This is a genomic window from Xanthomonas hydrangeae, assembly GCF_032697525.1.
In the GTDB taxonomy this organism is placed as follows: Bacteria; Pseudomonadota; Gammaproteobacteria; order Xanthomonadales; family Xanthomonadaceae; genus Xanthomonas; species Xanthomonas hydrangeae.
Map to the genome: position 1 here is coordinate 2,992,070 of NZ_CP103836.1, position 115,343 is coordinate 3,107,412.

87 protein-coding genes, 3 other RNA genes, 2 pseudogenes and 1 riboswitch (2 of these 93 running past the window's edge) are annotated in these 115,343 nt (G+C 65.2%); of the genes and pseudogenes, 64 read left to right on the plus strand and 28 right to left on the minus strand.

Going from position 1 to position 115,343, the window contains the following annotated elements; translation table 11 throughout:
- Positions 1-605 carry the 5' end (the start) of a phosphohexomutase domain-containing protein gene (locus tag NYR97_RS12660; RefSeq protein ID WP_255086796.1) on the minus strand. The gene continues 742 nt to the left of window position 1, outside the view, so 605 of the gene's 1,347 nt are visible here — the first part of the coding sequence; its start codon is at positions 603-605; its stop codon lies off the left edge, out of view.
- 134 nt (positions 606-739) lie between these two features.
- Between NYR97_RS12660 and NYR97_RS12665 the strand changes: the two genes are divergently transcribed.
- A complete protein-coding gene (locus tag NYR97_RS12665; protein ID WP_316693575.1) occupies positions 740-1,471 on the plus strand; it encodes a CoA transferase subunit A in 732 nt (243 codons plus the stop codon).
- The gene (locus NYR97_RS12670; RefSeq protein WP_205392488.1) at positions 1,471-2,109 is read left to right on the plus strand and encodes a CoA transferase subunit B; all 639 of its coding nucleotides are present in this window, start codon (positions 1,471-1,473) and stop codon (positions 2,107-2,109) included. Before NYR97_RS12665 ends, NYR97_RS12670 begins: the two co-directional genes overlap by 1 nt.
- Positions 2,110-2,132: 23 nt before the next feature.
- Here the strand turns inward: NYR97_RS12670 and NYR97_RS12675 are convergent, their stop codons facing one another.
- The gene (locus NYR97_RS12675) at positions 2,133-4,868 is read right to left on the minus strand and encodes a rhamnan synthesis F family protein (protein WP_316698209.1); all 2,736 of its coding nucleotides are present in this window, start codon (positions 4,866-4,868) and stop codon (positions 2,133-2,135) included.
- Between the two features lie 109 nt (positions 4,869-4,977).
- On the minus strand, positions 4,978-6,627 hold the full coding sequence (locus NYR97_RS12680; RefSeq protein ID WP_316693579.1) for an electron transfer flavoprotein-ubiquinone oxidoreductase: 1,650 nt from the start codon (positions 6,625-6,627) through the stop codon (positions 4,978-4,980).
- A 126-nt stretch (positions 6,628-6,753) separates the two neighbouring features.
- Here NYR97_RS12680 and NYR97_RS12685 point away from each other — a divergent pair, with 126 nt between their 5' ends.
- Positions 6,754-7,353 (plus strand): alpha-ketoglutarate-dependent dioxygenase AlkB family protein, encoded by a 600-nt coding sequence (locus NYR97_RS12685; protein ID WP_316693581.1) that lies wholly within the window; start codon positions 6,754-6,756, stop codon positions 7,351-7,353.
- Between the two features lie 543 nt (positions 7,354-7,896).
- Positions 7,897-7,973, plus strand: a non-coding RNA gene (locus NYR97_RS12690) — sX9 sRNA.
- A gap of 22 nt (positions 7,974-7,995) precedes the next feature.
- On the opposite strand, the gene NYR97_RS12695 is transcribed toward NYR97_RS12690, so the two are convergent.
- The 4 genes from NYR97_RS12695 to NYR97_RS12710 all read right to left on the minus strand — a co-directional run bounded on the left by NYR97_RS12695 (position 7,996) and on the right by NYR97_RS12710 (position 11,723).
- The gene (locus NYR97_RS12695; RefSeq protein WP_316693584.1) at positions 7,996-8,640 is read right to left on the minus strand and encodes an ABC-type transport auxiliary lipoprotein family protein; all 645 of its coding nucleotides are present in this window, start codon (positions 8,638-8,640) and stop codon (positions 7,996-7,998) included.
- Positions 8,637-9,563, minus strand: a complete 927-nt coding sequence (locus NYR97_RS12700; protein ID WP_016903957.1) for an MlaD family protein — start codon at positions 9,561-9,563, stop codon at positions 8,637-8,639. Before NYR97_RS12700 ends, NYR97_RS12695 begins: the two co-directional genes overlap by 4 nt.
- A 2-nt stretch (positions 9,564-9,565) precedes the next feature.
- Positions 9,566-10,408, minus strand: coding sequence for an ABC transporter ATP-binding protein (locus tag NYR97_RS12705; protein WP_316693588.1), 843 nt, complete (start codon positions 10,406-10,408; stop codon positions 9,566-9,568).
- 85 nt (positions 10,409-10,493) lie between these two features.
- Positions 10,494-11,723, minus strand: coding sequence for an MlaE family ABC transporter permease (locus tag NYR97_RS12710; protein ID WP_316698212.1), 1,230 nt, complete (start codon positions 11,721-11,723; stop codon positions 10,494-10,496).
- Positions 11,724-11,772: 49 nt separating this feature from the next.
- Here NYR97_RS12710 and NYR97_RS12715 point away from each other — a divergent pair, with 49 nt between their 5' ends.
- Positions 11,773-13,032 (plus strand): threonine/serine exporter family protein, encoded by a 1,260-nt coding sequence (locus tag NYR97_RS12715; RefSeq protein WP_316693590.1) that lies wholly within the window; start codon positions 11,773-11,775, stop codon positions 13,030-13,032.
- Positions 13,033-13,091: 59 nt separating this feature from the next.
- On the opposite strand, the gene NYR97_RS12720 is transcribed toward NYR97_RS12715, so the two are convergent.
- Positions 13,092-13,550: an H-NS histone family protein gene (locus tag NYR97_RS12720; protein WP_316693592.1), complete on the minus strand. Its 459-nt coding sequence runs from the start codon at positions 13,548-13,550 to the stop codon at positions 13,092-13,094.
- Between the two features lie 144 nt (positions 13,551-13,694).
- Positions 13,695-15,389: a proline--tRNA ligase gene (locus tag NYR97_RS12725; protein ID WP_316693594.1), complete on the minus strand. Its 1,695-nt coding sequence runs from the start codon at positions 15,387-15,389 to the stop codon at positions 13,695-13,697.
- A 312-nt stretch (positions 15,390-15,701) separates the two neighbouring features.
- Between NYR97_RS12725 and NYR97_RS12730 the strand changes: the two genes are divergently transcribed.
- Positions 15,702-15,779: non-coding RNA, sX9 sRNA (locus tag NYR97_RS12730), on the plus strand.
- A 4-nt stretch (positions 15,780-15,783) separates the two neighbouring features.
- On the opposite strand, the gene NYR97_RS12735 is transcribed toward NYR97_RS12730, so the two are convergent.
- Complete coding sequence (locus NYR97_RS12735) at positions 15,784-16,188, minus strand: DUF4124 domain-containing protein (protein WP_205392478.1); 405 nt, start codon at positions 16,186-16,188, stop codon at positions 15,784-15,786.
- Between the two features lie 133 nt (positions 16,189-16,321).
- Here NYR97_RS12735 and pssA point away from each other — a divergent pair, with 133 nt between their 5' ends.
- The 7 genes and pseudogenes from pssA to NYR97_RS12770 form a co-directional block, all read left to right on the plus strand.
- Entirely contained in the window at positions 16,322-17,095 is a 774-nt protein-coding gene (pssA, locus tag NYR97_RS12740; RefSeq protein WP_023902531.1) for a CDP-diacylglycerol--serine O-phosphatidyltransferase, read from the plus strand.
- Positions 17,096-17,134: 39 nt separating this feature from the next.
- Positions 17,135-17,611, plus strand: coding sequence for an alanine acetyltransferase (locus NYR97_RS12745; RefSeq protein ID WP_210762237.1), 477 nt, complete (start codon positions 17,135-17,137; stop codon positions 17,609-17,611).
- On the plus strand, positions 17,608-18,090 hold the full coding sequence (rimI, locus tag NYR97_RS12750; RefSeq protein WP_023902533.1) for a ribosomal protein S18-alanine N-acetyltransferase: 483 nt from the start codon (positions 17,608-17,610) through the stop codon (positions 18,088-18,090). The genes NYR97_RS12745 and rimI overlap by 4 nt, the downstream gene beginning before the upstream one ends.
- A 233-nt stretch (positions 18,091-18,323) precedes the next feature.
- Positions 18,324-18,566 carry a hypothetical protein gene (locus tag NYR97_RS12755; RefSeq protein ID WP_316693602.1) on the plus strand — a complete coding sequence of 81 codons (243 nt, stop codon included), beginning with the start codon at positions 18,324-18,326 and terminating at the stop codon, positions 18,564-18,566.
- Between the two features lie 310 nt (positions 18,567-18,876).
- Positions 18,877-20,010, plus strand: coding sequence for a pectate lyase family protein (locus NYR97_RS12760; protein ID WP_316693604.1), 1,134 nt, complete (start codon positions 18,877-18,879; stop codon positions 20,008-20,010).
- A gap of 251 nt (positions 20,011-20,261) precedes the next feature.
- Complete coding sequence (locus NYR97_RS12765) at positions 20,262-21,404, plus strand: pectate lyase family protein (RefSeq protein ID WP_316693605.1); 1,143 nt, start codon at positions 20,262-20,264, stop codon at positions 21,402-21,404.
- 170 nt (positions 21,405-21,574) lie between these two features.
- Positions 21,575-21,763: pseudogene (locus NYR97_RS12770) on the plus strand (pectate lyase family protein); the annotation flags it as partial.
- Positions 21,764-22,439: 676 nt separating this feature from the next.
- Here NYR97_RS12770 and NYR97_RS12775 read toward each other — a convergent pair.
- From NYR97_RS12775 to NYR97_RS12795, 5 genes are all read right to left on the minus strand, one after another.
- Positions 22,440-23,363 carry an IS110 family RNA-guided transposase gene (locus NYR97_RS12775; RefSeq protein ID WP_316693606.1) on the minus strand — a complete coding sequence of 308 codons (924 nt, stop codon included), beginning with the start codon at positions 23,361-23,363 and terminating at the stop codon, positions 22,440-22,442.
- Positions 23,364-23,959: 596 nt separating this feature from the next.
- Positions 23,960-26,845, minus strand: coding sequence for a valine--tRNA ligase (locus NYR97_RS12780; protein ID WP_316693607.1), 2,886 nt, complete (start codon positions 26,843-26,845; stop codon positions 23,960-23,962).
- 215 nt (positions 26,846-27,060) lie between these two features.
- Entirely contained in the window at positions 27,061-27,486 is a 426-nt protein-coding gene (locus NYR97_RS12785) for a DNA polymerase III subunit chi (protein ID WP_205392472.1), read from the minus strand.
- A gap of 7 nt (positions 27,487-27,493) precedes the next feature.
- On the minus strand, positions 27,494-27,859 hold the full coding sequence (locus tag NYR97_RS12790; protein ID WP_316693610.1) for a hypothetical protein: 366 nt from the start codon (positions 27,857-27,859) through the stop codon (positions 27,494-27,496).
- Positions 27,859-29,331, minus strand: a complete 1,473-nt coding sequence (locus NYR97_RS12795; RefSeq protein WP_316693612.1) for a leucyl aminopeptidase — start codon at positions 29,329-29,331, stop codon at positions 27,859-27,861. Before NYR97_RS12795 ends, NYR97_RS12790 begins: the two co-directional genes overlap by 1 nt.
- Positions 29,332-29,438: 107 nt before the next feature.
- Between NYR97_RS12795 and lptF the strand changes: the two genes are divergently transcribed.
- Genes lptF through NYR97_RS12810 form a run of 3 tightly spaced genes read left to right on the plus strand, consistent with a single transcriptional unit; the run spans position 29,439 to position 31,959 of the window.
- Positions 29,439-30,521, plus strand: coding sequence for an LPS export ABC transporter permease LptF (gene lptF, locus NYR97_RS12800; RefSeq protein ID WP_205392469.1), 1,083 nt, complete (start codon positions 29,439-29,441; stop codon positions 30,519-30,521).
- Entirely contained in the window at positions 30,518-31,624 is a 1,107-nt protein-coding gene (lptG, locus tag NYR97_RS12805; protein WP_168957132.1) for an LPS export ABC transporter permease LptG, read from the plus strand. Before lptF ends, lptG begins: the two co-directional genes overlap by 4 nt.
- 5 nt (positions 31,625-31,629) lie before the next feature.
- Positions 31,630-31,959 carry a hypothetical protein gene (locus tag NYR97_RS12810; protein WP_205392467.1) on the plus strand — a complete coding sequence of 110 codons (330 nt, stop codon included), beginning with the start codon at positions 31,630-31,632 and terminating at the stop codon, positions 31,957-31,959.
- 215 nt (positions 31,960-32,174) lie between these two features.
- Here NYR97_RS12810 and NYR97_RS12815 read toward each other — a convergent pair whose 3' ends face one another.
- Positions 32,175-32,642: an RDD family protein gene (locus tag NYR97_RS12815; RefSeq protein WP_205392466.1), complete on the minus strand. Its 468-nt coding sequence runs from the start codon at positions 32,640-32,642 to the stop codon at positions 32,175-32,177.
- 259 nt (positions 32,643-32,901) lie between these two features.
- On the opposite strand from NYR97_RS12815, the gene xerD reads away from it, so the two are divergent.
- The 4 genes from xerD to NYR97_RS12835 all read left to right on the plus strand — a co-directional run bounded on the left by xerD (position 32,902) and on the right by NYR97_RS12835 (position 39,560).
- Complete coding sequence (gene xerD / locus NYR97_RS12820) at positions 32,902-33,873, plus strand: site-specific tyrosine recombinase XerD (RefSeq protein WP_316693617.1); 972 nt, start codon at positions 32,902-32,904, stop codon at positions 33,871-33,873.
- Between the two features lie 214 nt (positions 33,874-34,087).
- Entirely contained in the window at positions 34,088-34,891 is an 804-nt protein-coding gene (locus tag NYR97_RS12825; RefSeq protein WP_316693619.1) for a DsbC family protein, read from the plus strand.
- 390 nt (positions 34,892-35,281) lie between these two features.
- Positions 35,282-39,328, plus strand: coding sequence for a phosphoribosylformylglycinamidine synthase (gene purL, locus NYR97_RS12830; RefSeq protein ID WP_316693621.1), 4,047 nt, complete (start codon positions 35,282-35,284; stop codon positions 39,326-39,328).
- 103 nt (positions 39,329-39,431) lie between these two features.
- Entirely contained in the window at positions 39,432-39,560 is a 129-nt protein-coding gene (locus tag NYR97_RS12835; protein ID WP_316693623.1) for a hypothetical protein, read from the plus strand.
- A gap of 505 nt (positions 39,561-40,065) precedes the next feature.
- Here the strand turns inward: NYR97_RS12835 and NYR97_RS12840 are convergent.
- Positions 40,066-40,287, minus strand: coding sequence for a hypothetical protein (locus NYR97_RS12840; RefSeq protein ID WP_316698484.1), 222 nt, complete (start codon positions 40,285-40,287; stop codon positions 40,066-40,068).
- On the opposite strand from NYR97_RS12840, the gene NYR97_RS12845 reads away from it, so the two are divergent.
- From NYR97_RS12845 to NYR97_RS12925, 17 genes are all read left to right on the plus strand, one after another.
- Positions 40,192-44,298: a YadA-like family protein gene (locus tag NYR97_RS12845; RefSeq protein ID WP_316698214.1), complete on the plus strand. Its 4,107-nt coding sequence runs from the start codon at positions 40,192-40,194 to the stop codon at positions 44,296-44,298. The genes NYR97_RS12840 and NYR97_RS12845 overlap by 96 nt on opposite strands.
- A gap of 218 nt (positions 44,299-44,516) precedes the next feature.
- Positions 44,517-46,274, plus strand: coding sequence for a S8 family peptidase (locus NYR97_RS12850; RefSeq protein WP_425613075.1), 1,758 nt, complete (start codon positions 44,517-44,519; stop codon positions 46,272-46,274).
- Positions 46,275-46,814: 540 nt separating this feature from the next.
- Complete coding sequence (locus NYR97_RS12855; protein ID WP_316693627.1) at positions 46,815-53,375, plus strand: ESPR-type extended signal peptide-containing protein; 6,561 nt, start codon at positions 46,815-46,817, stop codon at positions 53,373-53,375.
- Between the two features lie 225 nt (positions 53,376-53,600).
- Complete coding sequence (locus NYR97_RS12860) at positions 53,601-55,484, plus strand: S8 family peptidase (protein WP_316693629.1); 1,884 nt, start codon at positions 53,601-53,603, stop codon at positions 55,482-55,484.
- Between the two features lie 129 nt (positions 55,485-55,613).
- Positions 55,614-57,341 carry a type II secretion system ATPase GspE gene (gene gspE / locus NYR97_RS12865; protein ID WP_043908354.1) on the plus strand — a complete coding sequence of 576 codons (1,728 nt, stop codon included), beginning with the start codon at positions 55,614-55,616 and terminating at the stop codon, positions 57,339-57,341.
- A gap of 175 nt (positions 57,342-57,516) precedes the next feature.
- Positions 57,517-58,734 (plus strand): type II secretion system protein XpsF, encoded by a 1,218-nt coding sequence (xpsF, locus tag NYR97_RS12870; RefSeq protein WP_023902633.1) that lies wholly within the window; start codon positions 57,517-57,519, stop codon positions 58,732-58,734.
- Between the two features lie 112 nt (positions 58,735-58,846).
- The gene (gene gspG, locus NYR97_RS12875; RefSeq protein WP_205392456.1) at positions 58,847-59,278 is read left to right on the plus strand and encodes a type II secretion system major pseudopilin GspG; all 432 of its coding nucleotides are present in this window, start codon (positions 58,847-58,849) and stop codon (positions 59,276-59,278) included.
- 10 nt (positions 59,279-59,288) lie between these two features.
- On the plus strand, positions 59,289-59,798 hold the full coding sequence (xpsH, locus tag NYR97_RS12880; protein WP_205392455.1) for a type II secretion system protein XpsH: 510 nt from the start codon (positions 59,289-59,291) through the stop codon (positions 59,796-59,798).
- The gene (xpsI, locus tag NYR97_RS12885) at positions 59,795-60,211 is read left to right on the plus strand and encodes a type II secretion system protein XpsI (protein ID WP_006450111.1); all 417 of its coding nucleotides are present in this window, start codon (positions 59,795-59,797) and stop codon (positions 60,209-60,211) included. The genes xpsH and xpsI overlap by 4 nt, the downstream gene beginning before the upstream one ends.
- Complete coding sequence (locus NYR97_RS12890; RefSeq protein WP_210762225.1) at positions 60,208-60,843, plus strand: type II secretion system protein J; 636 nt, start codon at positions 60,208-60,210, stop codon at positions 60,841-60,843. Before xpsI ends, NYR97_RS12890 begins: the two co-directional genes overlap by 4 nt.
- Complete coding sequence (locus NYR97_RS12895; protein WP_316693639.1) at positions 60,840-61,691, plus strand: type II secretion system minor pseudopilin; 852 nt, start codon at positions 60,840-60,842, stop codon at positions 61,689-61,691. Before NYR97_RS12890 ends, NYR97_RS12895 begins: the two co-directional genes overlap by 4 nt.
- The gene (locus tag NYR97_RS12900) at positions 61,688-62,809 is read left to right on the plus strand and encodes a PilN domain-containing protein (RefSeq protein ID WP_316693641.1); all 1,122 of its coding nucleotides are present in this window, start codon (positions 61,688-61,690) and stop codon (positions 62,807-62,809) included. Before NYR97_RS12895 ends, NYR97_RS12900 begins: the two co-directional genes overlap by 4 nt.
- Positions 62,793-63,437 carry a type II secretion system protein GspM gene (gspM, locus tag NYR97_RS12905; RefSeq protein WP_316693642.1) on the plus strand — a complete coding sequence of 215 codons (645 nt, stop codon included), beginning with the start codon at positions 62,793-62,795 and terminating at the stop codon, positions 63,435-63,437. Before NYR97_RS12900 ends, gspM begins: the two co-directional genes overlap by 17 nt.
- A complete protein-coding gene (gene xpsN / locus NYR97_RS12910; RefSeq protein ID WP_168957120.1) occupies positions 63,427-64,209 on the plus strand; it encodes a type II secretion system protein XpsN in 783 nt (260 codons plus the stop codon). Before gspM ends, xpsN begins: the two co-directional genes overlap by 11 nt.
- A complete protein-coding gene (gene gspD / locus NYR97_RS12915) occupies positions 64,206-66,497 on the plus strand; it encodes a type II secretion system secretin GspD (protein ID WP_316693643.1) in 2,292 nt (763 codons plus the stop codon). Before xpsN ends, gspD begins: the two co-directional genes overlap by 4 nt.
- Complete coding sequence (locus tag NYR97_RS12920) at positions 66,494-67,333, plus strand: glycosyltransferase family 2 protein (protein WP_316693645.1); 840 nt, start codon at positions 66,494-66,496, stop codon at positions 67,331-67,333. The genes gspD and NYR97_RS12920 overlap by 4 nt, the downstream gene beginning before the upstream one ends.
- 59 nt (positions 67,334-67,392) lie before the next feature.
- Positions 67,393-67,484: non-coding RNA, sX9 sRNA (locus NYR97_RS12925), on the plus strand.
- Between the two features lie 53 nt (positions 67,485-67,537).
- On the opposite strand, the pseudogene NYR97_RS22460 reads toward NYR97_RS12925, so the two are convergent.
- The 5 genes and pseudogenes from NYR97_RS22460 to NYR97_RS12945 all read right to left on the minus strand — a co-directional run.
- A pseudogene (locus tag NYR97_RS22460) lies at positions 67,538-67,749 on the minus strand (hypothetical protein); the annotation flags it as partial.
- A 145-nt stretch (positions 67,750-67,894) separates the two neighbouring features.
- Positions 67,895-68,623 (minus strand): UTRA domain-containing protein, encoded by a 729-nt coding sequence (locus tag NYR97_RS12930; protein WP_316693647.1) that lies wholly within the window; start codon positions 68,621-68,623, stop codon positions 67,895-67,897.
- A gap of 105 nt (positions 68,624-68,728) precedes the next feature.
- Entirely contained in the window at positions 68,729-69,304 is a 576-nt protein-coding gene (gene pnuC, locus NYR97_RS12935) for a nicotinamide riboside transporter PnuC (protein ID WP_316693649.1), read from the minus strand.
- 203 nt (positions 69,305-69,507) lie between these two features.
- Positions 69,508-71,676, minus strand: coding sequence for a TonB-dependent receptor (locus tag NYR97_RS12940; protein ID WP_316693650.1), 2,169 nt, complete (start codon positions 71,674-71,676; stop codon positions 69,508-69,510).
- 32 nt (positions 71,677-71,708) lie between these two features.
- Positions 71,709-72,866, minus strand: coding sequence for a phosphotransferase enzyme family protein (locus tag NYR97_RS12945; RefSeq protein ID WP_316693652.1), 1,158 nt, complete (start codon positions 72,864-72,866; stop codon positions 71,709-71,711).
- 371 nt (positions 72,867-73,237) lie between these two features.
- Between NYR97_RS12945 and NYR97_RS12950 the strand changes: the two genes are divergently transcribed.
- The 6 genes from NYR97_RS12950 to pncB all read left to right on the plus strand — a co-directional run bounded on the left by NYR97_RS12950 (position 73,238) and on the right by pncB (position 80,819).
- Positions 73,238-74,077, plus strand: a complete 840-nt coding sequence (locus NYR97_RS12950; RefSeq protein ID WP_316693654.1) for a glycosyltransferase family 2 protein — start codon at positions 73,238-73,240, stop codon at positions 74,075-74,077.
- Positions 74,078-74,206: 129 nt separating this feature from the next.
- The gene (locus NYR97_RS12955) at positions 74,207-75,244 is read left to right on the plus strand and encodes a hypothetical protein (RefSeq protein WP_316693656.1); all 1,038 of its coding nucleotides are present in this window, start codon (positions 74,207-74,209) and stop codon (positions 75,242-75,244) included.
- Between the two features lie 12 nt (positions 75,245-75,256).
- Complete coding sequence (locus NYR97_RS12960; RefSeq protein WP_205392440.1) at positions 75,257-77,164, plus strand: glycosyltransferase family 2 protein; 1,908 nt, start codon at positions 75,257-75,259, stop codon at positions 77,162-77,164.
- A gap of 49 nt (positions 77,165-77,213) precedes the next feature.
- Positions 77,214-78,515 (plus strand): hypothetical protein, encoded by a 1,302-nt coding sequence (locus NYR97_RS12965; protein WP_316698216.1) that lies wholly within the window; start codon positions 77,214-77,216, stop codon positions 78,513-78,515.
- Positions 78,497-79,465, plus strand: coding sequence for a glycoside hydrolase family 113 (locus NYR97_RS12970; RefSeq protein WP_205392439.1), 969 nt, complete (start codon positions 78,497-78,499; stop codon positions 79,463-79,465). The genes NYR97_RS12965 and NYR97_RS12970 overlap by 19 nt, the downstream gene beginning before the upstream one ends.
- 172 nt (positions 79,466-79,637) lie before the next feature.
- Entirely contained in the window at positions 79,638-80,819 is a 1,182-nt protein-coding gene (pncB, locus tag NYR97_RS12975) for a nicotinate phosphoribosyltransferase (RefSeq protein ID WP_316693661.1), read from the plus strand.
- Between the two features lie 61 nt (positions 80,820-80,880).
- Here the strand turns inward: pncB and NYR97_RS12980 are convergent, their stop codons facing one another.
- Together NYR97_RS12980 and NYR97_RS12985 are read right to left on the minus strand one after the other, a co-directional pair.
- Positions 80,881-82,539: a PA domain-containing protein gene (locus NYR97_RS12980; protein WP_205392437.1), complete on the minus strand. Its 1,659-nt coding sequence runs from the start codon at positions 82,537-82,539 to the stop codon at positions 80,881-80,883.
- A complete protein-coding gene (locus NYR97_RS12985) occupies positions 82,532-82,945 on the minus strand; it encodes a post-PEP-CTERM-1 domain-containing protein (RefSeq protein ID WP_074056667.1) in 414 nt (137 codons plus the stop codon). The genes NYR97_RS12980 and NYR97_RS12985 overlap by 8 nt, the downstream gene beginning before the upstream one ends.
- A 614-nt stretch (positions 82,946-83,559) precedes the next feature.
- Between NYR97_RS12985 and def the strand changes: the two genes are divergently transcribed.
- Positions 83,560-84,075, plus strand: a complete 516-nt coding sequence (gene def, locus NYR97_RS12990) for a peptide deformylase (protein WP_006452558.1) — start codon at positions 83,560-83,562, stop codon at positions 84,073-84,075.
- Between the two features lie 173 nt (positions 84,076-84,248).
- On the opposite strand, the gene ettA is transcribed toward def, so the two are convergent.
- Positions 84,249-85,910: an energy-dependent translational throttle protein EttA gene (ettA, locus tag NYR97_RS12995; RefSeq protein WP_006452559.1), complete on the minus strand. Its 1,662-nt coding sequence runs from the start codon at positions 85,908-85,910 to the stop codon at positions 84,249-84,251.
- 224 nt (positions 85,911-86,134) lie between these two features.
- Between ettA and NYR97_RS13000 the strand changes: the two genes are divergently transcribed.
- The 5 genes from NYR97_RS13000 (at position 86,135) to ribD (ending at position 90,287) form a co-directional block, all read left to right on the plus strand.
- Positions 86,135-86,638 (plus strand): RcnB family protein, encoded by a 504-nt coding sequence (locus NYR97_RS13000; protein WP_205392436.1) that lies wholly within the window; start codon positions 86,135-86,137, stop codon positions 86,636-86,638.
- Positions 86,639-86,834: 196 nt separating this feature from the next.
- Entirely contained in the window at positions 86,835-88,088 is a 1,254-nt protein-coding gene (gene glyA, locus NYR97_RS13005) for a serine hydroxymethyltransferase (protein ID WP_316693667.1), read from the plus strand.
- Between the two features lie 101 nt (positions 88,089-88,189).
- Positions 88,190-88,714 carry a transcriptional regulator NrdR gene (gene nrdR / locus NYR97_RS13010; protein ID WP_006453216.1) on the plus strand — a complete coding sequence of 175 codons (525 nt, stop codon included), beginning with the start codon at positions 88,190-88,192 and terminating at the stop codon, positions 88,712-88,714.
- Entirely contained in the window at positions 88,711-89,196 is a 486-nt protein-coding gene (locus NYR97_RS13015; protein ID WP_205392434.1) for a GNAT family N-acetyltransferase, read from the plus strand. The genes nrdR and NYR97_RS13015 overlap by 4 nt, the downstream gene beginning before the upstream one ends.
- Positions 89,193-90,287, plus strand: a complete 1,095-nt coding sequence (ribD, locus tag NYR97_RS13020) for a bifunctional diaminohydroxyphosphoribosylaminopyrimidine deaminase/5-amino-6-(5-phosphoribosylamino)uracil reductase RibD (protein ID WP_316693670.1) — start codon at positions 89,193-89,195, stop codon at positions 90,285-90,287. The genes NYR97_RS13015 and ribD overlap by 4 nt, the downstream gene beginning before the upstream one ends.
- Positions 90,288-91,359: 1,072 nt before the next feature.
- Here ribD and NYR97_RS13025 read toward each other — a convergent pair.
- Entirely contained in the window at positions 91,360-91,983 is a 624-nt protein-coding gene (locus NYR97_RS13025; RefSeq protein ID WP_205392432.1) for an outer membrane beta-barrel protein, read from the minus strand.
- Positions 91,984-92,200: 217 nt separating this feature from the next.
- Positions 92,201-92,379, plus strand: a riboswitch (FMN riboswitch).
- A gap of 162 nt (positions 92,380-92,541) precedes the next feature.
- Between NYR97_RS13025 and NYR97_RS13030 the strand changes: the two genes are divergently transcribed.
- The 15 genes from NYR97_RS13030 to NYR97_RS13100 all read left to right on the plus strand — a co-directional run bounded on the left by NYR97_RS13030 (position 92,542) and on the right by NYR97_RS13100 (position 113,278).
- Complete coding sequence (locus tag NYR97_RS13030) at positions 92,542-93,144, plus strand: riboflavin synthase (RefSeq protein ID WP_316693672.1); 603 nt, start codon at positions 92,542-92,544, stop codon at positions 93,142-93,144.
- A complete protein-coding gene (gene ribB / locus NYR97_RS13035) occupies positions 93,141-94,280 on the plus strand; it encodes a 3,4-dihydroxy-2-butanone-4-phosphate synthase (protein WP_205392429.1) in 1,140 nt (379 codons plus the stop codon). Before NYR97_RS13030 ends, ribB begins: the two co-directional genes overlap by 4 nt.
- A gap of 259 nt (positions 94,281-94,539) precedes the next feature.
- Positions 94,540-95,004, plus strand: coding sequence for a 6,7-dimethyl-8-ribityllumazine synthase (gene ribH, locus NYR97_RS13040; RefSeq protein ID WP_205392428.1), 465 nt, complete (start codon positions 94,540-94,542; stop codon positions 95,002-95,004).
- Complete coding sequence (gene nusB, locus NYR97_RS13045) at positions 95,001-95,480, plus strand: transcription antitermination factor NusB (protein ID WP_205392427.1); 480 nt, start codon at positions 95,001-95,003, stop codon at positions 95,478-95,480. Before ribH ends, nusB begins: the two co-directional genes overlap by 4 nt.
- Positions 95,481-95,590: 110 nt before the next feature.
- On the plus strand, positions 95,591-96,565 hold the full coding sequence (thiL, locus tag NYR97_RS13050; RefSeq protein ID WP_316693677.1) for a thiamine-phosphate kinase: 975 nt from the start codon (positions 95,591-95,593) through the stop codon (positions 96,563-96,565).
- A gap of 290 nt (positions 96,566-96,855) precedes the next feature.
- Positions 96,856-98,436: a CocE/NonD family hydrolase gene (locus tag NYR97_RS13055; protein WP_316693679.1), complete on the plus strand. Its 1,581-nt coding sequence runs from the start codon at positions 96,856-96,858 to the stop codon at positions 98,434-98,436.
- A gap of 899 nt (positions 98,437-99,335) precedes the next feature.
- Positions 99,336-99,428, plus strand: a complete 93-nt coding sequence (locus NYR97_RS13060; protein ID WP_006452907.1) for a potassium-transporting ATPase subunit F — start codon at positions 99,336-99,338, stop codon at positions 99,426-99,428.
- A 15-nt stretch (positions 99,429-99,443) separates the two neighbouring features.
- Positions 99,444-101,258 (plus strand): potassium-transporting ATPase subunit KdpA, encoded by a 1,815-nt coding sequence (gene kdpA / locus NYR97_RS13065; RefSeq protein ID WP_316693681.1) that lies wholly within the window; start codon positions 99,444-99,446, stop codon positions 101,256-101,258.
- A gap of 11 nt (positions 101,259-101,269) precedes the next feature.
- Positions 101,270-103,318 carry a potassium-transporting ATPase subunit KdpB gene (gene kdpB, locus NYR97_RS13070; RefSeq protein ID WP_316693682.1) on the plus strand — a complete coding sequence of 683 codons (2,049 nt, stop codon included), beginning with the start codon at positions 101,270-101,272 and terminating at the stop codon, positions 103,316-103,318.
- Positions 103,319-103,321: 3 nt separating this feature from the next.
- Entirely contained in the window at positions 103,322-103,975 is a 654-nt protein-coding gene (gene kdpC / locus NYR97_RS13075) for a potassium-transporting ATPase subunit KdpC (protein WP_316693684.1), read from the plus strand.
- Positions 103,976-104,035: 60 nt separating this feature from the next.
- On the plus strand, positions 104,036-106,696 hold the full coding sequence (locus tag NYR97_RS13080) for a sensor histidine kinase KdpD (RefSeq protein ID WP_316693686.1): 2,661 nt from the start codon (positions 104,036-104,038) through the stop codon (positions 106,694-106,696).
- Positions 106,686-107,402 (plus strand): response regulator, encoded by a 717-nt coding sequence (locus tag NYR97_RS13085; protein ID WP_316693688.1) that lies wholly within the window; start codon positions 106,686-106,688, stop codon positions 107,400-107,402. The genes NYR97_RS13080 and NYR97_RS13085 overlap by 11 nt, the downstream gene beginning before the upstream one ends.
- A gap of 523 nt (positions 107,403-107,925) precedes the next feature.
- Positions 107,926-109,506, plus strand: a complete 1,581-nt coding sequence (locus NYR97_RS13090; protein WP_316693690.1) for a pyridoxal phosphate-dependent decarboxylase family protein — start codon at positions 107,926-107,928, stop codon at positions 109,504-109,506.
- On the plus strand, positions 109,503-110,834 hold the full coding sequence (locus NYR97_RS13095; protein WP_316693691.1) for a lysine N(6)-hydroxylase/L-ornithine N(5)-oxygenase family protein: 1,332 nt from the start codon (positions 109,503-109,505) through the stop codon (positions 110,832-110,834). Before NYR97_RS13090 ends, NYR97_RS13095 begins: the two co-directional genes overlap by 4 nt.
- The gene (locus NYR97_RS13100; protein ID WP_316693692.1) at positions 110,831-113,278 is read left to right on the plus strand and encodes a GNAT family N-acetyltransferase; all 2,448 of its coding nucleotides are present in this window, start codon (positions 110,831-110,833) and stop codon (positions 113,276-113,278) included. Before NYR97_RS13095 ends, NYR97_RS13100 begins: the two co-directional genes overlap by 4 nt.
- Before the next feature lie 213 nt (positions 113,279-113,491).
- Here NYR97_RS13100 and NYR97_RS13105 read toward each other — a convergent pair whose 3' ends face one another.
- Together NYR97_RS13105 and NYR97_RS13110 are read right to left on the minus strand one after the other, a co-directional pair.
- Positions 113,492-114,403, minus strand: coding sequence for a siderophore-interacting protein (locus tag NYR97_RS13105; protein ID WP_316693695.1), 912 nt, complete (start codon positions 114,401-114,403; stop codon positions 113,492-113,494).
- 144 nt (positions 114,404-114,547) lie between these two features.
- Positions 114,548-115,343: the 3' portion of an FAD-binding oxidoreductase gene (locus tag NYR97_RS13110; RefSeq protein WP_316693697.1), read on the minus strand. 590 nt of this gene lie beyond the right edge of the window; the window shows 796 of its 1,386 coding nt (coding positions 591-1,386); the start codon falls outside the window, past its right edge; it ends in the stop codon at positions 114,548-114,550.

Consider the following 115,343-nt stretch of genomic DNA (forward strand, 5'->3'; position numbering starts at 1 on the left):
TCGGGTTCGTGGAAGACGCGCACGAATTCGAAAGGCAGATGCGGTGCGAGCAGATCGACGATCAGACCGGCGCCACCGTTGCCGGCATTGACCACCAGCTTGAGCGGCTTGAGCGTGCTGCGGTCCACGTAGCTGAGCAAATGCTCAAGGTAAGCAGTCTTGTCGGTGCGGCTCTGCTCGCTCGCAGTGGGCTCACCCGGTGCGGCGGTATCGGCGGCGACAGTATCGCGAATCGCGAACAGGCCGGTATCTGAGCTGATCGGTCGCGCCTGCTCGCGCACCAGCTTCATGCCGTTGTAGTCCATCGGGTTATGGCTGGCAGTGACCATCACGCCGCCGGCCGCCTTCAGGTAATCGGTCTGGAAATAGACCTCTTCGGTGCCGCACAAGCCGATATCGATCACCTCGCGGCCGCTGGCGCGCAGGCCGGCCGAGAGCGCTTCCTGCAAGCCGGGGCTGGCCAGGCGCACGTCATGGCCCAGGACCACCGGCCCTTGATCCAGCTGCGCCGCCAGCGCCACGCCGATGCGGCGAGCCAAGTCCTCGTTGAGTTCATCCGGCACGCGGCCGCGAATATCGTAGGCCTTGAAGGCGGGTAGCGTCATGGGCAATTCCTGGGGTGGGGGACGTCCGAGTTTAGCGGCTGCGCCGTGTCTTGGGTGTGGCGGAATTGCGAACGGGGACAGGGAACAGTCAGCGGCTAGAATGGTCGCTTCACATCAGCGAGGCGAGGGCGGTGATGCGCAATAGTGGACGTGGTAAGGCAAGCGGCAAACGCTATGCCGATGCCAAGGCGGCGCTGGACGGGGTGCTGGCCGACGGCCAGACCCTGGCGGTGGGCGGCTTTGGCTTGTGCGGAATCCCCGAAGCGCTGATCGCGGCAGTGCGCGAAAGCGGAGTCGGCGGGCTGACCGTGATTTCCAACAACGCCGGAGTCGATGGATTTGGGCTTGGCCAATTATTGGCCACCCGGCAGATCCGCAAGATGATTTCGTCCTACGTGGGCGAGAACAAGGAATTCGAGCGGCAGTATCTGGCCGGTGAACTTGAGTTGGAGTTCAATCCGCAAGGTACGCTGGCCGAGCGCTTGCGTGCGGGCGGCGCAGGAATTCCTGCGTTTTACACCGCAACCGGCTACGGGACCATCGTCGCCGAGGGCAAGGAAACCCGCGAATTCGACGGCAAGCATTACGTGCTGGAGACCGCGCTGCAGGCCGATGTGGCCTTGGCCAAGGCATGGCGTGCGGATACGGCCGGCAACCTGGTGTTTCGCAAGACCGCGCGCAATTTCAATCCCGCCTGCGCAATGGCCGGTCGCGTCTGCATTGTCGAGGTCGAGGAGATCGTGGAGGTGGGCGCGATCGATCCGGACCAGGTGCATTTGCCCGGCATCTATGTCGACCGCCTGGTACTCAACGCCACGCCGGGAAAACGCATCGAACAGCGCACCGTGCGCGAAGGACAGCAGTGATGGCCTGGACCAGAGATCAGATGGCCGCACGCGCGGCGCGCGAATTGACCGACGGCGCCTACGTCAACCTGGGGATTGGCCTGCCGACACTGGTGGCCAATCACATTCCCGATGGCGTGGATGTGTGGCTGCAATCGGAGAACGGCCTGCTCGGCATCGGCCCGTTTCCCACCGAAGACGAAGTGGACGCAGACCTGATCAATGCAGGCAAGCAGACCGTCACTGCGCGCACCGGCGCCAGCTATTTCGGTAGCCACGACTCGTTTGCGATGATCCGCGGCGGGCACATCGATCTGGCGATTCTCGGTGCGATGCAGGTCACCGAGCGCGGCGATCTGGCCAACTGGATGGTGCCCGGCAAGATGGTCAAGGGCATGGGCGGCGCGATGGACCTGGTGGCCGGGGTCAAGCGCGTGGTGGTGCTGATGGAACATGTCGCCAAGGACGGCAGCCACAAGATCCTGCCCGAATGCGACTTGCCGTTGACCGGCGTGGGCGTGGTCGATCGCATCATCACCGACCTGGCGGTCTTCGATGTGACCGACGGCGGGCTGGTGCTGGTGGAGGCGGCGGATGGGGTGGATCTGGATGGGTTGCGCCAGAAGACCGGTGTGGCAATCCTGACGCCTCAACCGTGAGGCAAGGCCGGATGGTCGTCAGGTCATCCGGCCCGAACCGATCCGCGTCCGGTGAAGCGATCGTCCAGTTGCAGCTCTGCCAGCCACGGCGCCTGCCAGCGTCCGGAACCGACGCACTGCAGCGGGATCTGGACCGAGGCTCGATCGAAGTCCAGCAGGTAGCTTTCGTCCTGCGCAACCTGACAGACGTCTGCAATGAACGCTAACGCACCTTCATGCACCTGCGTGATCGTCGCCCATTGCTTCTCCGTTAGCTCTGGACTTGCGTAGGCCGCGGTCGGAACTTCGGTGATGTTTGTGAAGTGGGAAAACTGCGGCGAGGGAGCAGTGAGAAGTGTTTCCAGCAGCAGATCGTGGCGCAGGATCGTCGAGTGGTCCGGGCTTTCCTCGGTGCGCCCATCAAAATAGCGGGCGGCGGCCCAACTCTGCGCAGTGATTTTTGTGGCACGCGCGTTCAACGCAAAATACGCGCCACCTAATGGCTGCCCAGTCAATCTTGCGAGGTTTGCCTGGATGCTGCCGGAGTAACCTATGTCGGCCACCATGGCGGCACTGTCACCTGCGGTCGCTTTCCAGTAATGCAGATACGCCTGCCTTTCAGTTTCGGCAAGCGCTAGCAGTTCATTGATTGCCGGAGCCATCAGCTCCAGAAGTTCGGCGTGCATCTCCGGCAGGTAGACATCGCGTTGCATGGCCGGCTGGCCTAATCGGCGCTCCATAATATGTGCCGCAGCATCTCCCAGGCGGGCCTGCACCAGGTTGCCCAGCGTCCCGGTGTAGGTACTGTCCAGCAGCAATGCGAGATCGTCCGGCGCGTGTAGCGAGGGTGTTCCGGTTCCCCGCCGCGATGCGAGCAGATACTTGCCATGAAGCTGGTCAAGCGCCGGGGAAGTTTGCTTCACGAGCTGAAAGGCCTGCTCCAGCAGGTAGCCTTCCCGGCTCAAGAATAAAATCGTTTCGATGTCGGTTTGCTTCGCCATGCGGACCAGCCAAGCGAGATAATCGAAGATCAACGGGCCGATGACTACGTAGCCAAGACTTGCCGGGGAGAGTGTCGGCAACGGCATCAATGTTTCCGGCTGCCGGTCGGCAAGATCGGCGAACCGATTAGCCAGCAAGCCAAGCCATAACTGGTCCTGCCACCGCGTTGCCGCACCCAACGGTGGCCGAAGCGGACGCAATGCAGGAACCACATCCAGTAACGCAGATGGGCGAAGAACATGCACTGGAGTCAGTAATTTGTGCATCTGTGGACGCTGGATATCGCCGTGTTCGTTGTCGCCGACATGCAGCCACTGCGAGGTGTCGATTTTTTCAATGTCTGGCACCTTCTTCCAGGCACTGTCAGCATCTTTGCGCCAACCCGTCTCGCAGGAGACATACCAGGCCGCTGGCAGCGCGCTGGCCTCGGGCGGCAGGATCTGCTGCAGCAATGTGCTATCCAGATACATGTCCGACAGCGCAACCAAGCGGGTGCCGCGTTGCTGCAACTGTGTAGCTGCTGCGATCACAGCCCGACGTGGTTGTAGCAGTCTGGTTTCCAGTGCCACTTCCAATGCCTGGAGGGCGCCGATTGGAAGTCCTGCCGCATCAGGTAGGCCAGACAGCGTGTTGTAGATGCTCGATAGATCGACATCGGTGCCACGTTGATGGCGTGCCTTGGCCTCGGCAAGCTCGCGTAGTTCAAGAAAGTTCTCGACCCCGAATTTGCATGCTACCAAGTGGGCAAGATAGGCGCGAGCACCCATCGGAAACAGGAACGGTCTCACCACCAAGGTGTCGAAGATGTCCAATGACACCAGTCGAGCTTGAAGAGAGGAGAGTGTCAATCGCGTGGCGATCGGCGTTTCGAACGCAGCCTGCCAGTTGCGCCCACCTTCGGCGCTGAGCGCCAGCGTGCCGTCTTGCGGCAATATGCCGATGCGATACTGCTGATGCCGCACGATGGCGACGAACATGCGCTCCATTGCGTGGTGCAAGGTGCCATCGATCTGGCCGCGCTCTTCGGGAAAGTCCTTCAGCTCAAGGTCCAGCGCATACAACGGCCGTAGTGCATCCACTTTTGCCCAAAACATCGATCCTGCAGGAAAGTCGATGTACTCCGAGGCGCTGATATCGAATCCGAGACGTTGGGCCAGCGCGCGGCAAACCTCAAAATTACTCAGCCAGGTATGTGCCCATAGCGGCACCCGCTCGTAACTTTCGGGGTAAAGCATGCCAAGGCGCGGCTCGGCCTGAAACATTCCCAGTTGCCAGGCGATGCGCTCCGGGCTCCCCATCAGGGACGAGACCAGGTAGCGGCGCCACTGGCCTTGCTCGCTGCCGGTATACAGGGACTTTTTTGTATGCAGATGGCCGACAACATCCAATGCCAGGATCTGCTCACGGAACGTCACCACCAGTGGCGCGATATCACGGCCATGGTTGGACACGATGCGCACATCCAGTTTCTCAACATGCGATAGCTTGGAAAAGCGGGCGCGCGCGTGATCTGCGGCGGCTTCGTCCATCACAGAGACCAGCAGGTCATAGCCGACCGGCATATGCTGGAGTGACTGTGCGAATTCGTCGATCAGATCAGGATAGAAGACGTGCACCATCACGCCGACTTTTAACTGCAGCTGCGACAAGGGTACAGGCGCGACGAACGGCGCCTGGTCCGACAGGCGTGAAGCCGTTGGCTGCTTGCGTCCGGCCAATCGCACTCGCCCAAGAAATCCGCGTATTCCGAGGGCGCGGATCACTTTGAACGCCCGCATCGCAACTGCAGTTGCGCCGGAGAAACCGCCGCCATGGAGCTCTACCGAGCGACGTGCCGCAGCCACGAGTTTGGAGAGACTGCTAGTCACGCGGCCTGCCAGTCGTTGCTCACAGATTCTGGTAGTTCGGCCCGGAACCACCCTCCGGTGTGACCCAGGTGATGATCTCGTAGGGGTCCTTGATGTCGCAGGTCTTGCAGTGGACGCAGTTGGCGGCGTTGATCTGCAAGCGCTTGCCGGAGGGGCTATTGGTATCTGCGACCATTTCGTAGACGTTGGCCGGGCAGAAGCGCGTGCAGGGGTTGTCGTACTCCTGCACGCAGCGAGTAGCGCAGATGTCGGTGTCGAGCACCTTCAGATGCACGGGCTGGTCTTCGTCGTGTTCGGTGGCGGCAAAGTAGACCGCCTGCAGGCGGTCGCGCGGTGCGAGTTCGCGCGTGCCGTAGTCGCGCTTGGGTTGCTCGTACTCGCCGATCTTGTGCAATGCCGACCAGTCGGGCTTGTTCTTCAGCGTCCATGGCGAGGCACCCTTGAGCGCGGTTTCCCAGGCGGCGTTGAGCAGGCCGAACCACAGGCCCTTCTTGAAGCCGGGCTTGATGTTGCGCACCTGCTTGAGCTCGGCCATCGCATCGGAGGCGCGCAGCTTGGCGTCGAAGCCTTGCGGCGCCAGCTGCGCTTGCACCAGATGTTCGGCGGCCAGCATGCCGCTGCGGATCGCCTGATGGGTGCCCTTGATCTTGGGCACGTTGAGCAGGCCGGCGGTGTCGCCGATCAGCAAGGCACCGGGCATTTCCACTTTCGGCAGCGATTGCCAGCCGCCGGTGACGATGGCGCGCGCGCCGGCCGAGAGGATGCTGCCGCCTTCGAGCAACTGTTTGATCAGTGCGTGGTTTTTCCATTGCTGGAAGGCTTCCCACGGCTGGTATTTCGGGTCGCTGTAGTCCAGGCCGCTGACGTAGCCGAGCGCGATCTGGTTGTTGTCCAGGTGATACAGGAAGCTGCCGCCATAGGTGCGGTTGTCGGCCGGCCAGCCCAGCGTGTGCACGATCTTGCCTGGGCTGACGCGGCCTTCCGGTACCTGCCACAGCTCCTTGATGCCGATCGAATAGCCCTGCGGATCGGCGTCGGCAGTGAGGTCGAAGCGTTTGAGCAGGCGCTTGGTCAGATGCCCGCGCGCGCCTTCGGCCAGCACGGTGACCTTGGCGCGGATGTCGATACCGGCGGTGTAGCCGTGCTTGTGCGATCCATCCTTGGCCACGCCCATGTCGCCGATACGCACGCCGATGACCTGGTCGTTGGCGTCGTGCAGGGTTTCGGCGGCCGCGAAGCCCGGGTAGATTTCCACGCCCAGCGCTTCGGCCTGCGGCGCCAGCCAAGCGCACATCGCGCCCAGGCTGACGATGAAGTTGCCGTGGTTGCGCATGCCCGGCGGCACCACCGGGAACTTGCGTGCGCTGTCCTTGCCGAGAAACCAGAATTCGTCGTCGGTGGCGGCCACGCAGATCGGCGGCGGGTTGTCGCGCCAGCCGGGCAGCAGGGCATCCAGCGGACCCGGTTCGATGACCGCACCGGAGAGGATATGCGCGCCGATGGTGCTGGATTTTTCGATCACGCACACGCTGATGTTCGGATCGAGCTGCTTGAGCCGGATTGCAAATGCCAGCCCGGCCGGACCGGCGCCGACGGTGACGACGTCGTACTCCATCACGTCGCGCTCGACCGTCTCTGACGCATGTGCGCCGACTCCCGCTTCCGACATTGCTCCGCTCCCGTTGGCTCGATGGCTAACGCGCATTTTCCGGGATTCGATGTGACGGCGGCAAATCGGATCGATTCATCCGCACTGCGCGGTGCCGCTCAGCGTGTGCGTGCTAGCGTTTGCCGCATGAAGATTCGGGTTGCACTGCCGCAAGCGGAGATCGCCTGGTGTCGCGGCTGGTTACAGGCGGCGCAGGCCGATGTGCTGATGCAGGCGCTCTTGCAGGATGTGGAGTGGGAAGTGCACCGCATCCGGATGTTCGGGCGGATGGTGGATTCGCCGCGACTGAGCAGTTGGATCGGCGATGCGGAGGCGAGTTATCGCTATTCGGGCACCCGGTTTGCGCCGCAGCCGTGGCTGGAGGCGCTGCAGCCAGTGCGAACGCGCCTGCAGGATGAAACCGGGCAACCCTTCAACAGCGTGTTGGTCAACCGCTACCGTAGCGGCAACGATGCGATGGGCTGGCACAGCGACGACGAACCGGAGCTGGGCGCGCAGCCGCTGATCGCCTCAGTGAGCCTGGGCGCGACGCGGCGGTTTGCGTTCAAGCATCGCGACGATGCGGCGTTGAAGCAGACGCTGGAGCTGGGCCACGGCGATCTGCTGCTGATGGGCGGCGATACCCAGCGCCATTACAAACACGCCTTGCCGCGCACCGTAAAGCCAGTCGGCGAGCGCATCAATCTGGCCTTTCGTCAGATCGCGATGCGAGTTTCCCAGCAATGAGAGCGGCTAACAAAACGTAGCGAGCGGTCGCCTGACGGGGAGCGCATTGGTTTCGTTGGCTGCATCTTGTTGGATGCAGTCAGAAGCCAGGTCAAACGCTGGGTCGGTCGAGGGCGCGGTGCCCTCACCGCTCGCGGGACACGCCGCAAGTACGTCCATGTAGGCTCGGTGGCGGCATCCATGCCGCCACACGGTCCCGCAAGCGGCGAGGACACCGCACCAGAGAGTTTGTCGGTAGCTGGATGAAAGCCGGTCATCTCGCGACTTGCGTTGGCTTGCGGGCATAGTTCGCAGAACACGATAGCTGGCGAATTAGAGGCACGTCATGCACTGCTTGCAACCCTGCCCACCGACCATCTCGATTGGTCCTTGCCCGCCCACCGTCGCGGGACCTTACGCGGCATGGATGCCGCGTAAGAGCCTACACGGACGTACTTGCGGCGTGTCCCGCGATGGTGGGCGGGCAAGGGCCCTGCAGCCAGGCCACAGATCAACAGCTCTGCGGCAGCCACCAGGCGGGCGCGGCCGGTACCCGGAATCGGCATGTACCACTCGTACACTCCTGGTTCCTGCGCGCCGTCCGCGCCCACCTGGCGACTGCTCGCTACGTTTTTTAAGCCGCTCTAAGTCTGTCGCTTGCGCTTATAACGAACGCGGCAGGTTCTGGCTGTCATGTTGACCGGTGATCAAGGTCCAACCCACCAGCTCGGCGGTGACCTGCGTCATCGCCTGCTCGAAGGCTGCGGCGACCGTTGCGGTGTCGGTACCCGTAGAAGGACGTGCAACCAGGAAGGTACGCGAGGCCACCACGCGTTGATCGGCGGCGTGCAGCAGTTTGGCGTTGAGTTCGATGGTGGCCGAGGGCAGCGATTGGCCCGCATAGTCCGACTCGAAGCGGCGCAGGTCGATCACCAGCTTGTAGTCCGAGCGGATGCCGGTGCCGATGCGGGCGACCGCGGCGATCTTGCCGGAGTCCTCGAACGCGCGCACCACGCTGTCTTCCAGCATGTCGGTGGCCGGTTGTGCCCAACCGGCGCCGTGATAGACCTGCAACTCGCCCGGGGTGGGGCGCACGTTGATGCGCGGGCTGTCGATCACACGCGCCGCGCTGGGCTTGGCAACCGAGAGTTGCCAGCTCACCTGCGGCCAGGACGGGTTCGGCGTGATCCGCACGGTGGGTGCGTAGATCGTGGCCGGTTTCTGGTCGCCGCCGGTCAGCAGCGAGCAGCCGCCCAGCGCCAGCAACGAGACGCACAACACGGGACGCAACAGGCGCATGGCAGTCATTTCGGTTCGAACTCCTTGGGTGCGTCGCGGCCGAGCAGGTAGCGCGCAGGGTTGTTGTCCAGCTTGTCGCTGACCCGGCGCAGGTCGCGGATCAGACCGCGCAATTCGGTCAGCGTAGGCCCGAGTTGGCCGAGGCCATCGTTGGCGAAACTATTGATGGCCGCGCGGTTCTCGCCAAGGATGTTGTCGGCGTTGCCGGCGGCCGAATCCAGCTTGACCAGGGTGGCATCGAGCTTTTCCAGGATGCCCGGCAGCTGCTGCACCAGGTTCTGGTCCAGCCGCTTGATGGTGCCGTTGGTGGTGGTCAGGGTGGTATCCAGATTGCGTGCGGCATCGCGCGCGCTGACGATCAGCGCCTGCATGCCTTCGTCGCGGTCGGCGATGCCGCCGCTGATCTTTTCCAGGTTCTGCAAGGTGGCGGTGATGCTGGCCACGTTCTTGTCCGAGAGCATCTGGTCCATGCGCTCGACGATGCGGTTGGCGGTGTCGGTGATGTTCTGCAGCGCCGAGGGCGTGGTCTGGATGATCGGCGCGTCGCTCTTGTCGATGGTGGTCAGCGACGGTGCTTCGGGCGTGCCGCCGGAGAGCTGGATGATCGACGGGCCGGTCAGGCTGGTGATGGCCAGCTTGGCGCGCGTATCGCTCTTGATCGGGGTGGTGGAGTTGACCCGCACGTGCGCCACGACCTGGCGCGGGTCGTTCGGCGCCAGCGTCAGCTCGGTGATCGAGCCGACCGCGATGCCGTTGTATTGCACCGGGCTGCCGACCGTCAGGCCGGTCACTGCCTCGCGAAACACCACGCGATATTGCTGCCAGGTGCGGTCGGAGGAATACTTTGCGGCCCATAGCCCGAACAGCAGCAAGGCCAGGCCTGCCACGATGGTGAAGGCGCCGATCAGGACGTAATTGGCTTTGGTTTCCATGCTCAGGCGGTCTCGGTGGAGTCGGTCTTGGCCGCGCGCGCGGCGCGGGCGCGCGGACCGTGGAAGTATTCCTGGATCCAGGGGTGGTCGAGCTGTTCGACTTCGGCCAGCGGCGCGTTGGCGATCACCTTGCGATCGGCCAGCACCGCGATGCGGTCGCAGATGGCGTACAGCGTATCCAGGTCGTGGGTGATCAGGAACACGGTCAGGCCCAGCGCCTGCTGCAAGGTCCGGATCAAACGGTCGAAGGCGGCCGCGCCGATCGGGTCCAGGCCAGCGGTGGGCTCGTCCAGAAACAGCAGCGGCGGATCCAGCGCCAACGCGCGCGCCAGGCCGGCGCGCTTGCGCATGCCGCCGGACAGCTGCGAGGGCAGCTTGTCCAGCGCATCGGCAGGCAAACCGGCCAGTTTGATCTTCAGCAGCGCCAGCTCGAAATACCAGCGCTCGGGAAACTCGCCGTGATGCTCCTTCAGCGGCACCTGCACGTTTTCGCCCACGGTCATCGACGAGAACAGCGCGCCGTCCTGGAACAGCACGCCGGTGTTGCGGGTGATGTGCTGGCGGTCGGCGAAGCGGCCCGAGCGCGCATCCGCGCCCAGCACCTGGATGCTGCCGGCGTCCGGCTCGCGCAGGCCCAGGATGCTACGCATCAGCACCGATTTGCCGGTGCCCGAGCCGCCGACCACGCCCAGGATCTCGCCGCGGCGCACGTCCAGATCCAGCTCCTCGTGCACGACCTGGCTGCCGAAACGGTTGGTCAGCCCGCGCACCGAGATCGCCAACTGGTCGTCGTCGGCGTCGGTCTCTGTGCCGGGATTGGGGATTGGGGATTGGGGATTGGTCACAGCACAGCCCTCCCAGATGTCAGGGCGCTAGCTGCGCTTGTGCCTCGCACGAATCCCCAATCCCGAATGTCGAATCCCAGCCTCATCACCACCCCATCTTCATGAACCACAGCGCGGCAATCGCGTCGAGGATGATGACCAAGGAAATCGTCTGCACCACCGAGGAGGTGGTGCGCTCGCCAACCGACTGCGCGGTGCCGCTGACCTTCAAGCCTTCCAGGCAGCCGATCAGGCCGATCACCAGCGCAAACAGCGGCGCCTTGGACAGGCCGACCAGGAAATGCCGCAGCTGAATGGTGTCGTGCATCCGTGCCAGATACATCTGCGGCGGGATATCCAGATCGAACGCGCCCACCGTCACACCACCGGCCAGGCCGGCGATCATCGCAATAAAGGTCAGCAAGGGCAGGGTGAAGATCAAGGCCAGCAGGCGCGGAATCACCAGCAGGTCGATCGGGTCCAGGCCCAGGGTGCGGATGGCATCCACTTCCTCGCGCGATTTCATTGCTCCGATCTGCGCAGTGAAGGCGCTGGCGGTGCGGCCGGCCAGCACGATGGCGGTGAGCAGTACCGCGAATTCGCGCAGGAAGGCGATCGAGACCAGCTCAACGACATAAATTTCTGCGCCGAAGTCGCGCAGGATGGTCGAGCCCAGGAACGCGATCACCGCGCCCACCAGATACGACAGCAGCACCACCAGCGGCACCGCGTCCAGGCCGACCTGCTCCATGTGGTGCACGGTGGAGGTCAGGCGGAAGCGGCGCGGCTCGTGGATCAGCCGCGCGATCTTGACCAGGTTCTCGCCCAGAAAGCTGTTCAGCTCCAGGATGCCCTGGCCGACCCCGTGGGTGGTGCGGCCCAGACGGTCCAGCGCGGCGACAAAACCGTAATCGCGTTTGGGTTTGGGGCGCTCGTCGTTGAGTTCTTCGATGGTGCACACCAGGGCCTGGTGCTCATCGCGGAAATCGATCGCGTCTTCCTTCAGGCCCATGCGGCTGGCGAAGCGCAGCAACTGCAGCACGCCGGCCGAATCCAGTTGCGCGATGCTGCGCGCGTCGATGCGACGAATGCCATCGGGCACGGCCTGCAGCAGTTCTGCCTGCGGCAATGCGGTCGCCAGGACCCAACTGCCGGCAAGGCGGACCTGTGCGTGATCCTGCGAGTCTTGTTCGATGCGTGGAGGTTGCGGTTTGATCATGGGTGGCCTGTCCGTAGCGCCAGCATACCGCGCCCGGCGTGAGCGAATGTTGGGGACGCTTCGCACCTGCGGCTCCGGCATGGGCGATCGGGGCGCCGGCCACGCGCACTGCGGCATACACTGGCGGCCTCGCCAGACGGCGTTTCTCCGATCCGACCCGCTACGCATGTCCGCCGCCACCCTCGTCCAACCGTCCGCCAGCGCCACCTACGCGCAGCGCGTCGCCTTCGTTTCGGAAATCGCCGGACGCCTGCATACCTACGGCACCACCGCGCAGCGGCTGGAGGCCGCAGTGGTCGGGCTGTCGCAGAAGCTGGGGCTGGACTGCGAGCCCTGGTCCAATCCCACCGGGATTATCTTGAGCTTCAGTGACCCGACCAAGTCGATCGGCTCCAGCGACATCACGCGGGTGATCCGGCTGGCCCCGGGCGAGAACGATCTGTACAAACTCGGCGTGGCCGATTACATCGCCGACAGCGTGGCCAATGGACGCATGAGCATCGCGCAGGGGCACACGGCGCTGCGCCGGCTGGACCGCGAGGTCGACCGGCGTGGCAAGACCATGCAGGTGCTGGCCTTCGGGCTGGCTGCAGCCGGCGTTGCCGGGCTGTGGAAATTGCCCTGGCTGGATATCGCCACCGCCGGTGCGATCGGCATGTCGATCGGGCTGCTGACCCAATACACCGATAAACGCCCGGCCACAAAGGAGGCCGGCGAAGCATTGGCCGGCTTGTTGGCCGGCGTGGTGGCGACGGTGGTCGGCTCGCTGCTCGGCCCGTTGAATCTCAATACGGTGATCATCGCCTCGCTGGTGGTGCTGCTGCCAGGCATGTCGCTGACCAATGCCTTCAACGAGCTGGCCAGCCAGCACTGGGTCTCAGGAACCGCGCGCCTGGCCGGTGCGGTGACCACGGTGCTCAAGCTCACCGTCGGTGCGGTGATTGCCGTGACGCTGACGCAGCTGGTCGGCTTGCAGCCACAGCTCGCCGCGGTGCGTCCGCAGGCCAGTTGGGTGGAATGGGCTTCGCTGCTGGTGGCCGCTTATGCGTTTGCAGTGTTGTTCAAAGCCAGTCGACGCGATTATCCATGGATCATGGCTGCAGCCATGTCCGGTTATGTCATTGCGCGTTATGCGGGGCATGCCTGGGGCGGCCCGGCCGGCGTATTCGCCTCGGCCATGGCATTGACTGCCGCCGGTAATCTATTCGGGCGGGTGGTGCAAAGACCCGGTGCATTGATCCGTTTGCCGGGCATCATCATGCTGGTTCCAGGTAGTACCAGCCTGCGCGGATTTCTCACCCTGGTGCAGCAACAGGATGTCAGTGTCGGGCAAGCGGCACTATTGGCAGTGACCAATATCGTGATGGCCTTGATGGCCGGATTGCTGTTCGGCAATCTGTTGATTCCGGCCCGCAAGAATTTATGAGGCGCAGGAAACGCGTGCAATAAAAACGCCGGCAATGCCGGCGTTTTTATTGGTTTGAATCAAGCGGCCTTGGACTTCTTGGTGGCGCGCTTGGTGACAACTTTACGTGCCGAGGTCTTCTTGGCCGGGGTCTTCTTGCTGCCGACCTTGCTGATCAGAAAGTCTTCGACTTTCTTGCCGGCGGCGGTCAATTCGGCCAGCCAGCGCGGTTGCTTGCCACGGCCGGTCCAGGCTTCCTGGGGATTGGCCGGGTTGCGATACTTCGGCGGCACCTTGCCCAGCTTGCGGCCGGCGCGCGGGCCCGGCTTGGCAGCGGCAGCCGGACGACCCGGACCAGCGCTGGCAGAAGCGCCAAACAATTCTTCAATGGAATAACCATGCGCTTTTGCGGCGCGGGTCAGCTGGGTGCGGACCTTTGCGATCGGGGTGCGCTTGGCAACCACCGTCTGCTGCTTCTTCGCATTCTTGATCAGTGCACCCAACTGCTTGGCCGACAGGCCGCTAAGATCGATCGACATCACTACTCCGGAAAATGAGAGAGAAAAGAATGCCGGTCCGTGGCAGCGCTGGCCATCATAATGTCAGAAAACCCGCGTGACAAATGCGCCGAAATAATTCGGCGCCTTGTGTTCATCTGTTTGAAGCGGGTTCTGGGTGTTTGATCAACGTTCCAGGCGGGAGAATAACCCGGACTTATCCAGGTTTTCCGCTGCCTCGGCGGTGCGCGCGCGATATTCAAATGTGCCGGCCGCCAATCCGCGTTCTGAGACCACCACCCGATGCGGAATGCCCAATAGTTCCATATCGGCAAACATGGCGCCCGGACGCAAACCACGGTCGTCCAGCGCGGCTTCGATCCCTGCGGCAGTCAATTCGTCCAACAGCGCGCCGGCTGCGGCAATCACCTGCGGGTCCTGTTTCGGGTTGATCACGCACACCACCACCTGCCAGGGCGCCATCGGTGCGGGCCAGATGATGCCGGCGTCGTCGTGGTTCTGTTCGATCGCCGCAGCCACGATGCGCGAAATACCGATGCCGTAGCAGCCCATCTTCATCACCGCGACCTTGCCGTTCTCGTCGATCACGGTAGCCTGCAATGCCTGCGCGTACTGGCTGCCAAGCTGGAACACATGACCCACTTCGATGCCACGGGCCAGCCGCAGCTCGCCGCCATCGGCCGCACGTTCGCCTTCGATGACGTTGCGCACATCGGCCACGGTGTCCGGCTCGGGCAGGTCGCGGCCCCAGTTGACGCCAACCAGATGCGTGCCGGGCACATTGGCGCCGACCACGAAATCGGCCAGTGCCGCGACATCGCGGTCGGCCACCACGCGCACCGGGCGCGCGGTGTTCACCGGGCCCAGGAAGCCGGGCTCGCAGCCGAGGTGGTCGCGGATTTCGGCCTCATTGGCCATCCGGTAACCGGCCAGCCCGGCGACCTTGCCCAGCTTGATCTCGTTGACCGCGTGGTCGCCACGCACCAGTACCAGCACAAAGCCGGCCTCGGTCATCACCGCCACCGACTTGACTGTGCGCTGCAGCGCGATGCCCAGCAACTGGGCGACGTCTTCGCAGGTCTTCTGGGTGGGCGTTTCGACCTGGCGCATCGCCTCGCCAACCTCGGCGCGCGGGGCGGACAGGGCGGCGCTGGCAGTTTCCACGTTTGCGGCGTAATCGGAAGCCGTGGAGAACGCCAGCGAGTCTTCGCCGGAGGCGGCAATGACGTGGAATTCCTGCGAGGCATCGCCGCCGATGGCGCCGGAATCGGCCTGCACGGCGCGGAATTCCAGCCCCAGGCGGGTGAAGATTCGGGTGTAGGCCGCGCGCATGTTGTCGTACTCGCGCGCCATGTCCTCGTCGGTGAGATGGAACGAGTAAGCGTCCTTCATCAGGAATTCGCGCGCACGCATCACCCCGAAGCGCGGGCGGATTTCATCGCGGAACTTGGTCTGGATCTGATAGAAATTCAGCGGCAGCTGCTTGTAGCTGTTGATCTCCTGGCGCGCGAACTCGGCCGCGGCTTCCTCGGCGGTGGGGCTGTAGCAGAACTCCTGTTCCTTGCGGTCCTTGATCTTGAGCAACTGCCCGCCGAACTTTTCCCAACGCCCGGTGGCGTCCCACAACTCGCGCGGCTGGATGGTGGGGAACAGCACTTCCACCGCCCCGGCGCGGTTCATCTCTTCGCGCACGATGGCCTCGACCTTGCGCAGCACGCGCAGGCCCAGCGGCGACCAGGTGTACAGCCCGGAGGCCAGTTTGCGGATCATGCCCGCGCGCAGCATCAGACGGTGGCTGACCAGCTCGGCGTCGGCCGGGGTTTCCTTGGTGGTGTGCAGGTGGAACTGGGAAAGACGCATCGGGCTTCGCTTGGGCGGAAAGCCCATAGTTTGCCAGTGTCGCGCCCTGGCGGTCATCGGCGAGGGCGCTGCGCCGTCTCGGCAGGGCGGGAAAGACCGGTGCGTAACTGGTCTGGCCAAGCGCCATTCACCCAAACACGTGTGGCCGGCGTTCTGGCGCGGCCGGTGCTGAAATCGGCATGTGCCACGCATCGGCGGCGGTCGGTCCGCAGGGTCCACCCAGCAGAGCGCCGCCACGTATTTTGGACTTGGAGCAGCTAACAAGACTGCTGCGCGGCCGCCAGGCGGGCGTGGCCGGTGCTCGGAATCGGCATGTACCGCTTCGTACACTCCGGTTCTGAGCGCGCGCCCGCACCCACCTGACGACCGCTCGCTACTGTTGTGTTGGCCGCTCTTAGGTGGCCGGGCCGCTGCTGGTTGGTGCCGGCCTGCAGTAGGCCTTGGCTGCCGCTTCGGCAAGGTTGCGCTGCGCGGTGCGGGCGTCCGGGTCCAGCGGGGTGCCGGGCTTGCCGTCGGCGCCAGCGCCCATGGTCACCTCGCCCTTGCCACTGAGCAGCTCCAGGTTGCGACGTGCGGTGAGGCAATCGGCCGATTCGGGTGCAGCGGTTTCTGGCGCCGCGATGGCGGCAGTGCCGCTGCGGGCGTCGATCCGGCGCGATTCGTAGCGCTGGCCGGACGGCGGCGGGGTTTCGGTGTAGTGGGTCACGCCCTTGGCGTCCTTCCACTTATAGAGATCGGTCGCGCCGGCGCCGGCGCTGACCAGCATCAACAGGGCGCAAAGCCCGGACGACAGCTGCATGTGGCTTCCCCTGGATGATTCCCGCGGCGATTGCAGCATCCGCGGCCTGCGCTGGCAAGTCATGCCGCCCGGCGTACGCGTCAGGGGCAGGGCGCGCTACCGCCGGATGGACCTCAGGCCCTACACTTGCCGGATGGATGAAATGAGACCGCCCCCTCGCTCGCGCACGATTTACCTGCTGCCGAACCTGTTCACCACCGCCGGGCTGTTTTCCGGTTTTTACGCCATCATCGCCGCCGCCAATGGGCAATTCGTCCAGGCGGCCATGGCGGTGTTCGTGGCGGCGGTGATGGATGGGCTGGACGGCCGGGTCGCGCGCCTGACCAATACCAGCAGCGAATTCGGCGTGCAGTATGACTCGCTGGCCGATCTGGTCAGCTTCGGCATGGCCCCGGCATTGGTGATGTACCACTGGTCGCTGTCGGCGCTGAAGTACGACAGCAACGTGATGGGCCGGGTCGGCTGGTCGGCTGCCTTTCTATATGCGGCCTGCGCGGCATTGCGGCTGGCTCGCTTCAACACGCAAGTAGGCGTGGTCGACAAACGCTGGTTCATCGGCCTGGCCAGTCCGGCGGCGGCCGGCTTGATGATGGCGTTCGTGTGGGCGTTTGCCGACGACAGCCTGGGCTTCGATGGCGAGCAGCTGCGCTATCTGGCATTGGCGATCACGGTGGTCTCTGCCTTGTTGATGGTCAGCCGGATCCGCTTCTGGAGCTTCAAGGGCGGTGCGCGTGGGCCGCGTGCCGACCGCGTGCCGTTCCTGGCGCTGGCGATCGCCACGGTGGTGATCGCGCTGCTGGTGATCGACCTGGCCCGTTCGCTGCTGGTGATCGGTGTGCTGTATGCGCTGTCCGGTCCGGTGATGTGGCTGTGGCGGCGCTGGCGGCGCGTCCCCGAGCTGCCATGAGCCCGGCTGTGATGAGCAACCTGTCATGAGCGTGCTGTCATGAGTGAGATGGCGTCCGAGCCGATGTGGTCCGATCTGCAGATCTCGTATCTGCAGGCGTTGGGGCACACCGTGTATCTGGACCGTGACATGGCGGATGCGCTGCCTGCGCCCGCCGATGTGGTCGAAAGTGCACCGGCGACTGCGCCGATGCGCGTTGAGCGTGCGGTGCAGGCGCCAGCGGTGGCGCACTCCGCGGCGCCTGTCGCACGTCGCACCGCACCGGCTGCACCCGCCGAGGCCCCGCGTGCGCCCAACACCGCGCCGTCGGCCGCGCCGCCGCGGCGTAGTCGTGTCGGCCTGCCGGATCGTTTGCAGATCGCGTTGCTGCGCGCGTCCGGCTGCAACCCCGGCGACCCGAATACCCAGGCCTTGATGGCCACCTGGCCGCTGGCCGAGTTGCGTGGCAACCCGGCAGCCAAGCGCGCGCTGTGGCCGCAGTTGCGTGCGCTGCGGCGGCGTCAGGACCCGGCGTGAGCGCATTGAACGCACCCCTGCCCACAGCGCTGCGCGCGATGCGCGAGAGCGATCTGGACGTGGTGATGGAGATCGAGCATCGCGCCTATCCGTTTCCGTGGACGCGCAACATCTTTCGCGACTGCCTGCAGGCCGGCTACCCCGGCTGGGTGATGGAGCAGGGTGGCCAGGTCATCGGCTACGGCGTGATCAGCATTGCCGCCGACGAGGCGCACGTGCTCAACGTCTGCATCGCACCAGAAGCCCAATCGCAAGGCCATGGCCGCGTGTTGCTGCGCGCACTGATCAAGGGTGCCTGCGATCGCGGCGCGCGGCGTGCGTTTCTGGAAGTACGCCCGTCCAATCCCTCGGCGATCGCGCTGTATCACTCCGAAGGCTTCAACGAAATCGGACGGCGCCCACGCTACTACCCCTCCAACACCGGGCGCGAGGATGCGTTGGTGATGGCGATCGAGTTGTTCTTCGAAGGGTTCTCCTGAGCGCCATTTTTAGTTGCTGACCGCATTCGTCGATGGACTGCGTTGGTGACAGTTGATGTGATGCGTGCTGATGCCTGCGGGCATCCATTGCTGTTGCGCTGCAGCTCGCGTGCGCAGTGTCCATCGCAGCAACAGGCCGCGCCTGCGATCGGATGCCGTTAACCGCATGCCGCCACCGACGATGTCGCCGTCCGTAATCAATCGCTCGCCGTCGCTTTGACTCAGGCTGTCGCGTGGTTGCAATCGATGGCATTGCGATGTGCGCAATTGTTGCACTTGATCGATTGCCGGTCGTGCGCATCGTCCACTATGCAGCGTGGCGCGCCGCGCTGATCGATGGCGATATTTTCGCCATATTCCACTTTCTTTTTTTTGGTTGCGCTGATCGCATAAGCCTGATCGCAGTGCACGCGTTGCGTTGTCGATACGTTGCATCGCAACACGCATGGACGTCGAAGAAAACACGCAGCACGTGATCGCAGCGGCACACCGTACTGAACCTGCGTCCATCTGCATTGCGACTCGAATCATGCTGCGCTGCAGTGTCCTTGTCGCTGTCTCTGCGTGTCTTGAGTGCAGCGTTTTGTCTTCTCTTGGGTGTCTCGCAACCGTTTGCGTGACTGCGCATCCACATCGATACATCGGCTAGATACAAGCGATTGCGATGCTCCTAGTATCGGTTTCGCGGAACTGAAAAGTACATAGATGAAAAGTATGTTCCGCGCCTGTTAGACGAGGGGTGTGCCGCCGCGCGGCGCATCGAACCTATCCGAGGGAGACATCAAGATGAAGCCGAAATTTTCAACGGCGGCCGCCGCGTCGCTGTTTGTCGGGTCGTTGCTGGTCGTTGGCGTTGTCTGCGCCGATCCTGCACTGGAAGTTGCAACCACTGGTTGGGCAACACAGAACGGTGGGACCAAAGGCGGCTCCAAAGCGGCCGCTGCCAACATCTACACGGTCAAGAATGCCGCCGAGCTGAAGAACGCGCTGAAGGCCAGCGTGGGCAGCAACGGACGCATCATCAAGATCAGCGGCATCATCGATGTCAGTGAAGGCAAGCCCTACACCAAGACCTCGGATATGAAGGCGCGCGCGCGTCTGGACGTGCCGACCAAGACCACGCTGATCGGCATCACCAGCAACGCGGAAATTCGCGAAGGCTATTTCTACGTCAAGGCCAACGACGTCATCATCCGCAATCTCACCATCGAAAATCCGTGGGATCCGGAACCGGTCTGGGATCCGGACGATGGCAGCGCCGGCAACTGGAATGCCGAGTACGACGGCCTGACGGTGGAAGGCGCCACCAACGTGTGGGTGGATCATGTCACCTTCACCGACGGTCGCCGCACCGACGATCAGAACGGCACCGCCAATGGCCGCCCCAAGCAGCATCACGATGGCGCGATGGACGTCAAGAAAGGCGCCAACTTCGTGACGATTTCCTACTCGGCGTTCAAGTCGCACGAGAAGAATGATCTGATCGGTTCCAGTGACAGCGCCTCCAGCACCGACAGCGGCAAGCTCAAGGTGACCATCCACAACACCTTGTTCGAGAACATCTCCGCACGCGCGCCGCGGGTGCGCTTCGGCCAGGTGCATCTGTACAACAACTACCACGTTGGCAGCACCACCCATCCGGTCTACAAGTTCTCGCACGCGCATGGTGTGGGCAAGGAATCGAAGATCTTCTCCGAGCGTAATGCCTTCGACATCAGCGGTGTGAGCGGTTGCGACAAGATCGCGGCCGATTACGGCGGCAGCGTGTATCGCGATCAGGGCTCGCTGCTCAACGGCAAGGCGCTGACCTGCACGTGGAATACCAACATCGGTTGGACCCCGCCATACACCTACAGCCTGCTGTCGGCCGACAAGGTCGCTGCAGACGTCAAGGCAAAGGCCGGCGCCGGAAAGCTGTAGGCGTTCTCAACGCGACACCCCATGCAGTGCCCGCAAAACGGGTGCTGCATTTGCGTGTGTGCGATGTATGCGAAGCACGCGTGCGCAGAAAAAGAATTTTCAAAAATAGACTATTCATTAGTTTTCATAAGCATTAGGATCGAGTCGCGTTCGCTAGGGGACTGGCCTTGATGGCCTGGGCGATCGCGTCGGGGAGCGCGTCGTCTCATGCGGCGCGCCATTGCGTCACTCATTCAAGAGAATTCATCACCATGTCGAAAGCATCGACAGTCGTTGGTCGTACCGTTGTGGGCGTCGTTCTGGGCGCTGCGTTGTTGTCCCCCGCAGCGCACGCTGCGGATCCCTCCTTGGAAGTTGCCACCACCGGCTGGGCGACCCAGAACGGCGGCACCAAAGGCGGCTCCAAGGCTGCAGCTGCAGACATCTACACCGTCAGCACGGCAGCGCAGTTGAAGGCCGCGTTGAAGGCCAAGGCCGGCAGCAACGGCCGCATCATCAAGGTCAAGGGTGTCATCGACATCAGCGAAGGCAAGGCCTACACCAAGACTGCGGACATGAAGACGCGTGCGCGCCTGGACATCCCGACCAAGACCACGTTGATCGGCGTTGGCACCAATGCGGAAATCCGCGAGGGCTATTTCTACATCAAGGCCAACGACGTCATCGTGCGCAATCTCACCATCGAAAATCCGTGGGATCCGGAGCCGAAGTGGGATGCCGACGACGGCGACAACGGCAACTGGAATTCCGAGTACGACGGCTTGACCGTGGAAGCGGCCACCAACGTGTGGGTGGACCATGTCACCTTCACCGATGGTCGCCGCACCGACGATCAGAACGGCACCGCCAACGGTCGCCCCAAGCAGCATCACGATGGTGCGATGGACGTCAAGAAGGGTGCCAACTTCGTCACCATCTCGTACTTGGCGTTCAAGTCGCATGAGAAGAACAGCCTGATCGGCTCCAGCGACAGCGCCTCCGGCACCGACAGCGGCAAGCTCAAGGTGACCATCCACAACACCTTGTTCGAGAACATTTCCGCACGCGCACCGCGGGTGCGTTTCGGCCAGGTGCATCTGTACAACAACTACCACGTCGGCAGCACCGGCAATAAGGTGTACCCGTTCTCGCACGCGCACGGCGTGGGCAAGGAATGGAAGATCTTCTCGGAGAACAATGCGTTCGACATCAGCGGCGTGAGCAGCTGCGACAAGATCGCCGGCGATTACAAGGGCAGCGTGTATCGCGACCAGGGGTCGCTGATCAATGGCAAGGCACTGACCTGCTCCTGGAACAGCAAAATCGGCTGGAAGCCGCCGTACACCTATAACCTGCTGGCTGCCAACAAGGTGGCTGCAGACGTGAAGGCAAAGGCTGGTGCAGGCAAGCTGTAAGGCGTCTGCGCTAGGCACTGCTGCGATGACTGCAGTAGTGTATGAGCTCCCACAACGCCCGCAGCGAGCGGGCGTTGTGCGTTTGCGCGATGTCCTCATTGATGTCTCGATGTTCCGCGACATCGGCTGTGTCTGCAACGCAATGAGTGTGCGGGATATTGCCTAGCTACATCGGTGTGGGCGCGGACGCCTGCATCATCGAAGGTTATCTGCTGTTGAAGGGCAACGATGTCATCATCCGCAACCTCGATATCGAAAATCCCTGGGATCCGGAACTGTTGTGGGATCCGGCCGGTGGCAAGCTGGGTAACTGGAATTCGGAGTTCGATGGCCTGACTGTCGACGGTGCGATGTGGGTGCGTCGCTTGCAGAGCGACAAGGCTGTGACTTCGTAGCTGGGTCCTTGCCCGCCCACCATCGCAGGACACGCCGCAAGTACGTCCGTGTAGGCTCTTCTGCGGCATCCATGCCGCATAAGGTCCCGCGCCGGTGGGCGAGCAAGGACCAGTCGAGATGGTCGGTGTGCATGGTGCAAGCAATGCACGATGCATGTTGTTCGATCACCGTGGTTTCGGTTTGCTTTTCAACGCAAGCGGAGCAACCAACAAGCTTTTAAGAAAGCAACCGACTAACTCTCTGGTGCGGTGCCCTCGCCGGTTGCGGGACCGTGTGGCGGCATGGATGCCGCCACCGAGCCTCCACGGATGGATTCACGGCGTGTCCCGCGAGCGATGAGGTCACCGTACCCTCGACTAACCAAGCTTTCGACCTGAGCTCCAACTGCATTTATAACGCCGTCACGACCGGAATCCCGGTTGTATTGGACTGATTGAGCAGTGTGGATAGATCACTTGTAAAGCGGCTGATCTGCGGCTTGGCTGCAGGGCCCTTGCCCGCCCACCATCGCGGGACACGCCGCAAGTACGTCCGTGTAGCAACTGTGTTGTTGGAGGGGGTTCTGACCGTTGTGGAAGCCTGGCACGGGAACGCCGGCCGCTGGTCAGCAGCCGGCGGATCCATCGAGAGCATGGTCACTCAGGTCGGGACGGTTTGGACGTCTGCGGCGTGAGCGTCTCGTGCTCGCGCGTTGAGGATGACGAGCATCTTGCGCATCGCCGCCACGATGGCGACCTTGCCGGGCTTTCCGCGTGCCCGCAGCGATCGATAAAACTCCCGGATCCGCGGCTCGTGCTGGATCGCAGACAGGCACGCCATGTACAGCACGTTGCGCACCTCGATCCGCCCGCCGCGGATCCGGCGCAGGCCGCGCATCTGTCCGCTGTCATGGGCGATGGGAGCCACGCCGACCAGCTTGGCAATTGTCTTCCCATCGAGGGTGCCCAGCTCCGGCAGGTAGCTGGCGATCACCGCTTGCAGGGTCGCCCCGACGCCCTTGAACGAGCGCATTGCTTCCAACTGCGGTTGCTGGCCGACCTGCTCGGCAATCTGCTGTTCCAATCGCACACAGGTCTTTTTCATCTGCGCGATATTGGCATGCAGCACGCGGTGCAAGCGCGTGTCCGTTACCTGCTCCAACTGGTTGTGCGCGCTTGTTGTCAGCTCCACGAGTTGCTGTCGCGCACGCACAAACTCGCGCAGCCGTCGACGCCAAGGCTCCATCGGTTGATAGGGACGTAGCTCCAGCGTGTGGGCCATGCAAGCCAGATTGATCGCGTCTAGACGATCTGTCTTTGCCGGCAGGCCGACGGCGGCGGCGAACGCATGGCAGCGGTGCGCATTGGCCCGCACGATCCGGTGGCCGGCGTCGAACAAAGCATCCAGTACCCGCTGTTCATAGCCGCCAGAGGCCTCCAGGACAATCTGGCCAACCTCGCGCTGTGCCAGCCAGGACACTAGCTTGAGATGGCCTGCGGGGGTGTTGTGAAACTGCGCGCACGGGCCGCGGTAGACGGCCACATCCAACCGGGCCTTGCACACATCAATCCCGATGCCATTCATGGGCAAACTCCGTTAGGCTTGAAGGGTCGAGAGCTCCCCTGCCTGCCCAGCCTTACGTCTACGAGTGGCCACTCTGGCAACCGTTCGGGCGATACAGGGGAGAAACCGGCGTGGGCACCCAGCTACACGACGATCGGTAACGATCCAGGCTCTCACGGTGGCCCACGCCGGCTCTCGACGCCCAAACTGCCAGAATCCGAACAGATAAGGCTCTTACGCGGCATCCATGCCGCGTAAGGTCCCGCGATGGTGGGCGGGAAAGGACCAATCGAGATGGTCGGTGTGCACGGTTGCAAGCAGTGCATGACGTGCCTCTAATTCGCCAGCTATCGTGTTCTGCGAACCATGCCCGCAAGCCAACGCAAGTCGCGAGATGACCGGCTTTCATCCAGCTACCGACAAACTCTCTGGTGCGGTGTCCTCGCCGATTGCGGACCGTGTGGCGGCATGGATGCCGCCACCGAGCCTACATGGACGTGCTTGCGGCGTGTCCTGCGAGCGGCGAGGGCACCGCACGCTCGACCATCCGATCGGTCGCCTTCTTCGAATACCGACTGCGGTCGCCTGGTGGCGATGCAGTCGGCTGAGCGACTTCGCTAGATCTTGGCGCGTTGCTCGCGCAGACCGGTCAACTGCGTGGTCCAGTCGTTCAAGCGCGCGCGTTCCTGTTCGACCACCACGGCCGGTGCGTTTTCCACGAACGTGGCGTTGCCGAGCTTGCCGTTGCACTTGCCGATTTCGCCTTCCACGCGCTTGATTTCCTTGTCCAGACGCGTGCGTTCGGCATCCATGTCGACCAGGCCTTCCAGCGGCACCAGCAGCGTGAGCTCTCCGACGATGGCAGCCGCCGATGGCGGTGCCTCCTGACCGGCGTCCAGCCAGCCGATCGTTTCCAGCTTGAGCAGGAACGACAGCTGCGAGGCAAAGCGGGCAACGCGGGTACGATCGTCCTGCGTGCCTGCCTGCAACAGCAGGCGTACCTGCTTGGAGGGCGGCACGTTCAACTCGCTGCGCACGCGGCGCAGCGCCGACACCATCGACTTCAGCCATTCGACATCGGCCTCTGCGCTGGCATAGCCGTGGGTGTCGATATCGCCGGCCTGCGGGAACGCCTGCAACGAGATCGTCGCGGCGGTGATGCCCAGGCGCGGTGCGACTTGCTGCCACAGTTCTTCGGTGACGAACGGTGTGAGCGGGTGCAACAGACGCAGCAAGGCTTCGAGTACATAGAGCAGGGTGTGACGCGTGCTGGCGGCATCTTCTGCGTGCTCAATCGCTTCCGGCGTGCTGCCTGCAGCGGCCAGCGTGCTGTCCTGCACAGCGCCGTTGAGTGCGGGCTTGGCCAGTTCCACGAACCAGTCGCAGAACGCATTCCAGGCGAATTCGTACAGCGATTGCGTGAGCAGATCGAAACGGTAGTTGGCGTAGTGCGCGTGGGTTTCTGCGGTGACCTTGTCCAGACGCGCAAGGATCCACTGCTCCGCTTCGGTGCGCGGCTGCGGCACGCCGTTGAAGCGCGCGCCCTCGGTGTTCATCAGCACGAAGCGCGTGGCATTCCACAGCTTGTTGCAGAAGTTCTTGTAGCCTTCGGCGCGGCCCAGGTCGAACTTGATATCGCGGCCATGCGTGGCGAGTGCGGCGATGGTGAAGCGCAGCGCGTCGGCGCCATGGGCGATGATGCCGTCCGGGAATTCCTTGCGCGTGGCCTTTTCGATCTTGGGCGCATCCTTGGGCTTCATCAGGCCGGTGGTGCGCTTGGCGACCAGCGCCTCGATGCTGATGCCGTCGATGATGTCCAGCGGATCGAGGACGTTGCCCTTGGATTTGGACATCTTCTGGCCTTGCGCATCGCGAATCAGGCCGGTGATATAGACATCGCGGAATGGCACCTGGCCGGTGAAGCTGTCGGTGGCCATGATCATGCGCGCCACCCAGAAGAAGATGATGTCGAAACCGGTGACCAGCACCGACGACGGCAGATAGCGCTCGAAACCGCGCTCGGCCATCGCGTTCGCATCCGGCCAGCCCAGCGTGGAGAACGGCCACAGTTGCGAGGAGAACCAGGTCTCCAGCACGTCGCTGTCCTGATGCAGCGCGACGTCGGCACCCAGGCCGTGTTTCGCGCGCACCTCGGCTTCGTCATGGCCGACATAGCACTTGCCTGCCTCGTCGAACCACGCCGGGATGCGATGCCCCCACCACAGCTGACGGCTGATGCACCAATCCTGGATATTCTCCATCCAGTGGCGATAGGTGTTGATCCAGTTCGGCGGCACGAACTTGATCTGGCCGCTTTCGACCAGCTCCAGCCCGCGCTTGGCCAGTGCGTCCATCTTCACGAACCACTGGTCGGTGAGATAGGGCTCGATCACCTGGCCGGTACGGTCGCCGCGCGGCACCTGCAGTTTGTGCGGTTTGGTTTCGACCAATACGCCCAGGTCTTCCAGTTCGGACAGCACCAGCTTGCGTGCGTCGTAGCGATCCAGGCCGCGGTAACGCTCCGGCGCGTTGTCGTTGATCGTTGCAGTGACGGTGAACAGATTGATCAACGGCAAGTCATGCCGCACGCCCACCGCGTAATCGTTGAAATCATGCGCAGGCGTGACCTTGACCACGCCGGTGCCGAAGGCGCGGTCGACGTAATCGTCGGTGATCACAGGCACTTGCCGGCCGGTCAGCGGCAGCACGATGCGGGTGTTGTGCAGCGTGGCGTAGCGCGCATCGTCCGGGTGCACCATCACTGCGGTATCGCCCAGCATGGTTTCCGGACGCGTGGTGGCCACCACCAGATAATCGCGGGTTTCGCGCAGCGTCTCGTTGCCGTCGGCATCGTGCTCGACGTGCTCGTAGGTCACGCCATCGGCCAGCGGATAGCGGATCGACCACAGGAAGCCGTCTTCCTCGACGTTTTCCACTTCCAGATCGGAGATGGCGGTCTTCAGCACCGGGTCCCAGTTGACCAGGCGCTGGCCGAGATAGATCAGGCCCTGCTCGTACCAGCGCACGAACGCCTCATTGACCGCTGCCGAGGGTTGCGGGTCCATCGTGAAGGTGCTACGCGACCAGTCGCTGGAAGTGCCCAGGCGGCGCATCTGGCGCTCGATGGTGTCGCCGGATTCGGCCTTCCATTCCCACACCTTGGCGATGAAGCCCTCGCGCCCGAGCGAGTCGCGCGTTTCGCCGTTACCTTCCAGCGCCAGATTGCGCGACACCACCATCTCGGTGGCGATGCCGGCGTGGTCGGTGCCCACCTGCCACAACGTATCGAAGCCGCGCATGCGGTGATAGCGCACCAGCGCATCCATCAGCGTCTGCTGAAACGCATGGCCCATGTGCAGCGTGCCGGTCACGTTCGGCGGCGGCAGCAACACCGTATACGGCTCCCCCTTGCCGGACGGCACGAAATAACCGGCGGCCTCCCACTGTGCGTACAGGCGCGATTCGAAGGAAGAGGGGTCGTAGCTGGAGGCTAGGGTGGTCATAGAGGGGCTGGGATTCGTTGATTCGGGATTCGGGATTCGGGATTTGTTGAGTCATGGGGCCGGCAGAGATCGCTGGCAAGCCATTGCATCAACCTCAGCGGTGGCGCTGTGGAACGGAGATTGGCTGTTGGGATTCGTCGTTGGAAAGGACTTGTGGATGCGCGCAAAACCGCTCCTGCGAATCCCCAATCCCAACTCCCCAATCCCCGTCCCTCTCACATGTCGTACTTGGTCAGTTCCAGGCCCAGGGCCTTGTACTGCTTCCAGCGTTCGCGCAGCGGTTCGCGGGCGGCGGGGTCGGCGGGGACCACTTCCAGTACGCGGTCGCAGGCGCCCAGATAGGGATCGTCGCGCAGGTTGATCACCAGCGGGCGCGAGGGCGCGGCAAACTCCGGGGCGGCGATCAGCACCGGGGTGAGTTCGTCTTCCTCATCGGTGCCGGCGATCTGATGCGGGATATAGGCTTCGTCGTCGAACGCCCATAGCAGATCGTCCAGCGCTTCGGCCTGTTCGGCATCGCGCGCCAGGATCAGCGTGGAAAGGTTGGCGTCGTAGGCCTTGCGCGCCAGCTCGCAGACCAGCCGCAGCGGTTCGTTGAGGAAGCGCGGTTTGGCGATCAGATAAAAGTCGGCACGGGGCATGGTCAGATCACGAAACGGAAGGGAAAACAGATTCGGCAACGACGCTGCCGAGCGTGAACAGCAGGCCGGACGCCAGTACCGCCAGCAGAAACCCGCCTGTGGCGCGCAGGCGTCGGCCGGCAGGCCGCGAGCGATACAGATAGATGGGGATGAACACCAGCCAGGCCAGCACCATGCCGATGTTGAGCCACATCGGGCGGCGATAGCCGTGCTGGCGGCTGTCGGCCGCCAGCCAGACGAAGATCAGCACCAGCAACAGCGCAAATCGCACCAAGTCGGCGGCATCGCCGTTCCACCAGCCGGGTAACGCGCTGGCGGCCCCGTCCACCAGCACGAAACCAGCGATCAGGGCCAGTGCAGCGCGTGGCGACATCAGGCTGCGCGGTCGAGCAACCACTGCGTCAGCAGCCCGACCGGGCGACCGGTGGCCATGCCGCGCTTGCCTTCGTCGCTGGCCACGCCGGCGATATCCAGATGCGCCCAGCGCTGATTTTCGGTGAAACGCGACAGGAAGCAGCCGGCAGTGATCGCGCCACCCCAGCGGCCGCCGATGTTGTAGACGTCGGCGAAGGTGGAATCCAGCAGGCCCTGGTACTCATCCCAGAGCGGCAGGCGCCAGGCGCGGTCGAACACGTGCTCGCCGGCGGCCAGCAGTTCGTTGGCCAGGTCGTCGTGCTTGCTCATCAGGCCGGCGGTCTGGTGGCCGAGCGCCACCATGCAGGCGCCGGTCAGCGTAGCCACGTCCACCAGTGCTTCAGGGTTGAAGCGCTCGGCGTAGGTCAGCGCATCGCACAGGATCAGGCGGCCTTCGGCGTCGGTATTGCCGACCTCGATGGTCTTGCCGGACATGCTGGTGATCACATCGGAGGGGCGATACGCATTGCCGTCGATGGCGTTTTCCACCGCCGGCACCACCACCACCAGGTTGATCGGCAGCTCGGCCTTGACCGTGGCGACGAAGGTGCCGATGACGTTGGCGCCGCCGCACATGTCGTACTTCATTTCCTCGATGCCGCCCTGCGTCTTGAGGTTGACGCCGCCGGTGTCGAAGGTGATGCCCTTGCCGACCAGCACATAGGGACGCGCGTCGCCGCCGCCGTTCCACTTCAGCACGATCAGGTGCGGGCGGTTGGCCGAGCCGCGCGCCACCGACAGCAGCGAGCCCATGCCGAGCGACTCCATCTGCGTTTCGTCCAGAATCTCGGCTTCGGCGCCGGGAAACTTGCCGGCGAACGCGGCGGCGGTCTCGGCCAGGTAGGCCGGGGTGCAGTAGTTCGGCGGCAGGTTGCCCAGCTCGCGGGCGAACTCCACGCCCTCGGCGGTGGCCACGCCAACCGCCAGTGCGCGGGCGTCGTCGCCGGCGATCGCCAGGGTGGTCAGGCCGGTCTCGTCGACCTTCTTCTTGCCCAGCGTGGCGGTGTAGCGGTAAGCAGCGTGGTCGCTGACGACGATCGCCTGGCGAATGTTCCACGCGGTATCGCGCGCCTTGATCGGCAATTCGGTCAGGGTGAGCAGGGCGGTGCCGACCGGGCCGGTCTTCAGCGCGCGGGTCGCATCGCCGATCGCCTTGAGGTAGGGCGCCACGCCGAACTTGCCGGCATCGCCCAGCCCGACCACCAGCACGCGCGGGGCGGCCACGCCGGGCAGATCGTGCAGCAGGCTGGTGCTGCCGGTCTTGGAGGCCACATCGCCGCGTGCGACCAGTGCCGTCAAACGGCCCTGGCTGGCGCTGTCCAGCGCCTGGGCGGCGGGCGAAAGGGTCTTGTCGGCGAACACGCCAACCACGATGCAGTCGACGTGGGCGCTTGCCGGCGCGTCTTGGTTCAGGGTGAATTGCAGGGCCATTGATCAGATTCCGTAGGCAAATCCGTACAATCGCGGACTGTTTACGCCAACCTCACTAGGCTGGCGACGCCGCGAACGAATCCGAGAGTTTAAAACAAGCCCACCCCATGCCGAAGCTCGATCGATACCTGCTTAGCGATTTCACCCAGAGCTTCCTGGCCACCTTGATCGTGCTGCTGGTCGTCAGCGTGGGCGGTGTGCTGGTGGATATCCTCGGCAATATCGCCGATGGCCGCATCCCCGCTCGCTTGTTGCTGTCTCAGGTGGGCCTGCAATTTGTGGCCTACCTGCCGATCATCCTGCCGTTGGCGCTCATGCTCGGCCTGCTGCTGGCACTGGCGAGGCTGTACCGCGATTCAGAAATGGCCGTGATCACCGCCATTGGCGTCGGCCCGCGGCGCATGTTGCGCCCGATCCTGATGCTGGTGGTGCCGGTGGTGGTGCTGATCGGGCTGTGCTCGCTGTGGCTGGGCCCGTGGGCGAGCCGTACCGCCGAGACCATGCTGGAAGACGCCAACCGCAGCGTGCTGATGGCCGGCCTGGAGTCGGGCAAGTTCACCCCGCTGTCCGGCGGTGGGGTGGTCTATCTCACCACGATCTCGGCCGACGGCAAGGGCCTGGGCAAGGTATTCGTGCAGCGCCAGAAGGACGACCGCATCGATGTGGTCACCGCCGAGCGTGGCGCGATGTTCTTCGAAGGCAAGGCCAACCGCTACCTGCGCCTGGAGGACGGTTACCGCATCGAAGGCCCGGCCGCCGGCAACACCCTGGACTACCGCTTGATGAAGTTCGCCAGCAACGACGTGGCCCTGCCCGACCGCAGCCAGGTGCACGACGCCAACGATCCGGAAGTGATGTGGACCACGCAGCTGCTGTCGGACGAACGCCCGGCCGCGCGCGCGCAGCTGCATGAGCGTCTGGCGCCGCCGCTGCTGGCGCTTGCGTTCGCGCTGCTGACCCTGCCGCTGTCGCGCAGTGCGCCGCGGCAGCAGCGCTACGGCCGGATCATGCTGGCCTTCCTGGCGTACATGGTGGGTACCAACCTGATGATCGTCGGCACCCAGTGGATCGCCAACGGCAAGACGCCGGCCGCGCTCGGTCTGTGGTGGCTGACGCTGCCACTGCTGGCAGTGGCGATCTGGGCGTATGCACGCGATGGCCGCGTGCGTCGGCCGAGGGTGCGCGCATGAGGCTGATGCCACGGGTCCACGATTGGTACGTCGGGCGCGCGGTGTTGTTCACCGTGCTGCTGACCTGGGCCGTGCTGCTGGGGCTGGATCTGGTCAACGCGTTTGCCAGCGAGGCCAAGAATATTGGCCAGGGGAGCTATACCTTTGGTCATGCGTTCGCTTATGTGGCGTACACGGTGCCGCGGCGGGCCTACACCTTGTTCCCCACTGCGGCGGTGATCGGTGCGTTGATGGGTCTGGGCCAGTTGGCGGCCACCTCCGAGCTGACCGCCTTGCGTGCGCTCGGCGTGTCGCGCAAGCGGATGTCGGCCTCGGTGGTCGCGGCGATGGCGTTGCTGACCGCCGGCATGGTGATCAGCGGCGAGACCGTGGGGCCGTGGGCACAGAACCAGGCCGATACGCTCAAGACCAGCGCCCGCTACAACAGCGATATGGCAATGGCGCGCTATTCGGGCCTGTGGGCGCGCGAAGGCGACACCTTCCTCAATGCGCTGAGCGGCGAAGAGAAGTTGCTCGACGGTGGCGGTACCGCGCTGGATCTGCACGATGTGCGGCTGTACCACCTCGATGCCGGCGGCCGCCTGCAGCAGCTGACCTATGCGGCGTTGGCAGAAAATCGCAATGGCGCCTGGACGCTGCGCCAGGTGCGCCGCGATACCTTCCAGGAGCGCTCGGTGCAGCGCGAAACCTTCCCCGAGCTGCCGTGGCAATCGCAGCTCAGCCCGGCGGCGCTGGCGGCCGGGCTGGCCAAGCCGCGCAATCTGTCCGCGCGCGATCTGGAACAGAGCATCGAGTACCGCCGCCGCAATGGCCTGGACGCGCGCGACTACGAAGATCAGTACTGGAGCCGCTGGTTCTATCCGCTCAACGTATTGGCGCTGTGCCTGGCGGCGATTCCGTTCTCGTTCGGTTCGCTGCGTAGCGGCGGTCTGGGCAAGCGGCTGTTCCTGGGCATCCTGTTCGCGCTGGGCTTCTGGCTACTGCAGCTGTTCTTCGGCCGCATGGCCGGTGCGCTCAAGCTGGATTACCGCATCGCCTATGCACTGCCGCCGATGGTGATGCTGGGGGTGTCGGCATGGTTGTTCCGGCGGCGCAGTAGCTGAGTGACATGCGGCGGCTAAGCCTGACCGGCGTGGCGATGTGTGTGCCGTATGCGGCACTGATCGTGTTCTGTCTGCGCTTTGCCTACGATCCGCAGGTCAACGACAAGAGCCGGTTGGTGTGGAAGCAATTGCCGGTGCTGTTGCAGATGATGATCGCCGACGGTCTGGGTCTGACGCTGCTGCTGGATTGGCTACCCTGGGCGACGTCTTATGTGCTGATGGCGGCGCCCATGTTCTTGGCGCTGTATCTGCTGGGTAGCGTGCTGGAAAACACGTTCAGGGCGCATGGCCCGGCATGGAAAGACGCATCCAGCACGCATGAGAACGAAAAGTGAGGTGCGCACTCTTCCGCTGTCGCTGCAGCGAGCCGGGCTGAAAGCAGCGGCGCCCCTTGCAGGGTCTGGCTCTTGGTCTGCTGTTGCACATTGAATGGTCAGGGCGTTGGCTTAGAGGTTCGTTGTCGCCTGGGCCGGCTGCGCGGCCGCGCTGTCATCGCCGATGATACTTGCGACATGATGTAATGCCTGCCTGCCGCTGCCACCGCAGGCACTCAGCCCTGTGGTCTGGCGATCCGCTGCAGCCTGGTCCGGCTTGCCCGGTCGTGCCAGGTCAGCCGATCACGATCCACCCAGGCCCACCAGAATCCTGCGCCGCCCAGCGCCAGCGAGAGCGTGCCGACGGCATAGCGGATCCACAGCGCGCGCCAGGAAGCTTGCGGGCCGATCAGCGACAACCGCCATGGGCGCATGCCCAGGGTCTGGCCGCCGCGCCGCCAGCTCACCGTGGCGTAGATGCCGGCGGCGATCCAGCAGCACAACCACAACAGCCATTGCCAGCCGCTGAAAGGGGCGATGTTTTCGCGTGCGGGATGCCCGGCAAGCGTGAAGCCCAGGGTGAAAGCGGCGGAAATCAGCATCCATAGCGCCAGCACCGGCCAGGCGTCGTAACACATGGCCAGCAGCCGCCAGCCGACCAAGGCAGGGGCGCGTGCAGCGCGAGGCGAAGGAATCGAGGTCATGCCGCGAGCATAGCCGGCACGGGCGATCTAGCAACGCCGCGTTGCGGCAGCGCCGCGCTGAAGAATACGAGCGACCAAGTGGCTGGTGAACTTCATCAAGCGGTCGTCCGAAGGTGTTGCCGGCGGCCGGCAAAGCGACTGCGCAAGGTGCGTGCGTGCGGCAACGGCGGCTCGTTGCGCCAAGGAGCGCGCTGCCAACACTTCAATCATCGCCAACGCATCGCATCGGATCCTGTGCGACAGGCTCTATGCTGTTGCGATGTCTGCCAGCAGTCCTGCCGAACGTCGCCAACTCGCCCAACAGCTGCCGCCCCTGCAGGCAGCCGATGCTGCCGCCATCGAGCGCTTCCTGGATCGTTTCTGGGCCGAGAACGGGGTGGCGCGGCAGACCCTGGACAGCTATCGGCGCGATCTGGAAGGGCTGGCGCGTTGGCGCGACGGGGCTGGCGGCGGGCTGCTGGGCGTCGATCGGGCTGCGGTGTTCGACTATCTACGCTGGCGCTCCGAGGCGCGCTATTCGCCACGCAGCACGGCGCGGCTGTTGTCGACGCTGCGGGCGTTCTATGGCCTGAGTCTGCGCGAAGGGCTGCGCAGCGACGACCCGACCGCGCTGATCGACCCACCCCATCTGCCGCGCAGCTTGCCCAAGGCGTTGACCGAAAGCCAGATCGAGGCGCTGCTGGCCGCCCCCGACATCGACACCCCGCTGGGCCTGCGCGATCGCGCCATGCTGGAGCTGATGTACGCCGCCGGCCTGCGCGTCAGCGAGCTGGTCAACCTGCCGGCGGTGGGGGTCAATCTGCGGCAGGGCGTGCTGCGGGTGACCGGCAAGGGCAGCAAGGATCGGCTGGTGCCGCTGGGCGAGGAATCCCAGCATTGGCTGGAGCGTTATCTGAACCAAGCCCGCCCGCTGCTGGCCAGCCACAAGCCGGTGGCGCCGGTGGATGGGCAGGTGCCGCTGTTTATCGACGCCGCGCGTCAGCCGCCCAGCCGCCAGCAGTTCTGGGCGCTGGTCAAACGTTATGCGGCGTTGGCCGGGATCGACCCGGCCACGGTCAGCCCGCATGGGCTGCGCCACAGTTTCGCCACCCATCTGCTCAATCACGGCGCCGATCTGCGTGCGCTGCAGATGCTGCTTGGCCACAGTTCGCTGTCGACCACCCAGATCTATACGCTGGTGGCACGCCAGCATCTGCAGAAGCTGCACGCCAAGCATCATCCGCGCGGATAGCGCCGGCCGTCAGGTGGGTATCGGCGCGGGCTCGTCGGGGGCATCGCGCCGGGGCAGGGACTGCCGGCCAGCCGGACAAGTGGCAATCATCCCAAAGGCCGCGCCCATCCCCACAACGAACCACCCTGCAGATCACGAACAAACTGAGCCGGCAGTTGCCTTGCTTCATCTGCGCTGTGCGAGAATCCGGGCACCAATTGCACTGGATGCGTGAATGTATCGTCTTGCTATCGCCGCGCTGCTGGGCGCGATCAGTCTTACCGCCTGCGCACAATCGTCGCAGCCTGCGGCAAGCAATGCCGGCGCCAAGCCAGTCGCCGCACCTGCCACTGCCGCCGCCGGTAGTGTGGATCAGCGCGTCAGCACGGCGCTCAAGGCGCTGGACCCGGACTTCAAGCCCGACTACATCGGCGCTGCGCCGTTCCCCGGTTTCCGCGAAGTGGTGGTGGGCGGACAGGTGCTGTACGTCAGCGACGACGGCCGCTACCTGATCCAGGCGCAGCCGTTCGACATCCAGAACAAGCAGTTCGCTGCCAGCCCGGGCCTGCTGGCCTATCGCCGCAAGCAGTTGGAGACCGTGCCCAAGGCCGACCGCATCGTGTTCGCGCCGGCAAACCCCAAGTACACCGTAACGGTGTTCACCGACGTGGAATGCGGCTACTGCCGCAAGCTGCATAGCGAGATCGGCGAACTCAACAAGCAAGGGATCGCGGTGGAATATCTGGCGTTTCCGCGCATGGGCCTGGGCAGCCAGGACCATAAGGAGATGATTGCGGTGTGGTGTGCCGCCGACCGCAAGCAGGCACTGACGGCGGCCAAATCCGGGCAGCCGGTGACTGCGAAGGACTGCAAGAACCCGGTGTCGATGGAGTACACGCTGGGCCAGCGCCTGGGCGTCAACGGCACCCCGGCGATCTTCGCGCCGGACGGCACCCAGCTGGGTGGCTATTTGCCGCCGGCACAGCTGCGTGAGGCGTTGGAAAAGCGCGCCGTCACCACGGCGGGCGGGAGCCGCTGATTCAGCTGTAAGCGGCGTAGTGCTGCCGCGTCGGCGCTGGTCGCTTCGACCGCTGGCGTGATCGTTCCTAAGGCCGGGATGCAGGTGCATTCCGGCCTTATGCGTTTCAGGTCGGGCGGCCGGCTTGGAGGATCAAGCGGCGGTCTCGGCTGGCGATCGCCTTGTCTGCTTGCGCCTCGACGGCGCTGGACTGGTCTCGAGTGGGGCGCAGGTTTCAGGTGACCTGCGGCCAGGGCGTGTCGCCGCCGTTGCCGCGGCAGATTGCGTCCAGGCAGCGCTTGTGCCGGCGATCGGTCGGCCGATCGCCGGCCGACACGCGCTTGGCCGGGCGCTGAGCCCCTCAACCTCCGTTACAATCTGCAGCCCCGTTTCTGACACGGTTCCCCGGACATGATGGTCCTCGAGGGCGCTTCCGCCCTTTCGCCGTTCCGCCGCGCTCGGCTCGAAACCCGCCTGCAAACCCTCGTCCCCGCGCTGCGCATCACTGGCGCCTGGCATGTGTACTTCATCCGCGTCGAGGCCGGGCAAGCGCCCGATCAGGCCACCTTGCAGCGGATTCTGCAGGCCGACGCGGCGCCCGCGCCGCGCGCCGAAGACGCCTCCTCGCGCTATGTGGTGCCGCGTCTGGGCACGCTGTCGCCGTGGTCGAGCAAGGCCACCGAACTGGTGCGCGGGGCCGGGCAGCCGATCCAGCGCGTGGAGCGCGGTACCCGCATCGATCTGGCCGGCTGGCCGGACGCCGACGCCGACCAGGCCGCCGTGGCCAGGCTGCTGCACGACCCGATGACACAGTCGCTGCTTGGCTCGTCCGCCGCTGCCGAGGCGCTGTTCAACGAGCCGGATCGTGGCCAGTTGCAGCACGTGCCGCTGGAGGCGCTCGAACAGGCCAACCGCACGCTGGGCCTGGCCCTGGCGCAGGACGAGATCGACTACCTGCGCGAACGCTTCGCTGCCCTCGGCCGCGACCCGACCGACGTCGAGCTGATGATGTTCGCCCAGGCCAACTCCGAGCATTGCCGGCACAAGATCTTCAACGCCAGCTGGAGCATCGACGGCAAGCCGCAGGAACGCTCGCTGTTCCGCATGATCAAGCACACCCACCAGCAGACCCCGCAGCACACCTTGTCGGCCTACAGCGACAACGCCGCGGTGGTGGAAGGCGTGCCGGCCGCGCGTTATCGCCCGGATCCGGCCAGCGGCGAGTACCGCAGCGAAGCGGTGTTGCCGTCGGCGTTTGCGATCAAGGTGGAAACGCATAACCACCCGACCGCGATCGCGCCATTCCCCGGCGCCGCCACCGGTGCGGGCGGTGAGATCCGCGACGAGGGCGCCACCGGCCGCGGCGGCAAGCCCAAGGCCGGCCTGACCGGGTTCACGGTCTCGCACCTGCGCATCCCGACCCTGCCGCAGCCGTGGGAGGCGCCGCGCGCGCTGAACCCGCGCATGGCCCCGGCGCTGGACATCATGCTCGAGGGCCCGCTCGGCGGCGCCGCGTTCAACAACGAATTCGGTCGTCCGAACCTGCTCGGCTATTTCCGCAGTTTCGAGCTGGCCGAAGGTGAGGGTCTGACCCGTGCCTACGACAAGCCGATCATGCTGGCCGGCGGCCTGGGCGCGATCGATCGCACTCAGGTCGAGAAGCTGCGCCTGCAGCCGGGCGATGCGGTGATCGTGCTCGGTGGGCCAGCGATGCTGATCGGCCTGGGTGGCGGCGCCGCCAGTTCGGTGGCGGCCGGCGACAGCGCCGAGGCGCTGGATTTCGCCAGCGTGCAGCGCGAAAACCCGGAGATGGAGCGCCGCTGCCAGGAGGTCATCGACCGCTGCGTGGCGCTGGGCACGGACAACCCGATCCGCTGGTTCCACGACGTGGGCGCGGGCGGCCTGTCCAACGCCATCCCCGAGTTGCTGCACGACTCCGGCGTGGGCGGCGTCATCGACCTGGGCCGCGTGCTCACAGACGACCCCTCGTTGTCGCCGCTGGAACTGTGGTGCAACGAATCGCAGGAACGCTATGTACTGGGTGTGCCGCAGGCGCGCCTGGACGAATTTGCCGCGATCTGCGCGCGCGAGCGCTGCCCATTTGCCGCCGTCGGCGTGGCGACGGCCGAGGAGCGGCTGGTGGTGGGCTATGGCGTCTTCGACGCCGGGAATGGGGAATCGGGAATCGGTAATGGTAACGGCGCACTGCCGGTTGCCGATGCCGCTTCTCACCATTCCCCATTCCCCACTCCCGATTCCCCGCTGCCGATCGACCTGTCGATGGATGTCCTGTTCGGCAAGGCGCCGAAGATGCATCGCGATGCGGTGCATCCGCCAGCGCCGCAGTGGCCGGTGCTGCAAACCGGCACGCTGGATCTGCAGCAGGCCGGTCTGCGCGTCTTGGCGCATCCCACGGTGGCGTCCAAGAGCTTTCTGGTCACCATCGGCGATCGCAGCGTGGGCGGCTTGACCGCGCGCGAGCAGATGATCGGGCCGTGGCAGCTGCCGCTGGCCGATTGCGCAATCACCCTGGCCGGCTTCGAGACGTTTGCTGGCGAAGCGATGTCGATCGGCGAGCGCACCCCGCTGGCGTTGTTGAACGCTGCGGCGTCGGCACGCATGGCGGTGGGCGAGGCGATCACCAACCTGTGTGCCGCCCCGGTACAGACGCTGGACAGCATCAAGCTGTCGGCCAACTGGATGGCCGCCGCCGGTCACGCCGGCGAAGACGCCTTGCTGTACGACGCGGTGCGCGCGATCGGCATGGAGCTGTGCCCTGCACTCGAATTGAGCGTGCCGGTGGGCAAGGACTCGCTGTCGATGCAGGCGCAGTGGCCTGCCGGGAATCGGGAATCGGGAATCGGGAATGGTGAAACGCCACAGCCCTCCGCTCTTGCCATTCCCGATTCCCGACTCCCCATTCCCGGTGAAACGCTGAAAAGCGTTTCACCTGTCTCGCTGATCATCAGTGCGTTCGCACCGGTGGGCGATGTGCGCACGCAACTGACGCCGTTGTTGCGCAGCGACGAAGAGAGCGAGCTGTGGTTGATCGGGTTGGGTGGCGGCAAGCAGCGCCTGGGCGGGTCGGTGGTGGCGCAGGTATATGCCGATGATACGGCGCTGCCGGCATTCGGCGGCGAGGTGCCGGATCTGGACGATGCGCAGCGCCTGCGTAGTTTCTTTGAACTGATCCGCGCCGCGCGCGAGAGCGGCTTGTTGCTGGCGTATCACGACCGCAGCGATGGTGGTGCGTTTGCGGCGCTGTGCGAAATGGCGTTTGCCTCGCGCCAGGGCCTGGATATCACGCTCGATGCCTGGGGCGACGATGCGTTCCGCAGCCTGTTCAATGAAGAACTGGGCGCGGTGGTGCAGATCGCCAGCGAGGATCGCGCCGCGTTCGCCGATCTGGTCGAGCGGCATGCCTTGACCGAATGCGCGCAGCGCATTGCACGCCCCACCGGTGCGCCGCGTATCCGCGTGAGCGGGCAGGGCCGGGTGCTGGCCGAGTGGCGTTGGGAAGAATTGTTCGATGCCTGGTGGTCGGTGACGCACGCCATGCAGAAACTGCGCGACAACCCGGACAGTGCCGATGAAGAGCGCGCGCTGGCACGCGACTTCAAGGCGCCGGGATTGCGCCCCAAGCTGGTGTTCGATCCGTCCGAAGACGTGGCCGCGCCGTTCGTGGCGACCGGTGCGCGGCCCAAGGTCGCAATCTTGCGCGAGCAGGGCGTCAACGGGCAGATCGAGATGGCCTACAACTTCGAGCGCGCCGGTTTTCGTGCGTTCGACGTGCATATGAGCGACCTGATCGAAGGCCGCGTGGATCTGGCGCAGTTCTCCGGTTTTGCGGCCTGCGGCGGTTTCAGCTACGGCGACGTGCTGGGTGCCGGCCGCGGCTGGGCCACCTCGATCCTGGAGCGTTCGGCCTTGCGCGATGCGTTTGCCGAATTCTTCGCGCGCAGCGATACCTTCGCGCTGGGCGTGTGCAACGGCTGCCAGATGCTCAGCCAGCTCAAAGACATCATTCCCGGTGCCGAGCATTGGCCGCGCTTTTTGCGCAATCGCAGCGAGCAGTTCGAAGCGCGCACCGCGTTGCTGGAAGTGGTGGAGTCGCCGTCGCTGTTCCTGCGCGGCATGGCCGGCTCGCGGATTCCGGTGGCAGTGGCGCATGGCGAAGGCCGCGCCGAGTTCGACACCGTGGTGGATCAGGCGGCCGTACGTGTGGCCCTGCGTTTCATCGATGGCGATGGCGCGGTGGCATCGCAGTACCCGCTCAATCCGAACGGTTCGCCGGACGGCATCACCGGCCTGACCAGCACCGACGGCCGTGCCACCATCCTGATGCCGCACCCCGAGCGCACCCCGCGCACGGCAAACCTGAGCTGGCACCCGGCCGACTGGGGCGAGGACTCGCCGTGGCTGCGGATGTTCCGCAATGCGCGCGTGTGGTGTGGGTGATGACACCGAGCCGTGCGGCCTGACTTAAAGCGCCGCACCATTCGTTTCATTCGACGGCCGTGTGCAGCACTGCACACGGCCGTTGTCGTTTCCGGTACTGCGTGTGGAGCTGCGCGCGGTGTTCGGTTGCTCGATCCTGCCCGTGCTGCGCGATGCACAAAACGCGTGGCGTAAGGCCGTGCATCTGGTGCCAATGGACGCGCGCGGCATTTACCGCGCTGACAAGCGGTAAATGCCGACGTGTCTGCGATGCGGGCAAGAAAGGTGCTGCGTGATTCCACCAAGCGCAGGTGCATGTCCAACGTAACGGTGGTCGCGGCATGACGTTCTTGATGGATGCAAGTTCATTTCGCATATGCAAGCGCGGCGGCGCCAGATGGCATTGGAGTCCAATGCGCTGCAATTACAGTTATCGAATATCGAAACATGGTTTACTTTTAGTAACTATAAGAATTGATAGGTATTTAGTCGTTTCACACGTAAACACCGCTTGTGTGACGTCAATCTAATTCGAAATTTTAGTTTTTCAATAAATTCAGACGACGTTGCAAATCTCCGATTTGCAGCGCTTTCTGCGACACCTTTATGCATTGATCGTCGGTTCTTTTGCGCGGGATTTCCCGGTGCAGAAGGAGTGCGGGTGCGTTTTCGATAAACCTCAGGGGGACCGTGCGACGCAGTCGTGCGGTGGTCGGTTTCTACATACCAGACCAATGGGGAGTAAGGCGTTAATGAAGTCAATTCAATTGAATGCCGGCGATGAGCAATGTGCTCATCGCCGAACGGCGCAACGTGTCTGTGATGTGAGAAATCCATCGCTCGACCAATCCTATCCACAAGCGCGCAATGGGCTGGCGGCGGCGATGCTGCTGGTGCTTGCCGGCATGGCCGGCGTTGCCCAGGCGGCCCTCCCACAAACAGAGACGTCCGCGCACTGTGTCGTAGTCGATGGCCGGCAACGGTGCGATACCGGCGAGGCGACGGGGGCCGCTATTGCCGTGCCTGCGGCTGCCACCGCGCCAACCTCGCAGACACCGACTGCCGACGCAGATGTGCCGGCGTTTGCAGACGGTCAGGACGCCCTGGCGCTGGGCAATGCGAGTAATGCGTTGGGCGATGGTACAAGCGCATTCGGCGGCGGAAGCCTGGCACTGGGGCGCGATGCCACGGCGCTCGGGCGCAACGCATCGGCTGCAGGAGAATCGGCAATCGCCGTTGGCGGCGTTGCAACGGTCTACGACTACGACGCCGCCGGTTTTGTCATCGGGCAACGCGAACAAGCCGCCCAGGCATCCGGGGTGGGCGCTACCGCCATCGGCGGTGGCGCGGTGGCCAGCGATCCGTTTTCCAGTGCGTTGGGCAGTGGCGCCGGTGCGACCGGTGTGCAAAGCACCGCACTGGGGTATCGCGCACAAACGTTCAACGATGGAGCTACCGCGATCGGCGGTTTGTCCACCGCCAGTGGATTTCTATCCAGCGCAGGCGGGTATTTGTCGCGTGCCAGCGGAGATGCGTCCACCGCTTTCGGTTATAGAGCGCGCAGCGAAGGCAGCAGCAGTATCGCAGTCGGCGACACCGCATTGGCCAGTGGTGTGCAGAGCGTGGTGGTCGGTGGCATCAGTAACTTCGGTTCGATCACCGCCGCAACCGGAACGGGCGGCATCGCGCTCGGTGCAGGGGCGCAGAGCCAGTCCGATTATGCAATCGCCATTGGCTATGATTCCAACATCTTTCCCAATCAGCCCGGCAACACCGATTCGGTGGCCATCGGCCATAGCGCCGGCTCGTTTGCGCCGGGTACGGTGTCATTGGGTGGGTTTTCCCTGGCGAGCGGCGATGGTTCGGTCGCGGTCGGGCACGATAGCGTGGCCTATGCCGAGAACAGCGTGGCGTTGGGCGCGCGTGCCAGCACCTCGTGGTTCAACGGCAACAACACCGCGATCGGTGCAGACGCGCAGACCAATGGCACCGATGCGGTGGCGATCGGGTATGGCGCACGCGTGGGCGACTGGGTCGACGATGCATGGAACCGTTCGGCCGCCAGCGCGGTGGCGTTGGGCGCGCACTCTTATGCGTCCCGCAGCAACACGGTGTCGGTCGGCGATGTGCAGGCGGGGCTGACGCGCCAGATCACCAGCGTGGCGGCTGGCACCGAGGCCAACGATGCGGTCAATGTCGCCCAGCTCGACAGTGTGCGTGCCGTGGCCGACCGTCTCGACAGCACGCTGGCGGTGGGCAAGACCGATGGGGATGAAACCGCTGCCTATGTCGATGGATTGAATGCGATCGCGTTGGGGAGCGCGAGCAACGCGATCGGCGATGGCGCCAATGCATTGGGATCGGGCAGCCTGGCACTGGGCCGCGATACGCTGGCGATCGGGCGCAATGCCAGCGCCAGCGACCAATCCGCAGTGGCGATCGGTGGCGTCGGCACGGTGTTCGACTACGACGACTTCGGCAACCTCGTCGGGCAGCGTGAGCAGGCCACCTCCGCGCAGGGACAAGGGGCCACTGCCATCGGCGGCGGTGCGCTCGCCTCTGCACCGCTGACCACCGCGCTTGGCAGCGGCGCCAGTGCGTCGGGTATCCAGAGCAGTGCGCTGGGCTTTCAGGCACGCGCGTTCGACGACGGCGCTACCGCAGTGGGTGGGCTGTCGACGGCACGCGGTTTCCTGTCGACGGCGGCCGGCTACAACGCGTGTTCCAATGGCGATACGTCGGCAGCGTTTGGCACGGGGGCGCGCAGCGATGGCGAGAACAGCGTGGCGATCGGCAACAGCGCATTGTCCAGCGGCGCGCAGAGTGTGGTGCTGGGTGGCATGAACATCACCGAAAGCAGCACCTCGATCACGGCGGCGACCGGGGTGGGCGGCATCGCGATCGGTAATGGCGCGCAAAGCCAGGCCGATTACGCGATTGCGCTGGGCTACAACGCCAATGTGTTTCCCAGCCAGGGCGACAACGTTGATGCGATCGCCATTGGGCACAGTGCCGCGTCGTTTGCGCCGCGCACCGTATCGTTGGGTGCGTTTGCGCTTGCCTCCGAACAGGAAGGCGTGGCGATCGGCTATCAGGCGCAATCGTGGATGCCGCAAAGCATCGCGCTGGGCAGTGGCGCGACCACCTCCATCCTCTATGGCAACGCCACCGCGGTCGGTGCAGGTGCGGCGGCAGATGCGGCCGATTCCACCGCGTTGGGGGCAGGTGCGCGCGTTGGCGTCTTCGCCGGCTCGGTGGGTGCCGGCTCGGTGGCGTTGGGGGCCAATGCCTATGCGGTACGCAACAACACGGTGTCGGTCGGTAACGTCGGCGCCGGGTTGACGCGACAGATCACCAGCGTGGCGGCGGGTAGCGAGTCGACCGATGCGGTGAACAAGGGGCAGCTGGATGCAGTGGCGGCCGGCGGTGCGGGATTCCGCAGCGAAGGCGTTGCCACGGCCAGTGGCGAGGCCTCGGTTGCTGCAGGCGGTGGCGCCTCGGCAACTGCACGGCGCGGTTCGGCGTTCGGCAGCGATGCGCAGGCCAGTGGCGTCGGTGCCAGTGCCTTGGGGACACAGAGCACGGCTGCGGGCAGCAATAGCACGGCGGTGGGGCGCAGTACGTCGAGCCAGGCAGTCGATGCCGTGGCGGTGGGTTACGACGCCAGCGTGCGCGATGGCGCGCGTGGTGGGCTTGCATTGGGCAGCAAGACCATCGCGGCAGCGGAAGGGTCGGTGGCCTTGGGCGCTGGCGCACGCAGTGACGAGGTCAACGTGGTGTCGGTCGGCAACGGCAATGGTCGCGGTGGTCCGGCCACGCGTCGTATCGTCAACGTGGGCAGCGGCGCGATTGCCAATGCCAGCACCGATGCGATCAATGGCGGTCAGTTGTTTCAGTCGCTCAGCAATGCGGCCAGTTTCCTTGGCGGTGGCGCGGCGATCGGTGCGCAAGGCGTGTTCGTCGCGCCGACCTATGTGATCCAGGGAAGCAGCTACAACAACGTCGGTGCCGCATTGACCGCGTTGGATAGCAAGGTCACCGATCTCGATGCCGCGGTGGGTGGCAGTGGTACGGCCTTGCGCAGCAGCGCTGCAAGGACGATGTCGCTTGCCGGCACCAATGCGATCACTGCCGATGCGGTTGCAAGCACTGCGGTGGTCGACAGTGGCGATGTCGGCACTGTCACCGACAGCGTCGTTGCTGGGCAGGGTGCTGCGACTGCCGCTGCCACCAGCATCACGCCAGCGGCAACCTCGACGGCAGTCGGTACGGCGGCACAAGCCAACCACATCACCGGCACCGCGATCGGCGGCAGCGCGTATGCGCATGGCCCCAACGACACCGCGATCGGCAGCAATGCGCGCGTCAATGCCGATGGCAGCACCGCGGTCGGCGCCAACACGCAGATTGCCGCGGTGGCGACCAATGCGGTGGCGATGGGCGAGGGCGCGCAGGTCAGTGCGGTCTCCGGCACGGCGATAGGTCAGGGTGCACGTGCGAGCGCACAAGGTGCGGTTGCGCTGGGCCAGGGCTCGGTCGCCGACCGTGCCGACACGGTGTCGGTGGGCAGCGTCGGCGGCGAACGGCAGGTGGCCAATCTGGCGGCCGGCACGCGTGCCACCGATGCGGTGAACAAGGGCCAGCTGGACAGCGGCGTTGCCGCGGCCAACAGCTACACCGACAGCCGCTACAGCGCGATGGCCGACAGCTTCGAAAGCTATCAGGGCGATATCGAGGACCGTCTGCGTCGGCAGAACCGTCGCCTGGATCGTCAGGGCGCGATGAGCTCGGCGATGTTGAACATGTCCGCCAGCGTGGCCGGTATCGCCTCGCAGAACCGCGTCGGTGCCGGCGTCGGTTTCCAGAACGGCGAATCGGCGTTGTCGGTGGGGTATCAGCGCGCGATCAGCCCGCGCGCCACGTTGACCGTGGGCGGCGCACTCAGTGGCGATGACCGTTCGATCGGCCTAGGTGCCGGCTTCGGTTGGTAAGGCAGGTCTTGCAATCGCAGCTGCTGCGCATGCAGCAGCTGCGTGCTCACTCATGCGGTTTTGCATTTCATCTTCGAGAGGACTTTATCGTGATTCAGAACCAGCTTTCCCGAACCCTCGCCCTTGCCTGCAGCGCGGTCCTACTGTCGCTTGGGAGTGGTGTCGTCAGCGCGGCCAACTTCGATTCCGGCGTGACCGCCGCGCAGCGGCAACAGGCCATGCGCGATGCACCGGTCGACGGCATCATCGTCAAATACCGCAGCGGCAAAGTGACTGCGCGCAGCGTTGGCAGTGCATCGGCGGCCACGATCACGGCTGCGGCCGCGCGCGCATCGGTGCACTGGGCACCGGCGGCACGCAGTGGCAAGGCGGCCGCGCCAACCCATGTGCGCACATTGGCGGTGGGCGGTGAGCTGATCAAGCTGCCTGCGCAACTCAGCCGTAGCGACGCCGACCGCCTGGTGCGCGAACTGCAAGCCGATCCTGCAGTGGAATATGCGCAGATCGATGTGCGCGCGTATCCGTTGCAGAGCAGCGGTGGCAGCTTGCCCAACGATCCGTTGCTGGCGACCAACCAATGGCATCTCACCGATCCGGTCGGCGGCATCGATGCGCCGGCGGCCTGGGCCACCGCACAAGGCGAGGGTGTGGTGGTGGCGGTGATCGACACCGGTATCCTGCCGGCGCATCCGGATCTGGCCGGCAATCTGCTGCAGGGCTACGACTTCATCACCAATGCCGGCCGGTCGCGACGCCCCACCGATGCGCGCGTGCCCGGTGCACTGGATCGCGGCGATTGGGAGGCCGAAGATGGCGAGTGCGGCATTTTTTCAGGCGCTCACGACAGTTCCTGGCATGGCACGCACGTGGCCGGCACGATTGCCGAAGCCACCGGCAACGCCATTGGCGGTGCCGGTGTGGCCTACAAGGCCAAGGTGCTGCCGGTGCGCGTTCTCGGCCATTGCGGCGGTTCGTTTTCGGACATCACCGATGCCATCGTGTGGGCCTCCGGCGGACATGTGGAGGGCGTGCCGGACAATCGCGACCCGGCCGAAATCATCAACATGAGCCTGGGTGGTTTCGGGCCTTGCGATTCGACTACGCAGGCAGCGATCAATGCTGCGGTGGCGCGAGGCACCACCGTGGTGGTGGCGGCCGGCAACGATGGCTCCGACGTCTCCAGCGCAGTACCGGCCAACTGCGCCAACGTGGTGTCGGTGGCGGCCACCCGTCTGACCGGTGGGTTGGCGTACTACAGCAATTTCGGCAGCTTGATCGATCTGGCCGCACCCGGCGGCGGCGCGCGCGATCTGGAAACCGACACCTTGTACGACGGCCCGATCGGCAGCTGGATCTGGCAGACCGGGTACACCGGGAAAACCACACCCAGCTCCGGTCAGTTCACCTACATCGGCCCCGGATTTGCCGGAACCTCGATGGCATCGCCGCACGTGGCGGGCACTGCCGCACTGGTGCAAAGCGCATTGATCGCCGATGGCAAAGCGCCGTTAACACCGGCGGCACTCGAACGCCTGCTCAAGCGCAGTGCGCGGGCGTTTCCGGTGCAGTTGCCGCTCGCCACGCCGGCCGGGAGCGGCATCGTGGATGCGGGCGCTGCCATCGAGCGTGCGTTGCGCCGCTGCGACAGTGGCGATGTCGGCTGCCAGCTGGATGCGCAGGCGCTGCGTAACAGCGTGCCCGAGCGCGGCCTGTCCAACGTGGCCGGCGATGCCGGACTATTCACCTTCGAAGCGCGCGCAGGGGCGGTGCTGAGTTTCATCAGCTTTGGCGGCAGCGGGCAGGCGTCGCTGTATGTCGCACTGGGACGCGTGCCGACCGCGACCGACCACGACGGCGTATCGGTACGCAGCGGCACCAGCCAGACGGTGCGTTTCACCGCACCGCGTGCCGGCACCTACATCGTGCGGATGGATGGAGCCAGCTTCGATGGCGTGAGCCTGTTGGCGCGTCAGTGAACCGGCGCGTGAGGGCGCAGCGGCTGCACTGTCGTCATTTCCTTGGCGCACAGCCTGCGCAAACCGGTCGAAGAAACCTCGATCTCGCTGCGATCTGCCAGTGTGGGGAGCGCTGGTCTGATCCCTGACGCATTTCGCGTCTGATTTTGCGCAACCAAGCCTGCTGGCGTCCCGCCAGCGGGCTTTTTTGTCTGTTTGAGACACCCGTATTCAGCTTGAAAATGTCTCGTGAGACATGGTCTAGGTCACTGTTTTCCAAAGAATTATCAAAAAAATAATAAATGCAAGCAGAAGTGTGATGAAAAGCACGCTCAGCTTCGCTTTCTGTCAAAAACTTGACGCCCGATTTGAGCGCTGTTAACACTTCGCTCAGTTCTATGGTTGGGTAGCGTTCACTTTTTGACTATCCAGGGTGCCGGCGCGAGCCCGCCGCTATCAGGCCCATAGCGCCAATAACCACGGGGATTGCACGGCCAGAAGGCCTCGCGATGGTGGGTATTCGCCAACAAACCAGTCCAAAACTTCAGGAGTCGTGCGTCGATGAATCGGATTTATCGCAAGGTCTGGAACAAAGCGTTAGGCGTGTGGGCGGTGGCATCGGAATTGGCCAGCGGTGACAGCCCGGGTGCAGTGACCACGGCCGCATTCATCGACCGCCGCCAGAGCCATTGCCTGGTTGCCGCGATCGCCCTGGTGCTGGGTAGCGCCGGGCTCGCACTTCCCCTTTCGGCGATGGCGCAGTCGGTCGAGGTCGGCCGCGGTGCAGCGGCATCGGCCGGCAAGACCACCGCCATCGGTGGCAACAGCCACGCCAGCGCGACCGGCGCAGTGGCCGCCGGCGCCGATAGCAGCGCCAGCGGTGTGAACAGCAGCGCGATCGGGCGCCAGACCAATGCCATCGGCGAGAACGCGGTGGCCATCGGCTACAACAGTTTCGTGCGCCAGAGCGGCGAAAACGGCGTGGCGCTCGGCGCCAATGCCGGCGTGACCGGTGCCAACTCGGTGGCGCTGGGCGCAGGCTCGCGTACCCACGAAGACGACGTGGTGTCAGTGGGCAGCGGCAATGGCCGCGGCGGCCCGGCCACGCGCAGCATCACCAACGTCACTGCCGGCGTTAACACCACCGACGCGGTCAACGTGGCGCAATTGCGCGACGTGGCCGATGTGGCCGAAGACACCGCCACGTTCTTCAAGGCAACCCCGGGCGAAGACAGCGTCGGCGCCTATGTCGAAGGCGATAGCGCGCTGGCTGCCGGCGATGCCGCCAACGCGGTGGGCACGGCGACTACTGCGCTGGGAACCGGTGCCAATGCGGTGGCCGACAATGCCACGGCGGTCGGCGCCAATGCGCTCGCCTCCGGGCAGAACAGCGCGGCATTCGGCCACAACGCACAGGCCAATGGCCCGGGCAGCGTGGCCGTTGGCGGCGCTGCGGTGGACGAAGATGGCCAGCCCTTGATCACCAACGGTGGCGTGCCGGTGGAGACCGGCGCCACCAGTGCCGGCGTCGGCGGAACCGCGGTCGGCGCCAGCGCCAATGCCGATGGATTTGCTGCATCGTCGTTCGGCGTCGGTGCGTATGCCGCCGGTGCGCAATCCTCCGCATTCGGTGCGGTTGCCAATGCGGCCGGCGATTACGCCACCGCGGTGGGCACGCAGACCAGCGCCAGCGGTACCAGCAGCACTGCGGTCGGTGGCCCGGTCGATCTGATTCCGGGCCTGGGTTTCTTCGTACAGACCCAGGCCAGTGGCGAAGCATCCAGCGCGCTCGGCGCCGGTGCGATCGCGTCGGGTACCTACACCACGGCGGTGGGCACGCTCAGCGAAGCCTCCGGCACCGAAGCCACGGCGGTGGGTTACTTCGCCTACGCACCTGGCGAAGGCGCCACTGCGGTCGGCCCGGAATCCTGGGCCAGCGGTGAATTGAGCACGGCGCTGGGCTATTACAGCACCGCACGCGGCGCAAATTCGGTCGCCTTGGGTGCCAACTCGGTGGCCACGCGCGCTAATACCGTGTCGGTCGGCGCGGCCGGCGATGAGCGTCAGATCACCAGCGTCGCCGCCGGCACCGAAGGCACCGATGCGGTGAATCTCGATCAGCTCACTGCCGTGTCCGAGGTTGCCGATACCACTGCGCGCACGTTTGTCGCCACGGGTGACGGCACCGCGATTGCCGAAGGCATCGACAGCGTTGCGGCCGGTTCCAATGCATCGGCAACCGGCGACTACAGCGCTGCATTCGGTTCGACCAGCTCCGCAACGGCACAGGGCACCACTGCGATCGGTAGCGGCGCGATCGCTGCTGTCGACAATGCAACTGCGCTCGGTTTCAACAGCACTGCAGTGGCCGATTACGCCACTGCGCTCGGCGCTGACAGCAGTGCATCGGGCGAGTTCGGCACGGCAATTGGCGGCGCAAGTCTGGCAACCGGCAGCGGCGCCACCGCGCTCGGTTACGAGAGCATCGCCAACGGTGTCGACTCCACCGCACTGGGTGCGGGGAGCGTGGCGTTTGGCGACACCAGCACCGCGGTCGGCGGAGCAAGCGTGGCGTTCGGTGAGGACAGCGCTGCGTTCGGTTCCAATGCCGCTGCCGGCGGTACCGCATCCACCGCCATCGGTGCTGGCAGCAGTGCCTTCGGTGAGCGTACTGTTGCGCTGGGCGGATCCAGCAATGCGTCGGGCGATGACAGCGTTGCGCTTGGTTCTAGCAGTCAGGCGTCTGCGCTGGGCACCACTGCGATCGGCAACAACGCCAACGCCAGCATCGCCAATGCCACCGCAGTCGGTTTCAACAGCAGCGCCGGCGACGATTACGCCACCGCGCTTGGCGCCGACAGCAATGCCTCGGGTTACTTCGGTACTGCTGTCGGCGGTACCAGCATCGCCAATGGGCGTGGCGCGACCGCGATCGGTTACGAAAGCATCGGCAACGGCACTGCATCGACCGCGCTGGGCTTTGCCAGTGTGGCGTGGGGGAATGGCGCAACGGCAATCGGTACCGAAAGTCTGGCCTACGGGGACGACAGCACTGCCTTGGGCCCGAATGCATTTGCAGCCGATACTGGATCGCTCGCAGCCGGTACCTATGCCAACGCCTACGGCCGCCATGCGATCTCCATTGGCGGTGAATCCGACGCCTTTGCCGATAACAGCATCGCATTGGGGTGGGAAGCCATCGCTGAGGGCGCGCAGAGCGTGAGCATCGGCAACGGCGCCTTCGCATCTGCCGACAACAGTGTGGCGCTGGGTGCAGGTGCGGTCGCCGATCGCGCCAACACGGTGTCGGTGGGCAACGCCGGTGGCGAACGTCAGATCACCAATGTCGCCGCCGGTACCGAGGGCACCGATGCGGTGAACCTGGACCAGCTCAACGCGGTCGGTGAGACCGCAGAAACTACCGCGCGTCTGTACACCGGCACCGGCGCCGGCACGGCCGATGCGCAGGGTGAAGACGCCACTGCTGCCGGTTCCAACGCCACTGCCGAGGGCGATTACAGCAGCGCATTCGGTTCCAGCAGCCAGGCGATCGGTACCGGTGCATTGGCAGTGGGCAGCGGCGCCAGCGCCACTGCGCAGTTCGCCAGTGCATCGGGCTACAACGCCGCGGCCAGCGGGTTTGGCAGCGTGTCCAACGGTGCCTACAGCCAGGCCAGCGGCGACTATGCGGTGGCGGTGGGCGGCGAGAGTGCGGCAGCAGGTGCACAGAGCACCGCGTTGGGTGCAGCGGCAGATGCGTCTGGCGATGGATCGCTGGCGGCCGGTGCGTTGAGCGTGGCCGCTGGCAGTGAAACCACGGCGCTGGGTTATTTCGCCAGCGCCAGTGGCGACTCGGCCACGGCAGTCGGCGCGGAAAGCATTGCCGATGGCACCAGCGCGGCCGCCTTCGGCTTCGGCGCCGAGGCCAGCGCCAATTACTCCACCGCACTGGGCGGCTATTCCAGCGCGACCGGTTTCAACAGCACCGCGCTGGGTAATTTCAGCACCGCCAGCGGCTCCAGCAGCGTGGCGGTGGGTGGCGATGCAACCGCATCGGGCACCTACAGTCTGGCGGCCGGCCAGGGCAGTGTGGCCAGCGGCTACAACAGCGTGTCGGTCGGTGGCGCATTGCTCGGCCTGTTGCCGACCGAGGCATCCGGCGACTTCTCCACCGCACTCGGCGGCGCCGCATGGGCACCGGGCCTCAACAGCACCGCGCTGGGCAATTTTGCCGAATCCACCGGCGAAAGCAGCGTGGCACTGGGCGCCGATTCGGTGGCCGATCGCGATTTCGCAGTGTCGGTGGGCAGCACCGGCAACGAGCGTCAGATCACCAATGTGGCGGCCGGTACGCAAGGCACCGATGCGGTGAATCTGGACCAGCTCACTGCAGTGGCCGAAACCGCTGAATCCACCAGCAAGTACTTCAAGGCCAGCGGCAGCGATGACAGCGATGCCGGTGCCTACGTGGAAGGCGACAATGCATTGGCTGCAGGCGAGGGCGCCAATGCCACCGGTACCGGCACCACCGCATTGGGTGCAGGCGCGCAAGCGGTTGCCGACAACGCAACGGCGCTCGGGGTGAGCGCCTTGGCCAGCGGAATCGGCGCAGCGGCGCTGGGCAACAATGCCCAGGCGACCGGCGAAAACAGCAGCGCCATCGGCAGCAATGCCTTGGCCAGTGACATTGGCGCCACCGCAAACGGTGCCGGCGCGCAGGCGATTTCGACCTACACCACCGCGCTCGGCAGCGAAGCGGTGGCCTCCGACAACCAGGCGACCGCGGTCGGTTTCCGCAGTGCTTCTTCCAACGTCGGCAGCACTGCGTTGGGCGGGTACAGCGAGTCCAGCGGCAGGCTGTCGTCGGCACTGGGTTATGGCGCGGTTGCGTCCAGCGACTACAGCACGGCAGTGGGTGCGGCAGCGCTGGCTTCTGGTGCCAGCGCAGTGGCGGTGGGTGAATTCAGCGAAGCCACCGGCGAAGAAAGCGTGGCCGTCGGTGGCAGCACGTTCTTCGGATTCATCCCGGCGCGTGCTTCCGGCACAGGCGCTGCTGCATTCGGTGCGGGTGCGTGGGCCACGGCCGACTACACCACCGCCATCGGCTGGAATTCGTATGCCGATGGCGTCAACGCCACCGCATTGGGTCAAAGCGCCGCAGCACTGGCCGACAACACGCTGGCATTGGGTGGCGGCAGCCGTGCCGATGCGGTCGGTGCCAGCGTCATCGGTGTGGACGCCTCGGCCACCGGCATCAACAGCACCGGTGTCGGTCGTCAGGTCAATGTCATCGGCGAAAACGCGGTGGCAGTGGGCTACAACGCGTTCGTGCGCCAAAGCGCGGTCAACGGTGTGGCGCTCGGTGCCAATGCCGGCGCGACCGGTGCCGATTCGGTGGCATTGGGCTCGGGCTCGCGCACGTATGAGGCCGACACGGTGTCGATCGGCAGCGGCAATGGCCGCGGCGGTCCGGCCACGCGCCGCATCGTCAATGTCAGCGACGGCCAGGCCGCCACCGATGCGGTCAACAAGGGCCAGCTGGATTCCCTGGCCGCCGATGTGCAGACCACCAACGGCATGGTGCAAACCACCGGCCAAGGCGTGGCCTCGGCAACCGGCGATCGCAGCAGTGCGGTCGGTGCAGGCGCCAGCGCCAGCGGCGCGCGCAGCGTTGCCATCGCCTCCGGAAGCCGGGCGTCGGCGACCGGTGCCAGTGCGCTGGGTGTGGACAGCAGCGCCAGCGGCGTCAACAGCACCGCAATGGGCCGTCAGACCAATTCCATCGGCGAAAACGGCGTGGCGCTGGGCTACAACTCCTTCGTGCGCCAGAGCGGCAGCAATGCGGTCGCACTCGGTGCCAACGCCGGTGCTAGCGGCGCTGATTCGGTGGCCTTGGGCTCCGGTTCGCGTACCTATGACGCCAATGTGGTGTCGGTCGGCAGCGGCGATGGCCGCGGTGGTCCGGCCACGCGTCGCATCGTCAATGTGGGCAGCGGCGCGATTGCCACTGCCAGCACCGATGCGATCAACGGCGGGCAGTTGTTCCAGTCGCTCAGCAATGCGGCCAGCTTCCTCGGTGGTGGCGCGGCGATCGGCGCGCAAGGCGTGTTCGTTGCGCCGACCTATGTGATTCAAGGTGCCAGCTACAACAACGTCGGTGCTGCACTGACCGCGTTGGACAGCAAGGTCAACGAGCTCGATGCACGTGGTGGCACCGCAACGGCCAGCACGGCCGCACGCACGGCGTCGCTGCGCACTGCATCGGTGCCTGCGGTTGCGGCGGCTGCGCAGATCGACGCGGCCACTGATGTCGCAGCTGCAAGCGCAAGCGTGCAGGGCACGCCGACCGCAGCAGTGGTCGGCAGCATCACGCCGGCCGCCACGTCCACCGCCGTCGGCACGGCGGCAGTGGCCAACCACGTGACCGGTACTGCGATCGGCGGCAGCGCGTATGCGCATGGCCCCAACGACACTGCCATCGGTAGCAATGCACGCGTCAATGCCGATGGCAGCACGGCGGTGGGCGCCAACACGCAGATTGCGGCGGTAGCGACCAATGCGGTGGCGATGGGCGAGGGCGCGCAGGTCAGTGCGGCGTCGGGCACGGCGATCGGCCAGGGCGCACGTGCCAGTGCGCAGGGTGCGGTCGCACTCGGCCAGGGCTCGGTCGCCGATCGTGCCAACACGGTGTCGGTGGGCAGCGTCGGCGGTGAGCGCCAGGTGGCCAATGTGGCCGCCGGTACGCGTGCCACCGATGCGGTCAACAAGGGCCAGTTGGACAACGGCGTTGCCGCGGCCAACAGCTATACCGACAGCCGCTACAGCGCGATGGCCGACAGCTTCGAAAGCTACCAGGGCGATATCGAAGATCGCCTGCGTCGGCAGAACCGTCGCCTGGATCGTCAGGGCGCGATGAGCTCGGCGATGTTGAACATGTCTGCCAGCGTGGCCGGCATCGCCTCGCAGAACCGCGTCGGTGCCGGCGTCGGTTTCCAGAACGGCGAATCGGCGTTGTCGGTGGGCTATCAGCGTGCGATCAGCCCGCGCGCCACGGTGACGGTGGGCGGTGCGCTCAGCGGCGACGACAGCTCGATCGGCGTGGGTGCCGGTTTCGGCTGGTAACGCGCGCTGCTGCATGAAACGCGGCGGCGCCGAAGTGCGCTGCCGCGGTAGAGCAAGGCCTGAGGGGGCGGGTAAGGACCGTGGCTGGGCCGGCCAACGGATTCGCATGGAGTGATGGCCGTACCAGGAGTGGCTGACGAAACGCAGCGAGCCGTCCGCGGTTGCGCAGCAGTTTCGAGGGCCGTTCCAAGCCTGACTGACGAAACACACGAAGAGGATTTCACCGTGATCGACAAGAATTTCCGTTTCAACCCGCTTGCTGGCGCCATCCTGATGATGGCCCTTGGTGCGTCGGGCACCCTCGCTGCCGCCCCGCAGCTGCTGGTCAAGGAACCGACCCAGGCAGCATCGGCTGGCGACGCATTCAGTAGCCGCCTGATCGTGCGCTACAAGGACAACACCGCCGCTGCGACCGATCGCGCCAGCAAGCTCGGCGCCGTGCAGGCTGCGGTCGGCCGCGTCGGTGCAAGCAGCGGCGCACGCGTCAGCGCAGCCGCCGCCAAGGCGACGTATGTGCGCAAGCTCGGCATCGGTTCGGACCTGATCAAGCTCTCCAGCACGCTGACCGCCGCACAGGTGGACAAGGTGGTGGTCGAGCTCAAGAGCGATCCGTCGGTGGCCGACGTGCAGATCGATCGCATGCTGCGCCCGGTCGAGATCAAGAAGACCCTCGCAGCGACCGATGTGACCCCGCAGCTGGTTCCCAACGACCCGCTGTATGCGCAGTACCAGTGGCATCTGAGCCACCCCAACGGCGGCATCAACGCGCCGGCGGCGTGGGATCTGTCGCAGGGTGCAGGCGTGGTGGTGGCGGTGCTGGACACCGGCATCCTGCCGGGCCATCCGGATTTTGCCGGTAACCTGCTGCAGGGCTACGACTTCATCACCGATGCCGAAGTCTCGCGTCGCCCGACCGATGCCCGCGTGCCCGGCGCGCTGGATTACGGCGATTGGGAAGAGGCCGACAACGTCTGCTACGACGGCTCGGTGGCACAGGAAAGCTCCTGGCACGGCACCCATGTCTCGGGCACCGTGGCCGAGGCGACCAATAACGGTGTAGGCATGGCGGGCGTGGCGCCGAAGGCGACCATCCTGCCGGTGCGGGTGCTCGGCCGTTGCGGCGGCTACACCTCCGACATCGCCGATGCCATCGTGTGGGCCTCCGGTGGTGCGGTGGATGGCGTGCCGGCCAACACCAACCCCGCCGAAGTCATCAACATGAGCCTGGGTGGCGGCGAACCCTGCGATCCGGCCACCCAGGTGGCGATCAACGGCGCGGTGTCGCGCGGCACCACCGTGGTGGTGGCGGCCGGCAACAGCGGCGAAGATGCGGCCAACCATTCGCCGGCCAGCTGCAACAACACCATCACCGTGGGCGCCACGCGCATCACCGGCGGCATCACCTACTACTCCAACTACGGCAGCAAGGTCGACCTGTCGGGTCCGGGCGGCGGCGGTAGCGTGGACGGCAATCCGGGCGGCTACATCTGGCAGGCCGGCTATACCGGTGCGACCACGCCGACCTCGGGAACCTATACCTATATGGGCCTAGGTGGCACCTCGATGGCGTCCCCGCACGTGGCCGGCGTCGTGGCGCTGGTGCAGAGCGCGTCGATCGCTCTGGGCGATGGCCCGCTGACCCCGGCTGCGGTGGAAACCCTGCTCAAGCAGACCAGCCGTCGCTTCCCGGTGACCCCGCCGGCCAGCACCCCGATCGGCAGCGGCATCGTCGATGCCAAGGCCGCGCTGGAAGCGGTGCTGGTGGAACCCTGCGACCCGGCCACCGAGAGCTGCGCACCGACCGCCATCGCGCTGACCAACAAGGCGCCGTCGGCTGGGCTGAGCGGCGCTGCCGGCAGCTCCACGCTGTACAGCTTCGACGCCAAGGCCGGCGCGGTGCTCAGCTTCATGACCTACGGCGGCACCGGCGATGTGTCGGTGTATGTCAGCTTCGAAGCCGAGCCCACCGCTACCTCCTACGATGCCAAGTCGACCCGCCCGGGCAACAGCGAAACCGTGCGTTTCACTGCACCCAAGGCAGGCACCTACTACATCAAGCTGGTCGGTGCGAAGGACTACGCGAAGCTGACGCTCGTTGCACGACAGTAAGCGTTGAAATAGTGTGACCGATGCCCCCGGCCAATCACCGGGGGCATCGTTTTTCAGGGCGATTCAGATGGGTGCGGTTGATCGTCGCGGCAAACTGCTACAGTCGGCGCCGAACCAGTGGAGACGAGTGTGAACGCGGTTGCCGTCGATCCAATTGAGCATCGAAGTGCGGAAACGCGCATCGTCGAAGCATTGCTTGAACGCCGTCGTCTGAAGGACACCGATCTGCTGCGCGCGCGCCAGTTGCAGACCGAATCCGGCATGGGCCTGCTGGCCTTGCTGGGCCGTCTGGGCCTGGTGTCCGAACGCGATCATGCAGAGACCTGCGCCGACGTGCTCGGCCTGCCGCTGGTGGACGCACGCCAACTCGGCGATACACCTCCGGAAATGCTGCCCGAAGTGCAGGGCCTGTCGCTGCGTTTTCTCAAACAATTTCATCTGTGCCCGGTCGGCGAACGCGATGGCCGGCTGGATCTGTGGATCGCCGATCCGTACGACGATTACGCGATCGATGCGGTGCGTCTTGCGACCGGATTCCCGCTGTTTCTGCAGGTCGGTCTGCGCTCGGAGATCGACGATCTGATCGAGCGCTGGTATGGCCAGGGCCGCAGCGCGATGGGCACCATCGTGGAAACCGCCGATGGCGATGCCAACAGCAGCGACGACATCGAAGCATTGCGCGATCTGGCCTCCGAAGCGCCGGTGATCCGGCTGGTGAATCTGGTGATCCAGCACGCGGTGGAACTGCGCGCCTCGGACATCCATATCGAACCGTTCGAAAGCCGGCTCAAGGTGCGTTATCGCGTGGACGGCGTGCTGGTGGAAGGCGAAAGCCCGCCGGCCAAACTCACCGCCGCGGTGATCAGCCGCGTCAAGATCATGGCCAAGCTCAACATCGCCGAACGCCGGCTGCCGCAGGACGGCCGCATCATGCTGCGCGTGCAGGGCAAGGAGCTGGATCTGCGCGTCAGTACCGTGCCTACCGCGCATGGCGAGAGCGTGGTGATGCGTCTGCTCGACCGCGAAACGGTGGTGTTCGACTTCTACAAGCTGGGCTTTACCGAAGATTTTCTGCCGCAGTTCCGCAAGGTGCTCGAGCAACCGCACGGCATCATGCTGGTGACCGGCCCGACCGGCTCGGGCAAGACCACCACGCTGTACACCGCGTTGAGCCAGCTCAACACCTCGGACGTGAAGATCATCACCGTCGAAGACCCGGTGGAGTATCAGATCGAAGGCATCAACCAGATCCAGGCCAAGCCGCAGATCGGGCTGGATTTCGCCAATGCGCTGCGCAGCATCGTGCGTCAGGATCCGGACATCATCATGATCGGCGAAATGCGCGATCTGGAAACCGCACGCATCGCGATCCAGTCCGCGCTCACCGGCCATCTGGTGTTGTCTACGCTGCACACCAATAACGCGGCCGGCGGCATCACCCGCCTGCTCGACATGGGCGTGGAAGACTATCTGCTCACCTCCACCATCAACGGTATTCTGGCGCAGCGCCTGGTGCGCAAACTCGACCTGCCCAACGCCGAGCGCTACCTGGCATCGCCGGAGGAGATTGAGCGCTTCAACCTGCGCCGCCTGCAGCCGGAGGGCGAGATCTACCTGTATCGCCCACGCGCGTCGGCAGCGGCGCCGACCGGCTATCTTGGCCGCACCACCATCGTCGAATTTCTGGTGATGAACGACGAGTTGCGGCGCGCGGTGATGCGCCGTGCCGGCATGGGCGAGATCGAGCAACTGGCCCGCAAGGCCGGCATGCGCACCATGTACGAAGACGGCCTGTCCAAGGCCTTGCGCGGCGAAACCACCATCGAAGAAGTGCTGCGCGTGACGGAGGATGCGTGAGAGTGAATGGAGCAGCGGTGAGCATGGGATGCTCGGGATCGGAAGATAACCAGCGCAACGTCCCGGCAACGCGTCGCGCACGCGTACAGGTGCGCCTACTCCCGCCAACACGACGCAGCGCCACGCTCCTGGCCAATCCCCAATCCCGACTCCCCAATCCCGGCCTTCCAGCCTGATGCCCCTGTACCGCTACAAGGCGCTCGATGCGCACGGCGAAATGCTCGATGGCCAGATGGAGGCGGCCAGCGATGCAGAGGTGGTGCTGCGTCTGCAGGAGCAAGGCCATCTGCCGGTGGAAACGCGCCTGGCCACCGGCGAAAGCGACTCGCCGTCGCTGCGCATGCTGTTGCGCAAGAAGCCGTTCGACAACGCCGCGCTGGTGCAGTTCACCCAGCAGCTGTCCACGCTGATCGGTGCCGGCCAGCCGCTGGATCGCGCGCTGTCGATCCTGATGGATCTGCCCGAAGACGAAAAAAGCCGCCGCGTGATCGGCGATGTGCGCGACACCGTGCGTGGCGGCGCGCCGCTGTCTTCGGCACTGGAGCGCCAGCACGGGCTGTTTTCCAAGCTCTACATCAACATGGTGCGCGCCGGCGAAGCCGGCGGCAGCATGCAGGACACCCTGCAACGCCTGGCCGATTATCTGGAGCGCAGCCGCGCACTCCGGGGCAAGGTGATCAATGCGCTGATCTATCCGGCGATTCTGCTGGCGGTGGTCGGCTGTGCGTTGCTGTTCCTGCTCGGTTATGTGGTGCCGCAGTTCGCGCAGATGTACGAAAGCCTGGATGTCGCCTTGCCGTGGTTCACGCAAGCCGTTTTGAGCGTGGGCCTGCTGGTGCGCGACTGGTGGGTGGTGTTGATCGTGGTGCCGGGCGTGCTCGGGCTGTGGCTGGATCGCAAGCGGCGCAATGCGGCGTTTCGTGCCGCGCTGGACGAATGGCTGCTGCGGCAGAAAGTCGTCGGCAGCCTGATCGCACGCCTGGAAACCGCGCGGCTGACGCGCACGCTGGGCACCTTGTTGCGCAATGGCGTGCCGCTGTTGGCCGCGATCGGCATCGCGCGCAATGTGATGTCGAATCTGGCGCTGGTCGAAGATGTCGACGCCGCTGCCGACGACGTCAAGAACGGCCACGGCCTGGCGATGTCGCTGGCTCGCGGCAAGCGCTTCCCGCGGCTGGCCCTGCAGATGATTCAGGTGGGCGAAGAGTCCGGCGCGCTGGACACGATGCTGCTCAAGACCGCCGACACCTTCGAGCTGGAAACCGCGCAGGCCATCGACCGCGCGCTGGCCGCCCTGGTGCCGCTGATCACGCTGGTGTTGGCCTCGGTGGTGGGGCTTGTCATCATCTCGGTGCTGGTACCGCTGTATGACCTCACTAACGCAATTGGATAGATTCACAACAACTTTCAGGTGACCGCACGACACCCATGCGGGAACCATTGCAATGCCCGCCGTGTCATCTTCTGGCGGCAGCATCTTTCATCGACGTGCAAGGAAATCGTTCATGATCAAGCGCTCCATTACCCGTAGTCCATCGCGTGCAGCCCAGGCCGGCATGAGCTTGCTGGAAATCATCATCGTCATCGTGCTGATCGGTGCGGTGCTCACCCTGGTCGGTAGCCGTGTGCTCGGTGGTGCCGATCGCGGCAAGGCCAATCTGGCCAAGTCGCAGATCCAGACCCTGGCCGGCAAGATCGAGAATTTCCAGCTCGACACCGGCAAGTTGCCGGGCAAGCTCGATGACCTGGTCACCCAGCCGGGCGGCAGCAGCGGCTGGCTCGGTCCGTATGCCAAGCCGGTCGAACTCAACGACCCATGGGGCCACACCATCGAATACCGCGTGCCCGGCGATGGCCAGCCGTTCGATCTGATCAGCCTGGGCAAGGACGGCCGCCCCGGCGGCAGCAGTTACGATTCGGACATCAAGTACCAATAAGCCGTTCGCCATGCGCGTTGCGTGTCAGCCGTTGCGTCATCCGCATGGAGTGGTCGGTCCTGGTGGCAGACGCACGCGTGGCAGTTCGTTGCTGGAAATGCTGCTGGTCATCGCCTTGATCGCGATGGCCGGCGTACTGGCCGCCGCAGCACTCAACGGCGGGATCGACGGCATGCGCCTGCGCACCGCCGGCAAGGCGATCGCCTCGCAGCTGCGCTACACGCGCACCCAGGCGATCGCCACCGGCACCCCGCAGCGCTTTCTGATCGACCCGCAGCAGCGCCGTTGGGAAGCACCCGGCGGCCATCACGGCGATCTGCCGTCGTCGCTGGAGGTGCGTTTTACCGGTGCGCGGCAGGTGCAGTCGCGGCAGGATCAGGGCGCCATCCAGTTCTTCCCCGATGGCGCCTCCACCGGCGGGCGTATCGATCTACGCGTCAAGGACGCCACCTGGCGTGTGGACGTGGGCTGGATCACCGGCGAAGTACGCTCCGGGCAATTGCGGACGCCGGCGCCATGAAGCGCCAGCGCGGTTACACGTTGATCGAGGTGATCGTCGCCTTTGCGCTGCTGGCATTGGCGTTGAGCCTGTTGCTGGGATCGCTGTCCGGTGCTGCGCGTCAGGTACGCGCGGCCGACGACAGCACGCGCGCCACGCTGCATGCGCAATCGTTGCTGGCCGCCCAGGGCATGGACAAACCGTTGGTGCCCGAGCAGCAACAAGGCAGCTTCGAGGACGGGCATTTTCGCTGGTCGATGGATGTGCGCCCGTACGACGAACCGCGGCGCAATCCGCAGGCGCCGGTTTCACCGGGCGCCCATACGTTGCTGCAGCTGACCCTGGTAGTGCGTTGGGGCGAGCAGCCCAATCAAGTGCTGCAATGGCGCACCTTGCGGCTGGTCGCTGCGGCGCAGCCGGGCAGCGCGCCATGAGTCGTTCGCGCAGCGCGGGTTTTACGCTGATCGAAGTGTTGCTGGCCACGATGTTGCTGGTGGGTGGGCTGGCATTGGCGTTCGCCACCTTGCGCTCGGCCAGCGCGGTGAGTCAGCGCGGCGAAGCGATCGCCCAGCGTAGCGAGCGCGTGCGCGCGGTGGAAGAATTCCTGCGTCGCCGGTTGGCGGCCGCGTTGCCGATCGCGATGGGCATCGACCCGCAAAGCCAGCAACCGATGTTGTTCATCGGCGAGCCGCAGCGCATGCGTTTTGCCGCCGACGTACCGGATTATCTGGGCCGTGGCGGGCCGTATCTGCATGACCTGTCGGTGGCCGGCGATGGCGAGCAGCGCAATCTGTTGATCGCATTGACCATGCTGCAATCAGGCAAGTCGATCGAAGAGGGCACCGCGCTGCCGCCGGAAACACTCGCCGAAGGCGTGCAGCAGGTGCGCTTTCGTTATCGCGGAATGGATCCCCAGAGCGGCCGTTTGAGCGCGTGGTTGCCGCAATGGGAATGGCACGACCGGCTGCCGCTGCTGGTGCGCATCGAGATCCGTAGCGGCAATGCTGCGTGGCCGCCGTTGGTGGTGGCCTTGCCGCAATCCAGCAACCCGGGAGCGGGGCAATGAGCCGCATGCGCGGCGCCGCGCTGGTGCTGGTGTTGTGGTTGATTGCCTTGCTCACCGCGATGATCGGCGCATTCGCGTTGACCGCGCGGGTGGAAGCGCTGCAGGGCAGCATGCTGCGCAACGGCGCGCAGACGCAGGAATACGCGCGCTCCGGCCTGGAATACGCATTGTTTCGCTTGCAAAGTACCGATACGCAGGCACGCTGGCGCGCAGACGGCCGGCGCTATCGTTGGCAGATGGACGATGCCACGGTGGAGATTCGTATCACCGACGAAAGCGGCAAGGTGGATTTGAATATGGCCGAGCCTGCATTGCTGGCGGGATTGGTGCGCGCAGTCGGTGGCGAGCAGGGCCACGATGCGCGCATTGCCGCCGCCATCGTCGATTGGCGCGATGGCGACTCGCTGAGCCAGCCGGGCGGCGGTGCAGAAGATCGCGATTACGCCGATGCCGGGTTGCCGTACGGCGCAAAAGATGGCCCGTTCGAAACGCTGGGCGAGTTGCGCCTGGTGCTGGGCATGGATGGCGAGCTGTATCGCAAGCTGTTGCCCAACCTCACGCTGTACAGCGGCCGCTCGCGGCCTGAAGCGCGTTTTGCGCCCGGCCCGGTGTTGACCGCGATGGGCCTGGATGCGCGGCAAGTGCTGGCCCAGCGTGATGCGCCGCCGGGTTTGCCGGGCAGCGAGGCGACGCTCGGTGGCTCGGACACTTATAGTATTGAGAGCCGGGCGCGACTGAGTCAGGGACGCGAGGCCGTGTTGCGGGCGGTCGTGTCCATCAGTGCGTCCGCATTACCTGGGTCGGCCTATACCGTGTTGCGTTGGGAAGAGGGAGCAGCAGTGCAATGACCGCATGGCGGGATACCTTGGGTCGTATCGGCGTACGCGCCATGCCGGGAGCCGGAGGCTTCTGGCGTTGGTGGCAGCAATCGTTGCTGGCCTGGTTGCCGCAGCGCTGGCAATGGCAGTTGGGTCTGTCGCAGTCACGCCTGTTGTTGCAGCCCGACGGCGATGCGCTGCAACTGCTGCGCCAGCGCGACCACAGCAGCGAGACCATCGCCAGCCTGCCGTGGCCAGTGCAGCCGCAGGAAGTCAATGCCTTGCTGCCCATCGCACTGGAGGGCCTGCCGCGGCACTGGCTGTTGCCTGCCGCGCATGCCTTGCGTCGTCCGTTGCGCCTGCCTGCGGCGGCAGCCGCGCGTTTGCAGGACGTGGCGCGCTTCGAGATCGATCGGCAAACCCCGTTCACCGCCGACCAGGTGTATTTCGATGCGCGCGTGCTCGATGTGCGCGAAGACGGCCAGCTCGATGTCGAACTGGTGGTGGTGCCGCGCCGCATGATCGATGGCCCGGACGGTGTGCCCGACGCATGGAGCAGCGCGTTGTCGGGCATCGATGTGACCGATGCGCATGGCCTGCCGCTGGGCGTGAACCTGCTGCCGCCGGCGCGTCGCCTGCGCCGCAGCGACCCGATGCAGCGCTGGAACCTGTTGCTCACTGCCGCCGCATTGGTGCTGCTGGCAGTGGCCGGTTGGCTGCTGCTGGACAACCGCCGCCAGGCCGCCGACGACTTGCGTGCCAAGGTGCAGGCCAACGCCGCACGTGCGCGCCAGGTCGCTGCCGAACGCCAGCAATTGCTGGATCTGGTCGAAGGTGCCACCTTCTTCCAGCAGCAACGCGCCACGCGCCCCACCTCGGTGGAAATCTGGGACGAGCTGAGCCGGCGTCTTCCCGGCGGCACCTATCTGGAAAAATTCTCGGTCGAAGGCGGGCAATTGCAGTTGATCGGATTGAGCAACGAAGCGTCCTCGCTGGTGCGTCGTCTGGAAGGCTCGCCGCTGTGGCGCACGCCCTCGCTGACCGGCGTACTGCAGAGCGATGCCGGTCGTAATGTGGACCGCTTCACCATCACCGCCGAGCTGGCCGGTCCCGATGCCAAGGAGGCGGCCGATGCCACGCAGCGTTAAGCGCGATCGCTGGATCGCTTTGGGCCTGCTGGTGCTGGTGATCGGCGTGGCCTATCTGGTGCTGGTGCACCCCTGGTTCACCCAACCGATGATCGCGGTGCAGGACGACCTGCAGGCGCTGCGCGAACGCGAGCTGCGCGTGCGCGTGCAATTGCAGCAGGCACCGGAAGTCAGCAAGCGCCTGCGCCAGGCGCGCCAGACCCTGGAAAGCCGCCCCGGCTTCTTGCCTGAAACGTCTGCCGAACTGGCCTCCGCCGGCCTGGTGCAGCGGCTGGAACGCGCGGTGGTGGAAGCCAGCCCCGGCAACCGCAGCTGCGCGATCAGCAACCGCTCGCCGCTGCAGCCGGAAAGCAAGGACCGCTTCACCCGCGTCGCGGTGCAGGTGCGCCTGCGCTGCGGCACCCCGGAGCTGGCCTCGGTGTTGTACAGCCTGGAAAACGGCACCCCGCGCCTGTTCGTGGACAATCTCAACGTGATGGCGCAGCGCTATCAACTCTCGCCCAACGAAAGCGGCAACGGCCTGGATATCGCCTTCGAACTGGCCGGCTATCTGCGCCCGGGCGCCAGCGCCGCACCGTTGAATACCGATGCCGCCCCCGACGCCGCGGAGGCCAGCAATGCGCCTTGACCTGATCGGCCTGCGCACTTGGCTGCTGGCCACCGTGGTCGGCTGGGCACTGCTGGTCTGCGTGCTGGCGGTCGCCGGCCTGGGCAAGCGGGTGGAACTGCTGCCCGACGACCCGGCGCTGGTGCAGCGCCTGCCCACCCTGCCGGCACCGGCGCCGGAGCGGCTGGGTGCGTTCGAGAAATATTCGGAAATCGCCGCGCACCCGGCCTTCGCCGAAGATCGCCTGCCGCATCCGTTCTTCCTGTCCGGCAACGACGGCAGCGGCGCCGCATCGACGGTGCGGCTGACCGGCGTGCTGCTGACGGACAACTTTAAGATGGCCACGCTGACCCTGGACCCGCACGATTCGGTGCGGGTCAAACTCGGCGGCGATGCGGTCAAGGGCTGGCGCCTGCTCGCGCTGCAGCCGCGCAGCGCAACCATCGAAGGCCCGGGCGGCACCCAGACCCTGGAACTGCAGGTGTTCAACGGCCAGGGCGGGCAGCCGCCCACCGCCAATGCCGGCGCGCCGGCCGCCCCCGGCGCCACGCCACCGTTACCATCGCCCGACGCCGCCGCGGTGCAGCCGCCGCAACCCCAGCCCGCCACGCCTGCCCAGCAGCCCGGCGGGCAGGCACCGCCGACAGTGCCGCCGCAACGCAGCGACGGCGCCCAGGAAGCCCCACGCCCCTCCGACGATCAGATGCGTGCCATCCGCGAACGCATCGAAGCCCGACGCCGCCAGCTGCAACAGCAGCGCCAGAGCGGCTCAACCCCCGGTCAGACCCAATGAGTGAACGCATGACGCCGCGCCTGTTCCCCGTGTCCCTGCTGATTGGCCTATTGGCCGGTTGCGCCACCACTCCGCCGCCGGACGTACGCCGCGACGCGCGCCTGGATCCGCAAGTCGGCGCAGCCGGCGCCACCCAGACCAGCGCCGAGCAAGCTGCCGACGGCAACACCAGCGCCAAGCCGGTGCCGGTGATCCGTCGCGGCAGCGGCAGCATGATCAACCAGAGCGCAGCCGCCGCGCCGTCGCCCACGCTGGGCATGGCCAGCAGCGGCAGCGCCACCTTCAATTTCGAAGGCGAATCGGTGCAGGCGGTAGTCAAGGCGATCCTGGGCGACATGCTCGGCCAGAACTACGTCATCGCGCCGGGCGTGCAAGGCACCGTGACCCTGGCCACGCCCAATCCGGTCTCGCCGGCGCAAGCCTTGAACCTGCTGGAAATGGTGCTGGGCTGGAACAACGCGCGCATGGTGTTCAACGGTGGCCGCTACAACATCGTGCCGGCCGACCAGGCGCTGGCCGGCACCGTCGCACCCAGCACCGCATCGCCGTCGTCCGCGCGCGGTTTCGAGGTGCGCGTGGTGCCGTTGAAGTTCATCTCCGCCAGCGAAATGAAGAAGGTGCTCGAGCCCTACGCACGGCCCAACGCCATCGTCGGCACCGACAACTCGCGCAATGTGATCACCCTGGGCGGTACCCGCGCCGAGCTGGAAAACTACCTGCGCACCGTGCAGATCTTCGACGTGGATTGGCTGTCGGGCATGTCGGTGGGCGTGTTCCCGATCCAGTCCGGCAAGGCCGAAAAAGTCTCCGCCGATCTGGAAAAAGTCTTCGGCGAACAGAGCAAGACGCCCAGCGCCGGCATGTTCCGTTTCATGCCGCTGGAAAACGCCAACGCAGTGCTGGTGATCACCCCGCAGCCGCGCTATCTGGACCAGATCCAGCAGTGGCTGGACCGCATCGACAGCGCCGGTGGCGGCGTGCGGTTGTTCTCGTATGAGTTGAAATACATCAAGGCCAAGGACCTGGCCGATCGGTTGTCGGAAGTGTTCGGCGGCCGTGGCAATGGCGGTGACTCCAATGCCTCGCTGGCGCCCGGCTCGGAAACCAGCGTGCTTGGCGGCGTAGCCGGCAATCGCGACAGCAGTATGGGCGGCAGCTCCGGCACCACTGGCGGCAGCATCGGCGAAAGCAACGATGCCAGCTCGTCCGGCAGCAGCTTCGGCGGCAATAGCGGCAGTGGCAGCAGCAGTGGTGGCTTGGGCAACGGCAGCCTGCAGTTGTCGCCGCGCAGCAACGGCAATGGCGCGGTGACGCTGGAAGTGGCAGGCGACAAGGTCGGCGTGTCGGCGGTGGCCGAAACCAATACCTTGCTGGTGCGCTCCACACCGCAGGCATGGACCTCGATCCGCGACGTCATCGAGAAGCTCGACGTGATGCCGATGCAGGTACATATCGAAGCGCAGGTGGCTGAGGTGAATTTGACTGGTGCGCTGAGCTATGGCGTGAACTGGTATTTTGAGAATTCAGTCAATGCAGCGACAACTGCCGGCGGTGCTGGTTTGCCATCTGCCGCTGGCCGCAATATTTGGGGTGACATCGCCGGCAGTGTTACCGGCACTGCAGGTCTCGGTTGGACGTTTCTGGGTAAGAACGCAGCTGCGGTCATCAATGCGCTTGATCAGGTGACCAATGTGCGTCTGCTGCAAACACCTTCCGTCTTCGTGCGTAATAACGCAGAAGCCACATTGAATGTTGGCTCACGCATTGCGATCAATTCCACCTCGATTAATACCGGTCTTGGAAGCGATAGCAGCTTCTCTTCAGTTCAGTACATCGATACCGGCGTGATATTGAAGGTGCGCCCGCGCGTGACCAAAGATGGCATGGTGTTTTTGGATATTGTCCAGGAAGTCAGTAGCCCAGGTGATCGGCCCGCGGCTTGTCTTTCGGCCACTGCAACTGTCAATGCTGCTGCTTGTAACGTCGATATCAATACGCGTCGCGTAAAGACAGAAGCAGCAGTGCAGAGCGGTGACACAATCATGCTGGCCGGCCTGATCGACGACACCACTACCGATACCAGCGACGGCGTGCCATTTCTGAGTAAATTGCCGGTGGTCGGCGCCTTGTTCGGTTCAAAGGGCAAGAGCAGCAACCGCCGCGAAGTCATCGTACTGATCACCCCGTCGATCGTGCGCAACCCGCAGGAAGCGCGCGATCTCACCGATGAGTACGGCGAGAAGTTCCGCGCCATGGATCCGCTTGATGCAGGCAAGAAACTAAGGTGAGTGCAGCGCTGCCCGTCGTGCTGGTGCCGGTCGGCACCGACGACGAGGCCCTGGATGCCTGCCTGGGCGCACTGGATGCGGCCACACCCGCCGGCACGCGGGTGTGGTTGGCCGACGATGCGCAGGCCGGCCCGCGCGGCCGTGCCGTCATCGAACACTGGCTGGCGCGCACGCAGCTGCAGGCGCATCACACCCGTCGCCAGCGCATGCTCGGCGAGGTGGCGCATCTGGACGAAATGCTCAGCGGCTGCGGCGATGCCGATGTGGTGGTGCTGGGTGTGGATGCCTGCCCGCTGCCGGGATGGCTGAATCAGCTCAACGCCTGCTTTGCGCGCGATGCGGCGATTGCCACCGCCACGCCCTGGAGCAATGTGGGCGAAGCCTGCGGCTGGCCGCGACTGGGCGAACTCAACCCCATGCCCGTCGCGCCGGGCCGACTTGCCGCCGCCTGCGCCGCAATGCCACCGCTGCACCCGGAACTGCCCTCGGCCACTGGCCACGCAGTGCTGTTGCGCGGCAGTGCGCGGCGCAAGGCCGGCGGCCTAGATGCCAGCAGTTACGGCTCGTGGTACGCCGCACTGGTGGATCTGAGCCTGCGCATGGGCGGGCTGGGATGGCGCAATGTCCTGTGCGAAACCGCCTTCGTCGCCTCGCCGCACGAAGGCCGCCCGGCCGATGGCGACATGGATGCACTGGCCACCCGCTGGCCGGCCTGGCACGCACGCCTGGCCAACTTCCTGATGCACGATCCGCTGCGTGCGCAGCGCGATCAACTCGCACAATTGCTGGCCGACTTGCCGCCGCCGGATCCACAACGCAGGCTATTTGACGCGTAGATCAGCTGCCAAAGCGGCATGCTCACCGCTATGCGGGTGCAGTCGGTATTCGGTACGGCGTGTACCACGCGTACAGTGCGGTTCCTTGAGCGCTGTCCCCTGCAAGCTGACGATTGCTCGCCGTGCGGTGAGTGCAGTGGTGTTGTCGGCCGCATCCTGGGGGATGCCGTCGGAAGTTCACGTCAAACGCGTCGGAAGTCCAGATCAAACGCTGAGTGGGTCGAGTGCGCGGTGCCCTCGCCGCTCGCGGGGACACGCCGCAAGTACGTCCGTGTAGGCTCGGTGGCGGCATCCATGCCGCCATACGGTCCCGCAAGCGGCGAGGACACCGCACCAGAAAGTTAGTCGGCTGCTTTGTTGAAAACATGCACACCGACCATCTCCACTGGTCCTTGCCCGCCCACCGTCGCGGGACCTTACGCGGCATGGATGCCGCGTAAGAGCCTACATGGACGTACTTGCGGCGTGTCCCGCGAGGGTGGGTGGGCAAGGACCCTGCAGCCAAGCCGCAGATCAGCCGCTCTGCAGTAGACTGGCATGACGTAGTTTTGTTAGTCGCCCTCAAGAAGCCGGCCGCGTCGGCGCCTCGGTGCGCACCACCACGTCCAGTGCATCGTGACGCCAGGATTCGATATCGAGTTCCACCGCGCGGCCGTCTTCGGCAAAGCTGACCCGCTGCAGCCGGAAGCACGGTGTGCCGGTGGTGGATTGCAGCAACATGGCTTGCGTGGCATCCAGCCCGGCCGGGTGCATCGAGACGTGCGCGCGGCTCAGAAACAACCCCAGTTTCTGGTTGAACACGCTGGACAGCGAACCGGCCAGATCGTGTTCGAGCAGGCCCGGTGCCCAGGCGGCCAGCACCACGTTGGTTTCCAGCAATACCGCGCGGCGGTCGATCCAGCGCCGGCGTTGCAGCACGAAGACCTCTTCGTACGCTGTTTCCAACCGCAATGCCGCAGCGAACGCGGCACCGGCTGCCTGCCGGGTGGCACTCAGCAGTTCGGTGCGCGGCTTGCGCCCTTGCGCGGCCACGTACTGCATGAAGCCGGCGATGCTGGTGGGGTCGTAGCGCACGCGCGGTGCGCTGACAAACCAGCCGCGTCGGTTTTCGCGGTAAATGCGGCCTTCGGCTTCCAGCTGCTGCAAGGCCTCGCGCAAGGTGATGCGGGTGCAGGCGAAGCGCTCTGCAAGCTCGCGCTCCACCGGCAGGCGCTGGTCCGGGCCCCATTCGCCGTCCGCGATCTGCGCGGAAATGACTTCGGTGATGGCGTGTTGGCGCGACACGCTCATGCGGCGATCCGCCGATGACGGAGGCAGCGCATGTGCAAGGCAGTGTGATGAAAGAGATGCATGTTGCGATGGTAAAGAAGAACGCGCCCACAAACCGCACATGGCTCAGTCGATGCCTGCCGGGTTCTGCTTCTGTTGGGTGTTCCAGCTACGCCATCCATACATCGCCAGCAGCACGAAACCGGCGTAGAGCAGGGCAGTGGGGTATAGCGCTTTGCTGAGGAACACGCCCACGTAAATACAATCGAGCACGATCCACAGCACCCAGTTGGCGATGCGTTTGCGCGCGGCCCACACGCTGGCGACCAGGCTGAAGCTGGCCAGCGCCGCATCCAGCCACGGCAGCACAGCATCGGTGCGGTGATGCATGTAGGCGCCGAGCGCGGCGGCAAACAGTGCGCCGATGCCTAGCGACACCAACAGCTCCGCGTGCGGCATCGGCAATGGACGAATTCGCATGTCTGCGGCGGTTCCGCGTTGCCAGTGCCACCAGCCGTACAGCTGGGTCAGCACGTAGACGCCTTGCAGCAGCATGTCCGAGTATAGCTTCCACTGATAGAACAGCCAGGCGTACAGCGCCACCGCCACGATGCCGACCGGCCAGCACCAGCGAATACGCCGCGCGGTCAGCCAGACGCCGAGCAGGTTGATAACGACGGCGATGGATTCGAGCGATGACATGGATTGTCTGAAGGGAACGCCTAAAGGGAACGAGGGATGGAGGATGGATCGCGATGCAGGGCTGCAGAACGGTTCAAGGCGACCGTGCAAGCAGGTGGACGCCGTTCACCGTTTGCAGCCACACGTGCAGCGCAGTCGGCCCGCGCAGCACTACCGTGGCGTGCCGCACGCGTCAGCTGATCGAATGGCCGCATGGGCTGTTTTTAGAAGTCCACCTGCACCGTCAGACGCGCCGTACGCGGCGCGCCCGGGAACAGATACGCATCGCCCTGGTATTCGCCGGAATCGCGCCAGTAGCGTTTGTCGAACACGTTGTCCACGTTCAAGCGCCAGGTCGTTGCCAAGCCGCCCAGTGCAGTGGCGTAGCGTGCGCCCAGATTGGCCACGGTATAGGCCGGCACGCTGGCATTGCCGAGGCGATCGGCGAACTTGCGCCCGCTGTATTGCACGCCTGCCAGCAGCGCCAGGCCATCGATGCCGGGCACGCTGTAGTCGGCCTGCACGCTGGCGCGCAGCTTGGGCACGTTGATCGCCTGATGGCCTTCGTACTCGGCAATGTCGGTGTCTTCTGCACGCGAGCGGATCGCCGCAACGCTGGCGAAGATGCGGAGTTGTTCGGTGGCCGCGCCGTCGGCCGATAACTCTAGACCGCGATTGTGCAAGCGGCCTTGTTGCACGTAGAGCAGGCCGCCGTCGGCCTGCGGTTGGGTGAACTGGTAGGCCTGGCGGATGTCGAACAGTGCTGCGCCAAGACGCAGGCCATCGAGCTCGATCTTCGCGCCGGTTTCCAGCTGATACGCGTTGGTGGGCGGCAGGATTTCATCGGCGTTGTCGGCAAACCACGGTGCGGTGCCGCCGGCTGCCAGGCTTTTGGCGTAGCTGGCATACAACGCCACCTGCTGCTGCGGCTTGAACAGCAGCGCCGCCTGCGGCAGCACTGCGTCCTTGCGCGTGCGTCGTTCCAGCAGCCCGTCGCGATCGAACGCGCGCTCGTCCAGCCGCACATAACGCGCGCCCAGCGACAACTCCCATTGCGAACCCAGACCAATGCGGTCAGCCAATACCAACGCGCGTTGACGGCTATCCAGGCGGCGTTGCTTCGGGTCCAGTGCCACGTCGGTTTGTGTAAACACCTCCGGGTCGCGCTCGATGCTGCCGCTGCCGACGAACTCGTTGACCGAGCCGAAACGGTCGATGGTGCGGCGAAGCCAATCGCCACCGATGCTCAGACGGTGATCCAGCATGCCGGTGACCACATGGCCTTCCAGCGTGGCGCGCACCTGATCGTGCACGCGGGTGTCGTCGGGACTGCGGTAGTCGTAAACGTCGTACTCGCCCTGCGCGCTGAAAAAGTTGGGCGTGACGATATCGGCGCAGCTGGCCGCGCCATAACAACCCCAGGCAAACGCGGAAAAGTCGTTGATCACCGAACGGCTGCGCGAGGCTTCTGCGGTGGCACGCCAGTTGTCGTTGAATTGATACGCGTAACGCAGCTGCGCATTGAGCGAATCCATCTCCACCGGCCGCGACCACGGTTGGTAGCCAAGCAAACGACGTACATCGATAGCGCGCGGCACCTGGGTGCCACCGAGTAGCTGATAGCCGGGCACCGAGCGCTGTTGCCGATGCTGGTATTCCACATCCAGTTGCAGCAGCGATTGCGGGCTGATCTTCCAGTCGCCGGCCAGCGAGAGGAAATTGCGATAGCCATCGGCATGGTCGACATAGCTGTTGATGTCTTCGCGTGCGGCATTGACGCGCAGGCCCAGGCTGCGCTCGGCGCCAAACCAGTCGCCCAGGTCGGCGGCGACATAGCGTGAGCCTTGTTCGTCGGTACCCAGGGTCACGCTGCGTACGTGCTCTGGCCGCTTGGTGCGGTAGTCGATCAGCCCGGCCGGTTCGTTGACACCCGATTGCAGCCCGGCCAGACCTTTGAGCAGTTGCACCTGCTGCTTGTTCTCCAGCGCGATGGACTGCTCGCCCACCGCGCTCAGGCCGTTGATGCGGTAACTGTTGGCAGCGTTGAGCGAATAGCCACGCACCACAAAATTTTCGTAGTAGCCGATCGGCGCATACGCATCGCCAGCGGAAGCATCGGCGCGCAAGACCTCGCTGAGCACGCGTGCCTGACGATCGAGCAATTGCTGGCGATCGAACACTGCGATCGAGGCCGGTGCATCCAGCAGGCGCGTGGCACCGAATCCGGTCAATGCAGTGTTTGCATCGGCACGTTCGCCACGTACGTTGACTGCATCCAGTTCGACCGCTGCGTCGTCGGGTTGTTGTTGCGCCAACGCCGGCGTGGCGATGCACAGCGCCAGTGCAAGCGCGAGCGGGCAGCGAGAGAGCAGGGTGGTGGGGGACACAGGCATGGGCAAGACTCGAAAAGAAGGAAGAAAAACGCTCATGGCAGACGGCGCGCACGCGCGCGCAGGTGTTCGATCAGACGCTGGCCATCGGCACTGGCAAACCAGTCCGCGTGGCCAAGCAGATAACGGTGATAGGCGATGTCGGCGTTGCCGGCCGAGCGGGTGATGCCGGCGAAGTACTCGATCTCGCTCAAGGCGAAATCGGCATGCACGATCGGCAGCAAGGCGGCGAGCAGGCGCAGTTGCGCAGCCCCCAGCGGGCAGTGCTGTGCGTACCCGTCCAGCAGTGCGTCGAGTTGGTCCAGCTGCGGTTGCGCGCGTTGCCCGTTGTCCAGATTCAGCCACGGAATCAGATTGCGTTCGATCGCGGTGGCCAGATCGAATAACGCAAAACTGCGATCGCACAGGCCAAAGTCGAACACCGCGCCGACCTCGGTGTCCCCGTCCTGCGTGCGCCACAACAGGTTTGAGGCATGCCAGTCGCCATGCGTCCACAGCGGCGGCATCGCCCCCGGTGCGGACAACAACGGCCATGCCTGTGCGTGCCAGGGCAGCAGATGTGCGGCCAGATCGCTGCGCCACGGCCGCTGTTCAAGATCGGCGGCCAGGCCAGGGCGCGACAACAGTGCCTGTTCCAATGCCTGGATCGGGTCTGCCTGCGCAAACACGCTGAAGTTGGCGACCAGTACGCTGGTGTCGCGCGGCGGCGCGTCGAATCCCTGGGCTGCCAGATGCAGGCGTGCCAAGGCAGCACCGGCTGCGAACGCATGCTGGTCGCTATGGAACGCGGTCCACGACAACGCATCGCGGTACAGATCGTTCCCGGCGCCGACGCGTTGCACTTCGTAGACCCAATCGCCTTGCGTCAATGCGGTGCGGCCCTGGGCATCGTGCAGCACCTCGACCACCGGCGCGCCGGCCCAGCGCAGATGCGCCATGAAGACGTGTTCCTCGCGCAGCGCAGCGACCGTGCGTACGCGGCAGTGGTGACGCTTGACGATCAGCGGGCCGGTTGCGGTGTCCACGCATGCAGCGGCGGAAAAGGGGCGCGCGCTATGCCAGCGGATCACCTCGCCACCGGCATGGCCGGACAAGCGCTGCAACACGCGATGGATCTCGTCGGCGTTCAGCATCGGCCAGTCCGGCAGCGCCAATTCCAGGCTCATGCCATGCACCTGATGCTCGGTGCTCATGGGCACACGCTCGGCAAGAGAGCGCTGACAGGGAGTGTCAGTGGTATAGACCAAAAGGACGGAGCCGATGCATCAGACCCGGCGCGCACGCCAGCAACGACACAGACGGCGCTGCCAGGCCGTCGTTGCATCGCGCGCGCCATCAGGCGGTCGCGACGCATGGAGTGATAAGGCAGCGCAACACCGAAAGGTCGCTGGCCGTCATCTCATGGATCAGGTGTAGTGGGTGCGCCGCAGGCGGCGCTGCCGAAAACCGCATGGCGGCCTTCGGGCGCGCAGTATGCCTGCTCAAGCAGGCCGCCGTCATGCCGGCCTTGTAGGAGCGACGACGGCGATGGCGCTGCGCGGGCTTGGCACGGGATAATTGCCGGATGACGCCTGTCCAGATCGCCGCCGTTGTCGTTACCTATCAGAGCAGCAGCACGATCGATGCCTGCCTGTCGCGGTTGCGCGCGGCCGAGGGCATCAGCGAAATCCGGGTGGTCGACAACGCGTCCAGCGACGACACCCTGGAGGTCGTGCAGCGGCATGCGCTGGCCGATGCGCGGGTGCATTTCATCGCCAATCCCGACAACCCCGGCTTTGCGACCGCCTGCAATCAAGGCGCCCGCGACTCGCAGGCGCCCTGGCTGGTCTTCATCAATCCGGACCTGATGGTCGAACGCGACACCCTGGTGCAGCTGCGCGCGCGCGCGGCCGGGCACGCGGCGGTGCTGTTGGGCGTGGAGCAGGTGGACGAACAGGGGCGGCCGGATGCCGCAGTGCGCCGCCGCGATCCGGACTTTGCCGCGATGCTGCGCGCGCCGCGTGCCGCCGCCCAGTTGGCGGTGCCAGCCAACCCGGCGGTGGCGCTGCAGCCGGTGGACGCCATCTCCGGGGCCTTGATGCTGATGCAACGCAGCCTGTTCGACCGACTCGACGGCTGGGATGGCGATTACCGCCTGCACGCCGAAGATCTGGACCTGTGCCGGCGCGCGCGCCAGGCCGGTGCGCTGGTCGCGGTGGCCAACGATCTGCAGGTGGTGCACGTGCGCGGCGTCTCCAGCCGGGCGCGGCCGTTCTTCGTCGAATGGCATAAGCACCGCGGGTTGTGGCGCTATTTCCGCAAGTTCGAGGCCGGTCAACGCGGGTTTGCGACCCGGCTCGGCGTCTGGCTTGCCATCTGGACCCATGCCGCCGCGCAGGTACCGCGTTTGTTGCAAAAGAGATGAGTTCGCTAGTGTTAAATTTGTGATAAATCAGTGATGGCGGCAGGCCGAAACTGTGATACGTTTCGCCTAGAAGTGTGATCAATCCCTAGCTTCCTGTCCCTTCCGGGTCCCCCATCAGGAATCGTACAAATGTCTTTACAGAACGACCCGCGCTTGCGGGTACGTCAGTCGTGCCTCGCCTCGCCGCACTCCGGCTCGGCTGCTTCACCGCCGCACCTCACCCGCAACCTCCGCCGTTTGCCGCTGGCATCTGCCTCGGCGCTTGCGCTGGGCTGTGCGCTGGCCGCGTCGCCAGGCACGGCGTTGGCCGGTGCCTGGACCCAACCGCAGGGCGACACGCTGGTGATCGTCAAGGCGCTGCATAGCGATGGCCGTGGCTGGTTCGACGATAGCCATCACCGCACCACGTTCGGTGACGGCCAACAATTCGATGGAAACGGGCGTAGCCGCCAGGACCAGCTGAATGTCTACGTCGAGCATGGTCTGACCGACAAGCTCAGTTTTATCGGCAATTTCTATTTCACCGACGTCGGTTTCAGCAACTACGGCGGAGATGGCCGTACGCGCACCAGCACCACCGGTCTTGCCGATCAGGAAATCGGCCTGCGCTACGCGCTGCCGAGCGCGCAGGACGATGTCTGGCGCAGTTCGGTGCAGGCGTTGGTCAGCATCCCGGCGTATGGCCGCAGCAAGACCTACCATCCCACTCCGGTTCCCGGCGCAAACTCCGATCCTGCGCTCGGCCTTGGTGACTATGGCCTGGAACTGCGTTACAGCCGCGGGCGTGGTTACACGCTGGGCGGGCGCAACGGTTATGTCGATCTGGGTGGTGCGGTGCGCTTGCGCGGTAGCGCCGCCTCCGACGAAGTGCGGGTGGATGCGTCCACCGGTCTGAGCCTGACCCCGAGCTGGTTGTTGCTCGGCGAAGTCAACGTGATTCAGGGCCTGGGCAACGGGCGTAACAACGCCAATGTTGTTACCGATCTGGCCACGGGTAATGGCTACGTCGCCACTGGCACCAACTACGACCTCACCAAGCTGCAGCTGTCCACGCTATACACCGCGCCCGGCGGTAGCCAGTGGCAGGTGGGGTACCAGCAGCCGGTGATGGGCCGCAACACCGCTGCTGCAGGCGGGCCATTCGTGGCCGCCTGGTGGCGGTTCTAAGGACACATGACAATGACGGTCACCTGCGAAATGGAAGCGCTGGGACGGGCACCGGACATCGGCCGCGAACGCGGTCTGTTGGGTCGCGCGCTGGTCACGGCAGGCGTCATCACCGACGAACAGCTGCGCTCGGCGCTGGCCTTGCAGCAACGCTGGAACTCGCGTCTGGGCGATGTGATCCTGGCCCAGCGCGGCGTGCCGGCGCAGCGGTTCTACGCCATCGTCGCCGCGCACTTCGGTCTTGAGTTCATCGACCTGGTGCAGCAGCCGCCGGATCCGGAACTGCTCACCCCCGGCGATCTGGAAAGCTACGCGCAGCGTCTGCTGTTGCCGTGGCGGCGCGAAGACGGCGTGCTGGTGCTGGCGGTGGCCGATCCCGACCCGGCGTTGTTTGCCTGGGCGCGCGCCCACTACGGCGAAGAGGTGCGGTTTGTCGGTACAGCCAAGTTCGACATCATCTGGAGCCTGCAGCGCTACGCCGACGAGCAGCTCACCGACAACGCACTGAACCTGCTCGCCGCGCATGCGCCGACCTATTCGGCACGCCAGGTGGTGACGCGCGGACAGAAGTTCACGCTATGGGCGATCGCTGCGGTGCTGGTGACGGCGCTGGTGCTGTTCCCGGTGCCGGCGTTGATCACGGTCAACGTGCTGGTGGCGCTCGGGTTCCTTGCGACTTTCGGACTGAAGCTGCTGCTGGTGTGGTTCGGCTCGCGCCATCGCATCGACATCAAGGTCACCGAGGACGAAGTGGCCGCGCTGCGCGACGACGACCTGCCGGTCTATACCGTGCTGGTGCCGATGTACAAGGAGCCGGAAGTCCTGCCGATTCTGGCCAACGCGCTGCGCAAGCTGGATTATCCGATCAGCAAGCTCGACGTGAAGCTGGTGCTGGAAGCGGACGACTTCGACACCATCGATGCGGCCAAGAAACTCGGGCTGGAAGCGTTCTTCGAAATCATCCGGGTGCCGCCGTCGCAGCCCAAGACCAAACCCAAGGCCTGCAACTACGCGCTGCATTTTGCGCGTGGCGAGCTGCTCACCATCTACGACGCCGAAGACAAGCCCGAGCCGGATCAGCTCAAGCGTGTGGTGGCCGCATTCCGCAAGGCCGAAAAAGATGTGGTGTGCATCCAGGCGCGCCTGAACTACTACAACGCCGACGAGAACTGGCTGACGCGGATGTTCACGCTGGAGTACACGCTCTGGTTCGACTTCTACCTGCCGGCGCTGGAATATCTGCGCATCCCGATTCCGCTGGGCGGCACCTCCAATCACTTCCGTCTGGATGTGTTGCGCCAGGTGCGTGCGTGGGATCCGTACAACGTCACCGAAGACGCCGACCTGGGCGTGCGGCTGATCCAGAACGGGTATCGCGTCAACGTGGTCAACTCCACCACGTTCGAAGAAGCCAACGTCAGCATTCCCAACTGGATCCGGCAGCGTTCGCGCTGGCTCAAGGGGTATATGCAGACCTGGCTGGTGCACATGCGCGACCCGGTGCATCTGTATCGCAGCACCGGTTTCAAGGGCTTCTGGGGATTTCAGTTCTTCATCGGCGGCGGCTTCTTTACCGCGCTGGGCGTGCCGGTGTTGTGGGCCTTGTATGTGGTCTGGGCGGTCACCGGAACAAACGCGTTCGAGCGCTTCTTCCCGCCGTGGCTGGCCACCATCTCGCTGGTCAATCTGTTATTGGCCAACGCGTTTTTCATCTACATCACGCTGGTGGCTGCGTTCAAGCGCGACTACTTCAAGCTGGCGCCTTACGCGCTGACGGTGCCGTTCTATTGGGCGTTGCAGTCGATCGCCGCTTACAAGGGTCTCTGGCAGCTGATCCACAATCCGTTCTATTGGGAGAAGACCACTCATGGCCTCAGCAAGCATTCGGAAAACGAGCGTCGCGCCGCACTCGACGAGTGAATCGGTCACACCGCGTCGCGACAGCGGGCTACCAGCGTTTCTGGTCGCCGTGGTGGCGTTGTCGCTGCTGAGCCAGCCGTTGTTGGTGCAGTCGGTGGGTACGGCCGCACCGGCGATGGCGCCGGGTGCAGGCTTGCCGGCGACAGGGCTATTGTCGTGGGCGATCGATCTTGGGCTGCACAGCTGGAATCTGCCGTTCCAGGTGTGGCCGTTCGTGGCGGTGGCTGCCAATGCGCTGTTCCTGTCGCTGCTATGGCGCGATCTGGCCGGCGTGTTCGGACGCGGCTGGGCCAGCGGGCTGACGCTGCTGGTGGGTTGCAACCCGCTATTTCTGCTGCCGATCGCCGCAGGCGGTAGCCAGGCGGTGGGTCTGCTCGCGTTCTATGGCTTGTGCCGCACCCTGCGGCGCTTGCAGACGCCGGTAGAGGCCTTCACTTACCTGCGTATCGCCGGTTGGTTGTGCATCCTGCTGTGCCTGGATCTGCAGACCCTGGCGTTGTCGACGATGGTGGCGCCGTGGCTGCTGCTGGTGATGCCACCGCAGATGCTGCGCAAGGCGCCGGGTTCGTTCTACCTGGTGTGCTACCTGCCGTTCGCGTTTCTGGTCGGCATGTGGTCCTACGTCAATCTGACCGTGTTCAACGCACCATGGCCGACGCTGTCCAGCATCGCGCAGGGTGCGCATCCACTGCCGTTGCCCTTGGCGGAGCATGCAGAAGGCTGGTTGCCGGCCGTGCGTTGGGGCGTGGCGGCGGCGGTGTGCTTCCCGATCCTGGCGTTGCTGGCACGCAGCCGTAGTGGCGCGCTCACGCGCGGCGTGGTGGCCAGTGCCGGCACGGTGGTCTGTGCGGCGGCGTTGTCGTTCGCCTTCGGCTGGGCCGGCTTCGATGCCTTGTTGCTGCTGTGGGTGCCGGCGGCCTTGTTGTTGCGCGCGCTGCGTGCCGATCAGCGTAGCCAGGCGGCCGGCTTGTTGTTGCTCGGCCTGGTCGGTGCGGCGTGGGTGCAGCCGCAGGGCTGGGGTAGCTGGCTGCGTGCAGCGCCTGCCGATGCGCAGTCGCTGTTGCAGGGCGAGGCGCTGGTGATGGCCGCGCCGGTGTCGCTACCGGCGAGTCGCACAGTGGCGCCTGCAGCAGCGAATGCCGCTGTGGTGCAGCCGGCAGATGCCGCCATGGCTAGGGTTGATGCCACTGCGGCAACGCGTGTTGCTGCCGATGGCGCCTCGTCCGGCGCTGCGCCGGACACGGTCGTGCATCCCGGCAAGCGCACGGCAACTCTGGGTGCAACGGAGTGCGCGCATCCTACGACACCGTTGACCAGCGAGGCCTCTGCCGCATGTTCAAACGCGTTCTAAGCAGCGTGTTGTTGGCCGGCGTGTGCATGCTGGCAACCGGATGCAACGCGGACGCATCGACGTGGATGGGCGCAAACGTCAAGGTGTCGGCCAATGCGCCGTGGGAGAGCGCGTCTGCGGCGCAGTCGCTGGACGCGCTGGCCAAGACCGGTGCCAGCAAGGCGCTGCTGGTGGCGTTTGTGTGGCAGGCCAATCCGCAGTCCGACGACCCGGTACTCGGCAGCGACAGCAGTGTGGAAGCCATGCGCGCCGCATTGCGCCAAAGCCACCGCGCCGGGTTGCAAACCACGCTCAAGGTGCATGTGTGGATTCCGGGCCATTGGGCGGGCGATACCGAGCCTACCGATCAGGCGGCCTGGTTTTCCGCGTATCAGAACGCGCTGTTGCCGCTGGCCAGACTGGCCGAAGACGAACACGCCGAAGCGCTGGTGATCGGCACCGAATTGCGCAAGCTGCAGGACGCGCCGCAATGGCCCGGCCTGGTAGCAGAAGTCCGCAAGGTCTATCGCGGCAAAGTGTTGTACGTGGCCGACGGCATGGAGCATGCCGAGAGCTTCCGCTACTGGGCGTTGTTCGATGCGGTGGGCACCAGCCTGTATCCGCGTCTGTCCGAAGCGGCCGCCACGCGCACGGCAGAGATGAACGCCGCTGCGCAGCGCCTGCAGCAGTTGGGACAACGCGTGGGCAAACCGGTGTGGGTGGCCGAGCTGGGCCTGCGCTCTGCACGCGGTAGCCTGGCCGCACCCTGGGAAAGCCCCGAACAACGCGCCGCCGCGGTCGATACGCGGTTGCAGCTGCAGGTGTTGCAGCAGTGGCGCAAGGTGCTGCAGGCGCATGGCGTGGAAGGCATCGCGCTGTGGTGCTGGTACACCGACCCCAAGGCCGGCGGGCCGGGCGATAGCGACTTCACCGTGCAGGGCAAGCCGGCGCAGCAGGTGCTGGCGCGCTGAGCGATTGCGCTTGGCATCGTCCAGGGACAGTGGCGAGCGCCATTGCCTAGGTATCGCCGAAGTAGATCGCCCGGCGCACTGCCGCTGCGCTGCCCTTGCAGCGTGGCGGCGCCCAGGGCATCGGATTGGCTTGCACGCAGCGCGATCGCCGCTACGGGCATAATCCGGCGGCATGATCATCCACTCGCTGCTCGACACCGACCTGTATAAATTCACCATGATGCAGGCGGTGCTGCATCAACACCCGGCCGCGCAGGTCGACTATCGCTTCAAGTGCCGCACGCCCGGTGTGGATCTGGCGCGGTTCATCGAGGAGATCTCGCGCGAGATCGATGCGTTGTGCCGGTTGCGGCTACGCGAGGATGAAGTGGCCTACCTGCGCAGCCTGCGCTTCATCAAGCCGGATTTTGCCGACTTCCTGGCGCTGTTTCATCTGGATCGCAAGTATCTGCAGCTGTCGGCCTCGACTACCCATCCGGGCGAGATCGAGCTGACCATCCGTGGCCCGTGGTTGCACACCATCCTGTTCGAAGTGCCATTGCTGGCGATCATCAACGAGGTGTGGTTCCGCAACACCTCCGAGCCGGATTTCGAGCAAGGCCGCAGCCGCCTGCGCGAGAAGGTGAGCAGCCTGCGCAGCATGCCGGCCGGCTGCAAGATCGCCGACTACGGTACCCGTCGGCGCTATTCGCAGCAGTGGCATGGCGAGTTGCTGCCGTTGCTGCGCGACGGCCTGGGCGAACAGTTCGTCGGCACCAGCAACGTCTATTTCGCCAAGCATTACGGCCTGACCCCGCTGGGCACGATGGCGCACGAGTATCTGCAGGCCTTCCAGGCGCTGGGGCCGCGGCTGCGCGATTCGCAGGTGGCGGCGCTGGAATCGTGGGCGCGCGAGTACCGCGGCGATCTGGGTATCGCGCTGTCCGACGTGGTCGGGCTGGATGCGTTTCTGCGCGATTTCGACCTGTATTTCTGCAAGTTGTTCGACGGCATGCGCCATGATTCGGGCGATCCGTTCGACTGGGGCGAGCGGGTCATCGCGCACTTCCGGGCGCACCGCATCGACCCCGCGACCAAAGTGCTGGTGTTCAGCGATGGCCTCAACATCGACAAGGTGATGCGGCTGTACGCGCATTTCCATACCCGCTGCCGGCTGGCGTTCGGCGTGGGCACCAGCCTCACCAACGACCTGGGGCCGACGCCGCTGCAGATCGTGATCAAGATGGTCCGCTGCAATGGCCAGCCGGTGGCAAAGCTCAGCGATTCGCCCGGCAAGAGCATGTGCGACGATCCCGGCTACCTGCGCTATCTGCGCGATGTGTTCGGGCTGCCGCCGCTACCGGAATCAGCGTGATGCAGATAAACGAACGGCGCCTTTCGGCGCCGCTCGCATCACATGCAGTGAATCTTGCTGTTTACGGACGCACCTTGGTGGCGCAGACGAACACCGACGCCTGTTGCACGCGGCTGATGGCGCCCTGGTTCTGCAATTCGCGCGCGTGCTCGTCCATGCAGGTCAGGTAACCGAGACGGTTGCCGGCGTTCTGGGTCTTGCACAGGCTGCTTTCGGCCGAGATGTTCGCGCCGGGAATCAACCCGCCGGTCTCCAGCGTCGGTACCAGCGTGTTGCAGCTACCGAGCTTGGCCAGCCCGCGGTTCAAGGTCCACCCGATATCGGCAAACATCGCCGGGGTCAGGTCGATATTGAGCTGCGCCTGCACTTCCGGCGTGTCGAACGGTTCCATCAACGCGTTCGGCTGCAGATCGGTATCGAAGTGCGAGAACGTCGAACCGCCGGCCACCACGCTGGGCGCGTACAAGCGTGTACGGCCTTCGCTGTCGGTGCCCTGCAACAGCTCGGGATCTTCGTACAACGCCGCGACCACTGCGGTGCTGCTCTTCAGACGCGCACCATCGGCCTGCGACACCATGATCGCCGGGATGGTGATGTCGGTGATCGGCGGCGCGGCATTGCCCATCGTCTGCACGCCCGCCGCGTTGTTGGCGACGATCACGCCCACCGCGCCGTTGAGCTGGGCATTTTTCACCTTGATCGCGAACGCGCAGGTGCCACGGTCGATCAGCGCCACCTTGCCGGCCACAGCAGCCGCATTGGCGAACGGCGTCTCGCAGCCATCGCCGGCCGACGGTGCCGCCACGCCATCGTTGACCGTCACCACCGACTTGGCCGGGAAATTGGCCGCACTGGCCAGCGGCCCGAAGCTGGCAAAGCCCACCTCGTACTTGCCGGCTGCGCTGGCCGGTGCGGTCACCCGCAGCAAGGTGCGCGGATCCAGGATCAACGCCGCCTCGCGGTTGACGCGCGTGCCCGCCCACACCGTACGACCCGGTGTGCGCATCGCTTCTGCACGCAGCGCGTTGGTCATGGTCGGGTCGTCGAAACGCTTGTTCTGCACATTGTCGAAGGCCTGCGCGGTGTAGACGTCGGTCAGGCCGGTGCCCGAGCCGAGCACACCGGTGGTCTTGTTGAGGAAGCCCGCTGCGCCCAGGCCGTGGCCGATCTCATGCATCACCACGTTGAGGAAGTTGATCTGGCCTTCTGGCGTCTTGCCGTCCAGACCCAGGTACCAGCCCGATCCGGCCAGGCAATCTTCCTTGCCCAGGTCGCCGTTGAATTGCGAAAAAACATCGGCCGGATCGTTCGGATCGGGCACCAGATCCTGCCCGGCGATCGCATCGCCCAACGCGGACGGATACAGCGTATTGGGCTTGGAACCGGGGAAATCGTTGACGATCCAGTTCGGGCCGGCCTGACCCAGCGTGCCGCCGGTGGCGGTACAGGTCAGCCGCGCGAACGAGGCATACACCTTGATCTCGACGTTGCTCTGCAGCACCGCACCCCACAGGTCCATGGCGTACTGGTAGGCGATGCGGCGCTGTTCGCCCACCGAGCGCCCGGGATTGCCGCCTAATGGCGCTGCGGTGGTGGGATCGTTCAAGCCAACGCTGGTGCCGGCATCGCCATTGATCAGCGTGACGTTGGCGGCGCTGGCGTGCAGCGGCGCGATGGCGGCGGCCACGGCCAGAGACAACAGCAACAGGGGCTTATTCATGCGGCAGCGCTCCGTGCTCGGCGTGGGCGGGTTGGGTGTCGGCATCGTCGCTGTGTTCGATGACGATGCGGCCATCGGCCTGACGGGTCGCGGCCAGCGAACTCATCTGCGTGGCCGGCAGTTTGCGCGCCACGGTGCCGTTGGGCAGGCGTCGCTCGGTCGCGCGTGCGGCGGCTTCGGTCTGCGGAACCGTGGTGCGTGCAGCACTGCTGCGGGCCGACGACGCAGCCTGCTGATCCAGCGCCGCGCTCTCGGCGTCGGTCAGCGGGCGCAGCTTGCCGGTGGCGGGGTCGATGCCGACCTTGGAACTGCTGGTTGCGGCCTCTTGCGCGACGGCCAGGGCCGGCAGGCAGACGACGCACAGCACACCGGACAGCATCCATCCGGGCTTACGAAAGCTCATCATCGTTGGGGTTTCCTTGAGTCCAACAGGGGGAAAAGGGATGCCGTGCAGACACCGGCATTCGGGAGATCCTTCCGTTTCAGTCTGTTCATGACTGAATCATGAATCCGTGACTTGTGTCAATCTTTTGACATGCAAGCCCCCTTAATGCGAAGCGGTGACCTGAAACAGTCAGTCAGTTGCTTGCCATGGGATATTTTCCGGAGTTCCCAACACCAGTTGGGCCCGAATTGGTCGAATTTTTGACGCGAGCCGCGTGCTGGGCGGCTGGTGTGCGGCTGATGGACAGCAAGCCGGCTTTGGTCCGTGCAACGCTTCGCATCGACGACGCTGTCTCCTTCACTCCGGCCAGCAGGCCAAGGCTGCGACAGCAGATTCCTTCTCCTATCGAGAGAAGGTGCCCCGCAGGCGCGGATGCGGGTACGAGCGAAGCCCGTCTCCGCCGGTAGAAGGAAACCGAGCCGGGCAGCCAACTGAGATCAGAACGTGAAGTGCCAACGCAGCGGGATCCGATGTCCCAGTTGCGAATCCGCCAATCCCCAATCCCAGATCCCGAACCTCACCTACGCCTACCGAACAGGTTCTAAAATCCCGTCACGTTTCCCGGGAGCAGCTAGATGATTCGCGAGATTATCCGCATGGGCGACAAACGCCTGCTGCGTGTGGCGCCACCGGTCACCAACCTGGGTAGCGCCGAGCTGCGCACCTTGGTGGCCGATATGTTCGAGACCATGGACGATGCACGTGGCGTGGGTCTGGCCGCACCGCAGATCGCGGTGGATCTGCAATTGATGGTGTTCGGGTTCGAGGCCAGCGAGCGTTACCCCGAAGCGCCGGCGGTGCCGCGCACCGCATTGGCCAATGCACAGATCGAACCGCTGTCGGAGGAGATGGAAAACGGGTGGGAAGGCTGCCTGTCCATTCCCGGATTACGCGCGGTGATCCCACGCTATCGCTTCATCCGTTATCGTGGCTTCGCACCCGATGGCAGTCCGATCGAGCGCGAGGCCGAAGGCTTCCACGCGCGCGTGGTGCAGCACGAATACGATCACCTGGTCGGCCGCCTGTATCCCTCGCGCATCGAAAACTTCGACACCTTCGGCTTCGAAGACGTGCTGTCTTACGAGCTGTAACGCAGCGGCCAACGGTGCGCTCCATCCTCGACGGCGCGGTTTGTCGACGCAACGCCACTGAACTCCGCACGTAAAAAGGGCGCCTTTCGGCGCCCTTGTCTTACGAGTGGCTGACAAACCGTAGCGAGCAGTCGCCTGGCGGCGAGCGCAGCCGTTTTGTAGGCCGCTCTTGCTTACTTGAGCGCCTTGAAGCGCAGACGCTTGGGACCGGCGTCGTCGCCCATGCGGCGCTTCTTGTCTTCTTCGTACTCGCGGTAGTTGCCCTGGAAGAACTCCACGTGCGAGTCGCCTTCGAAGGCGATAATGTGCGTGGCGATGCGATCCAGGAACCAGCGATCATGCGAAATCACGAAGGTGTTGCCGGGGAATTCCAGCAACGCATCTTCCAGCGCACGCAGGGTTTCGATGTCCAGGTCGTTGGATGGTTCGTCGAGCAGCAATACGTTGCCGCCTTGCAACAGCGTCTTGGCCATGTGCAGACGACCGCGCTCACCGCCGGAGAGCGAGCCGACCATCTTCTGCTGGTCCTGGCCCTTGAAGTTGAAGCGGCCGATGTAGGCGCGCGACTGGATCTCCACGCCGTTGATGTTGAGGATGTCCAGACCGCCGGCGATTTCCTGGAACACGTTGTGGTTGCCTTCCAGCTTGTCGCGGCTCTGGTCCACGTAGGCCAGCTTCACGGTCGGCCCGAGCACGATCTCGCCCGAATCCGGGGTCTCCATGCCGGTGATCATCTTGAACAGGGTCGACTTACCGGCACCGTTGGGGCCGATGATGCCGACGATCGCGCCACCGGGCACCAGGAAGCTCAGATTGTCGATCAGCAGGCGGTCGCCGAACTTCTTGGTGACGTTCTTGAACTCGAGCACGGCATTGCCCAGGCGCTCGCCCGGCGGAATGAAGATCTCGTTGGTCTCGTTGCGGCGCTGGTAGTCCACTGACTGCAGTTCTTCCAGGCGGGCCAGACGCGCCTTGCCCTTGGTGCGGCCGCCCTTGGCGTTCTGGCGCGACCATTCCAGTTCCTTCTGGATCGCCTTCTGGCGTGACTTTTCCTGATTGTCTTCCTGCTTGAGGCGTTCGTCCTTCTGGGTCAGCCAGTCGGTGTAGTTGCCCTTCCACGGAATGCCGCGGCCGCGGTCCAGTTCCAGGATCCACTCGGCTGCGTTGTCCAGGAAGTAGCGATCATGCGTCACCGCCACCACGGTGCCGGTGTAGCGCGCCAGGAACTGTTCCAGCCATTCGACCGATTCGGCGTCCAGATGGTTGGTCGGTTCGTCGAGCAGCAGCATGTCCGGCTTCTGCAGCAGCAGGCGGCACAGCGCCACGCGGCGCTTTTCGCCACCGGATAGCGGGCCGATCAGCGCTTCCCACGGCGGCAGACGCAGCGCGTCGGCGGCCACTTCCAGCTGCTGTTCGACCATATGCGCATCGCCGGCGGCCAGGATGGCTTCCAGGCGCTGCTGCTCGGCGGCCAGCTTGTCGAAGTCGGCGCCTTCCTCGGCGTAGGCTTCGTAGATCTTGTCCAGCGCGGCCTGGGCCTGCAGCACTTCGCCGACGCCTTCCTCCACCGCCTGACGCACGGTGTGCTCGGGGTTGAGTTCGGGTTCCTGCGCCAGATAGCCGACCTTGATGCCGGCCTGCGGGCGCGCTTCGCCGCTGAAATCGGTGTCCACGCCGGCCATGATCTTCAGCACGGTCGACTTGCCCGAGCCGTTCAGGCCGAGCAGGCCGATCTTGGCGCCCGGGAAGAACGACAGCGAGATGTCCTTGATGATCTGGCGCTTCGGCGGCACCGTCTTGCTGACGCCGTTCATGGTGTAAATGTATTGCGACATGGGGGCTCCGTGGACGCAGGCAGCCCGCCGGCCGAGGCCGGAGGCAGCGGAAAAGGGATTGCGCCGATTATACGGGCAAGTGCCAGGGCACGCGGGAGCAGGGTTGCAGCTAAACGGCAGCTTACTTCTCACCTGAATGGGCGTTTTCGTAACCGATTCCAGCAAGAATGCGTTAAGGCGCCGGGCGCATTAATGCAGTTGCGACATCGCAAACAGGAGCTGTCATGAACCGCAAACGCATCGTTACCGTTGTGCTTTCCTCCATCCTGGCGCTTGGCTCCGTGGTACCGGCCGCATTCGCCGGAGACTGGGACCGCGACCACGATCGCCGCGGCCATGGCCGCGACTGGCGTAATGATCGTCGCGACGACCATCGCAACGACCGTCGTGAGTGGCGGGACGACCGCCAGGCCGACCGCCGCGACTGGCGCCAGGACCGCCGTTACTATGGCAATGGCTACCGTGAGGGCTATCGCGACGCGCGCTACCGTGATCGCCACTACGACCGTGGCGGGTATGCCTACGTACCGGCGCCGGTCTACTACGGCCGTCCAGCCTATGTGCGTGGTCACCGCTATCAGGGTCCGATTTACGTGGTCAACGATTACGACCGCTACAACCTGCGCTACCCGCCGCGCGGCTATCGCTGGCAGCGCGACAACACCGGCAACTTCCTGCTGGTGGCCATCGCAACCGGTGTGATCGCCGATCTGGTGCTCAACAACTAAGCGTTGGCGATCGACTTGGTCCGGCCCGGCAAGCGGGCAGGCCATCACCCAAAGGCGCACTCCGGTGCGCCTTTGTCTTTTGAAGGCGCGGGCGCCATGGTGCGCGTGGGGCGTGCCAGCATCGCAATTGGTCACCTGTCCATGCGGGGGCTTACAATCTGCGCCCCTACTGGCAACAGCTGCCCCGGAGCTCTGCATGTTCTCGCGCGACGTCCGACTGGAAACCTACGACCCCGAACTGGCCAAGGCCATCGCCGACGAAGCCGGCCGCCAGGAGGATCACGTCGAGCTGATCGCCAGCGAAAACTATTGCAGCCCGCTGGTGATGGAAGCCCAGGGCAGCCAGCTGACCAACAAATACGCCGAAGGCTATCCGGGCAAGCGCTATTACGGTGGCTGCGAGTTCGTCGACATCGCCGAGCAGCTGGCGATCGAGCGCATCAAGCAGGTGTTTGGTGCCGACTACGCCAACGTGCAGCCGCACAGCGGCTCGCAGGCCAACCAGGCGGTGTATCTGGCGCTGCTGCAGCCCGGCGACACCATCCTGGGCATGAGCCTGGCCCATGGCGGTCACCTGACCCATGGCGCCAAGGTCAATGTCTCCGGCAAGCTGTTCAACGCCGTGCAGTACGGCGTCAACGAGCAGGGCCTGATCGACTATGACGAGGTCCAGCGCCTGGCCACCGAGCACAAGCCGAAGATGGTCGTGGCCGGCTTTTCGGCCTATTCGCAGAAGATCGATTGGGCTCGCTTCCGCGCCATCGCCGACAGTGTCGGTGCGTACCTGTTCGTGGACATGGCGCACGTGGCCGGCCTGGTCGCTGCCGGCGTGTATCCCAGCCCGATGGAGCATGCGCACGTGGTCACCTCGACCACCCACAAGACCCTGCGCGGCCCGCGCGGCGGCATCATCGTGGCCAAGGGCGCCAGCGAAGAACTGCAGAAGAAGCTGCAGTCGATCGTGTTCCCGGGCATCCAGGGCGGCCCGCTGATGCACGTCATCGCGGCCAAGGCGGTGGCGTTCAAGGAAGCGCTGGAACCTGCGTTCAAGACCTACCAGCAGCAGGTGGTGAAGAACGCCCAGGCCATGGCCACTACGCTGATCGCGCGCGGCTACAAGATCGTCTCCGGCGGCACCGAAAATCATCTGATGCTGGTGGACATGATCGGCCGCGACGTCTCCGGCAAGGACGCAGAAGCCGCGCTCGGCAAGGCCCACATCACCGTCAACAAGAACGCAGTGCCCAACGACCCGCGTTCGCCGTTCGTCACCTCCGGCCTGCGCCTGGGCACCCCGGCGATCACCACCCGCGGCTATCTGGAGCAGGACAGCATCGACCTGGCCAACTGGATCGCCGACGTGCTCGACGCTCCCACCGACGAAGCGGTGCTGGCGAAGGTACGCGACGCGGTGACTGCGCAGTGCAAGAAGTATCCGGTGTATGGCTGAGACGGGAATGGGGAATAGGGAGACGAGAATGGTAAAAGCAACGCTGCGATAGCTCTGCTGTTCCGATTCCCTATTCCCCTCTCCCTATTCCCGGACTTCCGATGCACTGCCCCTTTTGCCAGCACAACGACACCCGCGTGATCGATTCGCGCGTGTCCGAAGACGGTACGACGATTCGTCGCCGCCGCGAGTGCGAGGCGTGCGGCGAGCGTTTCAGTACGCTGGAAACGATCGAACTCAAGCTGCCCACCGTGGTCAAGAGCGACGGTGGGCGCGAGGCGTTCGATGCGCGCAAGTTGCGCACCAGTTTCGACCGCGCATTGCAGAAGCGTCCGGTGTCCGAAGAACAGATCGAGGCGGCCGTGCGTGCGGTGGTGCATCAGCTGCGCATGTCCGGCGAGCGCGAAGTGGGCTCGCTGCGAGTGGGCGAATACGTGATGGTCGAGCTGCGCAAGCTCGATCACGTGGGCTACGTGCGCTTCGCTTCGGTATACCGTAGCTTTCAGGACGTGGCCGATTTCCGCGAGGAAATCGAAAAGCTCGAACGCGAACTTCCGGTCGGCATCGAGCAGTTGCCGCTGCTGGAAGCGGCGTTGGAGCGCGCCGGCAAGCCCGGCAAGCGGTGAACGCGTTACGCATCGCCTGTGTGGCCGACACGCCGGAGCATCTGCCGGCCATCGCGCAGGCGCATCTGCAGGCCTTCGGCAGTCTGTTGCCGGATTGGGATTTCGATGAGGCACTGCGCGAGTTGCGCAGCCACACCCGCGATGGCGTGATCCCGACGACGTGGGTGGCACTCGATCAGGCGCAGTGGCTTGGCTCGGTGAGCCTGCTGGAGAACGACGACGCGCGTATTCGGCAATGGTCGCCGTGGCTGGCATCGCTGTACGTGCAGCCACAGGCGCGCGGGCAGGGCATCGGCGAAGCGCTGGTTGCGCATTGCGTGCAAGCCGCCGCGCGATTGGGCGTGAGTGCGTTGTACCTGTATTGCCAACCGGTGCTGGTGCCGTTTTATCAGCGGTTGGGCTGGCAGACGCATGCGGAATTACTGCTGGGGCCGATGCAGATCGTGGTGATGTCTATCGAACCGCAAACGGCACTGCAATGAGCGCAACGGCCGACGACCACTGCTGGATGGCGCAGGCACTGCGTTTGGCCGAGCGTGGTGCGTACACCACGCGCCCCAACCCGATGGTGGGCTGTGTGATCGTGCGCGATGGCGTGTGCGTGGGCGAAGGCTTCCATCAACGTGCCGGTGGCGCGCACGCGGAAGTGTTCGCGTTGCGCGCAGCCGGGGCGCTGGCGCGCGGCGCCACCGCCTATGTGACCTTGGAGCCGTGCGCGCATTACGGGCGCACGCCGCCGTGTGCATTGGCCTTGATCGCCGCAGGGGTGACGCGTGTGGTCGCGGCGATGGCCGACCCGTTTCCGCAGGTCAACGGCGGCGGTTTCGCGTTGCTGCGCGAGGCCGGGATCGAGGTGCTTAGCGGTGTCATGCAAGCACAGGCGCGCGTGCTCAATCAGGGGTTTTTGTCGCGGGTGGAACGTGGCCGGCCGTGGCTGCGGATCAAACTCGGCGCGAGTCTGGATGGTCGCACTGCGCTGGCCAGCGGCGAGTCCAAATGGATCACCGGCGCGGATGCGCGTGCCGATGTGCAGCGCTGGCGTGCACGTGCCGGCGCGATTCTCACTGGCGCAGGCACGGTGCTGGCGGACGATCCATCCATGACCGTGCGGCTGGGCGACGACACGCCTTTCGTGCCGCCGCTACGCGTGGTGCTCGATGCCGGTTTGGGCACGTTGGCGTGCGAGAACATTCGTCAGGGCAATGCGCCGACGCTCTATGTGCATGGCGATGATGTGCTGCCGCCGTCGCTCGACGATGCACAGTTCGTTGCGATGCCGCTGCATGCCGGCCGCTTCGATCTGTCTGCCGTTTTGGCGTCGCTCGCCGAACGCGGGATCAACGAGGTGCATGTGGAAGCCGGCGCGACGCTGAGCGGTGCATTGCTGCACGCCGGCCTGGTCGACGAACTGCTGGTTTACATGGCGCCGGTTTTACTAGGCGATACCGCCAGACCGCTGTTCGCCGGACTCGGCATCGAAACGATGGCGCAGCGTCATTCCTTGCAACTACTCGACGTGCGCCAGCTCGGTCAGGATTTACGATTGCGTTACGTGCCACTTACCGGCGAGTGAGTGCTGCATAGCGCGCTCGATGTTTCGGGGCGGATCACCTTGCACGTGTCGCTTGATATGGTTTTGGCTTGCGGGTGCAAGGCGTCTTGCAGGAGGTAGAAGCTCCGGGTTGCCGCAATGACTTCGGTTTGCCAGCGCGAAGTTTCTCGTTTCGTAAGAACGTTGCGCGGATCAGTTGGAGAGCGTTGATCTGCTACCTCGCTGCAGGGCCCTTGCCCGCCCACCCTCGCGGGACACGCCGCAAGTACGTCCGTGTAGGCTCTTACGCGGCATCCATGCCGCGTAAGGTCCCGCGACGGTGGGCGGGCAAGGACCAGTGGAGAGGGTCGGTGCGCATGGCTTTCAACAAAGCAACCAGCAGACTTTCTGGTGCGGTGTCCTCGCCGATTGCGGGACCGTGTGCCGGCATGGATGCCGCCACCGAGCCCCAGTGACGGGTTCACGGCATATCCCGCGAGCGGCGAGGGCACCGCGCGCTCGATTAGCGAAGCTTTTGGCCTCATCAAATGATTCCATGACTCAAGAGTTTAGTTGTCTCGAAGTGATTAGACGTTGCGGATAGATCAGTTGCAGAGCGCATGATCTGTGGGTTTGCTGCAGGGCCCTTGCCCGCCCACCATCGCGGGACACGCCGCAAGTACGTCCATGTAGGCTCTTACGCGGCATCCATGCCGCGTAAGGTCCCGCGACAGTGGGCGGGCAAGGACCAGTCGAGGTGGTCGGTGTGCATGGTTTTCAATAAAAACAGCCGGCAAACTCTCTGGTGCGGTGTTCTCGCCGCTTGCGGGACCGTGTGGCGGCATGGATGCCGCCACCGAGCCTCCAGGGGACGGATTCACGGCGTGTCCCGCGAGCGGCGAGGGCGCCGCGCCCTCGACCGACCAGACGTTGATCTGCTACTTTACCGCCATCGATATAGCATTCAAAAAGCATTGTGAGCCGCTCTACAGCATCAACGCCGCTGCTGCTCTCATACGTCTGACGATAGATTTCCGTACCCGTAATGCGCTCAATCGCATGCATAAAAAAGGCCCCGCATGCGGGGCCTCCTTGTGCATCTGCGACGCGCCGTTCAGAAGCTTGCGCGCACGCCGACCCGGTACTGGTTGGCGTCGTCGATGAACTGCGCTTCGGCAACCAGGCCCCAGGTCGGGGTGAAGTTGACCTGGCCACCCAGGGTGCCGACGAATTCGCCTTCGTCCACGTCGCTGCCGTCGATGTAGCCGGCCTTGATCCAAGCTTCGGTACGCGGCGAGGGCTTGCCACGCAGGCCCAGGTTGGCAAAGCCCAGGGTGGTTGAATCCGATGCGTTACCCAGTCTGCGGCCGTTGACGCGCGATTCAACTTCGCCTTTGTTGCGCAGGGCGGCGACGTCGGCGGTGAAATCCACGCGCTCGGTCATTTCCTGGCGGTAACCGATACCAATGTGGGCCTGCTGCACAGTGATGTCTGCAGTGATACCAGGAAACGGGCTGTAATTCTCGGTAGCGCGCTGGTAGCCAGCAAAGACGTACACCGGCTCGGCAATCTGCCAAGAGCCTCGGAGGTAGCCGCCGTCGAGATCGTCGGCATCGCCGTCTACACCGATCTCGGTACGGTTCCAGCCGCCTTCGACGTAGCTGTAGCTCAGGCCTTCAGCAGACGCGGCAAACGGTGCGGCGGCCAGCAGGGCAGCCAGAATCAGGGTGTTACGCATTGGGTGTTCTCTCCGAATTGATGTCCGTGTCTCCGCCCCGTTGCGGGGTGGAAAGAGCGACGTCTCCCGTCGCGGGGCGCAATTTAACAGATCCTTCACAATCCTGGCTATGGGTGATTCCCTGACATGACGCAGTGTCCTGCCGGCCTTAGCCAACGCTCAGCCATCGCGCCAAGGTGCCCTGTTAGACTGCGCTGGCCGGTTCGCCGGTACTCACGAACGTCTTCAGGGCGGGGTGCGATTCCCCACCGGCGGTAGGCATGCGCAAGCGTGCGAGCCCGCGAGCGCTTGCGCAGCGGAGTTACGCGAATCCACGCGAAACTCTTGAAGCGCAAGGTCAGCAGATCCGGTGCGATGCCGGGGCCGACGGTATAGTCCGGATGAAAGAAGACGGCCAACGCGCAGCGTTGCGGCTGCGCGCGCGCCTGTTTGCCTTGTGGCGTTTTTCGCTCAACTTTTGCGAGAAACGACTATGTCCATGCGTTACCTGTCGCGCTGCGTCGCGACTTTCCACCGCACTGCGTTAGCTCCGTTGTCACTGCAAACGGAGGCGCGCTGATGTTTACCGGAATCATCGAAGGCGTCGGCCATCTGGCTGCGCGTCAGCCGCAAGGCGGCGATGTGCGTTTCACCTTCGCCACCGGCAGTTTGCCGTTCGAAGCGGTGCAATTGGGCGAGAGCATCGCGGTCAACGGCGTGTGCCTGACCGTGACTGCGTTCGATGCCGGCAGCTTCCAGGCCGATGCCTCCACCGAAACTCTGTCGCTGACCACGCTGGGCGCGTTGCCGGAAGGCGCGCTGCTCAATCTGGAACGCGCGATGCGTCCAACTGATCGTCTCGGCGGGCATCTGGTCAGCGGGCATGTCGATGGTCTGGGCAAGGTGCAATCGGTGCATGGCGATGCGCGTGCGCAGCGCTGGCGGTTTGCCGCGCCGGCAGCCGTGTTGCGCTATGTCGCCAAGAAGGGCTCGATCTGCGTCGATGGCGTCAGCCTCACCGTCAACGAAGTGGACGAAGATGGCTTTGAAGTCGCGTTGATTCCGCATACGGTGGCCAATACCGCATTTGCGCAGACGGCGGTCGGTGCGGCGGTGAATCTGGAAATCGATCTGGTGGCGCGCTATGTCGAACGCCTGCTCGGCACGCGGGGTGCGGCATGAACTTCGCGCCCGTTCCGGAACTGATCGAAGAACTGCGCGCCGGACGCATGGTGGTGATCGTCGATGACGAGGACCGCGAGAACGAAGGCGATCTGATCATGGCTGCCGAGCTGGTCAAGCCCTCGGACATCAATTTCATGGTGACCCACGCGCGCGGGCTGGTGTGTCTGTCGCTGACCCGCGAGCGTTGCGCGCAGCTTGGCCTGGCGCCGATGGTGCGCAACAACACCGCGCAATTCCAGACCAACTTCACCGTCAGCATCGAGGCTGCCGAGGGCGTGACCACCGGCATCTCCGCCTACGACCGTGCACACACGGTGCGCACCGCGGTGCGTCCGGATGCCAAGCCGCAGGATCTGAGCCAGCCGGGGCATATCTTCCCGTTGATCTCGCAGCCCGGCGGCGTGCTGACCCGCGCCGGCCACACCGAAGCGGCCAGCGATCTGCCGATGCTGGCCGGGCTGGAACCGGCCGGTGTGCTGGTGGAAGTGCTCAACCCGGACGGCAGCATGGCGCGCCGCCCGCAGCTGGAAGTGTTCGCGCGCGAGCACGGGCTGAAGATGGGTTCGATCGCCGATCTGATCGCCTACCGGCTGGCCAACGAGCACACCGTCGAGCGCGTGGACGAACGCGAGATCACCACCGAGTTCGGGCCGTTCAAGCTGGTGACTTACCGCGACCGCATCGCGCACGACCTGCACTTTGCGCTGGTGCGCGGCAACGCCGATCCGCACACCCCGACCTTGGTGCGCGTGCAGGTGGAAAACCCGCTGGCCGATCTGCTGCACTGGCAGCGCGATGACTTCGGCGTGGCGGCCACCGATGCGCTGCGTGCGATCGCCGCCGAAGGGCAGGGCGTGATGGTGGTGCTGTCGGCGCCGCGCGACAGCGAATCGTTGTTGGCGCGGCTGCGTCAGCAACCGGAAGCGGCCACAAACGCCAAGGACGTCAGCCAGTGGCGGCGCAACGGGGCCGGCGCGCAGATCCTGGCCGAACTGGGTCTGGGCAAACTGCGCGTGCTGGGCACGCCGCGGCGTCAGGTGGGCCTGGCCGGGTTCGGGCTGGAGGTGGTGGAGTTTCTGGAATGCCACCCGGGCGAAGGCATGCGTTCGGTGCCGGCGGCCGCGCTGCCCTGAGATTGGCTGACGGCAGGCAGTGAGCTGCCGTCAGGTGGATGCGCACATTACGCAGAAACCGGGTTGTTCGAGCGATTCCTGCTGTTTTCGAGCATCGACCGCGCCATCTGCCGGCTACGCCAGCCTTTGCTGCCGGCTTCCCAGATTGGATCCGAGGCACATGGCCGGGTCTGCTTCGGCGGATCTGGCCTGCACGCGTCGGCCGGGGCCAGGTCCCGGCAGCTGTTAAACTTCCCACCCCCTTGAGTTGCCGACCCGCATGACCCACTACGAAGGCGATCTCCGCCCCACCACCGCGCGCTTTGCGATCATCGCCAGCCGCTGGAATGCCCGCATCACCGACGCGCTGGTCACCGGTGCGCGCCAGAGCCTGGCCGGCAACGGCATCGGCGAAGACGCCATCGACGTGGTCCGCGTGCCGGGCGCCTGGGAAATTCCGATCGCTGCCAATCGTCTGGCGCAATCCGGCCAGCACGCGGCGATCATCGCGCTGGGCTGCGTGATCCGCGGCGACACCCGCCACTACGAACACGTTGCCGACCTGTGCGCCGAAGGCCTGATGAGCGTGCAGCTGCAGACCGGCGTGCCGGTCCTCAACGGCGTGCTGGCGGTCGAGCGCGTGGAGGATGCCGAGGCGCGTGCCGGCGGCAGCCATGGCAACAAGGGCGAGGAATGCGCGCTTGCGGCATTGGAACTGGTCAATTTGATGGAGTTGTTGCCATGAGCAAGTCCGGTGGACATGCCCGCCACGTCCGTCGCGATGGCATCGACCCGGTGCTGCGTTCGCGCGCACGCCGGCGTGCCTTGCAGGCGGTGTATGCGTGGCAGATTTCCGGCGGGTTCGCCAAGCAGGTGATCTCCCAGTTCGCGCATGAGCAGGCGCACGAAGTGGCCGATCTGGCGTATTTCGAGAGCCTGGTCGAAGGCGTGCTGACCAACCGTGCCGAGCTGGACACCGCGCTGACCCCGTATCTGGATCGCGGCGTGGAAGAGGTCGACGCGATCGAGCGCGCGGTGCTGCGCCTGGCCGCCTACGAATTGCTGTATCGGCAGGACGTGCCGTACCGCGTGGTGATCAACGAAGCGATCGAAACCGCCAAGCGCTTTGGCTCCGAGCACGGCCACACTTACGTCAACGGCGTGCTGGATCGCGCGTCGGTGGAGTGGCGCAAGGTGGAGTCGGGCGCGAGCGGCGCCTGAGGCGCCGCGGGAATGGGGAGTCGGGAATGGGCAATCGTAAGAGCAACGTTTCCGACATCTCCTGACGCGCCTTTGCGATTCCCGATTCCCTTCTCCCGATTCCCGTCCCCATGCCTGAATTCGATCTGATTGCGCGCTTGCGCGCGCGCATTGCCGCGCGTGCCGATGTGCCGTTGGGCATCGGCGACGATGCGGCGTTGCTGCAGCCGCCGCCGGGCGAGCAGCTGGCGATCACCGCCGATACGCTCAATGCGGGCGTGCATTTTCCGCACGAGACGCGCGCCGAGGATCTGGGCTGGAAGACGCTGGCGGTCAATCTGTCCGATCTTGCCGCGATGGGCGCGCAGCCGCGCTGGTGCACCTTGTCGCTGTCGTTGCCGCACGACGATGCCGACTGGGTCGACGCGTTCGCCGATGGATTCTTTGCACTGGCCGATGCGCATGCCATTGCACTGGTCGGCGGCGATACCACGCGCGGGCCGTTGTCGTGTGCGGTCACTGCGATCGGCAGCCTGCCGCCGGGTGCGGCGTTGCGTCGCGATGGCGCGCGCGTGGGCGACGATGTGTGGGTGACTGGTGCGCCGGGCGAGGCCGCCGCCGCGTTGTCGCTGTGGCAAGCCGGGGAATTGGATGTGACCGCCGTCGCCACCGATCCCTTGCATGAGCGGTGGCGCAGCCGCCTGTTGCGCCCGCAGCCGCGCGTGCAGGCCGGGCTGCGCTTGCGTGGGCTTGCGCATGCCTGTGTGGATATCTCCGACGGCTTGTTGGCCGATCTGGGGCATCTGTGCGAACGCAGCGGCGTGGGCGCGCAGCTGGCGCTGACTGCGTTGCCGGCGATGCCGCGCAGCGCCGGGATCAGCGTGCTGCACTGCATCGGCTGGCAACTCGGCGGCGGCGACGACTACGAGCTGTGCTTCACCGCCGCCGTGCAACACCGCGAGGCGGTGGTGCAGGCGATGGACTTCGCCGCAGTCGCGGTGACACGTATCGGCCAGATCGTCGCCACGCCGGGCGTGGTGGTCCACGACGCCGACGGCAAGCCGTGGCAGCCGCCGCAGCGCGGATATCAGCACTTCGTGGGCTGAGCGGTTCGCGCAGGAGGCGTTGTGCAGGCGTGCTGCATCGCAGCCAAAGTCTACGGGTCGGGATCGGCCATACGATGGCGCCCGCCGGCTTGCACTTCAGCACGTGTCCGCGATTGCGGCGCCTGCGCTCCCGAATCCCGAATCCCGAATCCCGGCTCCCGGCTCCCGGCTCCCGGCTCTTGAGCCATACCGTACCGTCTGGTACGTTCGCGACGTTCTCCCCCGAACCACGGATGCATGGCAGTTGCCGCTGGGCCATTCCGGCCTGGCCTTGCGTGGGAGAGAGCAGCATGAACAAGCCTTGGATCGGGAGCATTGCCGCACTGGCGTTGCTGGTGGCATCGGCGTCGGCAGTGGCGGGCGCTTTCAGCAAGACCTACGAACGCATCCCCGGCTGGGATGGCGCCCCGATGGGCGCGCTGGTGCTGGTCCCGCAAGGGCAGGGTAGCGGGCCGTTTCCGCTGGTCGTGATGCCGGCCAGCTGGTCGTTGCCCAATCTGGAATACCTTGGCCGCGCGACCCAACTGGCCAGCGATGGCTACGTCGTCGTCAGCTACACCTCGCGCGGGTTCTGGGATTCGGCCGGGCAGATCGACATCGCCGGCGCAGACACGGTGGAAGACGTCAGTGCGGTGATCGACTGGGCGTTGGCGCATACGCCGGCTAGCCCGAACGCGATCGGTGCGTCGGGCATCTCGTACGGGGCGGGCATCAGTCTGTTGGCGGCCGAGCGCGACCCGCGTATCAAGGCGGTGGCTGCACTCAGTGGTTGGGCCGATCTGGAAGCCTCGCTGTATTCCAACCGCACTGTCAGCCAGCAAGGGGTGGGGCTGTTGGTCGGTGCCGGCGCGTTGACCGGACGACCCGGGCCGGATCTGGCGCAGATCGGCGCACGGGTTACGGTGGGCGATTACGACGGCGCGGTGCAAGGCTTCCTGCCGCAGGCGGCCTCGCGTAGCCCGGCAAGCGATGTGGCCGCACTTAACGCGCGTGGCACGGCGGTGTTGCTGGGCAATGCTTTCAACGACGGCTTGTTTCCGCCCAACCAGACCATCGCGTTCTTCAACCAGCTGCGCGGGCCCAAGCAGTTGCTGCTCAGCCAGGGCGATCACGCCACGGCAGAACTGCCGGGCGCGTTGGGGCTGCCCAACGAGGTGTATACGGCGACCACGCGTTGGTTCGATCGTCATCTCAAGCAAGTGCGTAACGGGGTGGATGCCGAGGCGCCGGTGCGGTTGTCGCCGCGTGCTGGGCAATGGTTGGAGTACACAGACTGGGCGTCGGTGCAGCAGGGAAGCACACGCTTGGGGCTATCCGCACCGGCAGGACTGCTTAGCCCCACCGGCGGTTTGATCGGCGGCACTGCCAGCGGTTGGCAGTCGCGCATCGCCACCGATGTGCCGACATTGGCCGATTCGGGCGTGGTGCTGGTCAGTGGTCTGTTGCAAGGCATCGGCGTGCCGGTGACTACTTCGATTCCGTTAGTGAATCGTGCTGGCGCTGCAGTGTGGGTTGGCGCGCCATCAAGCGGTGTGCGGCGGTTGGCGGGTAGCCCGTCGTTACGGGTGACCGTGGTGCCCAGTCAGTCGAAGGTGAGTTTGTTCGCGTATCTGTATCGCATGGATGCGCTGGGCGTGGCGCAATTGATCACACACGCGCCGTACTCGTTGCGCGGAGTCACACCTGGTCGTGCGGTAACGCTGGATTGGTCGTTACAGGCGGCCGCGGCGGAGATTCCGGCCGGGCAGCGGTTGGTGCTGGTCATCGACACGCGCGACGTGCGCTATACCGATGCCAGCGATGGCGGCGGCACAGTGACATTTACTTCGCCGGTGGCAACTCCATCGGTGTTGAACGTGCCGCTGCGGTAAGGCTGCCGTCGGCCAGTAACGCGGTAAGTCTTTGCCGTTTTGGATCTGATTGGGTGATTGCGTTGAGTAGTTTTCATCCCACCCTCTCGCACCTGCGTTTTTATCCGCTTGCAGAGCGGAGAGCGGGTGATCTGTTGCTTGGCTGCGGGGCCCTTGCCCGCCCACCATCGCGGGACACGCCGCAAGTACGTCCATGTAGGCTCTTACGCGGCATCCATGCCGCGTAAGGTCCCGCGACGGTGGGCGGGCAAGGACCAGTCGAGAGGGTCGGTGTGCACGGTCAAAAGCAGTGCGTGACGTGCATCTTGGATAATGGTGTACCAACCCAATGTCGATGCACCCCGCACGAAAGCGGTTTTTCACCTGGCTACCGACCAACTTTCTGGTGCGGTGTCCTCGCCGATTGCGGGACCGTGTGGCGGCATGGATGCCGCCACCGAGCCTACATGGATGTACTTGCGGCGTGTCCCGCGAGCGGCGAGGGCACCGCGCCCTCGACCAACAAGGCTTTGCTACAACGTCATAACGCCATCATTCGAAAGCTGGTCATCCTGAGCTGAGCTCGGAAAGTGTGGATAAGGCAGTGGCCGTAGCTGCCTTGAAAAAATTGAAGAGTGTGGAGGCGTCGTTACGACCATCGCCACGCAGCATTTATGCGGAATTTACGCCGCCGCCATGACTAGTCCATAGCGACTTTACGCAGGCCGGGAAGACACTGCGCAGGTTGGCGGAGCGGTTCCGCCCTGGACGATCCCGATGCATCCCTTGACCTGTCTGCTCCATCGGCGCTGCGCGCACGGTGCGGCAGCGTTTTGCCTTGTTGGCATGCACACGCTGCATGCGCTGTCGCACATCGCATCCATCGCGCCGCGTTGCGCGCGTCTCGGAGAGTAGCCGACATGCCTGCCTGGTTGTCCCTGTTGTGCGGCGTGGCCGTGCTCGTTGCCGCCGCGTACCTGTTGTACGTGGTGCTGCGGCCCGAAGACTTCTGATGCGAGTGCGCTCCGATGATTGAAACCTTCCTTGTCTATGCGCTGGCCATCGTGCTGGCGTGGCCCCTGGGTCGCTATCTGGCGGCGGTGATGCGTGGTGCCCCGATGCGTGGCGATGCGCTGTTCGGCTGGATCGAACGGCCGTTGTATGCGTTGCTCGGTACCCGTCCGCAGCAGGGCATGTCGTGGCGCGGCTATGCCGTGGCGTTCTTGCTCAGCAACCTGGTTGTCGGTCTGCTGACCTGGGCGGTGTTCATGACCCAGGCGTGGCTGCCGTTCAACCCCGACGCTATCCCCAACATGCGCTGGGATACCGCGCTGCACACCATGGTGTCGTTCGTCACCAACACCAATCAGCAGCACTACTCGGGCCAGGCGCAGCTGTCGTATCTGGCGCAGATGACCGGCATCGTCGGCCTGCAGGTGGTGACGCCGATGATGGGCCTGGCGTTGGCAGTGGCGACCTTGCGTGCCTTGTTCGGCGGGCGAGCTGTCGCAAGCGTGTCCAATGCCTCGCTGGCATCGAACGCGCCGGCGAGTACTTCGCCACGGATGGCCGGGCCGGACGATCCGGAGACCGTCATGTCGCGCCAGGGGCGGCAGCAGTCGAGTTCTGGATTGGAAGCCCTGCCCGAAGCAGACGTTGGCAACTACTGGGCCGATGTGATCCGCGCCAGCGTGCGCGTCTTGTTGCCGCTGTGCCTGCTGTGGAGCGTACTGCTCGGCTGGCAAGGTGTGCCGTCCACGCTGCAGGGCGCGGCGACTGCGACACCGTTGGATAGCAGTGCGAGCATGCCCAAGCAGACCATTCCGGTGGGCCCGGTTGCCGCGATGGTCGCGGTCAAGCAGCTCGGCACCAACGGCGGTGGCTGGTACGGCCCCAACAGTTCGGTGGCGCTGGAAAACCCTACGCCGTTGAGCAATTTTCTGGAAACGTTGGCGATCGTGTTGTTGCCGATGAGCGTGGTGTTCATGGTCGGCTATCTGACTGGGCGCAAACGTCTCACCGCCTTGGTGTTCGGCACCATGTTGACGATGTCGGCCGCATTCACCGCGCTGTTGCTGTGGTCCGAAGCGCATTCGCCCAGCACGAGCTCGCCTGCCTTGATGGAAGGTAAAGAGGTGCGCATCGGCGCGGATGCCTCGGCGTTGTGGGCGGCGTTGACCACACAGACCTCCAACGGCTCGGTCAATGCGATGCACGACTCGCTGGCGCCATTGAGTGGCCTGGTCACGCTGGTGAACATGCTGATCAATGCGATCTGGGGCGGTATCGGCTGTGGTTTGCAGCAGTTCGTGGTGTATCTGCTGTTGAGCGTATTTCTGGCCGGGTTGATGACCGGACGCACGCCGGAGTTGTTCGGCCGCAAGATCGAATCGCGCGAAGTGCAATTGCTTGCGCTCTTGATTCTGTTACAGCCGCTGGTGGTGTTGGGCTTCACCGCAGTGGCGCTGGCAGTGCCGTCTTTCACCGCAAATTCCAATTCCGGTTTCCATGGCATCAGCCAGGTGTTCTACGAGTACACCTCGGCCTTCGCCAACAACGGGTCGGGTTTCGAGGGCCTGGGCGATGCGACGTATTGGTGGAACCTGAGCTGCTCGGTGGTGCTGGTCCTGGGCCGGTATCCGGCGTTGATCCTGCCGTTGATGGTGGCCGCACGCATGGCGGTGAAGCGGCGTGCGCCGGAGTCGGCCGGCAGCCTGCAGGTCGAAACCCCCACCTTTGCGCTGACCCTGATGGCGATCGTGCTGGTGCTCACCGTGCTGCAGTTCATGCCGGCGCTGGTGCTGGGTCCTATCGCTGAACACCTCGCCCTGGCGGCGTCCTGAGAGTTTGAGCAATGTCTACGATCGATACGACTGAAAAACGCGAGCGCGGCGACGCAGCGTTGTTCGATGCTGCCGTGCTGATGGCGGCGATGCGTGCCGCCTTCCTCAAATTGGCGCCGCGGCATCTGCTGCGCAGCCCGGTGATGGCGGTGGTGATGGGCGGCACGGTGCTGGCGGCGGTGATCACCGCCAGCGGGCATGGCAATGCCGGTTTCGGCTGGGCGGTGACGGCGATCCTGTTCGTGACCGTGCTGTTCGGCAACTTCGCCGAGGCCATCGCCGAAGCGCGCGGGCGTGGGCAGGCCGCATCGCTGCGGCGGGCGCGCAAGGATCTGGTCGCGCGTCGCGTGGAAACCGCGCTCGGTGGCCGCGAGACGCGTGTGCCGGCGGCAGAGCTGCGCCCGGGCGACTACGTGATGGTGTCCGAGGGCGAATTCGTCCCGGCCGATGGCGAAATCGTGCGCGGCGTTGCAACGATCAACGAAGCGGCGGTGACCGGCGAATCGGCACCGGTGCTGCGCGAGGCCGGCACCGATCGCAGTGGCGTGATCGGCGGTACGCGGGTGCTTTCCGACGAGATCGTGTTCAAGGTCACCGCCGAACCGGGGCAGAGTTTTCTTGATCGCATGATCGCCCTGGTGGAAGGTGCCAACCGGCAGAAGACGCCGAACGAAATCGCGCTCACCTTGCTGCTGGCGGCGATGACGCTGACCTTCCTGATCGTGGTGGCGTCCTTACCGGCGATTGCCGGGTTCGTCGGCGTCACGCTGGATCCGCTGCTGCTGATCGCGCTGCTGGTGTGCCTGATTCCAACCACCATCGGCGGCCTGTTGCCGGCGATCGGCATCGCCGGCATGAACCGCGCGCTGTCGGCCAATGTGCTGGCCAAATCCGGCAAGGCCGTGGAGGTGGCCGGCGACGTGGACGTGTTGCTGCTCGACAAGACCGGCACCATCACCTACGGCGATCGTCAGGCCACCGCGTTTCATCCGTTGGCCGGCATCGATCGTGCGCAACTGCGCGATGCGGCGATGCTGGCCTCGCTGGCCGACCCAACGCCGGAAGGCAAGTCCATCGTCAAGCTGGCACGCCAGCAGGGTGCGGTGGCAGTGGAGCCGGATGGTGCGCACTTCATCGCCTTCACTGCGCAAACGCGCATGTCCGGCGTCGATATCGCTGGGCGCAGCATCCGCAAGGGCGCTGGCGATTCGATCGTGGCCTATGTGCAGGCAATGGGCGTCACGGTGTCGCCGGAATTGAACGGGCGCATCGAGGAAGTGGCACGCGGCGGTGCCACGCCGCTGGTGGTGGCCGAAGGCCGGCATGTGTTGGGTGTGGTCGAGCTGAGCGACGTGGTCAAGCAAGGCATCAAGGAAAAGTTTGCGCAGCTGCGTGCGATGGGCATCAAGACGGTGATGATCACCGGCGATAACCCGCTTACTGCCGCTGCGATTGCCGCCGAGGCCGGCGTGGACGATTACATCGCCCAGGCGCGCCCGGAAGACAAGCTGGCGCGCATCCGGGCCGAACAAGCTGGCGGACGGCTGGTGGCAATGGTCGGCGACGGCACCAACGATGCACCAGCGCTTGCCCAGGCCGATGTGGGCCTGGCGATGAACTCGGGCACGCAGGCGGCCAAGGAGGCCGGCAACATGGTCGATCTGGATTCGGATCCGGCCAAATTGCTGGCGGTGGTCGAAGTGGGCAAGCAGCAGTTGATCACGCGCGGTGCGCTGACCACCTTCTCGTTGGCCAATGACGTGTCCAAGTATTTCGCGATCCTGCCGGCCCTGTTTGCTGCGGCGATTCCCTCGATGGCGGCGCTCAACGTGATGCAGTTGTCCAGCCCGCGGCATGCGGTGCTGGCGGCCTTGATCTTCAATGCGCTGATCATTCCGGCGTTGATTCCGCTGGCCTTGCGCGGCGTGCGCTTTCGTCCATCCAGCGCCACGGCCTTGTTGCGCCGGAACATGCTGATCTACGGCGTGGGCGGCGTGTTGCTGCCGTTTGCCGCCATCAAGTTGATCGACCTGGCGCTTGTCGCCGCTGTAGGAAACTGAGTCATGACGATTTCTTCAAACACCAACCTATCCACGTCACTGCCGTTGCGCGACGACGGCGTCTTGCGCGGCTCGGTGATGCTCGCGTTGTTCATCCTGCTCGGTCTGGGCTTGAGCTATTCGCTGATCGCCACCGGCATCACTGGCGCATTGTTTCCTGTGCAGGCGCACGGCTCGTTGCTGCGTGTGGACGCGCGCGTCGTCGGCTCGGCGCTGGTCGCCCAGCCGTTCGCCGATGCGCGTTATTTCCAGCCACGTCCTTCGGCTGCCAAGTACGACCCGACTGCGGTGGCCGGCAGCAACCAGGCGCGTTCCAATCCCGACCTGCAGGTGCGCATCGCGGCAACGCGTGCAGAAGTTGCTGCACGCGACGGCATCGCAGCAGCGGCTGTGCCGAGCGAGTTGCTCACCCAATCCGGCAGCGGCCTGGACCCGCACCTGAGCCCTGCCGCCGTGCAGGTGCAACTGCGCCGCGTTGCCAACGCACGCGGCTGGCCGGAACAGCGCGTCGCCGCCCTGGTGCAGGCCGCCACCGAACACCCGCAGTTCGGTCTGCTTGGGCAGTCGCGAGTGAATGTTCTGGCGCTGAATCTGGCGCTTGATCACGCCGGGAATGGGGAGACGGGAAGCGCGAATGGGGTGAAGCAAAACCGCTAGACCCGCAGGTCACTGTAGGCTCCACAAATCCCCAATCCCGACTCTCCAATCCCGGCCCCGATGCCCGACGCCCGTACCCAACAAGCCGACGCACTGATCGGCGAACTGCAGCGCGAACATGGTGGGCGCCTGACGGTGTTTCTGGGCGCGGCGCCCGGCGTGGGCAAGACCTACGCCATGTTGTCGCGCGCACGCGAGCGCTTGCGGCAGGGCATGGACGTGGTGGCAGGCGTGATCGAAACCCACGGTCGCAGCGAAACTGCTGCGCTGCTGGAGGGCCTGCCGCTGCTACCGCGCGCTCGCGTGAGTTACCAGGGCCGCGTGCTGGAGGAATTCGATCTGGACGCGCTGCTGGCGCGCAAGCCAAAGCTTGCCCTGATCGACGAACTGGCCCATCGCAATGTGCCAGGCAGCCGGCATGAGCGGCGCTGGCAGGACATCGTCGAGCTGCTCGATGCCGGCATCGATGTCTACACCACGGTCAACATCCAGCACCTGGAAAGTCTCAACGACATCGTGCTGCGCATCACCGGCGTGCGCGTGTCCGAGACCGTGCCCGATGCGGTGTTCGACCGCCTGCGCGACATCGTGCTGGTGGATCTGCCGCCGCGCGAACTGATCGAGCGCCTGCAGCAGGGCAAGGTATATCTGCCCGAGCAGGCGACGCAGGCCTTGCAGGCGTTCTTCTCGCCCTCCAACCTCACCGCGCTGCGCGAGCTGGCGATGCAGACCGCGGCCGACCGCGTCGACAGCGATCTGCGCGACACCCAGGCCGCACGCGGCCTGCCGGGCACTGCCGCCTTGCGTCGCCGCGTGGTGGTGGCCATCGATGGGCGTGGCAGCTCGGATTATCTGGTGCGGGTGGCGCGGCGGCTCTCCGAGCGGCGCGATGCGCCATGGACGGTGGTCACCGTGCAGACACGCACCGTGGCCGATGCCGCCTGGCAGCTGGAGATCGACCGGGCGTTCGCACTGACACGCCGGTTGGGTGGCGATACCGCGCTGCTGCATGGCGCCAACGTCGCCGAGGCATTGCTGGATTTCGCTGTGCAAAACGGCGTATCCACGCTGGTGCTCGGGCGCACGCGCGAACGCCCGCTGGCGCGTATGTTCAACCGCACGCTGACCCAGCAATTGCTGCAGCGGGGCGCGCATTACGAACTGGTCATCGTCAGCTCAGCCGATGCGCGTGCACGCGCGCGCCAGCGCTGGCGCAATCCGCGCCAGTGGCTGCAGCGTTACGACCTGGCGTTCGCGGCGATCGCCGCCGCTGCAGCGGTCGCGGTGGCGTGGGTGATCCAGCGCTGGACCGATATCGACGATCTGTCGATGGTGTTCATCGTCGCGGTGGTGCTGGTGGCCTCGCGCACGCGCATGGCCGCCGCGGTGATCGCCGCGCTGCTGAGTTTTGTCGCCTACAACTTCTTCTTCATCGAACCGCGCTTCACCCTGCACATCAGCGCGCGCCAGGGCGTGGTGACGGTGTGTCTGTTCCTGATCGCCGCCCTGGTCGCCGGGCGCCTGGCCTCGCGGCTGCGTAGCCAGGTGCTGGCGCTGCGCGCCGCCAATACGCATGCCAATGCACTGCAGACGCTGGCCCGCGAACTCAGCACCGCCGCCGATCTGGGCCAGGTGCTGGAAGCCGGCCGTCGCGCGCTGGCCACCGCACTGGATGCCGAGGCCTGGTTGCGTCTGGAGCAGCGCGAAAGCGATGCACCGGCCAGCTTCGGCGCACTCGATCGCAGCGCGGCGGACTGGACCCAGCGCCACGGGCAGCCGGCCGGCCGTTTCACCGATACGCTGGCCGGCGCGCAGTGGTGGTGCCTGCCGGTGCGGCATGAACGCGGCAACCTGGGTGTGGCCGCGCTGCGCTTCCGCCAGAGCGTGCAGCGGCCCGGCCTGGAACAACGCCGGTTGGCCGAGGCGATGGTGGAAGACATCGGCCAGGCAGCGTTGCGCACGCGCCTGGTCGCCGATCTGGAAGGCGCGCGCGTCAGTGGCGAAACCGAACGCCTGCGCTCGGCATTGCTGTCGTCCGTTTCGCATGACCTGCGCTCGCCGCTGGCCTCGATGATCGGCTCGGCCAGCAGCCTGGCCAGCTACGGCGATGCGATGGACGCGCAGGACCGCCACAGCCTGCTCGACACCATCCAGCTCGAAGGCGAGCGGCTGGACCGCTACATCCAGAACCTGCTCGACATGACCCGGCTCGGCCACACCGGGCTGACCTTGAATCGCGACTGGATCGGCGTGGACGAGTTGATCGGCTCGGCCACGCGGCGGCTGCAGCGCTACCAGCCGGCGGTGCGCCTGCAACTGGATCTGGCCGCCGACCTGCCGGCGATCTGGGTGCACCCGGCACTGGTGGAGCAGGCCATCTTCAACGTGCTGGAGAATGCCGCGAAATTTTCGCCAGCGGGCGTGGCGGTGACCGTGCAGGCGCGGCTGCAGGCCGGCGCCCTGCAGATCGATATCGGCGACCAGGGCCCGGGCATTCCCGAAGACGAGCGCGCGCGCATTTTCGACATGTTCTACAGCGTCGAGCGTGGCGACTGCGGTCGCAATGGCACCGGGCTGGGCCTTGCCATTTGCCAGGGCATGATCGGCGCGCATGGCGGCAGCGTGGAGGCGCTGGCCGGCGCAGATGGTCACGGCACCACGATCCGCATTACGCTGCCGTTGCTCGTTCCTGCCGCGCCACCTCGCCCCGATGCCGACTGACCCCACTGCCATCCCGCCCGCTCGCGTGCTGATCGTCGACGACGAGCCGCAGATCCGCCGCTTTCTCGACATCAGCCTGCGCGCACAGGGGTATCGCGTGCTGCAGGCCGGCACCGCCGAAGAAGGCCTTGCCCTGCTGGCCGGGCAGGGCGCCGAACTGGTGGTGCTGGACATCGGCCTGCCCGACCGCGACGGCCACGAAGTGCTGCGCGAGATTCGCCAGTGGTCCAACGTGCCGGTGATCATGCTCACCGTGCGCGCCGGCGAAACCGAAAAGGTCGCCGCACTCGATGCCGGCGCCAACGACTACGTCACCAAACCGTTCGGCGTGCAGGAACTGATGGCGCGCATCCGCGCGCTGCTGCGCCAGGCCGGCGCCGGCAGCACGGTGGAAGAGAGCGTGTTCGACGACGGCCGCCTGCATATCCATCTGGGCCTGCGCGAGGTCACGCTGGCCGGCGAAGCAGTTCCGCTGAGTCGCAAGGAATACGCCTTGTTCGCGCTGCTGCTCAAGCATGCCGGCCGCGTGGTCACCCAGCCGCAACTGCTACGCGAAGTGTGGGGCCCCACCCACGAAGAAGACACCCATTACCTGCGCATCCTGGTCGGCAAGCTGCGCCAGAAACTGCATGACGATGCCGCTGCGCCACGCTATATCGCCACCGAACCAGGCGTGGGGCTGCGCTTCATCGGCGTGCAGCGCTAGCCGGCAGAGCGCGGTCATCGTCCCGATCGACCTGCGGACGCAATGCAGGCGTTCATCACGCGTTCCGGAACGGTTGCGTCCGCTATCGCGCAGTGCGTGCGTGCGCGGCCACCGCGCCGTAAGCCCAAACCGTGCGTGGCCGCGGAAAAGCACCCGAAAACGCGATCACTCGCGACTGCAGCCCGGGCCGTGACAGGTACCGAAATGTGCATGAATCACGTTGAAAATGAGCAGTGGGTAAGGTTGACGCGCCAGTTGCCGACTCGCTAGCTTTGCACCCACGGGCTGGACGCCCACAGCAACGCTCGCCACGGTTGGCGACGATGCGACGGTAGCGAGGCATTGTGCCCGTGCCCGCCTCGAACGCGTAGCCATGCCAGCACAGTCGCGCCGATCGCCGATGCGCAGCATCCGCTGCCGCATCGCACGCGACCTTCTGCCCGCACCCGACCCCCTCTTCCGTCGCCACCGCGACGTCCAACTGCTGGACGCCGTTTGGCCCCGATTCGGATCCGTGCCTGACATGAACATGTCTTCTTCGTTCGCCCCGGTCACTGCGCTGCCACACGCACGCCTGTTTGCCCATCCCACCACCGACGCGCTGTTCGATCAGCGTAGCCTGCATGTCTACGAAGACCAGTTGCGTCAGGGTCTGGACGTGGTGCGGCAGGCGATCGCCACGGCCGATCGTCCCTTCAGCGGCATCGCGCCGGACGAACTGCGCGCGCGGTTCGCCGGTCTGGATCTCGAACGGCCGCTGCCCGCGCTGTCGCAGGCGCTGGCCGAACTCGACACGCTATACCTGCGCGACGCGGTGTACTTCCACCATCCGCGCTACGCCGCACATCTCAACTGCCCGGTGCTCAACGTCGCGTTGCTGGCCGAGCTGGTGCTGTCGGCGCTCAACACCTCGATGGATACCTGGGACCAGAGTGCCGGCGCTACCTTGATCGAGCAGCAACTGATCGCCTGGACGGCTGCGCGCATCGGTCTGGGCGCGCAGGCCGATGGGGTGTTCACCAGCGGTGGCACGCAATCCAACCTGATGGCGTTGCTGCTGGCACGCGACAGCCGCTGCGCGCGTGCCGGACACACTGTCAAGCAGCATGGTCTGGCCGCCGACGCCACGCGCTTGCGCGTGTTCGTCTCGCAGGTAGGCCACTTCAGCGTGCGCAAGGCCTGCGCCGTGCTCGGACTCGGCTACGACGCGGTCGTGCCGGTGCCGTGCGATGCGCGCCAGCGCATGGACACCGATGCGCTGGCGCGCGCGATCGCCAGCGAGCAGGCGCAGGGACAGCAGCCGTTCGCGGTGGTCGCCACCGCCGGCACCACCGATTTTGGCAGCATCGACCCGTTGCCGCAGATCGCCGCGTTGTGCCGGCAGCACGGGTTGTGGATGCACGTGGATGCGGCCTATGGCTGCGGCCTGCTGGTGTCGCCGCGGCATCGTGGGCGATTGAGCGGCATCGAGCATGCCGATTCGGTGACGGTCGACTATCACAAGTCGTTCTTCCAGCCGGTCAGCTGCGGCGCGTTCCTGGTGCGCGACCGTGCCCAGCTGGCGCACCTGACCTATCACGCCGATTATCTCAACCCCGCCACGCATGCGGCCGAAGGCATCCCCGACCTGGTCGACAAAAGCCTGCAGACCACGCGCAGGTTCGATGCGCTGAAACTGTGGCTCAGCTTGCGCGTGGTCGGGGCCGAGGGGATCGGTCGGCTGTTCGATCGGGTGCTCGATCTGGCCCAGCAAGGCCACGCCCTGTTGCTGGCGCATCCATGCTTCGAACTGGCGCATGCGCCGGAACTGAGCACATTGGTGTTCCGCTACCGGCCGGCGGGATGGAGCGCATCGGCCGCGCTGGACGGGTTGAACCTGGACATCCGACAACGCCTGTCGCGCAGTGGCGAAGCGATGATCGCCGCGACCCGCGTGGATGGCCAGCAATACCTCAAGTTCACCCTGCTCAACCCGCAGTTGCAGCACGCCGACCTGGAGGCGCTGGTGACGCTGGTGCGGCAGCAGGGTGAGCAGCTGACCGAAGAGGCCGGCAAGGCGCAGGCGACGCACAGGCCTGTCGCCTGCGCAGGCACGCGCGCATGAGCCACATCCACGACTTCGTCGGGATCGGACTGGGGCCGTTCAATCTGGGCCTGGCTTGCCTGGCCGCGCCGATCGCCGAGCTCGATGGCATCTTCCTGGACCAGCAGGACGGTTTCGATTGGCATCCCGGCATGCTGCTCGAGGATGCGACCCTGCAGACGCCGTTCCTGGCCGATCTGGTGACGCTGGCCGATCCCACCAGCCGCTACAGCTTCCTCAACTATCTCAAGACCCAGGGGCGGCTCTACGCGTTCTACATCCGCGAGGATTTCTTCCTGCTGCGGCGCGAGTACAACCAGTACTGCCAGTGGGCCGCCGCGCAGCTGCCCAGCCTGCGCTTCGGTCATGCGGTGCAGGCGGTGGAGTACGACGCGCAGCGGCAGTGCTACCAGGTACAGGGGCAGCATGCGCACAGCGACCGAGTCTTCCGCCACGCGGCCAGGCGGCTGGTGCTGGGAACCGGCACCACCCCATCGGTGCCGGCCTGCTGCGGTGGATTGCGTGCGCCGGTCAGCCATTCCTCCAGCTATCTGCAGGACAAGCCGCGGCTGCAGCGCGCACGCAGCATCACCGTGCTGGGCAGCGGGCAGAGCGCGGCGGAGGTCTACCGCGACCTGCTGCAGGACATCGACGTGCATGGCTACGCGCTGCAATGGATCACCCGCTCGCCGCGGTTCTATCCGCTGGAGTACACCAAGCTCACCCTGGAGATGACCTCGCCGGAGTACATCGACTACTTCCATGCACTGCCGGAGGACACCCGTGCCGGCCTGCTCGCGCAGCAGTCGGGCTTGTACAAGGGCATCAACAGCAGCCTGATCAACGAGATATTCGACCTGCTCTACCGCAAGCGGCTGGCCGGGCCGGTGGACACCGCGCTGACCACCAACACCGAGTTGCGTGGTTGCCACCGGCAGGCCGACGGGCGCCTGCTGCTGGAGCTCCATCAGCACGAGCAGCAGCAGGCCTACAGCATGCAGACCGATGCGTTGGTGCTGGCCACCGGGTATGCGGCGCAGGTGCCGGCGTTCCTGCAGCCGATCGCCGAGCGATTGCGACGCGATGCACGCGGCCGGCTGTTGGCCGACCGCAACTACTGCGTCGATCGCGAGAGCGAAAGCGTGTTCGTGCAGAACGCCGAGTTGCATACCCACGGCCTGGCCTCTCCGGATCTGGGCATGGGCTGCTATCGCAATGCCTGCATCCTGCGGCGCATGCTCGGCCGCGAGGTGTATCCGGTGGAGCGGCGCATCGCCTTCCAGCGTTTCGGCGCGCCGGCAGACGGTCGCCCACAGCCCGCCCGGCAGCCGTTGGCGGTGGTGTCATGAGCCTGCATGCGCCGCTTGCCGCGACGGTCGGCGGTATTGCCTTCGCGCCGTTGCGGCCTGCCGAAGAGGGCGCCCTGCTGCACGACTGGTTGCAGCGCGACTATGCGCGCTTCTGGGGGATGCAGCAGGCCACGCGCGCGCAGATCGAGGCGTTCTATCGCACGCTGCAGGCCTCCGGCACTGCGCAGGCCCTGCTTGGCAGGCAGGACGGCCAGCCGGTGGTGCTGGTGGAAAGTTACGACCCGGCGCACGACGAGATCGGTGCGTATTATCCGGTCCAGCCCGGCGACCGCGGCATGCATCTGCTGCTGGCGCCGTGCGAGCGTGCGCTGTCCGGTTTCAGTCTGCGGGTGATGCAGGCGGTGCTCGGTCTGCTGTTCCGCGATCCGCGGGTGCAGCGGGTGGTGGTCGAGCCGGACCTGCGCAACGCCAAGATCCACCGGCTCAATGCGCGTGCCGGTTTCCGTACTGCCGGTGTGGTCGCGCTGCGCCAAAAACAGGCACAGCTTGCGTTCTGCACGCGTGCCGATCATCTCGCTTCGCTCGGAGGTCGCATGTCCATCTCAGCCGATTCCATTACCGATTCCATTGCCGTTTGTGCCGACGATGTCGCCCACCTGCAGGCGCGGCACTGGGACGCCGCCAACCGTCACCTGCTGTGCAAGGCGATCGCCGAGTTCGCGCACGAACGATTGCTTGAGCCCCAAGCCCTGGGCCGCGATGGCGTCTGGCAACGTTATCGCCTGCAGGCGGGCGCGCAGACGGCGTACCAGTTCCGCGCAAGACGCCTGCAGCTGGATCACTGGCTGCTGGATCCGGCCTCGTTGAGCTGCAGCCGTGCCGGTGTACCGGCAGCGCTGGATGCCGCCGCGTTCATCGTCGAGTGCGCGCCGCAGCTGGGAATCGGTGCGCAGATCCTGCCGGTGTATCTGGAGGAGATCGCCAGCACCCTGTACAGCGCGGCCTACAAATACCATCGCGATACGCCCGCTGCCGCGCAGTTGGCGGCGGCCGGATTCCAGCAGATCGAGGCCGGCATGAGCGAAGGCCATCCGGTGTTCGTGGCCAACAACGGACGGATCGGCTTCGGCAGCGACGACTATCGTGCCTACGCGCCGGAAACCGGTGCGCCGCTGCGGCTGGTGTGGCTGGCGGTGCACCGGCAATGCGCGCAGTTCTCCAGCATCGACGGCGAGGACCAGCGCGCGCTGTTGCAGGCCGAGCTGGGCGCGCAGCTGCAGGTGTTCGAGCAACAACTGCGCGCGGCGGGGCTTGCGGTCGCCGATTACCTGATGATGCCGGTGCATCCCTGGCAATGGCGCAACAAGCTCGGTCACGTGTTCGCCGGCGAGCTGGCGGCGCAGCGCATCGTGTTGCTGGGCGAAGGCCATGACCGCTACCAGGCGCAGCAGTCGATCCGCACCTTCTTCAACTGCGATCGTCCACACGCGCACTACGTCAAGACCGCGCTGTCGGTACTCAACATGGGCTTCATGCGCGGCCTGTCGCCGGCCTACATGGCGCATACGCCGGCGATCAACCAGTGGCTCAAGACGCTGGTGCAGTCCGATCCGTTGCTGCGCGCGTGCGGCTTCGACATCCTGCGCGAGCTGGCGGCGATCGGCTACCGGCACCCGCTGCTGGAGCAGGCGCTGCCCACGGCAAGCGGCTATCGCAAGATGCTGTCGGCGTTGTGGCGCGAGAGCGCGGCGGCACAGTTGCAGCCGGGCCAGCGGCTGATGACGATGGCCGCGCTGCTGCATCGCGACGCCGACGGTGCCGCGCTTGCGCCGGCCTTGATCGCCGCATCGGGCGTAGGTTGCGAACGTTGGGTCCGCGCCTACCTGCGCGCCTACTTCACGCCGCTGCTGCACTGCTTCTACGCCTACGACCTGGTGTTCATGCCGCATGGCGAGAACCTGATCCTGGTGCTGCAGGACGATCTGCCGGTGCGGGTCTGGATGAAGGACATCGCCGAGGAGATCGCGGTGATGGATCCGGATGCGGTCTTGCCGGAGCAGGTGCGGCGGATTGCGGTGCAGGTGCCGGATGCGCTGAAGCCGCTATCGGTGTTCACCGATGTGTTCGACTGCTTCTTCCGCTTCCTGGCAGCGATCTTGGTCGAGCACGACTGCTGCAACGAGCAGGCCTTCTGGAGCTGGGTCGCCGACAGCGTGCACGCCTATCAACAGGCGCATCCGCAGTATGCGGACCGGTTCGCCCGCCACGACCTGTTCGTCGCGCAGTTCCAGCGTTCCTGTCTCAATCGCCTCCAGTTGCGCAACAACCAGCAGATGGTCGACCTGGCCGACCCGGCCGGTAGCCTGTGCTTTGCCGGCGTGCTGGACAATCCGCTGGCAGCGTTCGCGCAGCTGCAGCAGGCGCAACCCTTACGCTCGCAGGCAAGTGCGTGCGGGACCGTGGATGTTGCGCACGCCGGTTGAGGTCTCTGCCAGATTCCAACCGCAGACTACTGGCATGGCAGGTCCGTTGCCAGCGTGCGTGGTGCAGATCGGGTGCCGATCGTCACCCTGCGCCGATGGCGCAGGGACTGCGCACAGTGCATCGGCAGTCGTGCTGTCTGCCGATGCACTGTCCGGCCAAGCCGGTATTGCCCGCTGCCGACCCGGCCGGCGCAGTCGCTGGCGAGGTTGCGCTCAGTCCAGCGCGCGACCCTGGCGCCAGTAGCCCATGAAGGTCAACGCGCGCTTGTCCAGGCCGCGTTCGCTCAGCAGATACCGCCGGATCTTCAGCACCGCAGCAGCTTCGCCCGCGATCCAGGCGTAGCTGCCGGCGTCGGCGTCGCTGGCCTGCTCCCACAGTATTTCGCGGTCGACGTCCACCGGGGCCTGTGCCTGCCGCGCAGAGGCCTGCGCAAGGCCTGCGCCGAAGGCGGTGGCGTGCACCGCGCGCAACAGCTGTTCGCCGTGGCCGCACTGCGCCGCGCGGTCGCGCGGCAGCCACTGCACCTGCCGGAAGGCGCCGCTGCGCAACGCCGGATACCCGGCGTCGGATGCGTGCGGCAGCTCGATCAATGCATCCACCCGCGCCGGATGCGCTTGCGCATCCAACTGTTCCAGGATACATGCGGCAGCCGGCAACGCGGTCTCGTCGGCCACGATCAACAGATGCCGTGCCCGCGCTGGTGGGCGCCATTCGAATCCGGCACTGTCTGCGTCGCAGCCCTCGCACGGCCCCCACAGCTGCAATGCATCGCCCACGCAGGCGCGGCTGGCCCACTGCGATGCCGGACCGGTATCGCCATGCAACACGAAATCCACGTCGACCTCGGCCTGTTCCGTACGCAACGCGCGAATCGTGTAGGTGCGCATCGGCGGTCGCAGCGGCACCGGTATGGCGCGGTAGTGCGCATACCAATCCGGCCCGTCGCGCAATGCCGGCGTCTGCCCGTCGGCGGCGGGGAAGAACAGTTTGATGCGTTGGTCCGGCCCGAAACTGCGCAACTGCGACAGTGCCGGACCGCAGAACACGATCCGCAGCAGCGATGGCGTCAGCGCGATCCGCGCACGCACCTGGACAGCGAACAGACGATGGGACAGCGTGGACATCCGGCCTCCTGGAGAGCTGGCAGCGTGTGGCGCTGCGGGGGAGGCTGGCAAGCTCGCTGGCGACTGCCGTATGGTAGCCCGGTGCGGCGTGGTTAGGCGCGGCATCGGTCGCACTCCCTGCGCTGCGGTGTGCGGTGGCGCGGCTCAGACCGGCGGCAACACTTTGCCTGGATTGAGGATCCCATCCGGATCCAGCACAGCCTTGATCGCGCGCATCGCTGCCAGCGTCGGTGCGCTGAAGGCCTGGGCCATGAAGTCGCGCTTGGCCACGCCGATGCCGTGCTCGCCGGAGAGCGTGCCCTCCAGCGACAGCACCAGCGCGAACAGGCGCGGGAGTGCCGCATGCGCGCGCGCGTCTTCGTCGGCATCGGCCGGGTCGTACATGATGTTGACGTGCAGGTTGCCGTTGCCCGCATGGCCGAAGGCGACGATGGGCAATGCGAATTCGGCGGCAAGCGCTTCCACACCGGCCACCAGTTCGGGGATGCGCGAGACCGGTACCACCACGTCCTCGTTGATCTTGCCCGGCTTGATCGTGCGCAAGGCCGGCGATAGCGCGCGCCGTGCCGCCCACAGCTTGTCGCGCGCGCTGCCATCGGCGGCCACGTCCAGGCTCAACACGCCCTCGCCATCGGCGGCAGCGTGCAAGGCCTGCAATGCGTAGGGCAAGGTGTCGTGGTCGCCATCGGCTTCGATCAGCAGCATCGCGCCGGCCTCGGGCACGTCGCTGCCGTTGCGTCGCAATAATGCAATCGCACTGGCATCCATGAATTCCAGCATCGTCGGCGTGGTCGGTTGCGCCATGATGCGCGACACCGCCGCCGCCGCGCTGGCCGCGTCGCGATACAGCGCGCGCAAACCGGCTTGTGCGATCGCGCGCGGCGTCAACTTCAAGGTCGCTTCGACGATGATCGCCAGGGTGCCCTCGCTGCCGACCAGC

Excerpts from the sequence above, each read along its gene's own strand:
- NYR97_RS12665 (WP_316693575.1), top strand. The coding sequence starts at position 740 with ATGCGCAATAGTGGACGTGGTAAGGCAAGCGGCAAACGCTATGCCGAT.
- NYR97_RS12670 (WP_205392488.1), top strand. The coding sequence starts at position 1,471 with ATGGCCTGGACCAGAGATCAGATGGCCGCACGCGCGGCGCGCGAATTG.
- NYR97_RS12675 (WP_316698209.1), bottom strand. The coding sequence starts at position 4,868 with ATGCGGGCGTTCAAAGTGATCCGCGCCCTCGGAATACGCGGATTTCTT.
- NYR97_RS12680 (WP_316693579.1), bottom strand. The coding sequence starts at position 6,627 with ATGTCGGAAGCGGGAGTCGGCGCACATGCGTCAGAGACGGTCGAGCGC.
- NYR97_RS12685 (WP_316693581.1), top strand. The coding sequence starts at position 6,754 with ATGAAGATTCGGGTTGCACTGCCGCAAGCGGAGATCGCCTGGTGTCGC.
- NYR97_RS12695 (WP_316693584.1), bottom strand. The coding sequence starts at position 8,640 with ATGACTGCCATGCGCCTGTTGCGTCCCGTGTTGTGCGTCTCGTTGCTG.
- NYR97_RS12700 (WP_016903957.1), bottom strand. The coding sequence starts at position 9,563 with ATGGAAACCAAAGCCAATTACGTCCTGATCGGCGCCTTCACCATCGTG.
- NYR97_RS12710 (WP_316698212.1), bottom strand. The coding sequence starts at position 11,723 with ATGCCGCAGTGCGCGTGGCCGGCGCCCCGATCGCCCATGCCGGAGCCG.
- NYR97_RS12715 (WP_316693590.1), top strand. The coding sequence starts at position 11,773 with ATGTCCGCCGCCACCCTCGTCCAACCGTCCGCCAGCGCCACCTACGCG.
- NYR97_RS12720 (WP_316693592.1), bottom strand. The coding sequence starts at position 13,550 with ATGTCGATCGATCTTAGCGGCCTGTCGGCCAAGCAGTTGGGTGCACTG.
- NYR97_RS12725 (WP_316693594.1), bottom strand. The coding sequence starts at position 15,389 with ATGCGTCTTTCCCAGTTCCACCTGCACACCACCAAGGAAACCCCGGCC.
- NYR97_RS12735 (WP_205392478.1), bottom strand. The coding sequence starts at position 16,188 with ATGCAGCTGTCGTCCGGGCTTTGCGCCCTGTTGATGCTGGTCAGCGCC.
- pssA (WP_023902531.1), top strand. The coding sequence starts at position 16,322 with ATGGATGAAATGAGACCGCCCCCTCGCTCGCGCACGATTTACCTGCTG.
- NYR97_RS12745 (WP_210762237.1), top strand. The coding sequence starts at position 17,135 with ATGAGTGAGATGGCGTCCGAGCCGATGTGGTCCGATCTGCAGATCTCG.
- NYR97_RS12760 (WP_316693604.1), top strand. The coding sequence starts at position 18,877 with ATGAAGCCGAAATTTTCAACGGCGGCCGCCGCGTCGCTGTTTGTCGGG.
- NYR97_RS12765 (WP_316693605.1), top strand. The coding sequence starts at position 20,262 with ATGTCGAAAGCATCGACAGTCGTTGGTCGTACCGTTGTGGGCGTCGTT.
- NYR97_RS12775 (WP_316693606.1), bottom strand. The coding sequence starts at position 23,363 with ATGAATGGCATCGGGATTGATGTGTGCAAGGCCCGGTTGGATGTGGCC.
- NYR97_RS12780 (WP_316693607.1), bottom strand. The coding sequence starts at position 26,845 with ATGACCACCCTAGCCTCCAGCTACGACCCCTCTTCCTTCGAATCGCGC.
- NYR97_RS12785 (WP_205392472.1), bottom strand. The coding sequence starts at position 27,486 with ATGCCCCGTGCCGACTTTTATCTGATCGCCAAACCGCGCTTCCTCAAC.
- NYR97_RS12790 (WP_316693610.1), bottom strand. The coding sequence starts at position 27,859 with ATGTCGCCACGCGCTGCACTGGCCCTGATCGCTGGTTTCGTGCTGGTG.
- NYR97_RS12795 (WP_316693612.1), bottom strand. The coding sequence starts at position 29,331 with ATGGCCCTGCAATTCACCCTGAACCAAGACGCGCCGGCAAGCGCCCAC.
- lptF (WP_205392469.1), top strand. The coding sequence starts at position 29,439 with ATGCCGAAGCTCGATCGATACCTGCTTAGCGATTTCACCCAGAGCTTC.
- lptG (WP_168957132.1), top strand. The coding sequence starts at position 30,518 with ATGAGGCTGATGCCACGGGTCCACGATTGGTACGTCGGGCGCGCGGTG.
- NYR97_RS12810 (WP_205392467.1), top strand. The coding sequence starts at position 31,630 with ATGCGGCGGCTAAGCCTGACCGGCGTGGCGATGTGTGTGCCGTATGCG.
- NYR97_RS12815 (WP_205392466.1), bottom strand. The coding sequence starts at position 32,642 with ATGACCTCGATTCCTTCGCCTCGCGCTGCACGCGCCCCTGCCTTGGTC.
- xerD (WP_316693617.1), top strand. The coding sequence starts at position 32,902 with ATGTCTGCCAGCAGTCCTGCCGAACGTCGCCAACTCGCCCAACAGCTG.
- NYR97_RS12825 (WP_316693619.1), top strand. The coding sequence starts at position 34,088 with ATGTATCGTCTTGCTATCGCCGCGCTGCTGGGCGCGATCAGTCTTACC.
- purL (WP_316693621.1), top strand. The coding sequence starts at position 35,282 with ATGATGGTCCTCGAGGGCGCTTCCGCCCTTTCGCCGTTCCGCCGCGCT.
- NYR97_RS12845 (WP_316698214.1), top strand. The coding sequence starts at position 40,192 with ATGCTGCTGGTGCTTGCCGGCATGGCCGGCGTTGCCCAGGCGGCCCTC.
- NYR97_RS12850 (WP_425613075.1), top strand. The coding sequence starts at position 44,517 with ATGCGCGATGCACCGGTCGACGGCATCATCGTCAAATACCGCAGCGGC.
- NYR97_RS12855 (WP_316693627.1), top strand. The coding sequence starts at position 46,815 with ATGAATCGGATTTATCGCAAGGTCTGGAACAAAGCGTTAGGCGTGTGG.
- xpsF (WP_023902633.1), top strand. The coding sequence starts at position 57,517 with ATGCCCCTGTACCGCTACAAGGCGCTCGATGCGCACGGCGAAATGCTC.
- gspG (WP_205392456.1), top strand. The coding sequence starts at position 58,847 with ATGATCAAGCGCTCCATTACCCGTAGTCCATCGCGTGCAGCCCAGGCC.
- xpsH (WP_205392455.1), top strand. The coding sequence starts at position 59,289 with ATGCGCGTTGCGTGTCAGCCGTTGCGTCATCCGCATGGAGTGGTCGGT.
- xpsI (WP_006450111.1), top strand. The coding sequence starts at position 59,795 with ATGAAGCGCCAGCGCGGTTACACGTTGATCGAGGTGATCGTCGCCTTT.
- NYR97_RS12890 (WP_210762225.1), top strand. The coding sequence starts at position 60,208 with ATGAGTCGTTCGCGCAGCGCGGGTTTTACGCTGATCGAAGTGTTGCTG.
- NYR97_RS12895 (WP_316693639.1), top strand. The coding sequence starts at position 60,840 with ATGAGCCGCATGCGCGGCGCCGCGCTGGTGCTGGTGTTGTGGTTGATT.
- NYR97_RS12900 (WP_316693641.1), top strand. The coding sequence starts at position 61,688 with ATGACCGCATGGCGGGATACCTTGGGTCGTATCGGCGTACGCGCCATG.
- gspM (WP_316693642.1), top strand. The coding sequence starts at position 62,793 with ATGCCACGCAGCGTTAAGCGCGATCGCTGGATCGCTTTGGGCCTGCTG.
- xpsN (WP_168957120.1), top strand. The coding sequence starts at position 63,427 with ATGCGCCTTGACCTGATCGGCCTGCGCACTTGGCTGCTGGCCACCGTG.
- gspD (WP_316693643.1), top strand. The coding sequence starts at position 64,206 with ATGAGTGAACGCATGACGCCGCGCCTGTTCCCCGTGTCCCTGCTGATT.
- NYR97_RS12930 (WP_316693647.1), bottom strand. The coding sequence starts at position 68,623 with ATGAGCGTGTCGCGCCAACACGCCATCACCGAAGTCATTTCCGCGCAG.
- pnuC (WP_316693649.1), bottom strand. The coding sequence starts at position 69,304 with ATGTCATCGCTCGAATCCATCGCCGTCGTTATCAACCTGCTCGGCGTC.
- NYR97_RS12940 (WP_316693650.1), bottom strand. The coding sequence starts at position 71,676 with ATGCCTGTGTCCCCCACCACCCTGCTCTCTCGCTGCCCGCTCGCGCTT.
- NYR97_RS12945 (WP_316693652.1), bottom strand. The coding sequence starts at position 72,866 with ATGAGCACCGAGCATCAGGTGCATGGCATGAGCCTGGAATTGGCGCTG.
- NYR97_RS12950 (WP_316693654.1), top strand. The coding sequence starts at position 73,238 with ATGACGCCTGTCCAGATCGCCGCCGTTGTCGTTACCTATCAGAGCAGC.
- NYR97_RS12955 (WP_316693656.1), top strand. The coding sequence starts at position 74,207 with ATGTCTTTACAGAACGACCCGCGCTTGCGGGTACGTCAGTCGTGCCTC.
- NYR97_RS12960 (WP_205392440.1), top strand. The coding sequence starts at position 75,257 with ATGACGGTCACCTGCGAAATGGAAGCGCTGGGACGGGCACCGGACATC.
- NYR97_RS12970 (WP_205392439.1), top strand. The coding sequence starts at position 78,497 with ATGTTCAAACGCGTTCTAAGCAGCGTGTTGTTGGCCGGCGTGTGCATG.
- pncB (WP_316693661.1), top strand. The coding sequence starts at position 79,638 with ATGATCATCCACTCGCTGCTCGACACCGACCTGTATAAATTCACCATG.
- NYR97_RS12980 (WP_205392437.1), bottom strand. The coding sequence starts at position 82,539 with ATGAATAAGCCCCTGTTGCTGTTGTCTCTGGCCGTGGCCGCCGCCATC.
- NYR97_RS12985 (WP_074056667.1), bottom strand. The coding sequence starts at position 82,945 with ATGATGAGCTTTCGTAAGCCCGGATGGATGCTGTCCGGTGTGCTGTGC.
- def (WP_006452558.1), top strand. The coding sequence starts at position 83,560 with ATGATTCGCGAGATTATCCGCATGGGCGACAAACGCCTGCTGCGTGTG.
- ettA (WP_006452559.1), bottom strand. The coding sequence starts at position 85,910 with ATGTCGCAATACATTTACACCATGAACGGCGTCAGCAAGACGGTGCCG.
- NYR97_RS13000 (WP_205392436.1), top strand. The coding sequence starts at position 86,135 with ATGAACCGCAAACGCATCGTTACCGTTGTGCTTTCCTCCATCCTGGCG.
- glyA (WP_316693667.1), top strand. The coding sequence starts at position 86,835 with ATGTTCTCGCGCGACGTCCGACTGGAAACCTACGACCCCGAACTGGCC.
- nrdR (WP_006453216.1), top strand. The coding sequence starts at position 88,190 with ATGCACTGCCCCTTTTGCCAGCACAACGACACCCGCGTGATCGATTCG.
- ribD (WP_316693670.1), top strand. The coding sequence starts at position 89,193 with ATGAGCGCAACGGCCGACGACCACTGCTGGATGGCGCAGGCACTGCGT.
- NYR97_RS13025 (WP_205392432.1), bottom strand. The coding sequence starts at position 91,983 with ATGCGTAACACCCTGATTCTGGCTGCCCTGCTGGCCGCCGCACCGTTT.
- NYR97_RS13030 (WP_316693672.1), top strand. The coding sequence starts at position 92,542 with ATGTTTACCGGAATCATCGAAGGCGTCGGCCATCTGGCTGCGCGTCAG.
- ribB (WP_205392429.1), top strand. The coding sequence starts at position 93,141 with ATGAACTTCGCGCCCGTTCCGGAACTGATCGAAGAACTGCGCGCCGGA.
- ribH (WP_205392428.1), top strand. The coding sequence starts at position 94,540 with ATGACCCACTACGAAGGCGATCTCCGCCCCACCACCGCGCGCTTTGCG.
- nusB (WP_205392427.1), top strand. The coding sequence starts at position 95,001 with ATGAGCAAGTCCGGTGGACATGCCCGCCACGTCCGTCGCGATGGCATC.
- thiL (WP_316693677.1), top strand. The coding sequence starts at position 95,591 with ATGCCTGAATTCGATCTGATTGCGCGCTTGCGCGCGCGCATTGCCGCG.
- NYR97_RS13055 (WP_316693679.1), top strand. The coding sequence starts at position 96,856 with ATGAACAAGCCTTGGATCGGGAGCATTGCCGCACTGGCGTTGCTGGTG.
- NYR97_RS13060 (WP_006452907.1), top strand. The coding sequence starts at position 99,336 with ATGCCTGCCTGGTTGTCCCTGTTGTGCGGCGTGGCCGTGCTCGTTGCC.
- kdpA (WP_316693681.1), top strand. The coding sequence starts at position 99,444 with ATGATTGAAACCTTCCTTGTCTATGCGCTGGCCATCGTGCTGGCGTGG.
- kdpB (WP_316693682.1), top strand. The coding sequence starts at position 101,270 with ATGTCTACGATCGATACGACTGAAAAACGCGAGCGCGGCGACGCAGCG.
- kdpC (WP_316693684.1), top strand. The coding sequence starts at position 103,322 with ATGACGATTTCTTCAAACACCAACCTATCCACGTCACTGCCGTTGCGC.
- NYR97_RS13080 (WP_316693686.1), top strand. The coding sequence starts at position 104,036 with ATGCCCGACGCCCGTACCCAACAAGCCGACGCACTGATCGGCGAACTG.
- NYR97_RS13085 (WP_316693688.1), top strand. The coding sequence starts at position 106,686 with ATGCCGACTGACCCCACTGCCATCCCGCCCGCTCGCGTGCTGATCGTC.
- NYR97_RS13090 (WP_316693690.1), top strand. The coding sequence starts at position 107,926 with ATGAACATGTCTTCTTCGTTCGCCCCGGTCACTGCGCTGCCACACGCA.
- NYR97_RS13095 (WP_316693691.1), top strand. The coding sequence starts at position 109,503 with ATGAGCCACATCCACGACTTCGTCGGGATCGGACTGGGGCCGTTCAAT.
- NYR97_RS13100 (WP_316693692.1), top strand. The coding sequence starts at position 110,831 with ATGAGCCTGCATGCGCCGCTTGCCGCGACGGTCGGCGGTATTGCCTTC.
- NYR97_RS13105 (WP_316693695.1), bottom strand. The coding sequence starts at position 114,403 with ATGTCCACGCTGTCCCATCGTCTGTTCGCTGTCCAGGTGCGTGCGCGG.